Origin of the sequence: Streptomyces sp. NBRC 109706, from assembly GCF_000974485.1 — a bacterium.
Lineage (GTDB): Bacteria > Actinomycetota > Actinomycetes > Streptomycetales > Streptomycetaceae > Streptomyces.
In genome coordinates this window covers 1-115,041 of sequence record NZ_BBOM01000009.1, presented here as the reverse complement: position 1 = coordinate 115,041, position 115,041 = coordinate 1, and the positions used below count along the sequence as shown (strand labels likewise).

The 115,041-nt window shown below is 72.2% G+C and carries 97 protein-coding genes (1 of these 97 only partly in view); 31 read left to right on the top strand and 66 right to left on the bottom strand.

What is annotated here, in order from left to right:
- The 6 genes in view from AOM46_RS20090 to ssuE are tightly spaced (at most 59 nt apart) and all read right to left on the bottom strand, a layout consistent with a single transcriptional unit that may run on beyond the window.
- Positions 1–137 carry the 5' end (the start) of an ABC transporter permease gene (locus AOM46_RS20090; protein ID WP_078857020.1) on the bottom strand. 751 nt of this gene lie to the left of the window's left edge, so only the first 137 of its 888 coding nucleotides appear in the window; it begins with the start codon at positions 135–137; its stop codon lies beyond the left edge, outside the window.
- Positions 134–1,165: an ABC transporter permease gene (locus AOM46_RS20085; protein WP_234313879.1), complete on the bottom strand. Its 1,032-nt coding sequence runs from the start codon at positions 1,163–1,165 to the stop codon at positions 134–136. The genes AOM46_RS20090 and AOM46_RS20085 overlap by 4 nt, the downstream gene beginning before the upstream one ends.
- Positions 1,162–2,799, bottom strand: coding sequence for an ABC transporter substrate-binding protein (locus tag AOM46_RS20080; protein ID WP_062214364.1), 1,638 nt, complete (start codon positions 2,797–2,799; stop codon positions 1,162–1,164). The genes AOM46_RS20085 and AOM46_RS20080 overlap by 4 nt, the downstream gene beginning before the upstream one ends.
- Positions 2,796–3,956 carry an LLM class flavin-dependent oxidoreductase gene (locus tag AOM46_RS20075; RefSeq protein WP_062213978.1) on the bottom strand — a complete coding sequence of 387 codons (1,161 nt, stop codon included), beginning with the start codon at positions 3,954–3,956 and terminating at the stop codon, positions 2,796–2,798. The genes AOM46_RS20080 and AOM46_RS20075 overlap by 4 nt, the downstream gene beginning before the upstream one ends.
- Before the next feature lie 59 nt (positions 3,957–4,015).
- Positions 4,016–5,203, bottom strand: a complete 1,188-nt coding sequence (locus tag AOM46_RS20070) for an SfnB family sulfur acquisition oxidoreductase (protein WP_062213977.1) — start codon at positions 5,201–5,203, stop codon at positions 4,016–4,018.
- A complete protein-coding gene (gene ssuE, locus AOM46_RS20065) occupies positions 5,200–5,769 on the bottom strand; it encodes an NADPH-dependent FMN reductase (RefSeq protein WP_062213976.1) in 570 nt (189 codons plus the stop codon). The genes AOM46_RS20070 and ssuE overlap by 4 nt, the downstream gene beginning before the upstream one ends.
- A gap of 684 nt (positions 5,770–6,453) precedes the next feature.
- On the opposite strand from ssuE, the gene AOM46_RS20060 reads away from it, so the two are divergent.
- On the top strand, positions 6,454–7,368 hold the full coding sequence (locus AOM46_RS20060; protein ID WP_062213975.1) for a LysR family transcriptional regulator: 915 nt from the start codon (positions 6,454–6,456) through the stop codon (positions 7,366–7,368).
- Between the two features lie 23 nt (positions 7,369–7,391).
- Here AOM46_RS20060 and gap read toward each other — a convergent pair whose 3' ends face one another.
- Complete coding sequence (gap, locus tag AOM46_RS20055) at positions 7,392–8,390, bottom strand: type I glyceraldehyde-3-phosphate dehydrogenase (protein WP_062213974.1); 999 nt, start codon at positions 8,388–8,390, stop codon at positions 7,392–7,394.
- Positions 8,391–8,488: 98 nt separating this feature from the next.
- Positions 8,489–9,445 carry a GlxA family transcriptional regulator gene (locus AOM46_RS20050; RefSeq protein ID WP_078857019.1) on the bottom strand — a complete coding sequence of 319 codons (957 nt, stop codon included), beginning with the start codon at positions 9,443–9,445 and terminating at the stop codon, positions 8,489–8,491.
- Between the two features lie 240 nt (positions 9,446–9,685).
- Between AOM46_RS20050 and AOM46_RS32330 the strand changes: the two genes are divergently transcribed.
- From AOM46_RS32330 to AOM46_RS20040, 3 genes are all read left to right on the top strand, one after another.
- Complete coding sequence (locus AOM46_RS32330) at positions 9,686–9,910, top strand: DUF397 domain-containing protein (protein ID WP_078857018.1); 225 nt, start codon at positions 9,686–9,688, stop codon at positions 9,908–9,910.
- A complete protein-coding gene (locus tag AOM46_RS20045; RefSeq protein ID WP_062213972.1) occupies positions 9,907–10,500 on the top strand; it encodes a TOPRIM nucleotidyl transferase/hydrolase domain-containing protein in 594 nt (197 codons plus the stop codon). The genes AOM46_RS32330 and AOM46_RS20045 overlap by 4 nt, the downstream gene beginning before the upstream one ends.
- 94 nt (positions 10,501–10,594) lie before the next feature.
- On the top strand, positions 10,595–10,966 hold the full coding sequence (locus AOM46_RS20040; RefSeq protein ID WP_062213971.1) for a hypothetical protein: 372 nt from the start codon (positions 10,595–10,597) through the stop codon (positions 10,964–10,966).
- A 155-nt stretch (positions 10,967–11,121) separates the two neighbouring features.
- Here AOM46_RS20040 and AOM46_RS20035 read toward each other — a convergent pair whose 3' ends face one another.
- On the bottom strand, positions 11,122–12,009 hold the full coding sequence (locus tag AOM46_RS20035; protein WP_067226458.1) for a LysR family transcriptional regulator: 888 nt from the start codon (positions 12,007–12,009) through the stop codon (positions 11,122–11,124).
- A gap of 101 nt (positions 12,010–12,110) precedes the next feature.
- Here AOM46_RS20035 and AOM46_RS20030 point away from each other — a divergent pair, with 101 nt between their 5' ends.
- From AOM46_RS20030 to AOM46_RS19995, 8 genes are all read left to right on the top strand, one after another.
- The gene (locus AOM46_RS20030) at positions 12,111–13,097 is read left to right on the top strand and encodes a hydroxyacid dehydrogenase (RefSeq protein ID WP_234313878.1); all 987 of its coding nucleotides are present in this window, start codon (positions 12,111–12,113) and stop codon (positions 13,095–13,097) included.
- 54 nt (positions 13,098–13,151) lie between these two features.
- On the top strand, positions 13,152–14,282 hold the full coding sequence (locus tag AOM46_RS20025) for a mandelate racemase/muconate lactonizing enzyme family protein (protein ID WP_062213968.1): 1,131 nt from the start codon (positions 13,152–13,154) through the stop codon (positions 14,280–14,282).
- An 18-nt stretch (positions 14,283–14,300) separates the two neighbouring features.
- Positions 14,301–15,638, top strand: coding sequence for a sugar ABC transporter substrate-binding protein (locus AOM46_RS20020; protein WP_062213967.1), 1,338 nt, complete (start codon positions 14,301–14,303; stop codon positions 15,636–15,638).
- A gap of 109 nt (positions 15,639–15,747) precedes the next feature.
- Complete coding sequence (locus tag AOM46_RS20015; protein WP_062213966.1) at positions 15,748–16,692, top strand: carbohydrate ABC transporter permease; 945 nt, start codon at positions 15,748–15,750, stop codon at positions 16,690–16,692.
- A complete protein-coding gene (locus AOM46_RS20010) occupies positions 16,682–17,578 on the top strand; it encodes a carbohydrate ABC transporter permease (RefSeq protein ID WP_062213964.1) in 897 nt (298 codons plus the stop codon). Before AOM46_RS20015 ends, AOM46_RS20010 begins: the two co-directional genes overlap by 11 nt.
- A 4-nt stretch (positions 17,579–17,582) precedes the next feature.
- Complete coding sequence (locus AOM46_RS20005) at positions 17,583–18,377, top strand: sugar phosphate isomerase/epimerase (protein ID WP_062213962.1); 795 nt, start codon at positions 17,583–17,585, stop codon at positions 18,375–18,377.
- Positions 18,378–18,521: 144 nt separating this feature from the next.
- On the top strand, positions 18,522–19,505 hold the full coding sequence (locus tag AOM46_RS20000) for a D-2-hydroxyacid dehydrogenase (protein ID WP_062213960.1): 984 nt from the start codon (positions 18,522–18,524) through the stop codon (positions 19,503–19,505).
- Positions 19,506–19,682: 177 nt separating this feature from the next.
- Entirely contained in the window at positions 19,683–20,336 is a 654-nt protein-coding gene (locus AOM46_RS19995; RefSeq protein ID WP_062213958.1) for a GntR family transcriptional regulator, read from the top strand.
- Positions 20,337–20,399: 63 nt separating this feature from the next.
- Here the strand turns inward: AOM46_RS19995 and AOM46_RS19990 are convergent, their stop codons facing one another.
- The 6 genes from AOM46_RS19990 to AOM46_RS19965 all read right to left on the bottom strand — a co-directional run bounded on the left by AOM46_RS19990 (position 20,400) and on the right by AOM46_RS19965 (position 31,191).
- Positions 20,400–22,619: an NADP-dependent isocitrate dehydrogenase gene (locus AOM46_RS19990; RefSeq protein ID WP_062214363.1), complete on the bottom strand. Its 2,220-nt coding sequence runs from the start codon at positions 22,617–22,619 to the stop codon at positions 20,400–20,402.
- A gap of 111 nt (positions 22,620–22,730) precedes the next feature.
- On the bottom strand, positions 22,731–24,029 hold the full coding sequence (locus AOM46_RS19985) for a CHAT domain-containing protein (protein WP_062213956.1): 1,299 nt from the start codon (positions 24,027–24,029) through the stop codon (positions 22,731–22,733).
- Positions 24,030–24,130: 101 nt separating this feature from the next.
- Entirely contained in the window at positions 24,131–25,837 is a 1,707-nt protein-coding gene (locus AOM46_RS19980; protein ID WP_062213954.1) for a hypothetical protein, read from the bottom strand.
- Entirely contained in the window at positions 25,834–28,680 is a 2,847-nt protein-coding gene (locus tag AOM46_RS19975) for a tetratricopeptide repeat protein (protein ID WP_062213952.1), read from the bottom strand. Before AOM46_RS19975 ends, AOM46_RS19980 begins: the two co-directional genes overlap by 4 nt.
- A gap of 28 nt (positions 28,681–28,708) precedes the next feature.
- The gene (locus tag AOM46_RS34125) at positions 28,709–29,845 is read right to left on the bottom strand and encodes a hypothetical protein (protein ID WP_062213950.1); all 1,137 of its coding nucleotides are present in this window, start codon (positions 29,843–29,845) and stop codon (positions 28,709–28,711) included.
- Positions 29,842–31,191 (bottom strand): hypothetical protein, encoded by a 1,350-nt coding sequence (locus tag AOM46_RS19965; RefSeq protein WP_062213948.1) that lies wholly within the window; start codon positions 31,189–31,191, stop codon positions 29,842–29,844. The genes AOM46_RS34125 and AOM46_RS19965 overlap by 4 nt, the downstream gene beginning before the upstream one ends.
- 175 nt (positions 31,192–31,366) lie before the next feature.
- Here AOM46_RS19965 and AOM46_RS19960 point away from each other — a divergent pair, with 175 nt between their 5' ends.
- The 3 genes from AOM46_RS19960 (at position 31,367) to AOM46_RS34120 (ending at position 34,815) form a co-directional block, all read left to right on the top strand.
- Positions 31,367–32,809 carry a PA2928 family protein gene (locus AOM46_RS19960; protein ID WP_062213946.1) on the top strand — a complete coding sequence of 481 codons (1,443 nt, stop codon included), beginning with the start codon at positions 31,367–31,369 and terminating at the stop codon, positions 32,807–32,809.
- 52 nt (positions 32,810–32,861) lie between these two features.
- Complete coding sequence (locus AOM46_RS19955; RefSeq protein WP_062213944.1) at positions 32,862–33,644, top strand: hypothetical protein; 783 nt, start codon at positions 32,862–32,864, stop codon at positions 33,642–33,644.
- A gap of 340 nt (positions 33,645–33,984) precedes the next feature.
- A complete protein-coding gene (locus AOM46_RS34120) occupies positions 33,985–34,815 on the top strand; it encodes an ABC transporter substrate-binding protein (RefSeq protein ID WP_234313877.1) in 831 nt (276 codons plus the stop codon).
- 77 nt (positions 34,816–34,892) lie between these two features.
- On the opposite strand, the gene AOM46_RS19945 is transcribed toward AOM46_RS34120, so the two are convergent.
- The gene (locus AOM46_RS19945) at positions 34,893–35,858 is read right to left on the bottom strand and encodes a sugar phosphate isomerase/epimerase (RefSeq protein ID WP_062213940.1); all 966 of its coding nucleotides are present in this window, start codon (positions 35,856–35,858) and stop codon (positions 34,893–34,895) included.
- 274 nt (positions 35,859–36,132) lie between these two features.
- On the opposite strand from AOM46_RS19945, the gene AOM46_RS19940 reads away from it, so the two are divergent.
- Both AOM46_RS19940 and gdhA read left to right on the top strand, forming a co-directional pair.
- Positions 36,133–37,644 (top strand): beta-N-acetylhexosaminidase, encoded by a 1,512-nt coding sequence (locus AOM46_RS19940; protein ID WP_234313876.1) that lies wholly within the window; start codon positions 36,133–36,135, stop codon positions 37,642–37,644.
- Positions 37,645–37,938: 294 nt separating this feature from the next.
- A complete protein-coding gene (gene gdhA, locus AOM46_RS19935) occupies positions 37,939–39,282 on the top strand; it encodes an NADP-specific glutamate dehydrogenase (protein WP_062214361.1) in 1,344 nt (447 codons plus the stop codon).
- A 24-nt stretch (positions 39,283–39,306) separates the two neighbouring features.
- Here gdhA and AOM46_RS19930 read toward each other — a convergent pair whose 3' ends face one another.
- Entirely contained in the window at positions 39,307–39,693 is a 387-nt protein-coding gene (locus tag AOM46_RS19930) for a TraR/DksA C4-type zinc finger protein (RefSeq protein WP_062213938.1), read from the bottom strand.
- A 79-nt stretch (positions 39,694–39,772) separates the two neighbouring features.
- Between AOM46_RS19930 and AOM46_RS19925 the strand changes: the two genes are divergently transcribed.
- Entirely contained in the window at positions 39,773–40,285 is a 513-nt protein-coding gene (locus AOM46_RS19925) for a DinB family protein (protein ID WP_062213936.1), read from the top strand.
- Here AOM46_RS19925 and AOM46_RS19920 read toward each other — a convergent pair.
- From AOM46_RS19920 to AOM46_RS19895, 6 genes are read right to left on the bottom strand one after another with little or no spacing between them, the layout of a single operon-like run.
- On the bottom strand, positions 40,276–41,115 hold the full coding sequence (locus AOM46_RS19920; RefSeq protein WP_234313875.1) for a trans-aconitate 2-methyltransferase: 840 nt from the start codon (positions 41,113–41,115) through the stop codon (positions 40,276–40,278). The genes AOM46_RS19925 and AOM46_RS19920 overlap by 10 nt on opposite strands.
- The gene (locus AOM46_RS19915) at positions 41,112–42,701 is read right to left on the bottom strand and encodes a class I adenylate-forming enzyme family protein (protein WP_370592745.1); all 1,590 of its coding nucleotides are present in this window, start codon (positions 42,699–42,701) and stop codon (positions 41,112–41,114) included. The genes AOM46_RS19920 and AOM46_RS19915 overlap by 4 nt, the downstream gene beginning before the upstream one ends.
- Positions 42,698–44,083: an NAD(P)/FAD-dependent oxidoreductase gene (locus tag AOM46_RS19910; protein ID WP_062213929.1), complete on the bottom strand. Its 1,386-nt coding sequence runs from the start codon at positions 44,081–44,083 to the stop codon at positions 42,698–42,700. The genes AOM46_RS19915 and AOM46_RS19910 overlap by 4 nt, the downstream gene beginning before the upstream one ends.
- Positions 44,080–45,075, bottom strand: coding sequence for a UbiA family prenyltransferase (locus tag AOM46_RS19905; protein WP_062213927.1), 996 nt, complete (start codon positions 45,073–45,075; stop codon positions 44,080–44,082). The genes AOM46_RS19910 and AOM46_RS19905 overlap by 4 nt, the downstream gene beginning before the upstream one ends.
- A gap of 34 nt (positions 45,076–45,109) precedes the next feature.
- On the bottom strand, positions 45,110–46,255 hold the full coding sequence (locus tag AOM46_RS19900; RefSeq protein ID WP_062213925.1) for a DegT/DnrJ/EryC1/StrS aminotransferase family protein: 1,146 nt from the start codon (positions 46,253–46,255) through the stop codon (positions 45,110–45,112).
- Complete coding sequence (locus AOM46_RS19895) at positions 46,252–47,439, bottom strand: DegT/DnrJ/EryC1/StrS aminotransferase family protein (RefSeq protein WP_062213923.1); 1,188 nt, start codon at positions 47,437–47,439, stop codon at positions 46,252–46,254. The genes AOM46_RS19900 and AOM46_RS19895 overlap by 4 nt, the downstream gene beginning before the upstream one ends.
- Before the next feature lie 222 nt (positions 47,440–47,661).
- Here AOM46_RS19895 and AOM46_RS19890 point away from each other — a divergent pair, with 222 nt between their 5' ends.
- Positions 47,662–48,609 carry a Gfo/Idh/MocA family protein gene (locus tag AOM46_RS19890; protein WP_062213921.1) on the top strand — a complete coding sequence of 316 codons (948 nt, stop codon included), beginning with the start codon at positions 47,662–47,664 and terminating at the stop codon, positions 48,607–48,609.
- An 80-nt stretch (positions 48,610–48,689) separates the two neighbouring features.
- Here the strand turns inward: AOM46_RS19890 and AOM46_RS19885 are convergent, their stop codons facing one another.
- From AOM46_RS19885 to AOM46_RS19875, 3 genes are all read right to left on the bottom strand, one after another.
- The gene (locus AOM46_RS19885) at positions 48,690–49,220 is read right to left on the bottom strand and encodes an EF-hand domain-containing protein (RefSeq protein ID WP_062213919.1); all 531 of its coding nucleotides are present in this window, start codon (positions 49,218–49,220) and stop codon (positions 48,690–48,692) included.
- A gap of 245 nt (positions 49,221–49,465) precedes the next feature.
- Positions 49,466–50,728, bottom strand: coding sequence for a nucleotide sugar dehydrogenase (locus tag AOM46_RS19880; RefSeq protein ID WP_062213916.1), 1,263 nt, complete (start codon positions 50,726–50,728; stop codon positions 49,466–49,468).
- Between the two features lie 66 nt (positions 50,729–50,794).
- Positions 50,795–51,094, bottom strand: coding sequence for a hypothetical protein (locus tag AOM46_RS19875; RefSeq protein ID WP_062213914.1), 300 nt, complete (start codon positions 51,092–51,094; stop codon positions 50,795–50,797).
- 322 nt (positions 51,095–51,416) lie between these two features.
- Between AOM46_RS19875 and AOM46_RS19870 the strand changes: the two genes are divergently transcribed.
- Both AOM46_RS19870 and AOM46_RS19865 read left to right on the top strand, forming a co-directional pair.
- Positions 51,417–52,304 (top strand): hypothetical protein, encoded by an 888-nt coding sequence (locus tag AOM46_RS19870; protein ID WP_158920515.1) that lies wholly within the window; start codon positions 51,417–51,419, stop codon positions 52,302–52,304.
- A 76-nt stretch (positions 52,305–52,380) separates the two neighbouring features.
- Positions 52,381–53,091: a hypothetical protein gene (locus tag AOM46_RS19865; RefSeq protein WP_067226405.1), complete on the top strand. Its 711-nt coding sequence runs from the start codon at positions 52,381–52,383 to the stop codon at positions 53,089–53,091.
- A gap of 4 nt (positions 53,092–53,095) precedes the next feature.
- Here AOM46_RS19865 and AOM46_RS19860 read toward each other — a convergent pair whose 3' ends face one another.
- The gene (locus AOM46_RS19860) at positions 53,096–55,936 is read right to left on the bottom strand and encodes an NACHT domain-containing NTPase (RefSeq protein ID WP_234313874.1); all 2,841 of its coding nucleotides are present in this window, start codon (positions 55,934–55,936) and stop codon (positions 53,096–53,098) included.
- Positions 55,937–56,077: 141 nt separating this feature from the next.
- Between AOM46_RS19860 and AOM46_RS19855 the strand changes: the two genes are divergently transcribed.
- Positions 56,078–56,299 (top strand): hypothetical protein, encoded by a 222-nt coding sequence (locus AOM46_RS19855; protein WP_062213906.1) that lies wholly within the window; start codon positions 56,078–56,080, stop codon positions 56,297–56,299.
- 3 nt (positions 56,300–56,302) lie between these two features.
- On the opposite strand, the gene AOM46_RS19850 is transcribed toward AOM46_RS19855, so the two are convergent.
- The 10 genes from AOM46_RS19850 to AOM46_RS19805 form a co-directional block, all read right to left on the bottom strand.
- A complete protein-coding gene (locus AOM46_RS19850) occupies positions 56,303–58,855 on the bottom strand; it encodes a polysaccharide lyase family 8 super-sandwich domain-containing protein (protein WP_062213904.1) in 2,553 nt (850 codons plus the stop codon).
- Between the two features lie 62 nt (positions 58,856–58,917).
- A complete protein-coding gene (locus AOM46_RS19845) occupies positions 58,918–61,107 on the bottom strand; it encodes a WD40 repeat domain-containing protein (protein ID WP_158920513.1) in 2,190 nt (729 codons plus the stop codon).
- A 342-nt stretch (positions 61,108–61,449) separates the two neighbouring features.
- Positions 61,450–62,010 (bottom strand): SUKH-4 family immunity protein, encoded by a 561-nt coding sequence (locus tag AOM46_RS19835; protein ID WP_078857015.1) that lies wholly within the window; start codon positions 62,008–62,010, stop codon positions 61,450–61,452.
- Complete coding sequence (locus AOM46_RS19830; protein WP_158920511.1) at positions 62,007–62,879, bottom strand: nucleic acid/nucleotide deaminase domain-containing protein; 873 nt, start codon at positions 62,877–62,879, stop codon at positions 62,007–62,009. Before AOM46_RS19830 ends, AOM46_RS19835 begins: the two co-directional genes overlap by 4 nt.
- Before the next feature lie 23 nt (positions 62,880–62,902).
- Entirely contained in the window at positions 62,903–63,715 is an 813-nt protein-coding gene (locus AOM46_RS32325) for a nucleic acid/nucleotide deaminase domain-containing protein (protein ID WP_078857013.1), read from the bottom strand.
- Positions 63,716–63,717: 2 nt separating this feature from the next.
- Positions 63,718–64,443: a hypothetical protein gene (locus tag AOM46_RS19825; RefSeq protein ID WP_062213893.1), complete on the bottom strand. Its 726-nt coding sequence runs from the start codon at positions 64,441–64,443 to the stop codon at positions 63,718–63,720.
- Positions 64,444–64,522: 79 nt separating this feature from the next.
- Positions 64,523–65,083 carry an SUKH-4 family immunity protein gene (locus AOM46_RS19820; RefSeq protein ID WP_062213891.1) on the bottom strand — a complete coding sequence of 187 codons (561 nt, stop codon included), beginning with the start codon at positions 65,081–65,083 and terminating at the stop codon, positions 64,523–64,525.
- Between the two features lie 81 nt (positions 65,084–65,164).
- Complete coding sequence (locus tag AOM46_RS19815) at positions 65,165–65,734, bottom strand: DinB family protein (RefSeq protein ID WP_199824026.1); 570 nt, start codon at positions 65,732–65,734, stop codon at positions 65,165–65,167.
- A gap of 56 nt (positions 65,735–65,790) precedes the next feature.
- On the bottom strand, positions 65,791–66,276 hold the full coding sequence (locus tag AOM46_RS19810; protein WP_062213889.1) for an iron chaperone: 486 nt from the start codon (positions 66,274–66,276) through the stop codon (positions 65,791–65,793).
- 195 nt (positions 66,277–66,471) lie between these two features.
- Positions 66,472–67,608 carry an NAD(P)/FAD-dependent oxidoreductase gene (locus AOM46_RS19805; protein ID WP_062213887.1) on the bottom strand — a complete coding sequence of 379 codons (1,137 nt, stop codon included), beginning with the start codon at positions 67,606–67,608 and terminating at the stop codon, positions 66,472–66,474.
- 90 nt (positions 67,609–67,698) lie between these two features.
- Here AOM46_RS19805 and AOM46_RS19800 point away from each other — a divergent pair, with 90 nt between their 5' ends.
- The gene (locus AOM46_RS19800) at positions 67,699–68,409 is read left to right on the top strand and encodes a TetR/AcrR family transcriptional regulator (protein ID WP_062214359.1); all 711 of its coding nucleotides are present in this window, start codon (positions 67,699–67,701) and stop codon (positions 68,407–68,409) included.
- Positions 68,410–68,415: 6 nt separating this feature from the next.
- Here AOM46_RS19800 and AOM46_RS19795 read toward each other — a convergent pair whose 3' ends face one another.
- Positions 68,416–69,624 (bottom strand): phosphatidylserine decarboxylase, encoded by a 1,209-nt coding sequence (locus AOM46_RS19795; protein ID WP_062213885.1) that lies wholly within the window; start codon positions 69,622–69,624, stop codon positions 68,416–68,418.
- Positions 69,625–69,774: 150 nt separating this feature from the next.
- Between AOM46_RS19795 and AOM46_RS19790 the strand changes: the two genes are divergently transcribed.
- Positions 69,775–70,701: an N-acetyltransferase gene (locus tag AOM46_RS19790; protein ID WP_062213883.1), complete on the top strand. Its 927-nt coding sequence runs from the start codon at positions 69,775–69,777 to the stop codon at positions 70,699–70,701.
- A 10-nt stretch (positions 70,702–70,711) separates the two neighbouring features.
- Here the strand turns inward: AOM46_RS19790 and AOM46_RS19785 are convergent, their stop codons facing one another.
- The gene (locus AOM46_RS19785; RefSeq protein ID WP_062213881.1) at positions 70,712–71,134 is read right to left on the bottom strand and encodes a helix-turn-helix domain-containing protein; all 423 of its coding nucleotides are present in this window, start codon (positions 71,132–71,134) and stop codon (positions 70,712–70,714) included.
- Positions 71,135–71,220: 86 nt separating this feature from the next.
- On the opposite strand from AOM46_RS19785, the gene AOM46_RS19780 reads away from it, so the two are divergent.
- Positions 71,221–72,063, top strand: a complete 843-nt coding sequence (locus tag AOM46_RS19780) for an NAD(P)H-binding protein (protein WP_062213879.1) — start codon at positions 71,221–71,223, stop codon at positions 72,061–72,063.
- 24 nt (positions 72,064–72,087) lie between these two features.
- Here AOM46_RS19780 and AOM46_RS19775 read toward each other — a convergent pair whose 3' ends face one another.
- The 5 genes from AOM46_RS19775 to AOM46_RS35865 form a co-directional block, all read right to left on the bottom strand.
- Positions 72,088–72,729: a hypothetical protein gene (locus tag AOM46_RS19775; RefSeq protein WP_234313873.1), complete on the bottom strand. Its 642-nt coding sequence runs from the start codon at positions 72,727–72,729 to the stop codon at positions 72,088–72,090.
- Positions 72,726–72,875: a hypothetical protein gene (locus tag AOM46_RS34115; RefSeq protein WP_158920509.1), complete on the bottom strand. Its 150-nt coding sequence runs from the start codon at positions 72,873–72,875 to the stop codon at positions 72,726–72,728. The genes AOM46_RS19775 and AOM46_RS34115 overlap by 4 nt, the downstream gene beginning before the upstream one ends.
- 25 nt (positions 72,876–72,900) lie before the next feature.
- On the bottom strand, positions 72,901–77,223 hold the full coding sequence (locus AOM46_RS19770; protein ID WP_062213877.1) for an AAA family ATPase: 4,323 nt from the start codon (positions 77,221–77,223) through the stop codon (positions 72,901–72,903).
- Positions 77,224–77,312: 89 nt separating this feature from the next.
- Positions 77,313–78,128 carry a hypothetical protein gene (locus AOM46_RS19765; protein WP_158920507.1) on the bottom strand — a complete coding sequence of 272 codons (816 nt, stop codon included), beginning with the start codon at positions 78,126–78,128 and terminating at the stop codon, positions 77,313–77,315.
- 79 nt (positions 78,129–78,207) lie between these two features.
- A complete protein-coding gene (locus tag AOM46_RS35865; RefSeq protein ID WP_267887814.1) occupies positions 78,208–78,333 on the bottom strand; it encodes a hypothetical protein in 126 nt (41 codons plus the stop codon).
- A gap of 251 nt (positions 78,334–78,584) precedes the next feature.
- Here AOM46_RS35865 and AOM46_RS19760 point away from each other — a divergent pair, with 251 nt between their 5' ends.
- Positions 78,585–79,592 carry a helix-turn-helix transcriptional regulator gene (locus AOM46_RS19760; protein WP_062213872.1) on the top strand — a complete coding sequence of 336 codons (1,008 nt, stop codon included), beginning with the start codon at positions 78,585–78,587 and terminating at the stop codon, positions 79,590–79,592.
- Between the two features lie 36 nt (positions 79,593–79,628).
- On the opposite strand, the gene AOM46_RS19755 is transcribed toward AOM46_RS19760, so the two are convergent.
- The 3 genes from AOM46_RS19755 to AOM46_RS19745 form a co-directional block, all read right to left on the bottom strand.
- Positions 79,629–80,324 (bottom strand): hypothetical protein, encoded by a 696-nt coding sequence (locus AOM46_RS19755; RefSeq protein WP_062213870.1) that lies wholly within the window; start codon positions 80,322–80,324, stop codon positions 79,629–79,631.
- Positions 80,325–80,390: 66 nt separating this feature from the next.
- Positions 80,391–80,642 (bottom strand): hypothetical protein, encoded by a 252-nt coding sequence (locus AOM46_RS19750; RefSeq protein WP_062213868.1) that lies wholly within the window; start codon positions 80,640–80,642, stop codon positions 80,391–80,393.
- The gene (locus AOM46_RS19745; protein ID WP_078857011.1) at positions 80,639–81,919 is read right to left on the bottom strand and encodes an amidohydrolase; all 1,281 of its coding nucleotides are present in this window, start codon (positions 81,917–81,919) and stop codon (positions 80,639–80,641) included. The genes AOM46_RS19750 and AOM46_RS19745 overlap by 4 nt, the downstream gene beginning before the upstream one ends.
- Positions 81,920–82,111: 192 nt before the next feature.
- Here AOM46_RS19745 and AOM46_RS19740 point away from each other — a divergent pair, with 192 nt between their 5' ends.
- From AOM46_RS19740 to AOM46_RS19720, 5 genes are all read left to right on the top strand, one after another.
- Entirely contained in the window at positions 82,112–82,288 is a 177-nt protein-coding gene (locus AOM46_RS19740) for a thiazolylpeptide-type bacteriocin (protein ID WP_062213866.1), read from the top strand.
- A gap of 245 nt (positions 82,289–82,533) precedes the next feature.
- Positions 82,534–83,829 (top strand): alkaline phosphatase family protein, encoded by a 1,296-nt coding sequence (locus AOM46_RS19735; protein ID WP_062213864.1) that lies wholly within the window; start codon positions 82,534–82,536, stop codon positions 83,827–83,829.
- Positions 83,830–84,193: 364 nt separating this feature from the next.
- Positions 84,194–84,370, top strand: a complete 177-nt coding sequence (locus tag AOM46_RS19730) for a thiazolylpeptide-type bacteriocin (protein WP_062213862.1) — start codon at positions 84,194–84,196, stop codon at positions 84,368–84,370.
- 221 nt (positions 84,371–84,591) lie between these two features.
- Positions 84,592–84,768 (top strand): thiazolylpeptide-type bacteriocin, encoded by a 177-nt coding sequence (locus AOM46_RS19725; protein WP_062213859.1) that lies wholly within the window; start codon positions 84,592–84,594, stop codon positions 84,766–84,768.
- A 234-nt stretch (positions 84,769–85,002) separates the two neighbouring features.
- Entirely contained in the window at positions 85,003–85,380 is a 378-nt protein-coding gene (locus AOM46_RS19720) for a peptidase inhibitor family I36 protein (RefSeq protein WP_062213857.1), read from the top strand.
- 41 nt (positions 85,381–85,421) lie between these two features.
- Here AOM46_RS19720 and AOM46_RS19715 read toward each other — a convergent pair whose 3' ends face one another.
- The 19 genes from AOM46_RS19715 to AOM46_RS19625 form a co-directional block, all read right to left on the bottom strand.
- Positions 85,422–87,356 carry a TOMM precursor leader peptide-binding protein gene (locus AOM46_RS19715; RefSeq protein WP_078857009.1) on the bottom strand — a complete coding sequence of 645 codons (1,935 nt, stop codon included), beginning with the start codon at positions 87,354–87,356 and terminating at the stop codon, positions 85,422–85,424.
- Entirely contained in the window at positions 87,353–88,108 is a 756-nt protein-coding gene (locus AOM46_RS19710) for an ABC transporter permease (RefSeq protein WP_062213855.1), read from the bottom strand. Before AOM46_RS19710 ends, AOM46_RS19715 begins: the two co-directional genes overlap by 4 nt.
- Before the next feature lie 63 nt (positions 88,109–88,171).
- Entirely contained in the window at positions 88,172–89,086 is a 915-nt protein-coding gene (locus AOM46_RS19705) for an ABC transporter ATP-binding protein (protein ID WP_062213853.1), read from the bottom strand.
- Between the two features lie 34 nt (positions 89,087–89,120).
- Entirely contained in the window at positions 89,121–90,221 is a 1,101-nt protein-coding gene (locus tag AOM46_RS19700; protein WP_062214357.1) for a M50 family metallopeptidase, read from the bottom strand.
- 4 nt (positions 90,222–90,225) lie between these two features.
- Entirely contained in the window at positions 90,226–91,266 is a 1,041-nt protein-coding gene (locus tag AOM46_RS19695) for a thiopeptide-type bacteriocin biosynthesis protein (RefSeq protein ID WP_062213851.1), read from the bottom strand.
- Positions 91,263–94,031, bottom strand: coding sequence for a lantibiotic dehydratase (locus AOM46_RS19690; protein ID WP_062213849.1), 2,769 nt, complete (start codon positions 94,029–94,031; stop codon positions 91,263–91,265). The genes AOM46_RS19695 and AOM46_RS19690 overlap by 4 nt, the downstream gene beginning before the upstream one ends.
- A gap of 32 nt (positions 94,032–94,063) precedes the next feature.
- Entirely contained in the window at positions 94,064–95,674 is a 1,611-nt protein-coding gene (locus AOM46_RS19685) for a nitroreductase family protein (RefSeq protein WP_062214356.1), read from the bottom strand.
- Positions 95,675–95,735: 61 nt separating this feature from the next.
- Positions 95,736–97,667, bottom strand: coding sequence for a TOMM precursor leader peptide-binding protein (locus AOM46_RS19680; RefSeq protein ID WP_370592755.1), 1,932 nt, complete (start codon positions 97,665–97,667; stop codon positions 95,736–95,738).
- A gap of 799 nt (positions 97,668–98,466) precedes the next feature.
- On the bottom strand, positions 98,467–100,608 hold the full coding sequence (locus AOM46_RS19675) for a TOMM precursor leader peptide-binding protein (RefSeq protein WP_062213847.1): 2,142 nt from the start codon (positions 100,606–100,608) through the stop codon (positions 98,467–98,469).
- Positions 100,609–100,613: 5 nt separating this feature from the next.
- On the bottom strand, positions 100,614–102,413 hold the full coding sequence (locus AOM46_RS19670) for an AfsR/SARP family transcriptional regulator (protein WP_062213845.1): 1,800 nt from the start codon (positions 102,411–102,413) through the stop codon (positions 100,614–100,616).
- 352 nt (positions 102,414–102,765) lie between these two features.
- Complete coding sequence (locus AOM46_RS19665; RefSeq protein ID WP_062213843.1) at positions 102,766–103,767, bottom strand: beta-ketoacyl-ACP synthase III; 1,002 nt, start codon at positions 103,765–103,767, stop codon at positions 102,766–102,768.
- Positions 103,768–104,175: 408 nt separating this feature from the next.
- Complete coding sequence (locus AOM46_RS19660) at positions 104,176–105,813, bottom strand: AMP-binding protein (protein WP_062213841.1); 1,638 nt, start codon at positions 105,811–105,813, stop codon at positions 104,176–104,178.
- A 49-nt stretch (positions 105,814–105,862) separates the two neighbouring features.
- Positions 105,863–106,873, bottom strand: coding sequence for an acyl-CoA desaturase (locus AOM46_RS19655; protein WP_062213839.1), 1,011 nt, complete (start codon positions 106,871–106,873; stop codon positions 105,863–105,865).
- The gene (locus AOM46_RS19650; protein WP_062214354.1) at positions 106,863–107,663 is read right to left on the bottom strand and encodes an SDR family oxidoreductase; all 801 of its coding nucleotides are present in this window, start codon (positions 107,661–107,663) and stop codon (positions 106,863–106,865) included. Before AOM46_RS19650 ends, AOM46_RS19655 begins: the two co-directional genes overlap by 11 nt.
- Positions 107,660–108,997 carry an FAD-dependent oxidoreductase gene (locus AOM46_RS19645; protein ID WP_062213836.1) on the bottom strand — a complete coding sequence of 446 codons (1,338 nt, stop codon included), beginning with the start codon at positions 108,995–108,997 and terminating at the stop codon, positions 107,660–107,662. Before AOM46_RS19645 ends, AOM46_RS19650 begins: the two co-directional genes overlap by 4 nt.
- A gap of 5 nt (positions 108,998–109,002) precedes the next feature.
- Positions 109,003–110,046, bottom strand: coding sequence for an AfsA-related hotdog domain-containing protein (locus AOM46_RS19640; protein WP_062213834.1), 1,044 nt, complete (start codon positions 110,044–110,046; stop codon positions 109,003–109,005).
- Positions 110,043–111,443, bottom strand: a complete 1,401-nt coding sequence (locus AOM46_RS19635; protein WP_062213832.1) for an NAD(P)/FAD-dependent oxidoreductase — start codon at positions 111,441–111,443, stop codon at positions 110,043–110,045. The genes AOM46_RS19640 and AOM46_RS19635 overlap by 4 nt, the downstream gene beginning before the upstream one ends.
- Entirely contained in the window at positions 111,440–112,456 is a 1,017-nt protein-coding gene (locus AOM46_RS19630) for a 3-oxoacyl-ACP synthase III family protein (protein ID WP_062213830.1), read from the bottom strand. Before AOM46_RS19630 ends, AOM46_RS19635 begins: the two co-directional genes overlap by 4 nt.
- Positions 112,438–114,867, bottom strand: a complete 2,430-nt coding sequence (locus AOM46_RS19625; RefSeq protein WP_267887816.1) for an alpha/beta fold hydrolase — start codon at positions 114,865–114,867, stop codon at positions 112,438–112,440. Before AOM46_RS19625 ends, AOM46_RS19630 begins: the two co-directional genes overlap by 19 nt.
- Positions 114,868–115,041: the final 174 nt, after the last annotated feature.

Genomic DNA, 115,041 nt, shown 5'->3' with positions numbered 1-115,041 from the left:
ACCGCGAAGAACAGCACCACGGCGAGGCAGAGCGCGTTCACCGGGCCGATCGCCCGCAGCCGGGTCAGGACCGGCGTTGTCTCCGTCACCGGCGCCGGCCCGGAAAGGACGGACGGGCCGGAAAGGGTGGTACTCATCGGTCACGCATCCTCGGGTCGATCAGGGTGTAGGCGAGGTCGACCAGCAGGTTGGCCACCACATAGACCAGGGCGACCACCATCACCACCCCGGTCACCACCGGCACGTCCCTGGCGTTGACCGCGTTGAGCAGCACCTGGCCGAGCCCTGGCCGGGAGAAGACCCGTTCCACCAGGACCGCGCCGGAGAACAGCGCGCCGAGCGCCCAGCCGGAGAGGGTCAGCGCCGGCAGCACCGAATGCCGCAGCACATGGCGCAGCCGCACCGCCAGATCGCCGACGCCCCTGGCCCGGGCCGAGACGACGAACGGCTGGTCAAGGGTGCGTTCGAACTCGTCCCTGGTCACCTGGCCGAGGAAGCCGGCCAGCGGGACGGCCAGCGTCAGCACCGGCAGCGCCAGGGCCGCCGGGCCCGAGCCGCCGACCACCGGGAACCAGCGCAGCTCGACGGCGAAGACCACCAGCAGGATCACGCCCAGCCAGTAGTGCGGCAGGCTGGCCGTCAGCGCCTCGAAGCCCGAGCCGAGCGCGGAGCGCACCCGGCCGCGTCGTGCGGTCAACAGGATCAGGCCGAGCGCGAGCAGCCAGGCCACCAGCAGCGCGCCGCAGGTCAGCAGCAGGGTGGGCGCCAGCTGGTCGGAGATGACCTCGGTCACCGGCTTCAACTGCTGGTAGGAGGTGCCCAGATCGCCGCCGACCAGGCCGCGCAGATAGTCCAGGTACTGGGCGGGCAGCGGCTCGTCGAAGCCGAACCGCTCGTTGATGGGCGCCAGTTCCTCGGGGGTGCGCTCGATGGTCTGCCCGGTGCTGAGGTTCAGCAGCAGCGTCGCCCGGTCGCCCGGCATCAGCACCTGGGCGAGGAAGGTGACGGTCGCGGCCGCCCAGAGCACGCCCAGCGCGGAGAGCGCGGTGGTGGCGATCCGGCCGATCCGGCGGCCGGCGGGGCGCTGTGGTGCGGGAGCGCCCGGTGGGGCTGATGGGGTTTCCGGGGCGTGGGCGGCCTCCGCGGGCCGCAGGACGGCGCTCACCGGACGAAGTAGGCGTCGTGGAAGACGGGCTCGCCCTGCGAGTCCTCGATCCACACGTCCTTGAGGTCGCGGGCCACGGCCAGCGAAGTGGTCTGGGTGTACAGGCCCAGCGTCGCGGCCTCGTCGGAGATCAACTGCTGGGCGGCGCCGTAGAGTTCGTCGGCCTCGGCGCGGGTGGTCGCCGAGTTGGCCCGGAGGATCAGCTCCTCCAGCTCCGGGTTGTTGTAGAACTGCGTGTTCGACCTGTTGGGCTTGTCGGGCAGGTTCTGCCGGAAGGTGATGTAGAGGATGCCGGCGGTGGGGCTGGTCCAGTAGGAGGGGTAGGCGTCATAGGCGTCCGGGCCCGCATAGGTGCCGGACAGGATCTCCGCCTGGGTCGCCGGGACCAGCTCGACATGGAAGCCCACCTCCTTCACCTGGGCCTGGAGGTTCTGCAACATGGTGGCTCCTTCGGGGGTGAAGACGTAGCCGGCCCCGTAGACCAGCCTGATCTTCAGCTCCTCGCCGTCCCTGACGCGATGGCCGTCCTCGTTGAACTCGGTCCAACCGGCTTCGTCCAGAAGGGCGTTGGCGCGCTCGGGATCGTAGGGGTAGTCGTCTGCGGCGTCCGGGTCGTAGCCGGGGGTCGACTGACTGACGGAGCCGTTGCCCTCGAACGGGATCACCCCGTTGAAGGCGCTGCGCACCGAGCCCTCCCGATCGCCGGCGTGGGCGAACGCCTGGCGTACCCGGAGGTCGGTGAACGGGCCCTTCACCGTGTTCAGTGCCAGCGATACCGGGCGTCCCGGGGTGATGTACTGCTCGACCTGGAACAGTTCCTGGGCACGGGACCACTCCGGGGTCGGCACGTCATAGATGACATCGGTCTCCCCGCTGGTCAGCGAGCCGTAGCGGGCCACCGGATCGTGCAGGAACTTCCAGACCAGCCGCTCCACATGGGCCGGGCCCTGATGCCGGGCGTTGGCCGGCGCCCACTGGTAGTCCGGGTTCCTGGTGAAGGTGACGCCGTCCCCGCGTCGCCACTCCTCCACCACGAACGGGCCGCTGCCGACCGGCTGTTCGCAGTTGGCCTCCGGGCCCCTGGCCAGCGCGGTGGGCGACTGGATGCCGAAGTATGCCTGGGAGAGCGCGGAGAGCAGCGGTGCGTAGGGCTGGGAGAGCGACAGCTCGAAGGTGGTGGGGTCGACGGCCCGGCTGGACGCGTAGTAGTCCGCCAGATAGGCCCCGACCGTGCCGTTGCCCTGCTCGTCGAGCCAGAACTCGAAGTTCCGGCTGACCGCCTGCGCGTCCAGCGGGGTGCCGTCGCTGAACCGCACCCCTTCCCGCAGCGCGAACGTCCAGGTCAGCTGGTCCTCGGAGACCTCCCAGGCGGTCGCCAGCCAGGGCACGATCTCCCCGTCGTCGGCCTGTGAGACCAGCGAGTCCAGGAACTGCCGGGACAGATAAGCCTGTTGGATCCAGCCGCCGTAGAGGCAGGGCGGCTCCTGGTCGTGCCCGTAGACGATGGTGCCGCCGGCGACGCGGCTGCCCTCGCCGGTCGGCACCTCGTCGACGCCGCAGGCGGTCAGCGTGCCGACCAACAGCAGCGCGCCGGCCAGCAGCCCTCCTCGGCGGATGGTGGAACGGTCGCTCATGACGCGGCGGCGGGCGAGGTGAACGGGGTGACGGTGGTCGGCGCGGAACCGGCGGCGGCCCTGGGGTGGCTCCACAGCCCCTCGGCGGCCAGCAGCGGCAGCACGCCCTCGCCGAACCAGTACGCCTCCTCCAGATGCGGGTAGCCGGAGAGCACGAACTCCTCGATGCCGACGGCCCGGTACTCCTTGATCAGCGCGGCGACCTCCGCATGGCTGCCCACCAGCGCGGTGCCGGCGCCGCCGCGCACCAGGCCGATGCCGGCCCACAGGCCGGGGTGGATCTCCAGGCTGTCCCTGGTCCCGCCGTGCAGGGCCAGCATCCGCTTCTGTCCCTCCGACTCGCTCTTGCCCAGGCCCTGTTGGACGGCCCGGACGGTGTCCGCGTCGAAGCCGGCCAGCAGCCGCTGGGCCTCGGCCCAGGCGCTCGCCGAGGTGTCGCGGGTGATCACATGCAGCCGGATCCCGAAGCGGACGGTGCGGCCCTCCGCCTCGGCGAGCCGACGGATCCAGCCGATCTTCTCGGCGACCTGGGCGGGGGGTTCGCCCCAGGTGAGATAGACATCCGAGTGCCGCGCCGCCACCGGCCCGGCGGCCTGGGACGAGCCGCCGAAGTACACCTCGGGTATCGGGTCCGGCAAGCGGTGCAGCACGGCCTGCTCCACCTGGAGATGCGCGCCCCGGTGGTCGACCGTCCTGCCCTCCCACAGGGCACGGACAATGCTCAGGAACTCGTCGGTGCGCGCATAGCGGGCATCCTTGTCCAGTCGGTCGCCATAGGCCCGCTGCTCATGGCTCTCCCCGCCGGTGACCACGTTCAGCAGCAGCCGCCCCTCGGTCTGCCTCTGATAGGTGGAGGCCATCTGGGCGGCCAGCGTCGGCGAGACGAAGCCGGGCCGGAAGGCCACCAGAAACTTCAGATGCTCGGTCTGCTGGCTGATCATCGCGGTGGTCAGCCAGGCGTCCTCGCACCAGGCCCCGGTGGGCGTCAACGCGGCGACAAAGCCCACCTGTTCGGCGGCGCGGGCGATCTGCGTCAGATATCCGACGGTCGGTGGTCGGTCACCGCCGGCGCTGGTCGCCGGCGTGCCATGGCCGCCGCCGACCACATGGCGGCTGTCGCCGTTGGTGGGCAGGAACCAGTGAAAGGTCAGACTCATGGGGGGTTACTCCTTGAAACACATGCACGGTCGATGAGCGCCAGGGCATGGCGCGAGGCTCAGAGCAGCCCGTGACGAGGCGGCGGGGTGCCGTTGAGCAGCTGACGGCCGATGTGCTGCACCTTCCAGCGCGCCGGATCGTGCAGGGTGTGGGTGCGGGCGTCCCGCCAGTGCCGGTGCAGATTGAGACTCGCCAACGCCGAACGGGTGCCGGCCACTTCGAAGAGCGCGCCGCCCACCTCGACGGCGGCCCGCCCGGTGACCACCTTCGCTGCCGCCACCGCGATCGAGGCGGCGCCCGCCGTCTCGTCCGTCAGGTCGACGCGGGCCCGGTCCACCGCGCGCGCCGCCTCCACCAGCAGCGCCTCGGCGGAGCGCACCTCGATCGCCAACTCGCCGAACCGCTGGATCAGCAGGGGATCGTCGCTCGCCGCCTCGAAGCCGCTCTCGAACCACGGCCGGCTCTTGGTGCGGACGAACTCCACCGCCTCGGCCAGTGCCCCGGCCGCGAGCCCGGCGTCGATCGCGGCATGCAGCAACTGGGCGACCGCGCCGTGCAGTTGGGGCCCGGTGAAGGTCAGATGGTGCGGCACGATCCGATCCGCCGGCACCCGTACCCCGTCCAGCCGGACGCTGCCGCTGGCGGTGGTGCGCTGGCCAAGCCCGTCCCAGTCGTCCACCACGGTCAACCCGGGGGCGTCGCGCGGCACATAGGCCACCTGCAGCGCGTCGTCCGCGCCCCTGGCCAGCACGGGGATCCAGTCGGCGAAGAGCGCACCGGTGGCATAGTGCTTGAGACCGGTCAACTCCCAGGATCCGTCGGGCTGTTCCACCAGCCGGGTGCGGATGTCCTGGACGTGTCTGGTGCCCGCCTCCGACTGCGCGTTGCCCAGCCGCCGACCCGCCAGCACCTCGCCGAAGAAGAACGCCTGCTGGGCCTCGGTGCCCTGGGCCCGCAGCACATTGAGGTACACGAAGTGGCTCTGCGGAATCTGCGCCAGGCTGCCATCCGCCGAGGCCAGCAGCCGTACGATCTCCGCCAGGGTCTCCTGACGGACATCGGCGCCGCCCTGCGCGGCCGGCACCGTGACGGCCAGCAGTCCGGACGCCGACAGCCGGTCCAACTCGGCGCGCGGCAGCTCCCGTTCGGCGTCCCGGCGGGCCGCCCCCTTGCGGAACTCGGCGGCCAGCTCGGCGGCGACCGCCAGCGCCTCCGCGTCGTCCGCGATCACCCGGGCGGCGCTCATCCGGCCGCCGCCAGCACCGTCGTCGACGCGGCGGCCCGCTGGTGCAGCGCGGTGGAGAACGCGTCGACGACCTGGGCCAGCGCCTCGGCCGAGGCATCGGCGACGGACACCGTCCCGTCCTCGGTGACCGTGATGTCCTTGTCCAGGGTGAACCAGCCCGGCAGGATATGGGAGGCGCCCATCGAGCTGAGCACCGGGCGCAGGGCGTAGTCGATGGCCAGCACATGCGCCGTGGTGCCGCCGGTGGCCAGCGGCAGCACCGCCTTGTCGGTGAGCGCGTACTGCGGCAGCAGGTCGAGCAGGGACTTCAACAGCCCCGAGTAGGCCGCCTTGTAGACGGGGGTGCCGACCACCACGCCGTCCGCCCGCGCGAACAGTTCGGTGGCCTCGACGATCGCCGGATGCCGGAAGTCGGCGCCCAGCAGCGCGTCGGCCGGGATGGTGCGGACGTCCAGGGGTATCACCCGGTGTCCCCTGGCGGTGAGCCGCGCGTCCAGATGACGCAGCAGCCGCCCGGTGCGGGAGGTCGGTGAGGGGCTTCCGGAGACGGACAACACCGTTGACATGACGGTCCTTTCGGGTCCGGTGAGCGGGGTGGGGAGTACGGCGGACGACGGGGTCCGGCGCGAATGGCGTCGAAAGGCCACCCGCCGGCAGGTCGACCGACGAGAGAGAAGAGGGAAAAGGGAAGAGGGGGGAGAGAGGGGAAGAGAGGGAAGGGAGGTACGCGCGTGACGAAGTTCTCCACCCGTTTCTGGAACACCGGTTTTCGGGAATGCCGAAACAGGGGAGCGGCGCGGGATCGAATATCCCAGGGAAATCGGACGAACTGCCTTTGCCGTGCAGCGTTCAACGTTCAGCGGTCAACGGTCGCGGCGGCGGTGCGCGGCATTCGGCCGAGGAGAGCGGGGGTCACCGGGAGTGACGGGCCGGGGCCCCAAGGGCGCGGCGGCGGTGGATCCGGCGGTGACTAACAGCAACAGGCGGAGCTGGAAACGCGCGCGAGGTCGACGTGGCGTCGCCGCGTGAGGTCCTGTCGCTTCATTTCACCGATCCAACCAGGAGATGTCACAGCCGGTCAAGAGAAGTCCTGATGTGTCTCACATCCCGGACCTGGTGCGGCACTTGGTAAATATCGTGGCCGCACTTACGAGATTACCCGCTGGGGCTTGGGAAAAGCGAGACGGCATCCACGAGGGCGTGATAGGGGAACCCTTGCACCGAACGCCGCCGCCGGGCATTCTTCCTGGGTGCGGACCGAACAGCTTGAGTACATCGCGGCAGTCACCCGTCTTGGTTCGCTCCGCCGGGCCGCCGAGGAACTGCACCTCTCCCAACCGGCGCTGAGCGAAAGCGTGCGCAACCTCGAACGCGAGCTGGGCCTCGACCTGTTGGAGCGCAAACGCTCCGGCGCCACCATCAGCGACGAGGGCCGGGAGCTGCTGCCCCACATCATCGAGGTGATCGAGGCGGTCGACCGGCTGCGGCGCGCGGCCGGCGACGAGCAGCGCGCCGGCGGCATGGTCCGCCTCGGCACCGTCAACACCGCGACGGTGCCGCTGCTCATCCCCACCGTCCGCGAGTTCCGCGCGAGCCACCCCACCACCCAGGTCGAGGTGGTCGGCGCCCAACAGGACGAGATCCACCGGGGGTTGCTGGAGGGTGGCTTCGATCTCGGCCTGGTCAACCAGCTGGCGGGCGACGATCCGCCGCCGTCCTTCGAGACCGTCGAACTCCTCCGGGGCCGCCCGGTGGTCTGCGTCCGCCCGGACAGCGAACTGGCCCGTCTGGACCGGATAACGGCCGCCGACCTGCTCACCGAGCCGCTGATCGTGATGCGCGCCGGCTATGTGATGCACCGATATGTCCACCGCCTGCTCGGCGGCCGCTCCCCGTCGTTCTCCTACTCGACGGACGGCGCGGAGATGGGCAAGCTGATGGTCGCCGAGGGCCTGGGCGCCACCGTCCTCCCCGACTTCAGCGTGCGCGGCGACCCGCTGGAACGCCATGGCGCGATCACCTGGCGCCCGCTCGCCGCCGACACCCCCGAAGTCCTCCTCGTCCTCCAACGCCGCCAACCAGGACTGGTCCCCCGAGCGGCCCGCGACCTCCACGGCCTCCTGGTACGACGGGCCGAAGAGGTCCGGGCGAAGCGGGCTGGCTGAGCGCGGGCCGCGGCCGTGTTCGGTCAGGTGGTGGCGAGTAGTTCGAGCGTGTCGATCACCCGGTGGGAGAAGCCCCATTCGTTGTCGTACCAGGCGACCACCTTGATACGGCGGCCGTCGACGCGGGTGAGGGCGGAGTCGAAGATCGCCGACGCGGGGTTGCCCGTGATGTCGGACGACACGAGCGGATCGTCCGAGTACTCCAGGACGCCGGCGAGCGGCCCGGCGGCGGCCGTGCGGTAGGCGGCCAGCACCTCGTCGCGCGTCACCTCGCGGGCCACCGTCGTGTTCAGTTCGACGATCGAGCCCACCGGCACCGGGACGCGGATCGAATCGCCCGACAGCTTCCCGTCGAGGTTCGGCAGCACCCGGCCGATCGCCTTGGCGGCGCCCGTCGTGGTCGGCACGATATTGACGCCGGCGGCCCTGGCCCGACGAGGGTCGCGGTGCGGACCGTCCTGCAGGTTCTGCTCCTGCGTGTAGGCGTGCACCGTGGTCATGAACCCGTGCTCGATATCGGCGAGTTCGTCGAGGACGGCGGCCAGCGGCGCCAGCGCGTTGGTGGTGCAGGAGGCGTTGGAGACGATGGTGTGCGCGGCCGGATCGTAGGCGTCGGTGTTGACCCCGAACGCGAGCGTCACATCCGCGCCGTCCGACGGCGCGCTGACCAGAACCTTCCGCGCGCCCGCGGCGAGATGGGCCCGCGCGGCCTCGGCCGAGGTGAAGCGGCCGGTGGCCTCCAGCACGATGTCCACGCCCAGCTCGGCCCACGGCAGCCGCGCCGGTTCGCGCTCGGCCAGCACCGTGATCCGACGGCCGTCCACGGCGATGACGTCCCCGTCGACGGTCACCGGCCGCCCGAGCCGACCGGCCGTGCTGTCGTAGGCGAGCAGCCTGGCAAGAGCGGTCGGCTCCGTCAGATCGTTGACGGCGACGATCTCCAGGGCGCTGTCGCGCTCCAGCAGCGCGCGCAGCACATTGCGTCCGATGCGGCCGAATCCGTTGATGGCGATACGAGTCATGATTGGTGTCCCTTCCCTTCCACCCCAGGCTCGCCCCTGCCGGGCGTCGCTGACAGTGGCGGGATCGCCACGGTTCAAAAGGATCACGCCAGGGACGGCTACTCGCCCCGGGTGAAGGTGCGCCGGTACTCGCTGGGCGTGGTGCCGAGGATGCGCTGGAAGTGCAGACGCAGATTCGCGCCGGTCCCGAGCCCGACGTCGACGGCGATCTGCTCGACGCTCAGCTGCGAGCGTTCCAGCAGCTCACGGGCCATGTCGACACGGGCCCGCATCACCCACTGCATGGGCGTGTAGCCGGTCTCCTCGACAAAGCGCCGGGAGAACGTGCGTGGCGAGACCCCCGCCTGCCGCGCCAGCGTGTCGAGGGTCAGGGGCTCCCCGAGCCGGTGCAGAGCCCACTCGCGGGTCGCCGCGAACCGCTCGCCCAGCGGCTCGGGCACGCTGCGCGGAACGTACTGGGCCTGGCCGCCGCTGCGGTAGGGGGCCGCGACCAGCCGCCGCGCCGCGTGGTTGGACGCGGCCACCCCGAGGTCGCCGCGCAGGATGTGCAGACACAGATCGATACCGGACGCGGCACCGGCCGAGGTGAGCACGCTGCCCTCGTCGACGAACAGCACGTTCTCGTCGACCCGGACGAGTGGATGCCTGGCCATCAGGGCCCGTGTGTAGTGCCAGTGCGTGGTGGCGCGCCGCCCGTCGAGCAGGCCGGTGGCGGCGAGCGCGAACGCCCCCGTCGAGATCGCGGCCAGCCGCGCCCCCCGCCGATGGGCGCCGATCAGCGCGTCGAGTACGGCCTGCGGCGGATCGTCCCGGTCCGGAAACCGGTAGCCGGGAACGAAGACGATATCGGCCCAGGCCAGGGCGTCGAGACCGTGCTCGACGTGGTACGCGAGGCCGTCACCCCCGGTCACGAGACCGGGCGTCGCCCCACACACCCGCACCTGGTACGGCATGCTGGCGCGGGTCGTGAACACCTGAGCGGGAATCCCGACATCGAGCGGCTTCGCCCCCTCCAACACAAGGACGGCGACACGATGCGGGCGAGATACGGACACGGAAAGAGGTTACGGTGCTTCCGCACCGTGCCGACCCGGTCACCGAGCGCCGCCGCGAACGTTACGCCGACCGCGGGAACCGGCGGTAGTTCAGCGAGGAGAACCAGTCATGGTCGTTCAGCAGATCTCCACCCGACGCCGAGTTGGCCAAGTGCCGCACGGCCTACGATGTGGCATTGAGCGACGCGCTGTCCTTACGCGAGTCCCTAGTTTTCACCCGGGCCATTGCTGAGGAACACCATGAACACTGAACTGCCCCCCGTGCCCGACGCGTTGGCGCTGGCCGGCTGGCGTACGTCCAGCTACAGCGGTGGCAACAACGGAGAATGCCTGGAGGTGTGTGACGGGCATCCCACCGGCGTTCCGGTTCGGGACAGCAAGCAGGGGGCGGGCCGGCTGTCGTTTTCGCCGCTGGCAGTTGGTCGGCTTGTCTCTCGACTCTCTGCTGAACCGGTCCTCGCGTGAGGGAGTTCCGGGAAGCGGTCACCGGGTGGGCGGCAGGCGGGCACGCCGGTCCCGCTGGGGAGTTGGCGGCGCGGCTGTCCGTCAGGGTGGTCGTGTTGTTGGAAGGGCCCAGCGATGTCGCGGCCGTTGAGGCGTTGGCCGCGCGGCGGGGGCGGGATCTGGCGGCCGAGGGGGTCTGTGTGCTGGCGATGGGCGGAGCCATGAGCGTCGGCCGGTTCGCCCAGCTGCTGGGGCCCGGCGGCCTCGGGCTACGTCTGGTCGGGCTCTGCGACGAACGTGAACAGCCTTTCTACGCACGTGCGTTGAAGTCGGAGCCGTTCTTTGTCTGTGCGGCCGACCTGGAGGACGAGCTGATCCGCGCGTTGGGGACCGCGCGGGTTACGGAGCTGGTGCGCGCGGAGGGCGACGCCCGCGCGCTGCAGACGTTTCTGCACCAGCCGGCGCAGCGGGACCGCACCGCGCAGCAGCAGTTGCGCCGCTTCTTCGGCACCAAGAAGGGCCGCAAGATCCACTACGGCCGGGTCCTCGTCGACGCCCTCGACCTCGACCGCACCCCCGCCCCGCTGGACGATCTCTTCGCCGCGCTCTGACGCGGCCCCGACGGGCGACGTGTTGGCGCTGATCCGTCGACACTTGGCGCTGAGCGCATAGTGGTGACGATCGGTCGGTTGTCATCCTGGTCGGTTGACTTCGAAGCGGAGCGCCCTCGCTGCCCTGACCGCCCTGGGGCTCGTCCTCGCACTGGCCTCCTGCGGCGGTGACGACGACGGTGGCGGCGGCAGTGCGGAGAGCCGGGAGGTGCTGCGATACTCCGTGGCCGAGGAGGAGTTGGACGCCGGACGGGTCGCCCTCCTCATGGATGACGCCGGTCCTCCGCATGCCATGGCGGCCATCGGCAACTACGCGGCCGGCCTTGACGCGTCGACGGATGTCACCATCACGGTCTACCGGGACGAGGAACTGACCCGGGTCATCTGCGAGGCCGCCTGGCCGGACTTCAAGACCAACATCAGCTGCCCCGACGAGGAAGTCGCCGGGGTGGACACCGGCCTCTGACCGCCGGGCGGCGGCGGCCGGGTGCGCTCAAGCGCTCTGCCACAGCCGGACGACATGGTCATCGCTGCCGGTGGCCAGGAGGGTGCCGTTCCCATCGGTTCCCCCTTGCCCGGCGCCAGGTCCCACGGCCCAACTCCCGGTCGCGTAACGGGCGTTCAGCGTGCCTCGGGGCCGGCGAGCAGGGCCTCGGTGAGGGGGGCGAGGGCGGGGTTGGGGTTGTCCGGGTTCCAGCAGGCGTGGAGGGTGACGGAGTGGGTGTCGGCCGGGATCAGATCGCGGTAGCGGACGCCCTGGACGGACATGGTGGTGATCGAACGGGGGACCAGCGCGCAGCCGAGGCCGGCCCTGACCAGCGCGAGCATGGTGGGGACCTGTGAGGTCAGCTGGCTGACGGCGTAGCGGTCCACGCCGATCATCGCGGCGCAGATGTCGTGGAGGTACTGGGAGCCTTCGGGGGTGTAGCCGATGTAGTCGTCGGTGACGTCGGCCAGGCCGATCGGGGTGTCGCCGTCGGCCTGGGGGTGGTCGGCGGGGAGCGCGAGCAGCAGCTCCTCGGAGTGCACCAGCACCGAGGCGTAGGGCTCGGGGATGGGCGGGCGGACCAGGCCCAGGTCGATCCGGAGTTCGCCCAGTGCGGTGAACTGGTCCTGGCTGACCATCTCGGCCAACTCAACGGCGGCGTCCGGTAGTTGACGGTTCACCAGGGCAAGGGTTTCGGCCAGTACGGCATAGGCGCCGATGGCGGTGAAGCCCAGGCGCAGGGTGCTGGGGTGGTCGTCGGCGGCGCGGCGGGCGGCGGCGGGTCCTGCCTCCAGCAGGGCGAGCACCCGGTGGCAGTAGGTGAGCAGGGTTTCACCGGCGGGGGTGATCCGCACGCCTCGGCCCACCCGTTCGAAGAGCAGCACATCAAGCTCGCGTTCGATCGCCTGGATCTGGCGGGAGAGCGGCGGCTGGGTCATGTTGAGCCGCGCGGCGGCGCGGCCGAAGTGCTGTTCCTCGGCCACGGCCACAAAACCGCGTAGCTGCTGGAGGGATATATCCATGCCGGCACAGTATCGGATGATGCCGAACGGGGCTTGGACGGGCATAACTGCCGGCTCTACCGTAACGGCCACCTTCACCGTTCGGCCAAGGAGCCAGGTTGTTGAAACTCGCCGTCGCCATGACCGCCCAGCGTGCCGAGGACGTCTGCGGTCCCCAGGCCAGAGTCCTGATGGAGGAGCGCTTCACCACCACCTGGGCGGCTGAGCCGCTCACCCCCGAGGGCGTCGCCGGCCTCGCCGCCGGGCAGGACGTGCTGCTGACCAGCTGGGGCACCCCGCATCTGGACGCCGCGATCTGGTCGGGCGGCGAAGGGCCGCGCGTGGTGGCGCACGCCGCCGGCACCGTCAAGCGGCTGATCGACCGCGAGGTGCTGGACCAGGGGGTGACGGTCTTCTCGGCGGCGGGGCGTATTGCCTGGTCGGTCGGCGAGTACTGCCTGGCCTCGATGCTGACGCTGGCCAGGCGGCTGCCGAGGTTCGACGCGGCGGTGCGCGCCGGCGGCTGGAAGCAGACCGCGTTCCGGGGTGGCGAACTCGCCGGCCGGCGTGTCGGGTTGATCGGGGCCAGCTCCACCGCCCGGGCGCTGATCAGCCTGCTGGCGCCGTTCCACTGCGAGGTGCTGGTGTACGACCCCTATCTGGACGAGGACCGGGCCGCCGCGCTCGGCGTCCGTCGGGTCTCCCTGGAGGAGGCGCTGGCCTGCCCGTTCGTCTCGCTGCACGTACCCGACCTGCCGGCCACCAAGGGCATGGTGACCCGGGAGATGATCGAGCGGGTCATCCCCGAGGGGGCGGTGGTCGTCAACTCGGCGCGGGGCCCCTCGATCGACCAGGACGCGCTCTTCGAGGCGGCGCTGGCCGGCCGGATCTCCGCCGCGCTGGACGTCTACGACCCGGAGCCGCCCACCCTCCCCGACGCGGTGCTCGACTGCCCCAACCTGCTGTTCACCCCGCATGTCGCGGGGGACACCGTGGACGGCCATCTCGCCCTGGCGGGTGCGGTGTTGGGCGACGCGTTGGGCTGGCTGGACCACGGCACGCTCGGTGCCACCCATGTGGACCCCGCCGCCTGGCCGACGGCCGCCTGACGGCCCGCCCGGATCACGCAACCGGTACGTCCCCCCTCGAAAGGAACACCTGCCATGTCGCGCATCACGGCGGTCGAGGTCTTTGCCGTGACCGTCCCGTTCGCCCGACGTTTCGTGCTGGGCAGCGGCGCCGTTGGCACCCCCGACCAGGCCGGAGCCGTCGTCTTCGTCAAGCTCACCACCGAGGACGGCGTCGTCGGCTGGGGCGAGCAGCGGGCGCTGCCCAGCTGGAGCTATGAGACGGCCGAGACCATCGCCGTTGTCATCAGACGCCATCTGACCCCGATCCTGCTCGAACTCACCCCCTTCGACGTGGAGTTGTTCCACCGAGAGGCCAACCGCCGGCTCAGCCCCTCCGTCTCCAACGGCTTCCCGTTCGCCCGCGCCGCCGTCGATATCGCGCTGCACGACGCGGCCGGCAAGCTCGCCGGCCTGCCGGTGCACGCGCTGCTCGGCGGGAAGGTGCGGGACGAGTTGCCGCTCTGCTCGGCGATCGGCGTGGGCACCCCGGAGGCGGTGCGGGAACACGCGGTGGCCTCCGCCGACTACGCGGCCTACAAGGTGAAGATCGGCGGCGATGTCGAGGCCGACGCCCGCGCGGTGCGCACCGTGGCCGATGAGGTCGACGGCAAGCCCATCTGGTTGGACGCCAACCAGTCCTACCGGCCCGCCGCGCTGCTCCGACTGCTGGACGCCACCCGGGACGTGCCCGGCATCCACTGCCTGGAACAGCCGGTGCCGTCCACCGACACCCTGGGGCTCAGCCGGCTGCGTTCGCTGATCGACCTGCCGCTCGCCATCGACGAGGGCAGCTTCACCGCGCAGGACCTGTCCCGGGCGATGCGTCTGGACGCCGCCGATCTGGTGGTCGTCAAGATCTGCAAGGCCGGCGGCATCCGCAACGCGCTAAAGACCGCCCAGGTCGCGTTGGCCGGCGGCGTCGAGGTGTTGGCCAGCGGCCTCACCGACTGCGGCATCGGCTTCGCCGCCGCCGTGCACCTTTTCAGCCAACTGGAGCTGGCGCTGCCAGCCGAACTCAACGGGCCGGAACTGCTCTCCGACCTCTATGTCGCCAACCTGTCCATCGAAGCGGCCGTCGCGGCCGTTCCCACCGCCCCCGGCCTCGGTGTCGAGGTCGACGAGGAGCGGATACGGGCCGAGGCGCTGGACCTCGCCCTCAACTGACCCTGCGAGGAGACGACGATGTCCGCCGCTACCAACACGTTCACGGGAAGCCAGGGGATCTCCCGCCGCTCCCTGCTGCGGGGCGCCGCCGCGTTCGGCGGGCTGACCGCCGCCGGCGCCCTGGCCGGCTGTTCGTCCGGGCCGCCGGACGGCACCGCCACCTGGTCCATGTGGTCCTCCAGCCCGGAGGAGGGCCAGGTCTGGGCGGACTTCGGCGCCCATGTGGAGGAACGGCTCGGCGTCAGGTCGGCCTCCCAGCTCACCCCGTCCGACGGCTATGTCACCAAGCTCGACCTGCAGCTGGTCAGCGGCACCGCCAGCCTGGTGACCGCGCTCAACGGCTGGCTGATACCGACCTATGCCGCGCGCGGCGCCCACCGCGAGCTGGACGATCTGATCGCCGCCGACCCGGAGTTCGACCCGGAGGACTTCTACCCCGACATCAGGGCGATCTCCTCCTTCGACGACCGCACCTTCGCCATCGGCTTCGATGTCGCGCCCACCGTCCTCTACTACAACAAGACGCTGCTGGCGGAGAACGGCGTCGAGCCGCCGCATCCGACCGAGCCCATGAGCTGGGAGACCTTCCGCGAGCTGGCCATCCAACTCAGCGGCCCGGAGAACCAGTACGGCTTCACCTGCGCCCCCTCCATCGACGATCTGGTCTCCTGGATCTACTCGGCCGGCGGCAACGTGATGAACGAACGCGAGGACGCCAGCGCGCTGGACGCGCCCGAGGCGATGGAGGCGCTGCACTATGTGATCGACCTCTTCGTCCGGGACCGGGTCACCCCGCCGATCAGCAATCTGGTCACGGTCAGCTCGCTCGGGAGCTTCCTCGACGGCAATGTCGCGTTCATGCAGAACGGGCCCTGGCAGGTGGTGAACGTGCGGGGGGCCTCGTTCGAATGGGACATCGTGCCGTTCCCGGCCGGGCCCGCCGGCAGCAAGCCACGGGTCTCCGGCTCCAGCTTCGCCATCCCGGCCGCCGTGCGCGGCGACGACCTGGAGCTGGCCTGGGAGCTGCTGAAGGTGCTGACGTCGACCGACGCGCTCAACATCTATGCCAGGGCGGGCCGTAACAATCCGGCCAGGCTGTCGGCCGGCAGCGCCTTCGCGCCGCCGCCGGAGAACCTCTCGCTGGTGCAACGGATCCTGGCCGGCGAGGTCGCCGGCGGCCATCCGTTCGACGTCACGACCAACTGGAACCAGGTGCGTCAGCTGCTCGGGCAGGACCTGCCGCGCGCGTTCCTCGGACAGCGCGGCGTCGCCGAGACCATCGACGGGCTCACCCCGCGCCTCAATGTGCTGATGCGCCAGCACCAGGACCACATCCGGGCCGGCGTCTCCCGCTGACCGGCCGTTGGCCCCCCGTATATCTGCTCAGCCGCTCATCCGCTCAGCCGTTCATGCCTGTGAAACCCCATCCCCAACCCACCCGTTCGCTCGGCACCAGGAGGACGCCATGGCCGTCGAGACACCCATCGCCACATCGGGGAGCCCACCGGGCCGACCCCGGCGTCGGGGGCGACCGAGCCGCTTCGGCTCGGAGACCTTCGCCGCCTGGCTGTTTCTCACGCCGAGTTTCGTCGGCTTTCTGATCTTCACGGCCGGCCCCGTGGTGGCCGCCGGCGTGATCTCACTGCTGCACTGGAACCTCTTCAGCCCGCCCACCTTCGCGGGCCTTACGAACTACACCCGGCTCGGCCCCGATCCGACGTTCTGGGCGGCGCTCGGCAACACGGCCTATTTCACCCTGGTCAGCGTCCCGTTGACGATGGTGGTCAGCCTGTCGTTGGCGCTGCTGCTCAACCACGGGCTGCGCCGGATGGCGATCTTCCGTTCGCTGTTGCTGCTGCCCTACGCGACCATCACGGTGGCCGTGGCCTTTGTCTGGATCTGGCTCTACATCCCGCACGACGGCCTGATGAACAGCGTGCTGGGCCTGGTCGGCATCGACGGGCCCGCCTGGCTGATCTCGGACACCTGGGCCATGCCCTCGCTGATCCTGATGAGTGTCTGGAAGAGCTTCGGCTTCGGGATGGTGATCTTCCTGGCCGGCCTCCAGGCCATTCCCCAACAGCTGTACGAGGCCGCCAAGGTGGACGGCACGACCGCCTGGGGATCGTTCCGCAATGTGACGCTCCCGCTGCTGTCGCCCTCGATGTTCTTTGTGATCGTCACCTCGGTGATCGGCTCGTTCCAGGTCTTCGACCAGGCGCTGGTGATGACCAACGGCGGGCCGGGATCCAGCACCACCACGCTCGTCATGTACATCTATCAGTCCGGATTCCAGAACTACGAACAGGGCTATGCCGCCGCCCAGTCCCTGGTGCTGTTCGCCTTTATCGCCCTGATCACCGGGATCCAGTTCCTCTTCCAGCGGAGGCTGGTGCACTATGACATCTGACGCCCCGCCGCTGGTCGGGCCGCGTCGTGCGGCGCCCGCGCCGGCGCCCCGCCCGGTGCCGACCCGCCAGCTGGTCCGACGCAAGCTACTGGTCTTCGCCTGCTTCGTGGTCACCGGCATCACGCTGCTGCCGATCGTGATGATGGTGCTGGTGGCGTTCCAGTCGGACGCCGAGTCCATGGCCGCCCAGCCGTCGTTCTGGCCCAGCACCTGGCACTGGGAGAACATCGGCCGCACCTTCGACCTGGTCCCCATGGGCCGCTATCTCCTCAACACCATTTTCTTCGCCGGCGGCACCGCGCTGCTGGAGACCGTCACCGCCGCGCTGGCCGCCTACGCCTTCGCGCGGCTCAACTTCCCGGGCCGCAACGCCATCTTCGGCGTCTATCTGGCCACCCTGATGATCCCGGCCCAGGTCACCCTGATCCCGCAGTTCATCATCGTGGCCAAGATGCACGGTGTGGACACCTGGCCGGGCATGATCCTGCCGCACGCGTTCACCGCGCTGGGCGTCTTCCTGCTCCGGCAGTTCTTCCTCGGCATCCCCAGGGACTACGAGGAGGCCGCCCGGCTCGACGGCGCCAACCGTTGGCAGGTGTTCCTCCGGGTGATCATCCCGCTGGCGGTGCCGGCCATCGCGACGCTCTTCGTCTTCAAGTTCATCAGTCAGTGGAACAACCTGCTCTGGCCGCTGGTGATCTCCAACAGCGACGCCACCAGGACCGCCTCCGTCGGACTCCAGGTGTTCCAGGACACCAACGGCACCCAGTGGAACCTGCTGTTGATGGCCGCCACCCTCACCACCATCCCGCTGATCGTGCTCTTCTTCCTCACCCAACGCTGGTTCGTCCGAGGCATCACCATGAGCGGGCTCGGAGGCCGCTGAACCCATGTCATTCCACTGGTCGGTCTTCACCAAGCCCTGGCTGTCCCTGCCCGCCGAGGAGTTGGGCCCGCTGGTCGCCGGGCTCGGCTTCACCGGCGCCGAGATCCCCGTCCGGGACGGCGCCCGTCTCACCCCCGCCGACGCCGAGCGCACCCTGCCCGCCTTCGCCCGCAGGATGCGCGCCGACGGCGTCGAAGTGATCAGCGTCGCAAGCGAGTTGACGGAGCCCGTCTTCGCCGCCTGCGCCGCGGCCGAGGTCCCGCTGATCCGGATCATGGCCGAACTGGGCCCCGACGGCTATGCCGCCTCCGTCACCAGAAACCGCGAACGGCTCGCCGCCGCCGCGCCGTTGGCCGAACGCTATGGCGTCGCGGTGGGCGTCCAGCCGCACCACGGGCGCTATGTCTCCACCACCCTGGGCGTGCTCGACCTGTTGGAGGGGCTGCCGGCCGGGCACTTCCGACTGGTCTGGGACGCCGCGCACGACGCGCTGGCCGGCGACGACCCCCGGGTCACCCTGCCGCTGGCCGCCGACCGGCTGGCCATCGTCAACCTCAAGAACGCCCACTACACCCCGGTGGAGCAGCCGTCGGGCGCGGTGGGCGGCGACTGGCGCACCTGGTTCGTCCAGGCGCCCGACGGGCTCGCCGACTGGTCGGCGGCGCTCGGCACCCTGACCGAGCTGGGCTGGTCGGGCCCGGTCTGCCTCTCCGGGCAGTACAGCGAGCCGGACGCCCCGGTGGCCGAGCTGCTGGCCACCGACCTCGACTGGGCCAGAAAGGCGGCCGCCACCGGCTGACCGTCCGGCGGAATCCCTCGGCCCGGCCGCGCCGCCAGCCGGCCGGGCCGGAGGGGCGGCGCGGGTCGTCGATCCCTGAGACGCTGCGAACCCGGGGAGGCTCCGCGCCCCGAGACCGACCGAGGAAGGCAAGGCGATGTGGGCATGAACGACACCCCGACCCCGCACACCCTGGTGATGGTGCCCCCGCACGCGGCGGCCACCGCCGACTGGCCGCGCCGGCTGGCCGACGAGGTCCCCGGGCTGCGCGTGCTCCGCCCCGAGACCGAGGAGGAGACGGCCGAGGCGCTGGCCGAAGCGGACGCCGCCTATGGGGCGCTGCCGCCCCAACTCCTGTCGCACGCGACCCGGTTGCGCTGGCTCCAGGCACCCCAGGCCGGACCGCCGCCCGGCTTCTACCACCCGGACCTGGTGGCCCACCCGGCCCAGGTGACCAATATGCGCGACACCTATACCGACCATGTCGCCGTCCACACCCTGGCCCTGGTCCTCGCCCTGGCCCGGGACCTGCCCGGCTATGTCCGCGCCCAGTCGGCCGCCGTCTGGGCGCCGAACTGGGACGCCGCCGCCGTCTGGCCACCGGCCGACGCCACCGCCCTGATCGTCGGCACCGGCGCGGTGGGCGCCGAGGTGGGCCGGCTGCTGGCGGCGCTCGGCTGCCGGGTGGTCGGCGTCGACGCGCGGCTGACCGAGCCGCCGCCGGGGTTCGCCGCGCTGCACCCGGCCGAGGCGTTGGACGCCCGGCTGCCCGAGGCGGACCTCGTCGTCCTCACCCTGCCGCACACCCCCCGCACCGAGGGCCTGCTGGACGCCCGCCGGCTGGCCCTGCTGCGGCCCGGGGCCCTTCTGGTCAACGTGGGACGCGGACCGATCCTCCGGCTGGACGCCCTGGTCGAGGCGCTGGACGCGGGCCGGCCGCGGGCCGCCGCGCTCGATGTCTTCGAGACCGAACCCCTCCCCGCCGACCACCCCCTCTGGCGCCACCCCCGCGCCCTCCTCACCCCCCATGTCGCCGGCGCGGGCCCACACGCGGACGAACGACGCTTCACCGTCCTCCGCGACAACGCCCGCCGCTTCGTCCGGGGCGCCGAGCTGATCAATGTCGTCGACAAGTCCGAGTGGTTCTGAACTCCGCCCGCCGCCAGGGCCCTTGCGTGTGGGCGTCCGGTGGCAGGTCCTCGCGGGTGTGATTCGACGGAACGGGCAACTCCCGGCAGGATGCGCCGTGCAGCCGTGGGGGCGGCAGTCCCCCGGCAACGCGGGTGCTCGACCGGCACCGGCGGGGGAACGCACGATGGGGACCGCATGATCCACGGCAGTACCACCACGCTCAGAAAACGGGAGTGCCTACGGGAGACCGTCGCACACGCGCTGCGCACCGCCATCATCTCCGGCGAGATGGCGCCGGGCACGGTGTACTCGGCGCCGGCCCTCGGGGGGCGGTTCGGGGTGTCGGCCACCCCGGTCCGGGAGGCCATGCTCGACCTGGTGCGCGAGGGCATGGTGACCTCGCTGCCCAACCGGGGGTTCCGGGTCACCGAGGTGTCGCAGGCCGATCTTGAACACATCACCGAACTACGGCTGTTGATCGAGCCGGTGACCGTCCGGCGGGTGGTGCCGCTGATCCCGCGCGAGGACCTTCCCACGCTGCGCGCGCTGGCGGCGCGGACCGTTGAGACCGCGGCGCGCGGCGATCTGCTGGACTACGCGGAGGCTGACCGGGACTTCCACCTGGAGCTGCTGCGCTACGCGGGGAACCCGAGGATCGTCGAGACCGTCTCCCAACTCCGCTTACAGACACGGCTGCACGCGCTCGCGCCGCTGGCCAGGCGCGGCCTGCTGCGCACCTCGGCCGAGGAGCACCTCGCCCTGCTCGACTTCGTCGCGCGCGGCGACCAGCGCGGCGCGTTCACGCTGATGAACCGTCATATCGCGCGCCAGCAACACGACCGGAGCTGACCGACCCCGGGGAACAGGACGGGCCCGCCGCACCGGACGGTGCGGCGGGCCCGCCGCTCGGGCTCAACCCAGCGTGGCGATGGCCTCGTTGAACGTCTTCGACGGACGCATCACGGCCGCCGCCTTGGCGGCGTCCGGCAGGTAGTAGCCGCCGATGTCGGCCGGCGAGCCCTGCACGGCGGCCAGCTCGGAGACGATCGTCTCCTCCTGCTCGCCCAGGGTCTTCGCCAGCGAACCGAAGGCCCCGGCCAGGGCCGTGTCCTCGGTCTGACCGGCCAGCTCCCTGGCCCAGTACAGCGCCAGATAGAAGTGGCTGCCCCGGTTGTCGATGCCGCCCAGGCGACGGCTGGGCGACTTGTCCTCGTTGAGGAACGTGGCGGTCGCCCGGTCCAGCGTGTCGGCCAGGATCTGGGCCCGCGCGTTGCCCGTCCGCTGGGCCAGGTGCTCGAAGCTGACCGCGAGGGCCAGGAACTCGCCCAGGCTGTCCCAGCGCAGGTAGTTCTCCTTGACCAGCTGCTGCACATGCTTGGGCGCCGAGCCGCCGGCGCCCGTCTCGAAGAGGCCGCCACCGTTGATCAGCGGGACCACGGAGAGCATCTTGGCGCTGGTGCCCAGCTCCAGGATCGGGAACAGGTCGGTCAGATAGTCCCGCAGCACATTGCCCGTGACGGAGATGGTGTCCTCGCCCCGGCGGATCCGCTCCAGGGAGAGCGCGATGGCGTCCACCGGCGCCAGGATCTCGATCCGCAGCCCGTCCGTGTCGTGCTCGGGCAGGTAGGCGCGGACCTTCTCGATCAGGCTGGCGTCGTGCGCGCGGTTCTCGTCCAGCCAGAAGACCGCCGGATCGCCGGTGGCGCGGGCGCGGTTGACGGCCAGCTTGATCCAGTCGCGGACCGGAACGTCCTTCGTCTGGCACATCCGCCAGATGTCACCGGCGCTGACCGCGTGTTCGAGCACCACCGCGCCGGAGCCGTCGACGACCCGCACCGTGCCGTCGGCCGGGATCTCGAAGGTCTTGTCGTGGCTGCCGTACTCCTCGGCCTTCTGCGCCATCAGGCCGACGTTGGGCACCGAGCCCATCGTCGACGGGTCGAAGGCGCCGTTGGCGCGGCAGTCGTCGATGACCACCTGGTAGATACCGGCGTAGCTGCTGTCCGGGATGACGGCCAGGGTGTCGGCCTCCGCCCCGTCCGGGCCCCACATATGGCCGGAGGTGCGGATCATCGCCGGCATCGAGGCGTCCACGATGACATCGCTGGGGACATGCAGGTTGGTGATGCCCCGGTCGGAGTCCACCATGGCCAGCTCGGGCCCGTCGGCCAGCTCGGCGTCGAAGGACGCCTTGATCTCGGCGCCCTGCGGGTGGCTCTCCAGCCCCTTGAGGATGCTGCCGAGGCCGTCGTTGGGGCTGAGCCCGGCGGCGGCCAGGGTCTCGCCGTGGGCGGCGAAGGTCTTCGGGAAGAAGGCGCGCACCACATGACCGAAGATGATCGGGTCGGAGACCTTCATCATGGTGGCCTTGAGGTGCACCGAGAACAGCACGCCCTCGGCCTTGGCGCGGGTGATCTGCGCGGCCAGGAACTCCCGCAGCGCCGCGACCCGCAGCACCGAGGCGTCCACGATCTCGCCCTCCAGCACCGGTACCGACTCGCGCAGCACCGTGGTGGAGCCGTCCGCGGCCGCCAGCTCGATCCGCAGCGAGGTCGCGGCGGGGATGATCGCCGAACGCTCGCTGGTGCGGAAGTCGTCGGCGGTCATATGCGCCACATTGGTCTTGGAGTCGGCCGACCAGGCGCCCATCCGGTGCGGATGGGTCTTGGCGTAGTTCTTGACCGAGGCGGGGGCGCGACGGTCCGAGTTGCCCTCGCGCAGCACCGGGTTGACGGCGCTGCCCTTGACCTTGTCGTAGCGGGCGCGTGCCTCCCGCTCCTCGTCGGTGCGCGGCTCGTCCGGGTAGTCCGGCAGGTCGTAGCCGCGCTCCCGCAGCTCGGCGATGGCCGCCTTGAGCTGGGGGATGGACGCCGAGATGTTCGGCAGCTTGATGATGTTCGCCTCTGGGGTCCCGGCCAGCGCGCCCAGCTCGGCGAGGGCGTCCTCGATGCGCTGCCCCTCGTCGAGCCGTTCGGGGAAGCTGGCGATGATCCGGCCCGCCAGCGAGATGTCACGGATCTCCACACGGACCCCGGCGGTCGCGGCATAGGCCTCGACCACCGGCAACAGGGAATACGTCGCCAGGGCGGGGGCCTCGTCGGTCTGTGTGTAGATGACGGTCGACTCAGTCACCGGATGCTCCACTCCACGTCTGCAACATTGCTTGACATCAAGATATCCCGTGTCGGCCCAGGACTCGACAGCCGCTCCCCACGGGGCGCTGTCCTGACGTTCCTCGGCGCGCTATCCGTGGGTGGTGGTGAACGCCGCCCAGGTGAACGGGGCGTCCGCAAGATCCCCGTGCCGGCGCCAGCGGACGGCCCGTTCGCGCTGCCAGTCGTTGAGCGCGACCACCGGATCGGGCGCCTCCTGCGCCGCGTCGACGGCGATCACGGCCGGCGGCACCACCGTGGTGTCCGGCCCCACCCCGGCCGCGAAATGCCGCACCCCCTCGTCGGTCGGCAGCGTCCAGCGGGTCGACACCACATACTCGGCGCCGGTGTGGATCGCCGCCGCCACCAGCCCGGTCGGCTCGGCGAACCGCACCTCGCCGCCGCTCTCGCAGGCCACCAGCGCCACCCGGTTGGGCATCCGCCACGGCCTGGGATCGTCCGGGCGGTGGCCCAGCACCAGATCGGCCGCCGTCAGCGGCCGATGCCCGCCGAGCGGCGCCGCCCGACCGGTGCTGTCCGTGCCACAGCCCAGATGGAGCCGCGCGTCCAGGCCGTGGTCGGCCGTGGTCACATGCCCCACATAGAGAAACCGGGACGCCTCGGCCAGCAGCGGCTCCAGCACGTCCCTGGTCAGCCCGGCGCGGCGGAACGCGTCCGACGCGGAGCCGGCCGGGGCGGCGGGCCGCAGCCGATCGCCCAGCCGCGCCACCATCGCGGCCAGCGGCGAGTCCGCGTCGACCGGGCCCAACACCGAGCCGAGGCTGGTGTGTTCGGCGAACCCGGGCACCCGTGGGTCAAGCGCGGCGACCACCGTCCCCGCCGGCCGCCACGGGGAGATCCGACGCTCGGGGGAGTGCCGCACCGTGGCGGGCGGCAGCGTGGACACGTCCAGCAGCTCGACCATCCGCTTCTCCTCGTCGACCCGCAGCGCCTCCCAGGGCACCTGGCCGGTCGAGGGGGACGGCTGGACGCGCAGCCGGGGGCGGACGCCGCGCTCCAGCAGCAGCTCCAGCTCGGCGCCCAGCGGATACGGGATCAGCGCGGTGGTCAGCCGACGCAGCAGGTCGCTCTCCCGTTCCACATCCACCAGCGGGCCCCTGGTCAGCGCCCTGGTCAGCGCCTGCTCGATGGTCTCGCCCGGCAGCGGGGTGGGCAGCGCGCGGGCCAGCTCGTCCAACACCCCGGCCACCTCGCTCCGTTCGAAGAGCATGATCCGGGGATGGTCGGGGGCGTGCTCCCACCGCCAGGTGAGATAGAGGTCGCCCGCGTCCACGTACTTCAGCTGCACCGTGGGTTGGAACCCCTGGACCGTGCCGTCCAGATCCGCCACCACGCTGAGGTCGAGCGGGGGCTTGGCCGACTTTCGCACCGTTGTTCTCCTCTTTCCGGTCCGCACCCCGGTGCGGTTCTCGTCCCGTCGGCCAGCTGTTTTCGGCCACTGTTCGGCGGTTGCCCGCAGGCGTCCCCGCCTCACCAGGCGGGCAGTCGGTCCGCCGAGCGGATGGGGCGGCCGTAGCGCTCCTCGCCGGCCTCGATCCAGATGTCGAGCAGCGTCTCCTCGGTGTCGAAGATCCGCAGCCGGGGCGGCAACGCGAAACGCGGCGACTCGAACGCGTCCGAACCGGCCTCGCCCCCCGTCCAGAGCATCGAGGCGGCGAACGTTCCGGCGCCCACCTCGGCCGGGGCGGGGAACGGCTCGGGCACGAGAGCCCCCGTCGCGTTGCCCAGCAGCTCCCTGACGTCGTCGGCGAGGGGGCGCGGCGCCCGGTCGGCGTCCAGGGTGCTGGACGCCGCCAGGTTCTCGACGAATTCCAGGGCGAGTCGGGTCTGCCCCAGCTTCGCCAGGATCCGCAGCGTCACCGTGGCGGCGGGCCCCGCGATCTCCCGGGACCACCGCTCCCTGGTCGGTCCCGGCGGGAAACCGTGCCGCATCGCGTCGGCGGCCAACGCCGCCGGCATCGCCAGATTGAGCGCGGCCCACAGCCGACGCTCCCGCTCCTTGCGGCGCACCGCGAACCGCAGCGTCTCCAGCACCACCCGGGCCCGCCTGATGTCGATCCGGGCCGCCTGATGCAACCAACCCGCGTCGACACAGTGCGCCCGCGCGGCCAGATAATGGGCCTCGGCCAGCCGGAAACGCAGCGCGCAGATGGCGATATCGCCCGCCAACAGCTGGCACTCGATCAACGTGGACACCTCGCCGACCCGCTCCAGCGAGGCCGCGCACGCCCGCAGGATCCTTCTGGCCCGCAGCGGCCGGCCGCGCCGGAACGCCACCAGCGCCTCACCGAACCGGGCGCCGGCGGCCTGGTGTTCCACGCCGAGCCCCGAGTACGCCCGACCCGCCCGCTGGAACCGCCGCTCGGCCTCCGCGAGCCGGCCTTCCCCCAACGCCTCCCGGCCCAGGTTCTCCTCCGACAGCGCCAATGCCGCCGGGTCGCCGGTCAGTTGATGGAACTCCCTGGCCTGCCGCAGATGCTCCCTGGCCCTGGCCCGGTCGCCCGAACGGTGGGCCAACAGCGCCAGGTTGTTGTGCGCGTGCCCCGCCAACCGGGGCTCCTGCTCCACCGCCAGCCGCAGGGCCCGCCGAATCTCGGCCTCCGCCTCCGCATAGCGCTCCAGGCCGATCAGCACACAGCCCCTGGTGTTGCGCAGATGGAATTCGAGCAGCGCGGCATGGCCCGTATAGGGCCCGGTGGAGAGACCGGCGGCCCGGTCGCAGTCGGCCAGCGCCTCCTCGAACCGGCCCGGCACCTGCAGCGCCTGCGCCCGGTTGATCAACACGCTGACCAGCACGGCGCTGGTGGAACGTGCGTCGCCCAGCAGCTCAAGGGCCGCCTCGCCGGCCTCCAGCGCCTCCTCGGCCAGCCGAAGCCCCTCGGCCACCTCGCCCCGGCCGTCGGCCAGCGCGGCGAGATTGCCCAACGCGCGGGCTCGCAGATCCAGCCCCTCCCCGTCCACATCGGGCACCCGGGTGGCCCGCAGCGCCCGCTCCAGGATCGGCACCGCGCCCTTCCGGCCGCGTTCCTGCCGCAGCATGGCCTCGTTGACCTGCTTGGCGTGCTCGGCCCACCGGGGACCGTAGGGCACCCCCGAGCGGACGCCGAGCACCGCCTCCAGCTCGGCCTCCGTCGACAACTCGTCGCCGCGCGACGGCAGTTCGGGACGTTCGCTCACCAGGCACGCACCACCCCGGCCGAGCGCACCGCGAATCCGTAGCGCTCCTCGGCCCGTTCGATCCACGGCTCAAGCGGCGACGGCACCTCCGCCGCCACCCGCACCCGGGGCGGCAGCGCCAGCCGGGGCGCGGGGAACGCCGGGTCCCCCGTCGTCACCAGGCCGAGCCCGGCGGCCGCATAGGAGAGCTGGTCGTCGGTGAGCGGCGCGGGCGTCGGCAGCGGCACCGTCAGCACATCGGGGGGCGCGACGGTCGGGACGCGCGCGGCCGGCCCGTCCAGGCGCAGCGAAACGGTCGCCGCGAGATGGTCAAGCAGCGCGACACCGAGCGGCGCGTCCCCCAGACTCCGGATGGCGAGCAGCGCCGCCCGAGTGGCCGGCGCGGCGGCCATCGCCACCCAACGCTCCCGGGCGCCGCCCGGCGCGAAGAACTGACGCGCCGCCTCGGCGGCCAGCGCCGCCGGCACCGCCAGGTCCAGCGCGGTGTCCAGCAACGGGGCACGCCGGGCATCGTCCGGCAGATCCGCCGCCCAGTTGATCAGCGACTGGGCCCGCCACCAGTCGACCGTCAGCGCCAGATGCCAACCGTAGTGTTCCTGCCCGAGGCGACGGGCGGTCAACAGACAGCGCTCCGCCTCCGCATGGTTCTCCAACGCGGCATGGGCACTGCCCGCCACCTGGTGGAAGGCGATCTCCACCAGCGGCGTCCTGGTCTCGCCCCATTCGGCGTGCGACTGCTCCAGCAGCGCCAGCGCCTCCTCGGGCCGACCGCTGGACACCGCCACCGCGGCCTGCCCGTGCCGGCAGGCCGCCCGCACCTGGGCGGCGCCCGCCGCCGGCAACAGCGCCTCCGCCCGGTCATAGTGCCGCCGCGCCTCCTCGGGACGCCCCGCCAGATACTCCAGGCGGCCCAGGCTCACCAGGGCCGCCACCTGCCCCTCGGTCTCGTCGAGCGCCGCGAACAGCTCCCCGGCCAACCGCAGTCGGGTCGCGCTGGTCTCGTAGTCGCCGATGGTGCTGGCATGTTCGGCCAACATCACATGCACCCGGGCCGCCAACCACGGCGCGTGCTCCTGCGCCAGCGCCAGCGCACGCCGGCCCTCGTCGTCCGCCTCCGCGAACCGGCCGCTCGCCATCAACAGCGAGGCCCGCAACAACCGCCACCACACCTCGGCGGTCGGCCGACCGTCCCCGAGCGACGGCAACAACGCCTCGATGCGCCCCAACTCCTCCAACCCCTCGCCCAACCGCCCGAGTTCACGCAACATGGCGGCCCGCAACTGCCGCGCCTGCACCAGGGCTGCCGCCTGCGGCAGGGCGTGCGCCTGCGGCAGCGCCCCGCCACGACCGCGACCTGCGTCGCTGTGGCCTGCGGCGCTTTGGCCGGCGGCCTCGTCCGGCGCGCCCTGGCCGGCTGGGTTGCCGGCGGCGCTTTGGTCCGGGATCTTGGCCACGGCGGCGTCGCCCGGTGCGCCCCGGCCTGCGGCGTCCTGGCCGGGGACGTTGCTCACGGCGGCGTTGCCGACGGCATTTCGGCCGGGGACGCCGCCCGTGCCGCCTTGGCCGGGGGGCATGGCCACGGTGGTGTTGTCCGGTGTGCCTTGGCCTGCGGGGCCTTGTCCCGTGGTGTTGCGCACGGTGGCCTGGCCGGGTGTGTTGCCTGCGGCGCTTTGGCCGTTGGTGTCTTGGCCGGCGAGGTCCCGCTGGGACGTTGGGTCCGGAACATCGTCCACGGTGGGGTTGCCGACCGTGTCCTGGGTCGGTGGTGTGGTGTGGCCGGCGGCAGGGTTGAGGGAGGTGTGTACCTCGAACAGGGATGTCAGGGCCTTGTCGGTGAGGGCCAGGGCCGTTGTCGCGTCGCCCTGGGAGGAGGCGATGCCGGCGCGGTTCATCTGTATGTTGGCGCGGCAGACCAGGGCGTCCAGGCCGCCGCCCACCGCCCAGGTGGCACGTTCCGCGAACGCGAACAGGGAGTCGGCGTCGGCGAGTTGGGCGGCGGCTACCTGCCGTATCCCCTCCAGGTTCAGGGACACGGCCCGGCGCCAGCGTGGGCCCAGCGGCCAGGGGGTCAGCTCGGCATGGGTGCCGGGCGCCAGCACGGCGGGATCGGGCACGCCGTCGTCCGCGCCCACCGTCACCATGCCGTCCACCGCCCCCAGCTCCTCGGCCGCCTGCGACGGGTCCTCCGCGATCCGGCGGAACTCCTCGGCGGCCTCGGGGTTGTCGCAGGCCAGCGCGATCTGGGCCAGGTTGGCGCAGGGGTAGGCGGCCAGCTCCGGGCGGAACGCCAGGGCGATGTCCAGCGCGATCAGCGCCTCCTGTTCCGCCTCGGCCAGCTCGCCGGTGACCATGTACAGCACCGAGCGCGCGCCATGCAGCGAGTACGCCAACAACTCGCCCGGCTCCGGCAGTTGGTCGGCGATGGCGAAGGCCCGGTCCAGGTCGGCGCCGGCCGCCGTGTGGCGGTCGGTCGAGATCAGCAACTGGGCGCGACCGATCAGCGAGTTGACCAGGGTGGCCGGGGCGCCGTCGTAGTCGCCCAGGTCGGCGCACAGCTCCACCGACTCGCTGATCAGCCGCTCCGCCTCGGCCGGATCGCCCAACGCCTCGGCCAGTCCCGAGGCGTTGGTGGCGGTGGCGGCCCGGTGCAGCAGGCCCTCCTCGTCCACGTCCGGGACCTGGGTCTCGGCATAGGCGGCCGCCAACGGCCCCCGGGCTTCGTCCAGTTGACCGGCGCGCAGCCGCAGCGTGCCCTCGTTGTGCAGATCGCGCCAGCGGTGCCAGCGCGGCGAAGCGGGCCGTACCCCCGGCAGGCCCGCCGGCTCCTCGTCCTCGTCGGCCATGCCGATCCCTCCCGCCTCTTCCCTTTTCTCAGCTGCCGTCGCCGTACTCGTGCCCGAGCAGCGCGGCGGCCCGTTCGGCGAGCGAGCCGTCCGGCGCGGCCAGCCGGCGGCGGGCGTAGGCGAGCACCGCCGACTGGCGTTCGGCCAGCTCGGCGGCCGGCGCCGGCTCGGCCCCCGCCGGCGCGAACTCCGGTGCCCAGACGACGACTCGGCGTCGCGCCGCCGGCACCAGCAGCGCCGTCGCCGGCACCGCCCCGGCGCCGACGAACTCCCGTCCGTCGTCGGACATCCCCAGGTCGAACTCGACGCCGTCGCCGCGCGCCCGCAGCGGCGCCGCCACCGCCTCGGCCGGGGCGCCCGGCGCGCGGGGCACCGCCACCTCAAGCAGCGAACGTTCCTGCCGCCGCACCAGCGCCCAGCGCAGCCCGGCACCCGCGTCCACCAGGCCGGCCGGCACCAGCGTCCAGTCCACCGGGCCGCCGCCGCTCGGCCCGCCGAGGCCGGCGTCGACCGTGCCGCCGGCGGCCAGCGCCCAGGCCGCCGGCCGGGGCTCGGTGCGTGCCGGCACGGTCGGCGGCACCCCCCAGACCTCCGCGACCTCGGCCAGCCGGTCCGCCAACTCCAGTGCCTGTTCGCCCAGTTCGGGGTGGTCGAAGAGGGCGGTCAGCGCGGCCGGCGGATGCCCGGACGCGGTGGCCCGCAGCAGCAGCCGCTCCACCGCGTCCTCGTCGTCCAGCAGCTCCTCCACATCGGCGGCGACGACGGCCGCCTCCACGCGGCGTGGCACGGCCGGCAGCGCCGGCACGCCGGCCACGAAGGAGGCCGGCCACCATGCCTCCTGCCAGCCCAGCAGCGCCAGCCGCCGCAGCGCCAGCGCCACGGGCGACCGTCCGGCGTCCTCCGGCAGCGTGATCTCGACGGGCTCCGCGCCGTCGGCGACGGCCAGCACGGTGTCGGCGGCCGAGCCGTACAGCTGCCACAGCCAGTCGGCGGCCAGCGCGGCATCGTGGATCTCGGCCGCCGGCACCGCCGACTCGGCCGGCACGTCCCAGGTCAGCACCGCGCCCCTGGCCTCGACCAGCGCCGTCCACTCCGGGTGCGCCGGCGGTTCGCCCACCCGCAGCGTCCCGCCGGTCCGCCGCACCCGCACCGTCGTCCCGTTCATGACCGACCCTCCTCACCGGCCGGCGAAGCCGTCGGTGAAGCCGCCGGCCGGCCCGTGGCCGGGCCGGTCGTCGAGGCCCGGTCCAACACCGCGCGCAGCCGGTCCCGTTGGTCCATGATCACGGAGCGCAGCACCCCGTCCAGCAGATCCCACAGCCCGTCGGCGGCCAGCGGTTCGGCGCGCAGCTCCCGGCCGTGCAGCCGCACCCACAGCCGACGCAGATACGCCTGCCGCACCTCGGAAACGCCGGCGCCCGCCGGCTGGGGCAGCCGCAGCGCGCGATGCACAAAGGGCTCACGCCGCCAACGGGCCGCCAACCTGACCGCCGCATCGGTGCCGGCCGCGCCCGTGGCCCGTTCCGGTTCGAGCCCGGCGCTGGCCCGCCGCCCCAGCACCATGGTGAGCCGGCCCGCCTCGTCGGCCAGCTGCCAGGGCGCCGCCGAACGGTGGATCTCCTGCCGGACCAGCGCCGGGATGCCCGGCATGGTGGACCGCTGGAAGGTGGTGGTGAACCCGGCGAACAGCCGCTCGAAGACGGAACGGTCGAAGGGCGGCGGCAGGTTCCGCTTGGAGGCCCGTTCGCCCAACTCGGGCGCCACCACCCGCTCCCGCCTGGTCAGCCCGCAGTCCAGCGCGGCTCCCGGCGCCAACAGCGAGACGGCGTCCCGCGAGCCGAGCCCCTGGGCCAGCAGCGCGTCCAGCAGCGCCCGGTCGGGGCCGGTGGCCAGCTGATCGAGCAGGGTGGTCAACTCGGGCGGATCGGGCGAAACTTCGGCGGCGGGGACGACGCGGACGGCGGACGCCCGGTCGGCCCAGGCGGCCGTCAACTCCGCGCTCAGCGCCGCCGACCGGACCGGGTCGGTGACAAAGCGGCGCAGCGCCTCCACCGTCAGTTCGCCGGCCGCCTCGCGGATCTCGTCGACCGCCTCCGCGGCCACCCGCTGGGCGTCCCGGCCCGGCGGGCCCAGCGTGCTGGCCAGCTCGTAGCAGCGCTGGAAGTAACGGTCCTGCGGGTTGCCCTCGGTGATCCGGGCGGCGCGTCTGGCCCGCTTCAGCTCGGTGAACCAGGCGGCGGTCGCGGCCAGTCGGGGCCCAGCCTCGCGCAACGTGGCGCGCAGCTCGTCGACATGCTCGCCACGCACCGGTCCTGCGGCGAACCTCGGGTTGAGGACGGGGCGCAGCACCAGCGGATCGAGCAGCAGCTTCACCGTGCGGGCCAGCGGCTGGCCGAGGCCGTTGCTCAACGGGGCGACATCCGCCCCGAACTCGGCCCAGACCTCGGCGATCAGCAGCGCCCTCGGCACGGTCGCCGGCGCGCGGGCGGTGGTGGCGGTCGGGGGGCACATGCTCGCATGGTAACCGGCCCGATCTGCGCGGTGATCCGGTAACGGCGGGTCCGGCGATCCGGTGAGGGCCGGCCCGGGGATCCGGTAGGAGGCGGCCCGGCCCGTTTCTGTGATCGGTAGCTGTGGGGCGCCCGGCACCGTGGAACTCCCAAGCCCGCGACGGGAGGAGAGGACCGTGCGACACCAGGCCAGCTTCGCGGCGTCGACCGGCGGAACGAGCCGGCGGAACCCGCCGCGCGTACCAGGGCTGATCACCTCGCCCTACGGCACACCGGACGAGCCGCGCACTCCCGTCGGGGGCCGGCCGAGGCGCGGTGTCGGCCTGCGCGTCGCGCTGCTGCCGCTGGGCATCATCGGCCTGGTCTTCGGCAGCATCTGGCACTTCATGCCCGACCCCACCGTCTCCGTCCAGCCGGGGCTCGGCATCGCCGCGACCCCGAGGGGCGCGCTGGCGCTGGTGCCCTACGAGCGGGACGGCAGCTCCAACCCGGTCCAGATGATCAGCGGCGACACCTGGCAGAAGCGGCTGGTCGCGGTGGACCTGAACACCGGCGACCGGGTCTGGGACGTCAAGCTGTCCGGCGAACTCATCTGGGAGGCCGCCGTGTTGGCGACCAGCCCGGAGTACGCCTACCTGGTCACCGACGACGGGCTGCGGATCGTCGATCTGGTCGACGGCTCGACCGTCGCGCATCCGGACGAGATCCCCGGGCTCGGCGCCGACTACATCGCCTCGGACAGCGCCTACGCCTATGACAGCGCCCGCCGCGCGGTGGTGGCCCTGGACATGATGGGCGAGGTGCGCGCCATCCCGCTGGGCGGGATCGAGGCGGCCCCGGCCGACGAGGACACCACGGCCACCTGGGCGGACCGTCTCGGTGAGAGTTCGCCGAGCGTGGACACCGAGGCCACCACCGGGAGTTCGGCCTCCGCCGGCGACTTCGGCTCCGTGCAACTGCGGCCCAGATCGCCCGGCGCCCCGGCCGGCACCCTGGTGCTCACCGATCCGGAGGGACGGGAACGGCAATTGGGCGGGCAGGTCTTCCGGGACGGGGAGATCCTGCTCACCTCGGGGCTGCGGTCGGCGATGGTCGAGGCGGTGGGCCTGGAGGGCGTCGACTCCCTGCCGGCCGAGGAGTTGGCCGAACAGCTGATCGGGATGCTGCCCGAGGAGATGCCGCCCTCGGTGACGGAGCAGCTGCGCGAGCAGCTGGAGGCGGCGCTCGACACCGGGGCCGAGGGGCTGCCCGGCCTGCCCGGGCTGCCGGACACCGCATGGCTGCCGGGCCTGCCCGGCGCGGCCGACCTGGACGAGCCCACGTTGGTCGCCATGGGCGCCGACCAGGGGCATGTGCTGATCCAGGACGCCGACGACGCGGCGGGCGAGAACTACCGGCTGACGGTGGTCTCCCTGGAGACCGGCGAGATCGTCTCCAGCCGCGTCATCGGCGCCGAGCTGGGCAACCCCCTCTCGGCGCCCGGCGGTCTGAGCGTGCTGCCCGCCGCACCGCCGGACCAACCGTTCGACCGGGTCGACGAGTTGCTGCTGGTCGACCCGGACGGCTCGCTGCGGGTGGTCGCCATCGGCGGCACCGACTTCTTCGGCAACCCGAACTGAACGAACCCGTTTCGCGGATCCGCCGTATTCGCTTTCGAAAGGAACCACGACCATGAAGGTGTTCGCCTGGCTGCTCGCCGCGATCGGCGTCGGGCTCTGCGTCCCCTACGTGCTGACCGGCCTGGACGGGGAGGACGGCCTCGCCTGGCTCAACGGCTGGCTGATCGGCCCGGTCCTGATGCTCTTTGTCGTCCCCCATCTCTTCACCATGGGCCGGCTGTTGGAGGGCGCCAACATCAGCGGCGGCGTGCCGAAGAAGTTCCGCGACGCGCCCATCGGCATGGGCACCGTGGTCTCGCTGGAGCGCACCGGGCTGACCGTCAACGACCGGCCGCAGATGGACATCCTGCTCAATGTCGACACCCTGGACGGCCAGTCCTTCCGTGGTGTGGCCAGGCACCTCCTGGACCATGCGGAGCTGTCCTTCGTGGGTCCCGGCACCGTGGTGCCGGTGCGCTATCTGCCGGGCAGCACCGACGGCAAGGTGGCGCTCGCCACCGACGCGCCGGTGGAGGAGTCGCAGGCGGCGATCAACCGGGTCAGGGTCGCCAAGGGGGAGATGACGCCCAAGCAGCTGCGGATCGCCGAGGCCGGCTATCTCACCCGGGCCGTGGTGCTGGAGATGCGGCCCACCGGCGAGGTGGAGGGCGACCGTTCGGTTCTGCGGTTCACGCTGCGGGTGAGCCGCCCCGACGGGTCCACCTTCGATGTCGAGCAGCGCAAGGCGGTGCCGCCGTCGGCGATCCCGCAGCTCCAGCCGGGCATGGTGGTCAGGGCGCAGTACCTGCCGCACGACGAGTCCGAGGTCGTGCTGGCCATCCGCGCCAACGCCTGAGCGGCCGACCCGCGCCACCGCCCTGAGCCGGCGCGGCGTCCGCCCGAGCCGGCGCGTCGCCGTCCGCCGGTCGCGCCCGGTCCGGCGCCGGGTGGGAGCCGGGGCCCCGGGGTGGGCAGGGATAGACCTGGACGCCACGGCGGAGGGCCGGCGGCGAGGCGGCCCACCCGTAACGATCGGGCGGGGCCGGACCACCAGCGGGACCCGGGCACCACTCGGGAGCCCCCAGGGAAGAAAGATTCTCATGGCGCGGGAAGGCACAACGGGCGCGGGCGGTAGAGAGGACACAACGGGGGCCGGCGGGTCGGGGTGGGAGTTCGAGGACGATCGGGGGGTCCGGGTGACGCTGCCCCGTCGACCGGAGCGGATCGTCGCCTATGCGCAGATCGCGGCGGCGCTCTGGGACGAGGGGGTCCGCCCGGCGGGGCACTTCGGTTCGCAGCACGACGGGGACACCCCCGACCCGGCGAAGTCGGGGCTGCTGCCGCTGGACGAGGTTCCGTACTACGGCGCCGGCGGCGCCCTGCACATCGAGCGACTGCTGGCCGCCGACCCCGAGCTGCTGGTCGGCGTGACCTATGACGGCAAGTCGCTCTACGGCGTCGACGAGCGGGTGGCGGAGGAGCTGGCGGCCCGGGTCCCGGTGGTCGCGCTGGACGTGGGCCCGGGGCGTGGGCTGGGCGAGGTGGCGGCGCGGCTGGTCGAGCTGGCCCTGGCCCTGGGCGCGGTGCCGGCGGAGGGCGCCGACCAACTGGCGGGCGCCGGCGAGCGGTTGCGCGCGGTGGCGGGCTCGGGGGCCGAGGTCAGGGTGCTGGCGCTGTCCCCGGCCGGGGCCGACACGGCCTATCTGGCCAGGGGAACGGTCTGGCCGGATCTGCGGGCGCTGGCCGAGCAGGGGGTGACGCTGGTCGCGCCGCCGGCGGGGGAGGGGATGAACTGGGCGACCGGCGGCTGGGCGGACGCCCTGGCGCTCGCGCCCGGCATCGTGCTGACCGATGTGCGGGCCAACGCGGCCAGGCCCGATGTCTTCGGGAACACCGACGGCTGGCGGGCGTTGGCGGACGCGGCGGTGGTGGTGCCCTGGAATCCGGAGCTGCCGCCCAGCCGTTCGGCGCAGGCCAGGTTCTTCGAGACGCTGGCCGACGCCATCGGCCGGGCGCGCGGGGAGTGACCCGCCCGACGGGCGCCGGGAGCCGCCGCTCCCGGCGCCCGGTCGGGCGTGTCACCGCCGGTCGGGGGACCGAGGGGTCAGCAGCTGAGGTCGCGCAGATAGGCGTAGCCGACGTCGGCGCTGTGCAGCGGGGTCACATCCGGGGTGTCGTTCTCCACGATGTACTCCTGCACCGGGTGGGCACGGAAGATCCGGGGGAAGTCGATCATGCCGGTGCCGGGGTCCGCCATGTCGCCGGTCTCCGGGTCGCGGTCCTTCACGTGGTACTGGAGGGTCCGCTGGGGAGCCGAGCGGATCACGTCCAGGGTGTAGCGCTCGGGGTCGTCGACGCCGTCGCCGCCCTCGATGGCGGCGGTGACGGCCCAGTAGATGTCGATCTCCAGATGGACCAGGCGCGGGTCGAGCTCGGAGGTGAGGATCGACCAGGGCGTCAGCCCGCCGCCCAGGTCGGTGGTGAACTCGTGCGCGTGGTTGTGGTAGCCGTAACGCAGCCCGTAGCGGCGGGCCCTGGCCGCCTCGTGGTTCATCTGCTCGGCCCAGCGCCGCCAGTCGTCGGCGTCGTCGGAGGAGAGCCAGGGCACGTTGACATAGGACTGTCCCAGGGTTCTGGCGTCCTTCAGCTTGGTCTTCAGCGCCGCCTCGTCCGGGCTGATGTCGTTGTGGCTTGAGGTGGCTCGGATGCCCAACTGCCGGTAGAACGAGCGGAGTTCCTTGGCGGTCCGGCCGAAGAAGCCCAGCGCCTGCTCGACCCTCGGGTAGCCGGCGTCGGCGATATGGCGCAGCGAGTCGTCGAAGCCAGGCTCGCCGTTGAGCGCGTCCCGCACGGTGTAGAGCTGGATGCTGATCCGGTCCCTCGGCACCCGGAGCCGGCCGCCCCCACGGCGGGGCGCGGCCGAGGCCGCCGGGGCGGCCGCCACACCGGCGGCGACGGCCGAGGCGCCCAGCGCGCCGGCGGCGGCGCCGCGCAGCATCGCGCGTCTGCTGGGGGAGAGCCCGGCACGGGCGGTGGCCAGTGCCTTGTCGTCAGATATTCCGTAACACATGGGCGGTGTCCTGCCGTTCCTACGAGGTGCGAATCCTGCGTACTGCACGACGGGCGGGACGCCTGCACCGCGTTCGCCACGGCGCACAACGTAGGAATGCCTTTGCCCCGCGTCAAGAGAAAGTTCCGCCCGGCCCGGCGAAAGTGCGCGCCGGGACGCTCCCGGACACCCCCCCCGCGCAATGGTTCAGACCTTTTACCCGGCGAGCCCTGGCGGGCCACCTCGGTCGGGGGTTAGCGTCGACGAGGCCCTACGAGATCCCGGGAGTCGGCACGTGCGGGACGACGCGCAGCAGACCACAACAGCCACCACCGGCGAGACCAGCGAGAACACCGGCGGGAACACCGGCGGGGCGCCGCCCCTCATCCCCCGCCCCGAGACGCTGCGGACACGTCCGGGGCGCCTCGTCCTCGGCCCCGAAGCGGGCGTCCAAGCACCGGACGACATCGCCGGGTTGGTCCGCGGATACCTCGGCCTCACCGGCTCGGGGCCCGGCGTCGAGCTGACCCTGCGGGACGACGCGACGCTCGGCGACGAGGGCTACCGGTTGGTGGTCGACGAGCAGGGCGCGCGCGGCGCCGCCGCCACCGCGACGGGCCTGCGCTGGGCGGTCCAGACCCTGCGCCAGCTCTGGCGCGACGGCGGCCTGCCGCTGGTGGAGATCGAGGACCGGCCGCGCTACGCCTGGCGCGGCTCCCATCTGGACGTGGCGCGGCACTGGTTCCCGCTGTCGTTCCTGCGTCGCTATGTCGACCTGATGGCGCTCTACAAGCTGAACACCCTCCATCTCCACCTCACCGACGACCAGGGATGGCGGTTCGAGGTGGCGCGCTATCCGCTGCTCACCGAGATCGGCGCGCACCGCACCGGTTCCGTGGTCGGCCACGCGCGCGAGGGGCGCGCCGACTCCGTGCCGCACGGCGGCTTCTACACCCAGCGCGAGCTGCGCGAACTGGTCGACCACGCGGCCGCGCGCGGGGTGCGGATCATGCCCGAGATCGACGCGCCGGGCCATATGCAGGCCGCCATCTCGGCCTACCCCTGGCTCGGCAACGACCCCGCCCGCCAACTGCCGGTGCGCATCGAATGGGGCATCTCCCGCCATGTGCTCAACGCCCGTGAGCGGACGGTGGAGTTCGTCACCGATGTGCTGGACGAGCTGCTGGACGTCTTCCCGTTCGAGTACGTGCATATCGGCGGCGACGAGGTGCCCACCCACGAGTGGGTGGCCAGCCCTGAGGCACGCGAACGGGCGGCGGCCGAGGGCCTGGCCGGTCCCGAGCGGCTGCTGGGCTGGTGGTCGGGGCGGCTGGCCGACCATCTGACCAAGCGCGGACGGCGGGTCGCCGTCTGGGACGAGCTGATCGAGGAGGGCGTGCCCGAGGGCGCGGCCGTCTTCGCCTGGCAGAACCAGGAGCGGGTGGCGCTCGCCCAACGCGCGGGCCTCGACCTGGTCGCCGTCCCCCAGCAGTACACCTATCTCGACTACGCGGAGAGCGGCGATCCGGCCGAACCCCTGGCCATCGGCACCGGACTCCCGCTCGCCAGGGTCCACGGCTACCAGCCGCCGGCCTCCGCGCTCGGCATCCAGGGACAGTTGTGGAGCGAATACCTCCCGACGCCGGCGGACGTGGAATGGCGGGCGTTTCCCCGGCTGGCGGCCATCGCCGAGACCGGCTGGTCGTCGGCGGAACGGGACTTCGCCGAATTCCGGGCGCGGCTGACCGGACACCTCCCGCTGCTCGACGCCCTCGACGTCCACTACCGCCCGCTGTCCGCGCCCTGACCGGCACCCGCTGAGAGACAGCCCCCGACGCCCCGGCACCCGACCCGTGCCGGGGCGTCCGCCGTTGCGCGAGCCCAGAAAACGTGCACTGTTCCCACCCGGGCATTCCGGCCGGTCACCCACCCCTTTCGCGCCCGCTAGCTGGCTGTATACAGTGACAAGGGCCGCGTTATCGCCCGAGCGCCCGAGTCAGCAGGCACAGCGTCGTGCCCTGTGCCAGGCTCGGAGCACGATCACCCTCCCGACGGAACCCCCGCGTGGGGTCCTTTGGGATGCCAGGAGTTGGAGGACGCCGTGCCTTTGCACGAGAGGTCAGAGAGTGTCTATGCCGAGGTACTGGCCAGGAACCCGGGGGAGGACGAGTTCCACCAGGCCGTCCGGGAGGTGCTGGAGAGCATCGGCCCCGTCCTCGGCAAGCACCCCCGGTACACCGACGCCAAGATCGTCGCCCGCCTCTGCGAGCCCGAACGGCAGATCATCTTCCGCGTCCCCTGGGAGGACGACCGCGGCGAGATCCATATCAACCGTGGCTTCCGCGTCGAGTTCAACAGCACTCTCGGCCCCTACAAGGGCGGCCTGCGCTTCCACCCCTCCGTCCGGCTCGGCACCGTCAAGTTCCTCGGCTTCGAGCAGATCTTCAAGAACGCGCTGACCGGGCTGCCCATCGGCGGCGGCAAGGGTGGCGCCGACTTCGACCCCAAGGGCCGCTCGGACCGCGAGGTGATGCGGTTCTGTCAGAGCTTCATGACCGAACTGCACCGGCACATCGGCGAGTACACCGACGTGCCGGCCGGTGATGTCGGCGTCGGCGGCCGCGAGATCGGCTATCTCTTCGGCCAGTACAAGCGGATCACCAACCGCTACGAGTCCGGCGTGCTCACCGGCAAGGGCCTCACCTACGGCGGCGCCCAGGTCCGCGCCGAGGCCACCGGCTACGGCTGTGTCTTCTTCGTCCAGGAGATGCTGCTGGCCAGGGGCGACAGCCTGGAGGGCAAGACCGTCACCGTCTCGGGCTCCGGCAATGTCGCCATCTACGCCATAGAGAAGGCCCACCAGCTCGGCGCCAAGGTGGTCGGCTGCTCCGACTCCGGCGGCTATGTCCACGACGAGAAGGGCATCGACGTCGCCCTGCTCAAGGAGATCAAGGAAGAACGGCGCGCCCGGCTCGACGTCTACGCCGACACCGTCCGCCACGCCAGGTTCGTCCCCGGCCGACAGGTCTGGGACATCCCCTGCCAGGTGGCCCTGCCCTGCGCCACCCAGAACGAGATCACCGGCAAGGAGGCGGCGCTGCTGGTCGAGAACGGCTGCCGCGCGGTCGGCGAGGGCGCCAACATGCCCACCACGCCCGAGGGCATCCGGATCTTCCAGGACGCCGGCGTCGCCTACGGCCCCGGCAAGGCGGCCAACGCGGGCGGCGTCGCCACCTCGGCGCTGGAGATGCAGCAGAACGCCTCCCGCGACTCCTGGAGCTTCGACTACTCCGAGCGCCGGTTGCAGGAGATCATGCGCGGCATCCACACCAGCTGCGCCCGGACCGCCGAGGAGTACGGCATGCCGGGCAACTATGTGGCCGGCGCCAATATCGCCGCCTACACCAAGGTCGCCGACGCCATGCTCTCCCTCGGCCTGATCTGAACCCTCATCGCATGTGGGGGGTGGTCAGCGCCGCGTCCGGGCGGCGCACTCCACGCAGGTGCGGGCGGTGGGCCGGGCCTCCAGACGGCCGGGGGCGATCGGCCCGCCGCAGCGTTCACACACCCGGTAGCGGCCCTCGCGGAGTCGTTCGGCGGCCAGGTTCAGGGCGTCCAACTCGGCGCGCACCTGATCCCTTCTGGCCCTGAGCTGTTCGCGTTCGAACGCGATGGTCGCGCCCTCCGGATCGTGCTCGTCGTCGTTGTTGGTGCCGGCGGCGGCGTCCACCACGCCGTCCCAGAGCCGGGTGAGGGAGGCGGCGAGCCGTTCCGCCTCGTCCCTGGCCCGCTCGATCCGCTCGGCCGCCGCCCGGTCCTCGTCCGACGGCGGCGGGGGTGGTGTGCTCCGTTCCATGGGGAAGAGCACACCACCCCGACGCCGCCGACGGAACAACGACCCCCGGCCGTCCCCGGGCCCTACTAGACTCACCCGGATGCCGAACGAGCGAGAACGCCCGCCGCTGGTCGCCGACGAACGCACCCAACTGCTCGGCTGGTTGGAACTCCAGCGCCGAATCGTGCGGATGAAGTGCGAGGACCTGACCGAGACCGACGCGCACCGGTCCGTGCTGCCCGGCTCCCCACTGATGACCGTGGCAGGACTGGTCCGCCATCTGCGCTGGGTCGAGCACTCCTGGTTCGAGGTGAAGTTCCTCGACCGCCCCCGCGCCGACAACCCGGAGTACTCCGGCGTCGAGGACGACGGACTGCGCGCCGACGGCATCCCGTTGGCCCGGCTGCTCGACGAGTACACCCGCCAGTGCGCCGTCACCGACGAGATCGCCGCGGCCCACTCCCTGGACGACGCCGGCCGCAACCTGACCCTCCCCGACGGCGGGGCGAGCCTGCGCTGGATGCTGCTGCACATGCTGGAGGAGACCGCCCGCCACGCCGGCCATCTCGACCTCATCCGCGAACAGCTCGACGGGCGCACCGGCTATTCGTGAGACGCCCGCCCTCCCGCTTCGACCGGCGGACGGCGACCCTGCACCGAGTAGAAGACGCTGGACGCGGCGCGGAACGACGGATCGTTCATCACCGCCCGCACCTCGGCCAGTTCCCCGTCCGTCAGGCCGGCGGCCAGCAGCCGGTCCCTGAGGTGGTGGGTGTGGTGGATCTGCAGCCGCAGGCTGGCCGACTCGGGGGTGCGCAGCTCGATATGCGGCCGCGGATCGATCTCCACCAGCCCCGCGTCGCGCATCGCCGAGGCCGCCTGCCGCCCCCAGTGCGGATCGCCACCGGCCTCGCGCAGCACCGCCGCCTTGGCGGCCAGGAACTTCCGGTACAGCAGCTCGGCACGCGGATGCGGGGTCAGCAGCGGCGGCTCGTAGGAGACGTCGAACTCGTCGATCTGCAGCCAGCCGCCGGGCGCCAACGCCCCGGCCAGCCGCTCGACCACGGCCTGTCGATCCGGCAGATGCTGGAGCAGCAGCCGCACCACGATCAGGTCGAACCGCCCCGGCGGCATCGGGTCGGCCACGATGTCATGGGCCAGCGGCAGCAGCCCGGGCCCGGTCAGCTCGGGCGAGGGCGCCAGATCGGTGGCGACCACCACGCCCTCGGGCACCACCCGCTCCGCCAGCCAGCGCGCCACGCTGCCCCCGCCGGCGCCCACATCGAGGCAGCGCCAGCCCCTGGTGACACCGGTGGCGGCCAGCCGGGTCAGGGTGACCGGGTCGAACGCGGCCGAGAGCCATCGGTGGTGCTCGCCGCTGTGCACCCGGTGCGGTGCGAAGACATAGTGCGGGTCGGCCGTCGGCGGCCGGTCGGGCATCATGTCCACCGCCCGGTGCCCGAGGTGTCGGAGCGGCCGGTCAGCCGCTCCAGCAGCGCCTGCCGGCGGACCTTCCCGGTGCCGGTGCGGGGCACCGTCGCCTCGGTGACGGCCACCGGCTCGGCCAGCGGGGTCAGGTCGGCGACGGCGCTCTTGAACGCCACCGCGTCCAGCGTCCCGTCGGCCGTGACCAGCACCGGCAGCGGGCGCCCGCCCGCCGGGGTGAGCACCACACACTCCCGCACCCAGGGCAGCCGGCTCTCCAGCACATCCTCCAGTTCGAGACAGCTGACCCCGGGCGCGTGGTCCACCTCCCGGTCCAGCAGCCGCACCGCCCCCGACCGGTCGCGGACGGCGATATCGCCCGTGTTCCACCAGGCGCCCCGCGCCTTGGCCTGCCAGCGGCCCACCTCCCCGATATAGGACGGCGCGCGGGCCGCCGTCCGGGCCAGCACCAGCCCGGGCCTGCCCGGCGGCAGCGGCGCGAACGTCCTCGGATCGACCACCCGCAGCCGGGTCCTGAACGGCACCGGACGACCCAGGTTCCGGGCGTCGGCGGCATCGGTACGACGCAGCCCCCGCCGGGTGTGGAAACGGAACGTCAACGGGCCCGTCTCCGTCTGCCCCCAGCCCTGCATCCACACCGCGCCCCGCCGCCCGGTGGCCCCCAGATAGGCGCGCAACGTCGGCGGATGCACCGCGTCATAGGTGCTGACAAAGAGCCGCACCCGGCGGAACGGCTGGTCCAACCGGGCGGTCAGCGGCCGGAGTTCGGCGAAGGTGGCGGGCAGCGCCTCCAACACCGTCGGCGGATGGGCGCGCAGGAAGAGATCCGCCTCGGCCACGGTCTGGCGGGTGAGGATCGCGATCTCCCTGGGCGCCAGACAGAACACGCTCGCCGTCCAGCAGAACGTCCGACCGTGTGCGTAGGAGCTGGCGTTGACCACCGTGTCGTCCCGGCGGACGGCGATCTTCGGCAGCCGCACCGACTCGAAACGGGCCAGCTGGTGGATGATCGTCCTGGTCGAGTGACCCACCAGCTTGGGCACCCCGGTGGTGCCCGAGGTGTGGTGGATGACCAGAAGCTCGTCATCGTGCCGCGTCCTGGGCGCGGGCGCGGCGCCGCCGTGCACCGCGTCCACCGGGATCGCGCCCTCGGCCGGCCCGTCCAGCACCACCGTGCGCTCCGCCGACCCCGCCGGGTCGAGCCCGCCGGCGCGCTCCCGCCGCAGCAGCGCCGCCGTGGTGACCAGCAGCCGTGGGCTCAGCCGCGACAGCAGCACCATCAGCGGCTCGCCGGTCAGCCGCGCGGTCAGCTGGGCCGGCACGGCGCCGAGCCTGATGGCGGCGCAGGCCAGCAGATCGTAGTCCCAGTGGTTGTCCTTGACGATCGCCACCCGGTCCCCGACGCCCACGCCGGCAGCGGCCAGCCAGCCGGCCGTCTCCTCGACAAGCGTGGCGAGTTGGGCCAGGTCATAGCTGGTCCGTGGCTCCGTCGGCAGATCGAAAGGACGGTCGAGACGGACCACGGTCGCGCCACCCCGCCGGGCGCACTCGTCGAAGAGCACCCCCATGTCATGCGGTCTCACCGGCTGACTCCTTCCTCTTGTGTCCACGCCCGGGCGGTGTCCCGCGCCTCGGCGCCCAGCCTGCTGAGCACCCGCGCCGCGGCCAGTGCCCCGGAACGCACCGCGCCCTCGCTGGCCGGACGCAGCACGACCCAGTCCCCGGCGTACTCCACCGGGCCCGGCGCCCGGTCCTGGAACGCGGCGCGCAACCCCAACGCGGTCGGCGTCGCCTCGGGCAGACCGTGGGCGAAGGCGTGCACCCGCGCCTCAAGCAGCGCGTCGGTCAGCCCCGGCACAAATCGCTCGCCGGCCCGGGTGAGCCGCATGACCACCTCGTCCGGCGGCGCGCCGAGCAGCGTCGGCACCTGCCGGGGGGTGGCGATCAGGCTCAACAGCCCGCGCCCGGCCGGCGCCCGCCCCGGATGCTTGGCGTGGTCGACGACGATCCCCGCCAGGGTGTCCTCCTCGGCCTCCGGGGTGAGCAGGACATAGGGCCCGCCCCGGCCGCGCGGCGCCAACGGGCGGCGCAGCGCGCAACTCACCTTGAGCACCGGTGTGAACGAGCAGGCGTCCAGGAACCGCCGTTCCCCGGCGGGGGCGTTGACACAGAGCTGGGACGCCACCGGCGCCGGCACCGCGACCACCACGGCCCGCGCGGTCAACGTCCCCTCGCCCAGGGTGAGTCGGGCCGTGTTCCCGTCGGCGACGACCTCCCGCACCTGGCTGCCGGTGGTGACGTCGAGCCCGGCGGCGAGCCGGCGGGCCAGGGTGTCCATGCCGTCCCGGTAGGTGCGCCAGGCCGAGACCGGGCCCACCTCCCGCAGCAGGCTCACGGCCGGCGCCGCCGTTGATCTGGCGGTGTGCCAGCCGAAGAACGCGCCGGTCAGCGGCTGCAGCAGATAGTCGTGCAGATCCGGGTGATAGCGGCGGGCGAACTCGGCGACGGTCTCCGTGCCGAGCGGGGTGCGTTCGGGGTGGTCGCAGTCCAGGGCGTCGCCGGCCCGCGCCGTCCAGGCCAGAAACCTGGCCAGATCGGGCCGGGCACGCGGGGCGAGCCCGGCCCCGGTGAGCACCGCCGACGAGCCGCCGACGCCGGTACGCGCCCGACCGTTCCGCCATACGCCGATGCCCCGGCCGATCACCGGCACCTCGGCGGGGCGCAGGCCGACCCGGCGCACCAACTGCCAGGTGGCGCGGTAGCCCTGGGACGAGATCTGCTCGGCGCCCTCGTCGATGACGAAGCCGTCCTTCCGCAGGCTGCGCATCCGGCCGCCGACCCGGTCGTGCGCCTCGAACACCCGCACCTCGCGGCCGGCGCGCCGCAGTTCGTCGGCGGCGCTCAGCCCGGCGATGCCGGCGCCCACCACCGCCACGTCCAGATCGGGCTCCGAGCTCGCGTTCATCCCCAACCCCCGGCGCCGATCGCGATGTTGACCCCGACCAGCAGCACGAAGGACAGCCGGTGGACGGTGAAGCCGAGCGCCCGCGCCCGCATGATGTCGCCCTGCCCGGGACCCCGCCCGAGGCCGGGCCCGAAGCCGAGCCCGAACTGCCGCAGCCGCAGCGCCGTCACCGGCAGCATGGCCAGCACGAACCACCAGGGCGCCACCCCGGTCAGCGAGGCCACCGCGCCGACCAGGAACTCGCCGGCCGACAGCAGCCCGATGAACAGCGCGTTCCCCCGGGGCGTGACCGAGGCCGCCACGGTGCGCCGCCCCACCGCCCGGTCGCCGGCGATGTCGTTGGTGTTGGAGTACACCCCGAACAGCAGTGGACCGCAGCCGAAGAGCACGCCCTGCACCAGGACGAACCCGGAGAACCCGCCGGCGACCAGGGCGTAGGGCGCCACCACGAGACCGACCCCGAGGCCGGCCAGGAAGATCTCCTGGAAGCCGTGGTAGCTGATCTTGACGCCGTAGGAGTACTGGAGGGCGATCACGAACACCGCCCCGATCAGGATCAGCGCCCAGCCGGGCCGGTGCGGGGCGAGCGCCACGGCGGCCGCCCAGAGCGCGGCGCCCGCGCCGGCGCAGCCCCAGGCGAAGAGATGCGCCTCCCGCAGCGTCAGCGTGCCGGCCACCAGGGGCTTGCGCAGCACATTGCGCAACGGATGGTCCGGGCCGTAGTTGGCGGCGTCGCTGCCGTCGTGGTAGCCGGTGATGTCGTCCAGGGCGACCATCGCCATCACGACAAGGATCTCGCCGAAGAGGAAGAGCGCCAGCGTCCCGGCGGCATCGGCGCCGAACCGGGCGAGGGGGAACATCGCGGCGGAGAGCGCCACCACAATGCTCGGGTAGTAGTCGTAGACGTCCAGTTTGCCCAGTCGGGCATAGCTGCGGAGCTTGCTCTCCGGACGCTGCGCGACCCGGGGTGGGGCCACGGCTTGGCTGGTCATGGGGTGGGTGCCTCCGGCATCTGCGAGCGGCGTGCTAACGGTGGGAAACGGGCCGGCATCCGGCGAACTCCTCGACCAGATCGGCGACTCGCTCGACCTGCTCGTCGGTGAGGCCCGGGTGGAGCGGCAGCGAGAGGATCCGCGCGCAGGCGCGTTCGGCCTGCGGCCAGCGCGCCCCGGGCGGCGCATAGCGGGCGAACGCGGCATGCCGGGGCAGCGGGCGCGGATAGTAGACATGGGTGGCCACGCCCCGCACCTGGAGGTACTGCGACAGGGCATCCCGGTCGTCGGCGAGCACCGTATAGACATAGGCGCAGCGCCCCTCGTCGCCCCCGGGCGGCACCAGGATGCCGCGCCCGGCGAGCGGCGCCAGCCGCTCCGTATAGCGGTCGGCGATGGCGGCGCGGCGCGCCAACCGGTCGGCCAGGCCGGGCAGTCGGTGCAGCTGGAAACGGGCCTGGAGCTCGTCGAACCTGCTGTTCCAGCCGACCGTCCGATGCACGAACCGCTCGCCGGGACGCTGCCCGTGGTTGCGGAACAGCCGCAGCCGCTCGGCGAGTCGGGGGTCGTCGGTGAGCAGGGCGCCGCCCTCGCCCGGCATCCCGAAGGACTTCACCTGGACGAAGGAGAAGATCCCGATCTCCCCCCACCGGCCGGCGGGCCGGCCCCGGAGCACGGCGCCCTGGGCGACCGCCGAATCCTCCACCAGGCGCAGCCCGTACCGTTTCGCCAGATCGACGAAGCGCGGCATATCGGCCATGGTGGCGAACAGATGCGCCGGCAGCACCGCGCGGGTGCGGCCGGTGACGCGGGCCTCCGCATCCGCCGGATCCATGGTCAGCGTCCCCGGGTTGACATCCGCGAAGACCGGGACGGCGCCCAGCGACACCACGGCGGCGGCCAGCGGGGCGCAGCCGAGCGCGGGCACCAGCACCTCGTCCCCGACGCCGACGCCCACGGCGGCCAGCGCCATGGTGAGCGCGCCGGTGCCGCTGCCGCAGAGCACCACCTCCTCGGCGCCCGAGACGGCGGCCAGTTCGCGTTCCAGCCGAGCGGTGAACTCGCCCAGGATGAACCGCTGTTCGGGCGCGGTGCCGATCTCGTACACCAGGCGCAGCGCGGTCTCGCGGTCCGCCTCGAAGAGGCTGGGCGAGAAGAACGGGATGGACGGCTCGGTCATCGCCGACCCTCCTGGTAGCAGGCGGCGATCCGGTCGCAGACCAACTCCAGCTGCCCCTCGGTGAGATCCGGATAGAGCGGCAGCGCCACGGCGCGTTCGCTGGCCGCCTCGGCCACCGGGAACCGGCCGCGTCGATAGCCGAACTCCGCGAAACAGGGCTGGAGATGCAGCGGCACCGGATAGTACGTCTCGGTGCCGATGCCCTCGTAGCCCAGCCGGGCGACCAGCTCGTCGCGGCGTTCCACCTCCACCAGATAGACATAGAAAACGCCCCGGGAATCGACGCCGGTGGGAAAGGGCCGGGGCAGCCGGCGCACTTCGGGAATGGCGCTCAGGCGTTCCGTGTAGGCGGCGGCGAGTTCGGCGCGGCGGCGGATGGCGGCGTCGAGTTCGGGGAGTTTCGCCCGGAGCACCGCCGCCTGGAAGTCGTCCATCTTGCTGTTGACGCCGGGCAGTACCGTCTCCTGGGAGATTCCGGGAAAGTGCGCCAGGGTGCGCCCGAACCGGCCGTGGTGGCGCAACGCGGCCACCGTCTCGGCCACCAGGGGATCATGGGTGAGCACGGCGCCGGCGTCGCCGATGGCGCCCAGCGTCTTGCTGGGGAAGAACGAGAGCACCCCGCCCCTGCCGTGCAACCCGGCGTGGGTGCCGTTCTGCCACATGCCGATGGCCTCGGCGCTGTCCTCCACCACGGTCAGCCCGTGCGTGGCGGCGATCCCGCCGATTGCGGCCATGTCGGCCTGCTGGTGGAAGAGATGCGTGGGCAGCACGAAGCGGCTGTCCCCGGTGATCTCCGCGCGCAGCGCCGCCGGGTCCATGGCATAGCTGACGGGGTCGATGTCCACGAACCTGGGGCGCCCGCCGGCGAGCACCACGCTGGAGGCGGTGGCGACGAACGAGTAGGCGGGGACGAGCACTTCGTCCCCCGGGCGCAGCCCGCAGGCGCGCAGCAGCAGCACCAGCGCGTCGGTGCCGCTGTTCACCCCGACGACGAACTCCGCGCCGGTGTAGTCGGCCAACTCCCTTTCCAGCGCGGCGACCTGGGCGCCATGGGAGAACTTGCCGTCGTCGAAGACCTCATGCAGCCGGGCGGCCGTCCTGGGCCACTGCCGTTCGAACGAGACGGCCTGGGAGAAGAACGGAACGCCTTCCCGTAACGCCTGCTCGGAATTCCGAAAAGCCAAGGGGAGACCGCCAAGGGTGAGAGAAATAACGGGGATTGGGCTCAACCTATAGCGAGCGTTCCAGCGCGCGTGCCGCACCCATGGCGATTCACACTTTAAGGTATCAGCTGTTCGAATTACTTGACACTCTCCGGATTCGGCTGTGACAGTCGCCCGGACATGTGATCACCGGAGCTCATCTCGCCCGGCTGAAGCGGGTGTTGCCCTGTGAAAGGAACGACGTTGACCTCACCACGCCGTATCGGCGTCGCCGGTCTCGGCCCCACCGCCCGCCGCAGTCTGGCGGCCGTGCAGGAACTGCCCCAGTGGGAGCTGGTCGCCGTCTGCGACCCGGGCCCGCCCACCGGTTCGCTGCCCCGGCATGTCGCCCAACACACCGACCACCGGGCGATGTTGGCCGGGGCCGGCCTCGAAGCGCTGGTGGTGGCCGGCCCCGCCCACACCCACGCCGACCTCTGTCGGGCCGCGCTGCTGGCCGGCGTCCCCGTCCTGGTGGAGCAGCCGCTGGCGCTGAACCCCACCCAGGGACGGGAGTTGGCCGCGCTCGCGCAGGCCCGCGACCTCCCCCTGTTCACCGCCTTCCAGCGCCGCTACAACGACCGGGTGCGCGCACTGCTGCGCCGGCTGCCCGTCGAGGTGCCGGTGCGGTCCGTCGTGGTGCGCGATCTGGAGCGGATCGAGGAGCGGTCAGGCGACGACACCTGGCCTTGGGATCCGGCGCGCCGTGGCGGTGGCTGTGTGGCGGACGCCGGGCCGCACGCCTTCGATCTGGTCCGCCAACTCCTGGGCCAGGTAAGGGTGGTGGACGCCCGGATGGTCAGGGACGGCCGGGGTGTGGACCGGCGGGCCACCGTCTGGCTGAGCGCGGCCATGGGCGCCGAGGCGCGGGTGGAGCTGGACTGGTCCCATCCGGGGGAGACCAGGGACGTCTCCGTTCTGCTGGCCGACGGCACCGAGCTCCATGCCGACATACTGGCCGACCAACAGGGCCCCGGGGCCTCGCCGCAGCACGAGTACCGGGGCCTGCTCGCGGAGTTCGCCGAGGTGGTGGCGGCCGGCCGCCCGGCCCACCGGGACGGTCTCGGCGCCCTTGAGCTGGTCGCCGACACCTATGCCCTGGAGCGCGCCGAGCGCTTCCACCACCCCGACCTGCGCGCCGCGGCGAGCTGACCGGTCCCCGGGGAACCGGCGGGCATGAGGGCGGGGCGGCGGCCGAAGTGGCCGTCGCCCCGCCGGGGTTGGGGACCCGCTCAGCCGAGCAGTTCCACGTCCAGCTGACCGAAGTGGTAGCGACGGACCGCGTCGAGCAGCTCCTCCTGGGACAGCTCACCGTCGCCGTCGGAGTCCACCTGCTGGAACGCGTCCTTGGCGGACGTGGTGTCCAGGCCGAGCGCGGTCAGCCAGGACTGGAACTCGTCGGCGTTGATCCGGCCGTCGTCGTTCTTGTCGCACAGACCGACGAGACCGCTGACCACCGGGCCGAGGGCGCGGTTGAACGCGGCCTCGCCCTGGTTGTAGATCAGGTCACCGGCGGCCTGCTGGAACTCCTCGCGGGAGAGCGAGGAGGCGGAGCCGGCGGTCGCCGAGGCGAGGTAGTCGAACAGCCCGTGGAACGCGTCCCGCAGGGCCGCCACCTCGGGAGCGTCGGACGACTTGCCGAAGGAGCGAGCGATCCGCGCGGCCTCCTGCTCGAAGTCCTCGCGCTCCAGCAGACCGTTGCGGTCGAAGTCCCACTTGTCGAAGCGCTTGCTCAGCCGGGTGTCAACAACCGGGTTGGTCATGGCTCATCTCCTTGATGTGCTTGATGCGTTGGTGTTGTCGGGCATGCGCGGTACTGACCACGGCGCGCGTGGCGCGCGCGTCGCGGCGTGGTGCGGATGGTGCGGGTGGTGCGCGGCCGGGCCAGGAGACCCGCGCCGTCCTGGGGGTGTCGCGCGCGACGGCGCGCACCCGTGCCAGGGCTGAGGGGCCGGACGGGCTCAGGGAGCGCATCCGGGATGGGGGAACGGGGCGCGGTGCCGGACGGTCAGAGCAGCGTCACGCGCGCGCCGGCCGTCTTGCCCCTGGTGTCCAGCAACGCGCAGGGCGCGTGGACGAGTTGATGGGCCGGATAGGCGGAGTGGTCCTGGAGCAGAATCGCCAGGTCGGCCCTGGCGAGCCCTTCGGTCAGCTCCCGCTCCCGGGGCACGGGCACCCCGTCGGAGGCGAACTCCGCGACCAGGGGATCGTGATAGGCCACCTCGGCGCCCGCCCCCCGCAGTATCCGTGCGACGGGGAAGGCGGGCGACTCCCGGACGTCGGCCACATCGGGTTTGTAGGAGACGCCGAGCAGCAGCACCCGGGACCCGGCGAGCGAACGTCCGGCCCGGCGCAGCACGTCGGCCGCCCGCTCCACCACCCGCTCCGGCATCGCGGATATCACCCGGCGCGCGGCGGCCAGCAGTTGGAAGGTGAAGCCGTCCTCCGCCGCCCTGGCGTCGAGATAGTGCGGATCGATCGGCACACAGTGCCCGCCGACCCCGGGGCCCGGCTGGAACGCCGCGTATCCGAACGGTTTGGTGCCGGCGCAGTGCAGCACGTCCCAGACGTCGATCCCGGCCTTCTCGCAGTAGCGGGCCACCTCGTTCACCAACGCGATATTCACATACCGGTAGGTGTTCTCCAGCAGCTTCGCCATTTCCGCTTCCCTGGTGCCGGCGGACAACACCAGGCGGTCGACGAGGCGTTGGTAAAAGGCGGTGGTGTGTTTCAGGCAGAGCGGGGTGAAACCACTCACGATTTTGGGGGTGTTGTGAAGACGGTAGACCGCGTTCCCCGGATCGATGCGCTCGGGGGAGTAGCCGAGATGGAAATCCTCGCCCGCGCGCAGCCCGCTCTCCTTTTCCAGGATTTCCCGCAGCAGCGTGTCGGTGGTGCCGGGATGGCTCGTCGATTCCAGCACCACCAGGGTGCCGGGCCGCAGCCGGGCGCCGACGGTGTGGCCGGCGGCCCGCAGGGCGGAGAGGTCGGGCCGCCCTTCGCGGTCGAGACCGGTGGGCACACAGATGACGATCGTGTCGCAGCGGCCGAGCGCCGAACCGTCGAGCGTGGCCGAGAAGCCCCGCTCGCGCATGGCGGCCACGGCCTCCGGCGGCACGTCCCCGACATGGGAGCGCCCCGCGTTGAGGCCCGCCACCACCTCGGGGGAGATGTCATAGCCGACGGTCCCGATGCCGACCTCGCAGGCCCGCCTGGCCAGCGGCAGCCCCACATAGCCGAGGCCCACCACGGCGAGGGTCTCCCTGGTCACCCGCTGCCCTTCCTCTCCGTCGAACTCCGTCGGATTCCGTCGAACTCTGTTGAACGCGTCGGTCGATCAGGCGGAGAAGCTGCCGCTGCCGGGGGCCACATGCGAGCCATAGCCGGGCTGGACGGTCAGACTCGGGGTGAGGCAGAACGGATCGCCGTAGATCCTCACCGGCGAGTCCGAATTGTTGATCAGCACATGCGCGTCCAGCGGAAGCTTGTGGCAGCCCTCCGGGCTCTCGTATGTGGTGACGGGCGAGAGTTCGGTGCCGAAAACGGAGACATCGCCGGTGGCGGCATGGGCGGAAGGCGTGAAAACGGCCGCGGAGAGACAAACGGCACCGGCAACCGAAAACAAAGTCGAACGCACAGATCAGCTCCTGATGAGGAATGAACGGCTAACGCGATTATTTCTGATCCGGGATGGCGTTCTCGACGATCCGGGGGAAATGGGCCCGCACGGGCGACGGACGGCACGGGTGTACTACAAACGCGTTCCGCTTCCTCCTCTTCTCCCGTGCCGTACAAGGGAGTTGACCGTCCGCCAGGCTTCCGCGCCATGGGTGTCCCCGGCCCGGCCCGCCGGCGCGCAATGACCCCGTTTCGTCACGGTGTGGGCCGTGAATGTGTGCCGGGCCGCCGGGATTGCTAGCCTGCCCCCGAGCGAACAGGTGCACGACACGGGGGACAACATGAGCCATATGCAGGGCTATCCGGGGCCGGCCGGCGCACCCGGGCCACAACAGCAGGACCAGGGCCGGCGCCTCGGCATTCTGGCGCTGGTGGTCGTGCTGATGGTGGGCCTCTCCTTCGGACTGGCCAAGGCCACCGGCGCTGACGTCAGGGACCAGGGGGGCGCCCCCGGAGGCCAGATGCCCGACATGGGCGGGTTCGACGACTACGGCGATCTCGGGGGCTTCGAGGACGCCGGCGGCAGTGGCCTGGGCGAGATCGACGGGCTGCCCGACCCGGGGGACCTGGGCGATCCGGACGATCTGGGCCTCGACACCTCGGGTGGCGGCGATCTCGGCGGCTCGGGCGGCAGCGGCGGCAGCGGCGGCGGGGTCCAGGACAATCCGACACCCGATCCGACCGACCCCACCATGGAGCTCTACCAGGCGGTCAGCGCCGGCAGCTGCCTGGCGAACTGGATGGTCTCCGAGACCGACTGGGCCAGCACCAACCCGGAGATGGTCGACTGCTCGGCGGACAACGCCGGCGTCTGGGTCTCCCAGACCAGCGGATCGGTCGGCGACTGCCCGGTCGACGCCGGGCGTTCCTACCTCTCCTACAGCTTCAACGGCGAAACCGTGGCGCTCTGCGTCACTCGGCAGTTCGCCATCGGCCAGTGCTTCCTGGGGATGTCGGACGGCAGCGGCAACCTGATGAGCTGGATCGACTGCCAGGGCGGCACGGTGCCGTCGCCCTACAGCCAGAAGTTCAACGTGATCGCGGTCTACCAGGCCCCGTCCAACCCGACCGGCAACGAGTGCTCATCGGACGCGGGCAACCAGCAGTACTACTGGTGGACGTTGGACGACGACTCGACGCTGCTCTGCGCCGTTCCCTACAGCGGTTGAGCGGGACGGGACCGGCGAGCACGGACGCGCCGTCGGCACAGGATCGGCCGTCGGCACAGGATCAATGGGGGAAAGCATGAGTCAGCCCTGGCAACAACCACAACCACCGGGACCGCCCGGCCAGCCCTCGGGCCCCGGCTACGGCTATCCCCAGCAACCCCAGCCGCCACAGCCCGGCTACGGCTATCCGCAGCAGCCGCAGGCGCCGCAGCCCGGATACGGCTACCCGCAGGGCCCGCCGGGACCCGGGATGCCGGGCCCGCCGTTCCCGCCGCCCCCCGCGCGGCGGGGCAACGCGGGCGCGGCCGCCGCCCTGGTCATCGGCCTCACGGTGGCGCTGTTCTTCGTCTACGGGTTGGTCACCGGGATGGTGGTGGACCTGGAGGCGTTGATCACCGAGGCCATGGAGAACGGTGACACCGAGATCGGCGTCGCCCAACTCACCTGGCTGGCCCCGCTGATGGGCGCCCTGATCGGCCTCCCGGCGGCGAAGCTGGCGCCGGGCCGGGTGGGCATCTACTGGCTCGCCGCCGTCGGCGCCCTGGTGGCCATGCTGCTCGGCGAGACCTTCGCCTCGGCGGTGCTGGCCGAGGAGGCGGTGGACGGCGCCAAGGGTGCCTTCGAGTTCTTCTTCGAGGACTTCTCCGACATGTTCGAAGGCTGGACGGAGAACAGCAACGGCTTCACCTGGCCGCTGCTGGCCCTGGCCCCGGCCACCGCCGCCTTCACCGGCTACTTCGTCGGCGGCACCAACAAGCCGCAGCCCCCGCCGGGGGCCTGGGGCTAGATCCTCAGCTGATCGTGACGGCGCCGAGCGGAAACTGCTTGGCGCCGTCGACGTGTCCGGCGCCGCTGATCCTGATCCTGAGCCCGGGCAGATCGCTCAGCGGCCGCAGGTCCACCGGCAGCTTGCGATGGCAGATGATCGTCAGCCCAGTGAGCCCGGGGAGGACATCGCGCACCGCCCGCAGTTCGAGGGGCCGCTCCATGACCAGCATCAGCCGGGTGACCTGCGGCAGTCGCGGCAGTGCTGCGAGCAGACCGAGGGCGGCGCTACCGGTCAGCCGAAGCTGACGGAGCTCCGGCAGCGCGGCCAGCTCGTCGGCCCCGTCGACCGACGTCCCCAGGTCGACAAGCCCGAGCGCGGGCCAGCGGCCGATCCCGGCCAGCGAGAAGCCCGGCCGGATGCCGTCGCCGAGGCTCAGCTCCGCCAGACGGGCGCCGATCGGAAGGTCACCCAGCTCCGCCACCGGCAGCGGGGTGTTGAGCGACAACTCCCGCAGGGCGGTCAACCGGGCGAGCCCGCCGAACGAGAGCCGCCGGCAGGCGGAAAGCCTCAGCGAGTCCAGCGGACAGTCGGCCAGCGGGCTCAGATCCTCGACCTCGGGACAGCTGGCGAGCCTGAGCGAGGTCAGCCGGGGCAGCCCGCTCACCCAGCCCAACGTGCGCAGTGCGCGGTTGTGCCAGATGTCGAGTTGGGCCAGCCGGTCGCCGCGCAGCGACGCGCTCAGCGCCGAGGCGGAGAAGTCGCCCCGCAGGGTGATGCGGGAGACCTGCGGCAGTTGGCCCAGCTGGGCCAACTGCTCGTCCGTCGAAACCTGCAGAAAGCGAAGGTCCGGCAGCTGGGCCAGCACCTCCCTGGCATAGTCCCCCGGGTGGAACTGGTCCCAGGCGGACTGGAGTTCGCTGTGCACCAGCTGTCGCCGGGTGCCCCGGAAGCGTTTCATCAGCGGCAGCGCCGCGTCGCCGCCGATCAGTCCGGCGGCCGTCACCACCGCCTGCGCCTCCTGGTGCTTCAACCCCTCGGGGCCCGGGAGGAGGTCCAGGATCAACGGCCCCACCTCGGCCAACTTCCGTGCCTGCTCCCGGTCCCGTGGCGGCAGCAACTGGGCCGTCCGCCGCTCGACCGTCTCGCGGACCGTCGGGGAGACCTCCTCGGCGTGGGTGAGACACGCCGCGGCCAGCAGATGGAGCCGGTTGCGGTGGTCCGGCTCCTCGACGCCCCGCTCGATCAGGCCGAGCAGCAGCGTCGCGCACTCGTCGGGACGGGCCTGGGCCACCGCCATCCGCAGCACGTCCTCCCACTGCGGATCGTGGGCATGGCCGATCAGCAGCGGCAGATCCATGCTCTGTAGCGCGGCCCGCGCACCCAGATAGTCCTGGAAGGTGCGGTGCACGAAGTCGATCGCATCGGTGGCGGGCGCCCGCAACAGGCCGCTGCGGGCCAGCAGATGGTGGAGGATCTGCTCGGCCGACCCCTGCTTGGCGACCTTGCGCATCGCCGGCAGTGCATCGGCGATCAGCGCGCGGGCGACCGAACGGCTCATCTCCGTCTGGCCGTTGATGATCAGCCAGTACGCCAGCCGCTGCAGCAGCTTGAGGCTGGCGTCCCGGCTGAGCACCACCCCTTCGGGCGCCTGGATATCGCGTTCGTCGTCCCGCCTCACCAGCAGCATTGAGAGCGCCGCCTCGTACAACTCCATGCGGCTGTCCGGGAGATGGCCACGACGGTCCCGGTGCAACGCGCACAGCAGCGCGGAGAGCAGCGGGGTGGCGGCGAGCCGGGCGAAGTCCCGGTGGGCGCGCAGTGTGTCGGTCAACTGGTCGCGCAACTCGATGAGATGGGCCCGTTCGTCCGGGTCGTCGGTGCCCGCGACGGCGGCGGCATGCCAGCGGGCGACAAAGACCGTGATGTCCCGGACGCTCATCGGACGCACCGTCAGCTGCGCCAGCCCCGCGTCCGTCAGCCAGCCCTCGGGGACGGCCGACGGACGGCTGGTGACCGCGACCGCGGCCTCCGGGTAGGCGGCCAGCAGATCCCGCAGCCACTGCTCGGTCTCCGCGCGGCGCTCCTGCGGCACCTCGTCCAGCCCGTCGATCAGCAGCAACGCCCGTCCGTCGAACAGCAGTCGGTGGGCCCAGCCGGCGGGCTGGCTCTCGGCCAGCGAGCAGCCGACCGACGCCAGGAACTCGCCGGGGGCGGGCAGCGGCCCGCGGCGGACCAGGGTCCGCAGCGGCAACAGGAACGGCACCCGGCCCCGCAGTTGGCGCAGCTCGTCCGGCAGCCCGTCGCGAGCCGCCGACACGGTCAGCCACTGCAACAGCGTGGTCTTGCCGCTGCCCGCCAACCCCCTTACCAGCACCCGGTGATGGCCGGCCAACGCGCGTTCCGCCCGTTCGATCCTGGTCTCGCCTGACGGCCGCAGAATCTGGTCGCCGAACCGCCAGGCCGGCCCCGGCACCGTGAACTCCAGGCTGAGATAGGCCGTGTCCAGCGGCCAGCGAGCCCGACCACGATGGCTCAGATCCAGGCCCACCACCGACAACTGGCCGTGCCTGCGCACCAGATACGTGCGGTAGTCCTCCTCGAACCGCGATCTCGGCCCCCGGGCGACCGGGTCCGGCACCGCCAGACGGCGCAGCTCAAGCAGCGGCGCGGGATCGGTGCGCAGCGCCTTGGCCAGGGAGATCACGGTGGCCTCGGTGGGCGGACGGGCACCGTTGAGCGCGCGGCTCGCCGTGGTGTGGCCGAGCTTGGCGCGCAGCTCAAGCCCCGGCATGGAGAGCCCCCGCTCCACCCGCAGCCGGCGCAGCCGCGCCTTCAACTCCGCCAGGGCCTCTTCCGGCGTCACCGAGCCACCTTTCGCCGCGTCGCCGCGTATGGACCCGTTCATCTTCGTTCAGCGCGCACGCGGGTGTCCGCCGAACAGGCCATCTTCCTTGCAGCGACAGTCCGTTGACCGTCCCGACTCGACCGGAAGAGAGGCCCCCCGATGACCCCGACCCGCACCCTCGCCGTGCTCCTGCTGGCGCTGCTCGTCACCCTGCTGGCCGCGCTGCTGCTCGCCCTGTTGACCGCCGTCGCCACCGCCGTGCTGGCGCGGCTCGACGGCGCGAGCAGGCCGGCCGCCGCGCTCCGCGCCGGGCGGACCTTCGGCGCCACCCTCACCGTGCTCACCACCGTCGCGACGCTGGTCGTGGCGGTGCTCCGCTGAGGCTCAGCGCAGCCGCGCGACCAGGCTGCGCCCGTACACCCGCCGGGTGCGGGCCTCGATCCGGGTACCGCCGGCGACCCGGCGGACCCGGACCCCGTCATCCGTCTCCACCGGCCGCAGCCGGCGCCCGCGCAGGGTGACGGCGATATCGTCCCGTTCCGTCGTCGGATCGGCCACGGCCAGCGAGACGGTGCCGTCCGCCGCCTCCCGCAGCAGCACGGACGCCGCGCCCTCGACGGTCAGCGGCCCGGCGCGGTGGACGCCGGCGCCGAAGGTGTTGACGGCCAGCAGGCCGAGGCCCGCATGCCGAACGGCCTGTATCCGCTCGCTGTTGCGCAGCACCGTCACCGGCCCGCCGGCATAGCCGGCCAGCCGCTCCTCGGTGGCGTTCGGCACCAGCGCGCAGGCCACCGAGCCGGGCGCGTGCGCGCCGGCCGGCCGCCGCGCCACCAGCGAGAACACCTGCTTGGTCACCTCGGTGTCCGGATTGGCGACCCGCACCGCCCGACGGCTGCGGGTGACCGTCTCCAACGAGACATCGGCCCGCGCCCCGTCCAGAAAGGCATAGCCGATCGCGGTGCCCTGCTCGACATTGGCATAGCGCAGCCAGGCGGGCGGCTCCCCGGAACCGGTGAACCAGGCGCGTCCGTCGGCGAGTTGGCCGGTCAGCTCGACCGTGTCGCCCGGTGCGGCGATCCGGCTGTCGAGGGTGGTGGTCACCGCCCGCCCCGCCCCGTCCCGCACCCCGGCGGCCAGCAGCACGATCTCCTCGTCGAACATGAACCAGGAGCGGATCGCCTCGGCATTGCGGTAGGCGACAAAGTCCGCCGGGAGCAGGCCCTCCCGCAGCGCCTGGTACGCCGCGTCGTCCGACTGCGCCATGGCGACCGCGCCATAGCCGTCGAGACTGGCCCCGCCAGAATGGGAACGGGTGCCGCGCGGAAAGTAGACATAGGTGTTCTGCGCCTCGGATGAGGAGGTGAAGCCCTCATCCGGGTTGTCGTACCAGAGCTCCCCGTACAGCTCCGGCACCGTCTTCCGGGACTCCACCGGCGCGGTGACCCCCGCCAGCCGGTAGGGCGAGACGGTGGTGAAGTAGTCGACGCCGAACACCTCCGTCTGGTCCTGCCCCGACAGATAGAGGTAGTGCGCCCCGTCGCCCTGGAACCACGGCATCAGATTCTCGCCGCTCATGTACTCGTACTTGCTGATCCGCCCCGAACTCCGGGCCAGCGCGAAGGCATAGCCCGGGCGCCGGTGGACCGTGCGGTCCATCGCGTTGAACGCCACGTTCCGCTCGGCCGGCCCCAGATCGTCGGCCGGCCCCGAGGCGTCCGCCAGGATGTCGGCGAACCGGGCGACGCTCACCGGCGAGACAAAACCCACCGGATCGAGCGCCACCGGTGAGGTCTCCCGCAGATGCCGGACATAGCCGCGCAGCTCCGCCGCCTCCGCCTCGTCCTCCACCGCCGCCGACAGATCGACGGCGGCCTCGACCACCGCGGCCGTCGCCGCATAGCCGCTGGTGGTGCGGGACACCGCCCGCCCCCTGACCAGCTCCATCAACCAGCCCTCGAAGATCAGCGGCGCGAACCCGTTCACCATCCAGCCACGCACCACGCCGACCAGCGCCTCCCGCGCCCCGTACCCGGTGCCGTCCAGGATCTTGAACGACTGGGTGACCCTGGCCAGCAGCGAGGTGCCGTAGGAGCCGGTGTAGGCGACGGAGGCGTGCTGGAGAAAGGAGCCGTCCGCGTAGAAGCCGTCGGTGACACCGTGCCGCAGCGCATAGGGGTCGATCGGATCGAAGACCGTGCCCAGATCCGTGACGGCCTTGACGATCCGCGCCTCGTCACCGAGCACCGCGCCCTGCAGGACCCGGTTGACGGTGATATCGGCGAGATTGGCGCCGGTGTGGAACCGCGAGTCGAGATCGACATCGCCATCCTTGCCGTTCCGCAGATAGGCGTCCATCGAACCCACATAGGTGGCCGTCAACTCAGGTGCGTACGAGGCCAGTTGATCCCGCAGCAGCACCAGGGTGCGGCTCACGGAAGTGGGCACGCCGATCTCCCAGTTGAACCAGTTGCCGTAGTAACCGGCGTCCTGGTCACCGAAGTACCGCTCGTGCAGCCAACCGAGCGCGTCGATCACCCGCCGCTGCACCGTCACATTGTCGCGGAGGTCGGATGCCGCCTCGCCCGGCACGCGGGTGGCCAACGCGATCTCGTAGAGATGCAGATAGCTGGCGTGCAGCTGGGCGTCGCTGCTGCCCAACGGCAGCCCGGCGAACAGCTCGTCCGGCCCGGCCGTCTCCAACGCGGCCAGCCAGGTGCGCGCGGTCGTCTCGATCGCGGTCAGCTTCCCGGCGACCTCGGGCCGCGCGTTGGACTCCGGGGTACCGGCGAAGGTCGCCACCGTGTTGTCGATCAGCCGCGCGAACCCCTCCCCGGGAGCGGCACCCGAACGGGCCGGGGCAGAACCCGAGTTGGCGAGGGCGGAGACGACGGGAACGGCGGGAACGAGCGACAGCAGAGCACGACGGGAGAGCGGCACGGGACACTCCAACGGCTGGTGGGACGTCCGTGGCATCCAACCAAGCGGATGGCCAACTGTCACTAGAGCGCGGAGCGGGTCCCCTGGTCCGTCTCCGTCTCCGTCTCCGTCTCCGTCCCCGTGTCCTTGTCCTCGTTCGCGACCTTCGGCTCGACCAGCCGGGAGAGATCGCATCGCCAGCCGGTGATCGACTCGTCGTCCGCGCCCACCAGCAGTCCGTCGAAGGTCAGGGCGAGCGCGGCCACCCGGTGGTGGGGGCGGAACGTCAGCGCGCCGTCCCCCGGCAGGCCAAGCAGCTCGACCAGCCCGTTCGCCCAGGACACCGCCAGCACCACGCCGACCGAGGTGTGGGCGGCGACCAACGCCATCGGCACCGCGGCCCGGCTCACCAGCGGCACACCCGACGGCGCCTCGGGCGGACCCCACAACACCACCCGCCCGTCGGCCACCGCGCCGACCACCAGCACCCGCCCGTTCCCCAGCCGCAGACAGTCCACGGCCGTCACCGGCACCTCGGCGAACCGCACCGACGCCTGCCGGACACCCCCCTCGTACACCGTGACCTGGCCCGACTCATGGCCACACACCAGCAGCCGCCCCGCCGCGTCGCCACCCAGGCAACTGACCGGGCTCCGCTCCGCGTTGAGCACATCGAACGGCGCCGGCGTCGGGGCGTCACCGCCGGGACCGACCAGCCGCACCGTTCCCGCGTCGCTCAACGCCGCCCAGGCGCCGTCGCCGAGGGGGGCCAACGCGACGACGGGCGCACGCAGCTCGTTGACCACCCGCCCGGCCGGGACGCCGGTGGCCACATCCAGCTGCCGCAGCTGCCCCAACGGATCGGCCGCCACCAGCCCGGACGACGCCGCGTCAAAGGCAAGCGCCCGCACCGCCCCCGGCCAACGTTCCCCCCTGGCCGGCCCACTGGCCACGGTGACCCGCCGCCGCAGCCGGGACCAACGGGCCCTGAACGGATGGCCGTCGGCCGCCGGAGCGAGCAGCCCGGCCAGCCTCGGCACCCGCGCCAACGCCCCGGCGTGCAGGATCGCCGCCCGCTCGGCGAGCCCGTCGCCCGCCCAGCCGAGCACGGGCCCGACCGCACGCCACACCGCGGGCAAAGCGCGCGGAGCCGGCAGCCCGGGCCGGTCCAGCAGGCCGGCGATGTCCGAGACCGAACCATGAACGAGGAATCCGGGATCGCTCAACAGCAGCGCCGCCTCCTCCTCGGCGGTGGCATGGCCGGCGATATGGTCCCGCACATAGCGGGGTGCCTCCGCCCATTCGGCGATGCCCTGTGGATTCCTCGGCACCAGCGAGAGCAGCGCGTCAAAGACCTCCGACTCCGTTGGGAGCGGCGCGAGTTCGGCCAGCGCCGGCAGCGGCAGCTCGAACGGGCCCTCGCCCAGGGCCTCGTCCGCCGCGATGGCGGTGTCCTCCGGACGCAACGCGGTATGCACCGCACGCCAGGTGTCGGGACCGACACGACCCCGCAGCCGCGCCAGCGTGCCCAACGCCCGCTGCTCCGCCGGGCTTTGGCGCTGCCACCAGACCTCGCACAGGGCCCGGGCCGGATCCTCGCTCGCCGGCGGCCCTGCCGGCAGCCGGGCGGCGAGCCGCCCCAGCACCGGATGCGGATAGGGAACGTCGGCCGGCACGACCGGCGGACCGCCCGGGCCCAGACCGCCGTACCACTCCGCGTATGCGTCCCGGTCGGTGAACCGGGGATCGTCCAGATCGATCACGGTGGCCTCGACACCGAACTCGCTGGCCGCCACCGGCCCCACCTCGGCGACGACCCGCACCCACGGCTGGCGCAGCAGCGGCTCCAACAGCTCGGGCACCAGCCGAAAACCGCTCAGCCGCCCGCCGGGCGCGGCCCGGTGCAGATCCGCGAACCCGATCAACAACGGCCGCCGATCCCCGGCGGCGATGGCCAGCAGCTCGGGCAACGTCCGTGCGTCCCAGTCCAGTTGACGCGCCAGCTCCCAGAGCACCGCCACCGGCGTCAACCCGGCCGCCGGGACCACCGCATTGACCCGCGTGGCGGCATCGCCCCCACCGTGAGCGGCGAACCAGGCCAACAGATGACTCTTCCCGGCACCACGCGCGCCGCCGATCAGACAGAGCCCCGGCGACTCCGCCCCCCGGGCCCACTCCACCAACACCCGCCCGGCGACCCCCCGCCCGGCCCCCAACGGGGGCCAATTATCGCCGGCTTCGGGCGCTAACGCGGACTCTGACGGCGCGGACATGGGGCAACTCCTTCGCTTCGGGCCGGCGGGGAACCTGGTGGCGCGGACTCAGAAGTCCATCAAATGGAACAGAACTCATTCGCGCCAGCCCTTCTCCGGCAGGGCACTGGCCGTCGGGTCCACGGCCTCGACCTTCTTGGCCAACTTGATGACCTTCTTCCTCAGAGAGCCAGCCGGGAGTTGAGAACAACGACCTCTCCCTCCCGAAAAGAGGAACAACTCATCCGAAGGCAGCCCCACCTCGGCGAGGACCCGCCGACACCCCGGATGGACGACCACCGGGTTGAGCCGGTCCGGAGGGATGGTGATGACGTGGGCGCGGGAGACGGCGGAAGTCATGGCTCAGAAGTCGGTCAGGGTATCCAGTACCCAGTGGCGCCAGGTGCTTTCGGTGACGGCGCTCGCCGCCGGGTCCAGCGTTTCGAACTCGTCGGCCAACGCGTTGGCGATCGGCGTGCGAACGGTGTAGTGGGTGGGGCCCACGAGGATGTCCCAGCGGCTGTGGACCGAGAGCAGACATTGTGCGAAGAGGTCCAGACGGCTGTTGAGGATCAGGGCCTCTGACTCTCCTTCCGGCAGAAGCCAGACGATTCCGGTGGCGCCGTCCAGGAACGTTCCGTGGGCCTGGCAGTAGCCGAGGCCGACCCAGTGGTCGGCTGTCACGGGCCGTGCCTCCAAATCCCCGAACCAGGGATAGAAATCACGGGCGTTGGGCAGTCCCGAGTCCAGGTACTCCAACGGCTCGTAGATGTACCCGTCCGCCGCTGGGAGCCCCACCTCGGCTAGAAAGCGGCGGCTGTCCGGGTGGACAACCGCCGGGTTGAGCCGGTCCGGGGGGATGGTGGTGACGTGGTCGGCACCGAAGGTCGTTTCCAGGTCCGCACGGGACACTGCGAAAGTCATGACTCTCCCTGCTGTTGGGCGGCCGAGTGGCGGAGCAGGGCGAGGAAGCCGGCTTCGCGTTCTTCGGCGGTGTCGCCGTAGTCGAAGGAGTGGGTGAAGCGTGCTTCGGGGAAGGTGGTGGCGAGCCAGAGTGCGCAGTAGTGGCCGGGAAGGAAGCAGGCTTCCAACTCGGTGTAGACCTGTTTGATCTGCTCGGGTCGGGTGCCGGATTCCGCGAGTTCTTCCCAGAGGCGTTCTTCGGGGTGGAGGCAGAGGGCGCCTGAGCTGGTGGCGATCTGTTTGTCGCCTTGGGCGTCGATGATTTCGAATGACGCGTAGCCGGGGTGGGTCATGGTGTGTCGTATGTCCTGGAGGACGGTCAACCACCAGGAATCGGGGGTTTCCATTGGCTCCAGGTCGGCTACGGCGATGCGTCGTGCCAGGGCGCGGATCAGCTCGGCTCGTTCGGGTACGGACGGGGTGGCGGCGAGGGAGGAGAGTCCTTCGTCCAGTGCGAGCAGGGACTCAAGGAACGCGGTGAGTGATGCGTTGATCTGCAGGCCGGGTTCGTCGATTCCGATGAACTCCGCTCGCACCGTTCCGCTTGTGTCAAGGCAGAGTTGTGCCCCTCGGTCCGTGCCGATGCGAATCCAGGAGGTCTGCTTGGCGTCCATCGACTGTGCGTAGGCGCCGAGTTGGGTGGGGGCGTCATCGTCGGGTGCGATGAAGTAGGGGCCCACCTGTCGGGGGACGCCACACTCGGCCAACAGGGCGGCGTCCGCCGCCGGCAGCGCATCCTCCGGGACGACGATCCGCCGCAGACCCACAAGGCCGAACCGCAACTCCAACCGCCGCCGCAAGTCCGCTGACTCGCCACTCCCATCACTCATACGACTCATGCTAACGCCTTCCATCATCGCCGCCCCGAACGCCCGAACAAGCTGTCCTGGTACGCGGTATCGGCGAACAACCCGTCCACGTATGCGCTGTGCGCCGTGTTCCCTCTTGCACGGCTTGCGGCGTCGCCGTATTCGAAGCTTCCGGAGACGGGAAGGTCCCCGCCAAAATAATGGGCGAGCCAGGTGGCACAGTTTCGGCCGCCGTTTGGTATGCCGCATGGATCTCGCTCCGTGTACACCTCGGTGACATCTCCGGTGAGGCGGTCCCGGGCTGCGAGGAAGGGACTTCCAGCGGCCTGTTCCGAATGGACATTTCCTCTTCGAACGCTACTGCCGACGAGAATAAAATCTCCGTCGTCCCCCTGATAACGGAACGCCGCGTAGTTGTCGCCCCCTCGGTTCTCGTCAGCCAGACGCGCACGCTGAGTCGCGCGGGAGAGCTCGGTGCTGCCAGGCGCGACGCGCTCCGAGTTCACCACGCCGTTTCTCCTGTCCCTTGGACCAGGGAGGAGGTTCTGCCCGCTCCGGTGCGGGGTCGCTCGCCCGTCCGGGCCCAGGAGGTTGCGGATGCCGGAGTTGTCGGAGGCGCTGACTTCCCGGGTGGAGCCGTCCGGCATCAACCGGCGTACGTTGCCGTCGTTGTCGACCTGGTAGGTCGGGACCCGGTCGGTGATGCGGCGTTCCGACTCGTCGAAGCGGTCGGCCGCCGTGCGGACCCGTTCCGAGATGCGGCGGTGGGCCCGCTCCATGCCCTGTGGGACTTTGCGGGCGATGTCGTCGAGAATGTTCCTTACCGGTTCGGCGATGCGCCGACCTAAGCCCGCCACCCTCAGCCCCCGGTGGCGAAGGTCAGTCCCGACACCCGGGAGGCGAACTGTTCGCCGGAGGTGAGGTTTCCGTCGGCCTGGCCCAGGATCGTGCCTCCCAGGGCCCGCATCTCGTCGGTTCTCAGTTGCAGTGTCGGCAGTGGTTCACCGGCCGCGATGTCGGCGGCCTCCTCGTATGCGAGTCGTTCCACTGCCGTGAGTATCTGGTCCTGCACCGGGCCTATCACGCCGTCCACCAGGGCGCCGATCGCCTCTTCCTCGAAGCGTTGCACTATCTCGTTCATCAGCCGTCGCTGTAACTGCTGGGTCGCGACGGCGGTGCCGGAGGCCAGTCCGAAGGTGGCCGCGGAGGCGGCCAGCGCGGCGGTCATCTGACCGGCGGCTATGCCGAGTTGGGTGATGCAGCGGCCCTTCATGACCTCGACGGCTATGGCGGCGGCGTCGAGGCCGTCGGCTAATATCTGGCAGCCGTCGATGAGGGCCCGCATGTGGCTGGACGACTGCTGGCCCCAGAGCTCGGCGAGCGCGCCATAGGACTGGGCCTGGTACACCTGCTCAAGGTCGTTGCCGACGACGCCCGTTGTCGCGTCGAGGGAGTCCTCGCACTCCTGGGCGTAGGAGCGCAGCCCGTCGGCCGCCTCGCGGAGTTCGTCCTCGTCTATGTCGGGCCAGTTGAAGCCGAGCCAGTCCACGACCTCAGCGAGCCAGCCGGGCAGATTGATCGACATTCGCAACCCTCCAAGTGCGCCATTTCAACCCCAACCAGCGTGGCACAGAGTGCAGATGATGTTACGTCAGCGAAATTTGTCAGTAGTCCGCCAGGTCGGACAGGCCCCAGTAGCGCCAGGTGGTCTCAGGAGAGTTGATGGCCGCCGGGTCCAACGCTGCAAAAGTAGCGGCCAGTTCGTCGACGATCGTCGTTCGGAGGTCGATGTCGGTGGGCCCCGCCAGGACGTCCCAGCGGCGCCGTACGGAGCACAGGCAGCGCGCGAAGAGATCGAGACGGGTGTTGAGAACATATGCCTCCGACTCGCCGTCGGGTAGCAGCCAGACGATTCCGGTGGCGCCGTCCAGAAAGATGCGGTGGGCCTGGCAGAAGCCGAGGCCGACCCAGTGCTCGACGGTCTTGGGCGGCACCTCCAGATAGCCGAACCCCGGGTCGAAATCGACGGCGTTCGGCAGGCCGGAGGTCAGGCACTCCAGTGGCGCGTAGAGGAATCGGTCCGCTGTCGGGAGCCCCACCTCCGCGAGAAAGCGGCGGCTGTCCGGGTGGGTGACCGCCGGGTTGAGCCGGTCCGGTGGGATGGTGGTGACGTGGGCGGCGCCGAAGGCCGCTTCCAGGTCGCCGTGGGAGACGGCGAAGGCCAATGGTTCTCCTTGAGCGAGTGGGCAACTACCTTCAGTATCGGCAGTTCCGGTCGACCGGTGTGCGATTCGGACGGCTCGGGCCTACTGGCCCACTCGTCCGTCGATGCGTTCGCGCAGCAGGTCGGCGTGCCCACAGTGGCGTGCGTACTCTTCGACGCGGTGGACCCACAGCTCCCGGACGGCTCCGGGGGCGGTGCCGTGGTGGACGACGCGCGCGCCCGGGTCCGGGTGTTCGGCCAACGCGGCGTCCGTCGCGGCCTGTTCGCGGGCCAGGTCGGCGAAGGCGCTCTCCACCAGCTCCGGTTCCGCGAGGGCTCCGTCGAAGTCGCTGTCCCTGCCCCCGTACAGCCGGGGCGCCGGGTCGTCCGGCAGGATCCAGTTGCGCCAGTCCCGTTCCACCTCGGCGAGATGGCGGACCAGTCCCAGCAGGGACATGGTCGACGGGGGTACCGATCGGCGGGCCAGTTGTTCGGGGGTAAGCCCCTCGCATTTCATCCGGAGCGTGTGGCGGTAGTCCCTCAGGAACTCCTGGAGCGTCGCCAACTCGCCGTCCGGGGCGGCTCCGTCGCTGTTGCGCGGGTCCTTGTCGGGATCCACCCACATGTCGGGGTAGACGGTTGCCTGGGTCCAGCGTTCGGGTGTGTCGGTCACCGTGTGGATGATGCGGAGCGCCGGCCCGAGCGGCAACTGGTTATCCGCCCCCGCCGTCAGCCCGCCGCCTTCTTGACGAGCGCGGTGATGCGCTGTTCGTCGGCGGGGGTCAGCTCCCGCAGGGCGTAGGCGACCGGCCACATGGTGCCGTCGTCGAGTGCCGCCAGATCGCTGAAGCCGAGGGTGGCATAGCGGGTGTTGAACTTCTTGGCGTCCTGGAAGTGGCAGACCACCTTGCCGTCTCTGGCGTAGGCCGGCATCCCGTACCAGAGCTTGGCCTTGAGGCCGGGGGCCGCGGTGCTGACGATGGCGTGGACGCGTTCGGCGAGGGCCCGGTCCGCCTCCGGCATCTCGGCGATCTTCGCGAGTACGTCCCGTTCCGCCGCTGCCTCCTTCTCCGCCCGGGACGAACCGCGTCGCGCCGCCGTCTTCTTCTGTTCCCGCGCGTGCTCCTTCATCGCGGCCCGCTCCTCGGCGGTGAATCCCTCGTACAGCTCGGAGGTCGTGCCGGACTTCTCGGTGGACGGCTTCCTGGTCGGCATGGCGGTTTCCTCTCGGCGGGGAGTGGGTCGGGCGAGCGAGGTGCTTGCCATGGAGATCACGTTAGGACTGATTCGTGACCACGGCTTCTCGATTCCTGATCGGTTCCCTGATCCCGTTCCCGACCGGTCGGTGACCGGCCTTGGAGCGGCAGGTGACCTGCCCCGACGCCCCCCGGCTGTCCGTCTTCCGGCAGGTCAGGGCTGGGACGGCGTCGGTTGCGCCGCGTTGCGGAAGAGGTCGACGAGGGCGTGTGGCGCGCGGTCGCCGAGGCAGATGTCGAGCATGTCGCGCGCGTCCGCGTAGTACGCGGCGCCGCGCGGGAACAGCGCCTCCTCGTAGGCGGTGAGCGCCGCCTCGGTGTCGCCGGGGTGGGCCACGATGGCCTTGGCGAGTTCGGCGCCGTCGAACATCGCCAGGTTCGCGCCGTCGCCGGACGGCGGCATCAGGTGGGCGGCGTCGCCGATGAGGGTGGCGCCCGGTACCCGGTCCCAACGGTGTCCGTCCGGGAGGGTGTGGATCCGGCGCGCGACCGGGGCGGTCTCGCCCTCGGTGGTCAGCGCGGTGAGAGGTGCGGCCCACCCGTCGAACTCGGCCGCGATCCGCCTGGTCAGGGAGGTGGCGTCGGCGTTGAACCAGTCGGCGGGGCGGTTCAGTTCGACATAGGTGTGCAGGACGCTCCCCGCCTCACGGTGTGCGACGATCCCCTTCCCCGGGGTGAGCGCGTACATGGCGCCCTCGCCGACCGCCCTGGCCGTCGCCGGGTGTCGCGCGTCGACGTCATGGAGATAGGTCTCGACGAATGTGGTGCCGACATAGCCGGGCCTGGCGTCCGACAGCAGCGGCCTGACCCGTGACCAAGCGCCGTCGGCGCCGACGAGGAGGCCGGTGGTCGTGGTCGAGCCGTCGGCGAAGCTCAGCCGGTGCCGGCCGTCGCCGACGGGGTGGACATCGGTGATCTTGTGCCCCCAGCGGACCGTTCCCTCGGGGAGTGAGTCGAGCAGGACGCGTCGCAGGTCGCCGCGGAGCACCTCGGGGCGGGTGGCCCTGCCGTCGTCGGGGACGTGGAGCAGCGGCGCGCCGTCCGGGGCGAGGACGCGCACCGCCTCGGCGCCCTGGTGGATGATCGCGCGGAACTGGTCGGTGAGGCCGGCGTCGGCGAGGGCGCGCTGACCGTCCTCCGGGTGGATGTCGAGCTGGCCGCCCTGGGCGCGGGACGCGGCCGACGGATCGGCCTCGTAGACCGTCGCGGGGATGCCGTGGACATGCAGGACGCGGGCGAGGGTGAGGCCGCCCAGGCCGGCGCCGATGATCGCGATGGGGGTGGTGGTCATGGTGGTTCTCCTTCGGTCGACGGAAGAATGGAACGTTGTTCCACCCGCTCCAGCTTGGAACGGCGTTCCAGTCATGTCAAACTTCTGTCCATGGCGACCAGGTCGCAGCGAGCCGAACGGGAACGGGCCGAGCGCCGCACGGACGCGCTCTCCAAGCGGCGGATCGTCGATGCCGCGATCGGGATTCTGGACACCGAGGGTGAACGCGCCCTCACCTTCCGTGCGCTCGCCGCTCGTCTGGCCACGGGGAGCGGCGCGATCTACTGGCATGTCGCCAACAAGGACGATCTGCTCGCGGCGGCGACCAATGACGTCATCGCCCGGGTGGTGACGGACGTGGGCGAGGACGCGGAGCCGCGCGAGGCGATCCGGGCCATCGCGCTGGGGGTGTTCGACGCGATCGACGCCCACCCCTGGGTGGGGGCCCAGCTCTCCCGGGTGCCGTGGCTGGCCGCGATGCCCCAGATCTTCGAGGGCATCGGCGGCCAGCTGCAGGCGCTCGGCGTTCCCGAACGGGCGTGGTTCGACTCCGTTTCCGCGCTGGTGAACTACACCCTCGGGGTCGCCGGGCAGAATGCCGCGAACGCCCGTCGGTTCGCCCACGGGACCGATCGAGGTGCCCTCCTCGGTGCCGTGGCCGAGGAGTGGCGGCGGCTCGACCCGGCGCGGTACCCGTTTGTGCACCGGGTGGCGGCGCGGCTGCCCGAGCATGACGACCGGGAGCAGTTCCTCGCCGGCGTCGACCTCATCCTGGCCGGCATCGTCGCGGCCCCGCCCGGAGGCGTCACTCCGCCCGGCTAGGAGGGGTCAGGGCGCGAGGGGGCGGTGCGGGGAGTGGGAGTGGTAGGGGCCGGTGAACAGCTTCGCGGTGCGGGCGAGTTGTTCCAGGACGCCGATGCGTTGCCCCTGGAGGAGTTGGAGCGCGGGAAAGCGGCCGGGCTCGAAGAGCAGGATGTTGAGCGATCCGCCGTACTGGAAGTTGCCGACCTTCTCGCCCTTCTCCACCGGAACCGGTGTCGACGAGGCGCCGCGCCTGAACTTCTCCACGAAGTTCACCGAACCGATGGAGTTGAGCCCGACCGGCACCAGGCCCACATAGCCCTCGCCGTCAGGGTCGCCCTGTGCGTCCTGGTAGCGCGTGCGAATGATGACATAGCCCCGCCGGAAATTACTGAACAGCGAGTAGTCGTAGCCGTATCCGACGTTTCCCCTGTTGAGGAGTTCCGGGAAGTTCCGCATGCCGTAGTACTGGCCGCCGATATCGTCGCGGGATTCCACCACCTCACCGCCGACCGGCGCGTGGTACCAGTGGTAGCTGTCGGGCAGCAGGACGCAGGACACCGCGGTGCCGCCGAGAAAGCGGTTGGTGTACGGGGAGTCGGCGAGCAGTTGACGGATGTTCATGGTGACGGTCTTGACCGGGATGGGCGTGGTGTCGGTCAGTTCGTCCACGATCATGTTGATGACGCAGTCGGCGGAGGCGACGACCACGCTGTTGTCGTCCTTGGCGTCGATCGGCCGGGCGCCGTCGACAAGTTCGCGGGTGAAGAAGGCGTTGAAGTTGGGCCAGTCCTCGATGCGGTAGTCGGCCATCCGCTTGGGCCCCAGCTCGGTCACCCATTTCTTGATGAGTTCCTTGGACTCCGGTGAGTCCATCCAACGGCCCTGGAGGTTGGTGAAGTCGGCCGTCATGCGGTAGCCGGGGCCGCGGGTCACAAAGACCATGCCGTAGTCGTTCTCGTAGTTGAGCCAGCTGAATTTCTCGATGTAGTTCAATCCGTTGTTGGGGCTCGACTCCCAGTGGTACCACTCGCGGAAGAAGTCGCAGAGAAAGCGGATATTGCGGTTTTTCCAGTCGCAACGCACCTCGTCGGGCGTATCGGCGGGCATCGGCACCACATGGGCGACGGCCGCGTCATAGAGGGTCCGGAAGCCCTCGTGGTCGGTCTCGTACCACCTGGCGATCCTCGCCAGGAACTCCTCAAGGCTCTCCGAGTACTCGTCGTCCCGCGACATCGTTGTCCCGTTCTGCTCGGTCGGTTCGTCCCCCCGCACCGGCTAAATGCCCTCCGGGCAGGGGAGTTACGCGGGGGGAGCGCCCCCGCCGCCGAGCGGCGACGGAAATCTGTTCGACGGGGTTCCGGGGTCCTGACACAGTGGCGCACCATGGCGAACTTGCGGCTTCTCACCGCCGAGGACATAGAGCTGATGCAGGGGCTGGCGCGGCGCGTCACCGCGGTGCGTCCCGATCTGGTGAACGCCGACGCGTCGGTCGGCGAACTGGCCTGGAACTGGGGGCGGGGACGCGCCACCAGGGGCGCGGGCTGGACCTGCCAACTATGGTTCGACGGCAGCGAGTTGGTGGCATGGGGCTGGTTCCGGCCGCAGCGGGACGGAGCCTGTCTGGGGTACCAGGTGCACCCCGACCACGCCGGGCTGGTCGACGAGGTGATCGACTGGTACGACCGCACGGCGGGGAACGTCGAACGCACGGTGGTGCCCTGCGCCTCGGACAGGTTCGGCCTCGAACGGTGGGCCGCGCACGGCTATCGGGAGGACGAGGGCTCCCTCGGCGACGCAGGGGACTGGACGCAGATGAACGAACGGGACCTCGACGAGCTGGAGGAGCCGGCACTGCCGGACGGGTTCCGGTTCCGCGACGCCGACGAGGTGGGCCCCGAGGCCGTGGTCCGGGCCCATGTGGACGCCTGGGCCCGGTCGACCTACACGCTGGAGGACTATCTGGGCGTCCGGGCCAGCGCCCCCTACCGGGGCGATCTGCACCTTCTGGTGGAGGCGCCGGACGGCACGATGGCGGCCTCCGCGATCATGTGGTTCGACGAGGCGAACAGCACCGTCGAGTTCGAACCGCTCGGGACGCACGTGGACTATCGGCGTCGGGGGTTGGCCAGGGCGATGATGCTGCACGGGATGCGGCGGGCGAGGGCGGCCGGGGCGATCCATGCGACGGTGGCCTGCCTGGGCGCGCCGGGCCATCCCGCCGCGCGCGAGCTGTACTACGGCGTGGGGTTCCGGCCCTTCGTCCGGGACGCGCCGCTGGTCAAGGCGGCCGAAGCGGCATCTCCTGCGTGACTGGGCCCGGTCATCTGATGTCATGGCCGGGGTGGGCCGTGTCATACCGCCGCCGTGCCTCGGCGATGACGGCGCGGTGGCCGAGGGACCAGTCGGCGAGGGCCTTGACCAGGTGGGTCAGGCCGGCCCCGGTCTCGGTCAGGCGGTAGTCGACCTGGGCCGGGACGGTCGGGTACACGGTGCGCAGGACGAGTCCGTCCCGTTCCAGCCGGCGCACGGTGAGGGTGAGCATCCGCTGGGAGATGCCGTCGATCGCGCGTTGCAGCTCCCGGAACCGGCGTGGCCCGCCGGCGAGTTCGACGACCACCAGGACGGACCACCTGTCGCCGATGCGGTCCAGGACGTCGCGGATCCCACAGTCCGGGTGATCCTCCCGCCCACAGGGATCGAGTTCGGCGGGCGCGGTGGTTACCTCGGTGTGCGTGGGTGACATCAAAATGCCTCCTTGTGACCGATGTGCGGGCGGATCAGGATCAACCGTAGCGACCGAAGAGAACCATTACGGAAGACGTGACTGACATGATCCTGGTGACCGGAGCGAACGGGAACCTCGGCTCGGCCACCCTCGCGGCCCTGCGCGCCCGTGGCGCCAACGCGACGGGTGGCAGCCGCACCCCGGGCGAGGGGATGCGGCGGCTCGACTTCGACGACCCGGCGGGCATCGACCTTCGCGGGGTGTCGACCCTGCTGCTGGTCTCCGCCGGCTATGCCGAGGACGACCGGGTCATCGGGCGGCACGCCGCCGTTCTGGACGCGGCGGTCAGGGACGGCGTGCGGCATGTCGTCTATACGAGCCTGATCGGCGCCGGCGACCATCTCGCCTTCGCGTTGGCGCACCGCGCGACCGAACGGCTGGTGCGCGCCTGCGGTCTGCCCTGGACGATCCTGCGCAACGGCCTGTACGCCGAGCTCTTCGGCGGTCTGCTGTGGTGGTCGTCCGACAACGCCGGCCCGGTGGTGGAGTCCGCGTTCGGTGACGGCGCCCTGGCCGCCGTCACCCGTGCGGACCTCGCCGAGGCCGCGGCGATCGTCGCGGCGGATCCGACGCCCCACGTCGGGCGCACCCACGAGCTGACCGGCACGCCGATCACGGCGCGGCGGGTGGCCGACCGGCTCGGGGTTCCGCATCTGACGATCGGCCTGGACGAGTACCGGCGCCGGCTCCTCGAAGAGACGCCGGGCCTGCTGCCGTTCCAGCCGCCCATGCTCGCCTCGATCGCGACCGCCATCCGCCACGGATTCCTGCACGCCACCGGCCCGGACCTCGCCGCAGTCCTCGGCCGCCAGGTCACCGACCCCCTCCCCACCGCGACCGCCGCTGCCGCCGCCACCCGTCCGGCGGCCCCGACCTCGTCCTCGTAGCGCCCCGGCCGGGCCGTCGTCGCCTCAGGCGGGTTGGCCCGCGACGGTGAGGAAGGCCACCGCGCCGGCGGCGACCAGTGCGACGGACAGCAGGCACCAGCGGCGCGCCGCGTGGAACGTGGCTCTGATCTGCCAGACATGGGCCATGGCCAGCAGCCACCGGATATGGGGATCGGTTCTGGCGATGTTCGCGCGGGCGCGCAGGAGATGATGGTCGAGCTGTTCGCGGCGGCGCGGGTCGGCCTCGGCGAGCAGGGCACGGTGGATGTTCGCGGCGATGGCGCGGTGGCGCAGCAGATCGGCCACGCTCTCGGCGGCGGAGCCGAGGAAGTCGGCGGGAGCGGCGTCGATCAGCTCCCGCAGCGGGCGGAGTGCCGGATCGGCCAGCGTCGCCGTGGTGGTGATCGGGGGCACCAGCACCCGACTGATATGCCAGATCGCGACGGTCACCCCGGTGAGCGCCACCAGCAGCGCCGCCCCGGCGATCAGCGCGTCGCGCGCCCCGTCGATCCTGCTCACCGCGACCAAAGGGCCGCCGCCGATCAGCGCGGCGCCCACCGCGCCGAAGGCGGCGATCAACCACCGTGCCGCCGCCCGCAGTTCGGGAACGGCCTCCAGCGGGGACGGCAGCGGGGCGCGGGTGTCGTCGGGGGGTGCCGCGCTCACGCGGGGTCGTCCCCCCGGCTCACCGCGTTGGGCGCGGCGTCGTCCTCGGGGACATCCGGGTAGGAGACCCAGTCCGTTCCGTCGAAGAACTCCAGCTCACCGTCTTCGCCAAGCCGCACATCGTTGACCCTCGGCGCCCGTTCCATCCGTCCAGTATGGCAGTCGCCGCCTTCAACCACCCCGGGATTCAACGGTGTTGAGGTAGTGCAGCACGGCGGCGACCAGCGCGCGGTGCATCGGCTGGACCAGGCGCGTGGCGAGCGCCGCATCGCGGGCGCCGGCGAGGATCCGATCGAGGGGCTGAACGATCGGGGCGAGCGGGGGACTGGCTCGGAAGTCGTCGACGGCCTCCCTGGCCGCCTCGGCCATCGTCGCCTCGCCGGCCGCGGCGGCGACGATGTTCCCCAGCGGGAGCCCCAGATGCATCGCCGGCCAGAGTTCGACCGGGACGGACACCCGGCCGGCGAGCGCGTCCAGGGCCCGGCGCGCCACCGGCGCGTCCAGGGCCGAGAGTCCGGTGAGCACGGCGGGCGAGCGGTCCCCGTCAAGCAGCCGCCGCAGCACCGCCGCCAACGGCGTGAAGTTCGGTGCCAGCGCGTCGAGTTGGGCCAGGCGTTGGCGCAGCTTCACGCCGGCCGCGCTGTTGCCCCGGCCGGCGGCCACCAGGGCCGCGACCAGCGGCTCCCACACCATGCCCCAGACGGCCTCGGTCAGCGCCGCGCTGTCCTCCCGCCGACCGGCCTGGGCGCGCGCCTCGTCGACGACGGCCGTCAGGGCGCGGCGCAGCTCCGCCGGATCGGGCACGAGCCGGGCGAGCAGCCGGCCCAGGTCCACCCCCGGCACCTCGGCCACCCGTGCCGCCAACTCGTCGATGTTCAGAGGGAGTCGGGCGGCGTCGCCGAACTCGGCGAGGTCGCCGGCGAGGGCCTGGAGCGCCTCGGCGGATCTGCCCTGGATGCGGGCGGCGAGCAGGGCGGCGGCGCAGTGGTGGGCGGTCGCGCCGGCCGCGTCCCCGGCGTGGACCTTGAGATAGGTGCCCAGATTCACATGGCCCACCACGATGACCGCCGGAACCCCCGCCCGGTAGGCGTAGCGCAGCGCGTCCCGTTCGCGGTCGATGGCGACCCGGCCGTGCCCGCGCGCGTCCTCGACATTGGCGAGCGCGCCGAACACCTCCCCGAGCCACATCGGATCGCCGGCCGCCTCGAACACCGCGCGGCAGCTCTCCAGCAGCTCCAACGCCTCGGCCTCCCGGCCGAGTCGGAGCAGCGGCATATAGGAGGGGAACCGGGCCTCGGCGAGATCAGGGGCCGGCGCGCCGCGCGCCCGTTTGGAGGCGTGGACGGCGTCGCCGTAGCCGATCGCCCGCTGCCAGGCGCCGGCGGTGACGGCGGCGCGCTGCGCGGTGTCGTGCAGTTCCTCCCAGCTCTCCCACCAGGTCACGGCCTCGGCGCCCACCGGCTCCCTGGGCAGGGCGCTCATCCGGCCGCGCAACTCGTCCACCACGGCCAGCACCTCGGTCGCCCTGCCCTGATCGGCCAGCACCCGCAACCGCTGGGCCTCCAGGTGGAGTTGGGTCCACGCGCCGGACCGGGCCCGCCGGCCGGCGACGATCGCGGCCTCGGCATGGGCCAGGGCCTCGTCGAAGCGCCCGGCGCGCACACAGAGACCGGCCAGCGCGCTGGACGCCGAGGCCACGGCGGCCTGGTCGCCGTCCTCCTCCGCCCTGGCCAGCCGCGCCCGGGCCTGCCGCTCGGCCGTCGTCTGGTCGAGCGCCGCAACGGCGCGGGTGAGCGCGCCACTTCGGGGCGCCCCTGAGTCGGCGGCGGCCGACAGCGCGGCCAGCCGCCGCAGCACGGGCATCACCCGGGCGAGCGTGGGCCGCGCCTGGTCCCGCTGCAGCACCGCCTCCAACAGCGCCTCGGCCGTCGACCAGTCCCGCAGCCGGATCAGATACGGGGCGGCGGAGAGCCCGGCCCGCGCTATCAACGGGCCGGTGAGTGCGGCGTGTTGGGCCTCGGTGCCCTCGCGCTGCCAGGCCATCCGGAAGACCGTCATCCAGTAGCCGGCCGACAGTTCGTCCACCTGTCGCCGGAACGCCGGGCCGGCCCGGGCGCGGCCCTGATCGGCCACCGTCGACTGGACCTCGAACGGCGCGGCGTCGGCCGCGAGGCCCGGCCGAACGGTGAGCAGTCCGCCGGCGGTCAGGGCCCGCAGGCCCTCGTCCAACGGTTCCTTCCGGTGTCCCCGCTGGTCGCGCAGCACCGGCCAGATGTGCTCGACGGTGGGGCGGGTGCGGTCGTCCTGCTCCAGGCAGCACAGCAGATGGAACAAGTCGACGTGCGTCGGCGGCAGTTGGTCGACGATGCTGTCGGCCCAGCCGTGCAGCACCCGGAGGTAGTCGGCCTCGTCCGTGGCCGGCTCCCCGGTGGGCGCTCCGCCGGTGAGGAAGCCGGCGCGCGGCCCGCCGGCCTCGGCCCATGCCCGGCCGGCCGTCGTCGGGACCCTCGCGAGCCGGTCCGGATCGGACGCGTGGGCGTCGATCAGCTCCAGCAGTCCGGGATGGCCACGCGCCATATCGAGCAGCGCGGTGCCCCAGCGGCGGGCCGCCCGCGCCTCAAGCCCCGGCATCCGGCCGTCGACCAGCCGCGCCAGCTGCGGCAACTCCCGTGCCAGCAACAGTACTTCGTCGGGACTCAGCAGCGGAACCGGCTCGGCGCGCAGCGCCGCCCCTACGGGCGGTGTCCGGGCGGTGACGATCAGCCGGCTGGCGCCTCCTGGCGGCGCGAGCGCGTCCAGCAGCCCGGCCCAGCGCCGGTCACGCCAGTCTCCCGAGGCTGTCAGCAGGGCGTCGACCCGGTCGAGCACCAGGAGCAGCCGGGAGCCGGACAGCCGACGGGAGACCCGGGCGAGGATCGCGTCGAACCGCTCGAACCGCTCGTGCGCCGCCGGCAGCGGGACCAGGTCCGTTGCGCCCAGGGCCCGTTCGAGTCGCAGCGTCAGATCGGCCAGGGCCGCCCCCGCGTCCACATCGCCGTCCGCCCTCGGCTCCGGTGCCTCGAACCAGAGCACGTGGTCGAAGGCGTGGTCATGGGTGGCGGCCAACTCCCAGGCGCAGGCGGTCTTTCCGACGCCCGGCATGCCATGGAGCAGCACCCCGCCCCGGCCACTGCCGGGCGCCAGGGCGGCGCTGGCCCGGGCCAAAAGGGCCACCCTGCCGACGAACCGCGCGGGCGGGTCGGGGAGTCGGGTCGCAGCGGCAGGCGGGGCCTTGGCGCGGGAGCGGCCGGTGGTCAGCGTCAGGGTGGCGGCCGGCGCACCGAAGAGGGCCGGCGTCATCGCCCGCAGCGCACCGGGCCGTGCCGCCGACTCGGCGTCAACGCCGGGTAGTTCCGCCCGTTCCCCCCGTTCCGCCCGTTCGGCCAGTTGGGTCAGGGCGATGGCCAGGGCCCGGGGCAGCGGCCGGCCGTCGAACAGCAGGGACCGGTAAAGGCGTTGGGCGAGCGCGATGGCATAGCCGTCCTCCACCGGATAGCGCATCGCCAGCACCGCGCACCCCAGCCGGTCCACCAGCTCCGTCGCGGTGGCGGCGACGGGACGCCGCTTCGGCGCCGACTCGTCGGGGGAGGGCTCGACGAGCGGCAGATCGAGCAGCCGCCGCTGTTCGTTGGCCGCCAGGGTCGCCGACCAACAGGCCGAAAGGCTCACCAACCGCACGCCCCGCGCCCCGGCGAGCAGATCCGTGAGATCCGCCTCCGGAACGCGGTCCGGCCGGCCGTCATCCGTCTCCAGCAACAGCTCTCCCGGGGCGCCGTGGCCCGACAGATGCAGCACGTCCCAGCCCTCCGGGCGGGCCAGCACCGCGCGCAGCCGCTCGCGGGTCACGCCGTACTGCAGGGTGCGCAACTCGACGCGGTGGCCCGCGCGTCGGGCCTCGTCGAAGAGTCGGGTCAGGGCCAGCCGTTCCCGGCGCAGATTGAGCGCCCGGCTGCCCTCCGGCTGACTGAACAGGGCCAACACCCGGATCGGCCCCGCGTCGCCCCGGCGGGCCCGGCCGACGGTCGGCGCGTCGGCGAACTCCATGACCAGCGACACGTTCCGCAGGGCGATGGGGCGCCCGCCCACCCGCGCCATCTCCAGCGGGGTGAAGAGCAGCCGCCGGGCGGCCGGCGGGACGACGACGCGCACCACGGCGGGAGCGGCCGCCACCAGCGCGGGCGCGACGGGGCCCAGCACCTCCTCCGCGATCCAGGTGCCCACCTCGCGGACGATCTCCGCCTCCCGGTCGGCCCTGATATCGGGGGCGGCATGGCGGCGCAGATAGGCGGGGAGATCGGTGAACGCCTCGTACGCGGGATGCCGTCGGTCGAGGCGCACCCGGTGGCTGGCCAGCACCCGGCCGCCGGGCCCGTTGCCATGCGGCCGGGTGAGCACCCAACGCCACCGGTCGGGACCGGCCACCTCGTCCACTTCCAGGCGGAGTTGGGCCACCATGCCGCGCTGCCTCCCTCCTCGCGACTTCACCGCGCCGGTCAGAGCTGTCAGGGTTGTCAGAGCTGTCAGGGCGGTTGGAGCCTGAGCCGTCAGAACCCGAAAGTGCGCCTTGCCTGCCGGAGGTGGGCGATGGTGCGCTCGATGCCGGGCCGCGCCGGATGGTTGGGCGGCAACCCCCGCAGGCCCTGTTCATACATCGTCAGCGCCTCAAGGAGCTGGCTCACGGACCCCGCCCCTCCCAGGCCCAACAGGGCGCCGCCCAAGTTGATATGACGACTCGCCAGCAGCGGATCCCCGACCGGTGTGTCGCGCAGCGCCGCGCGGGCGTGCTCGACCGCCTCACGCTGCAGCGCGGGATCGGGGTGCTGGGCGGTGCGGCGCAGCAGGGCGTTGGCGAGATTGGACTCCAGGCCGGCGTGTTCGGGATCGCCGGGCGGGGTGAGGTCGAGGGCCCCCCGGGAGAGCGCGATCGACTCGTCGATGGCCTCGACGTCCCGGGTGGTTTCGAAGAGCTCCTGCAGGCTCGTGGCGAGCGAGGACATATGACGCGCCATCAACTCGTCGCCGGGCGGCGAGACTTCGACGGCCTGCCGGCCGAACGCCACCGAACTGTCCAGCGCTTGGCGGCTCCTGGACCGTTCCCAGAGCTGGCGGTAGATCATGCACAGCCCGGACAGCGATGCCGCATGGCGCGGATCGTCCGGACCGTAGTGATCCCTGGCGCGCAGCGTCGCCTCTCGCGCGGCCTCCAGAAGCCCGGGCTCGCCGGTGTCCCGGTGGGCCAGTCGAAGCCGCTCGGCGGCGTCGAACGGGTCGGATTCATCCGGCGTCCGCTGTGTTCGCTCCGACTGCCGTGGTCGCCGTTCTTCCTGTGCTCGCCGCGATCTGCGGAACCAGCTGGCCACGCCCACCCCCTGGTGTCGACATGCCGCCACCGACCCTCAACGGTAGCCCCCGGACGGGCCCCGGTCCATCGTCCCCGCGTCAGCCCGGCCGCCCGTCGGCGCCGTGGGCCAGCGCGCCGGGGGAGAGGCGGCCGACGATGGCCGGGGCCTCCTGGAGGAGGGTTTCGCCGGTGAGCGCCGCCACCATGAACGGCGCGAAGTCCACCCGCCGGTAGTCGAGGCCGGCGTGAACGGATTCCGGCTCGTCCGGTGGGTTGACGGTCGTTTATCTTCTGGAAACACGGCGATAGGCATTGTTAAGTCCCGTTCACACACGGGGCGTTAGCGTGGTGTTCACCCAGGGACATCCACGGGAAGGAATATTGGGTTCGACGCCGGAGCCGGCTGCCCCCCGTCCGCCGGCGCCCCCGACCGGCATCCGCTCACTGAAGGAGACGAGCCGTGCACAGTAACGAGATGGCCGTTTTCGGAGTCTCCGAGTCGGAAGAGAAGGTTTATCGGCATTTTCTACGTCACCCCGAAACCAGCAGCCACGGTATTCATCTGGTGCTCGACGAGAACGAGGAGCAGGTGGCCGATGCCGTCGAGAGACTTGTGCGGTTGCATCTGCTGAGACCCGGGGATCGGCCGGACGAGTTGATTCCGGCCGATCCTGAGCTTGCCGTCGCCCGGCTGACGGAGCTGCGCCTGCGGGACATGTACCAGGAGATCCAGCGGATCACCCAGAGCCATCATGTGCTTGCCGAGCTACGCGCGGAGACCGCCGCCCGGGACCACGCCCGTTCGGCGCCCGGGTCCTTCACCGAGCAGGGGGTCGAGGAGCTGGACGGCCGCGAGGAGCTGCGTGGCCGGATGGAGGATCTGGTTTTCTTCGCCCGGGAGGAAATCGTATCCGTCGAGCCCGGTATCCATCTGATGGCCGAACAGGTGGGCCAGGCCCAGGGGTTGGAGTGGCGCGCGCTGCGCAGGGGGGTGCGGCGGCGGCTGGTGGTGCCGAGGGCCGCGCTGCACCACCAGCCGGTGGCCGGTTATCTCCGGGAGCTGATGGCGCGCGGCGGCCGGGTGCGGGTGGCCACGGAGATGTCCGATCAGGTCGCTGTCTACGACCGCCGGGTCGCGTTGATGCCGCAGGACCCGAAGAACATCGAGCACGGCGCCCTGCTGGTCCGGGGCCGGGCGCTGGTCACCACGCTGCTGGGGCTCTTCGAGAAGGTATGGGAGCAGGCTGAGGAGGTGACGGTCGAGCTGCGGGATCCGGCGGAGAGCCAGATGCCCGAGCTGTCCGAGGCGGAGCTGCGGGTGCTCCATGTGATGTGCGTGGCGGGCAAGGACGAGTCGGGCGCCCGTGAACTCGGCGTCTCGGTACGCACCTACCGACGCCATGTCGCCGATGTGATGCGCCGGCTGGGCGCCTCCACCCGCGCCCAGGCGGCCCTGCTGGCCCGGGAGCGCGGCTGGCTCTGACGCGTGTGCCCCGCCTCGGGCGGCGGCCCTGAGCGCTCAGGCGTCGCGGTCGCACGGGGGGAGACAGGGGCCGAAGTGCTCGGCGACCGTCTCGGCGACCGCGGTGGCGTCCTGGGAGCCGTCGACCTCGATCACGCGGATGCCGAGTCGACGGGCGGTGCGGACGGCGTCCTCGGCCACGAGGCGGTCCCGGGCAAGGCGGTTGGCCTGTGCTCGGGCCGGGTCGCTGACGGCGTGGTCGAGCGAGGCGGCCCGGGGCAGCTCGCGGAGCTGGTGCCGGCGGAACCCGGGGGTGGGCACCATGACGACCATCCGGCTCGGTGAGTCGATGACGGGCGCGACGAGTTCGGGGCGCAGTCCCCAGCCCTCGGCGATGATCGGATGGCCCGAGACAAGCGCGCGCAGGTCGTCCAGAGCCCAGGCGAACCGGATGGGAAAGCCGGCCAGGGTCTCGGCAGCCATCTCCTCGGGGGTGCCGTGGACCCACACCGTGTCCGGATCGGGGCCGGTGGCGGGCTCGCCGAGGCTGATGCGACGGGCGATCCTGCGGTCGTCGTGACCGCGGGCGTCGTGGTAGTCGTAGTGATAGGCGGTGACTCCGTACCGCTCGGCCAACAGCCGGGCCACGGTGGACTTTCCGGCCCACTGGCCGCCGCCGATCCACAGCGCGCGGCGCAGGGTGCCAAAGGGGTCCCAGACCTCGCCGGCCGAGCGGGCGTCCTGGTCGGTCATGCGCGGTCCTCCATGGCATGAGGGGCGGTGGCCCGGTGGGTGTCGCGATCCCGCGTCCTCGGGGCGTCAGAGCTCCACGCGCCAGCCCACGAAGGCATGGTGGGCGAGGGCGTCCCAGATGGCGTGGCGGGCCTGGGCGGGGCCGTCGTCGGCGGGGACGGCGATGCGCAGGCGGATGCGTTCCGGCTCGACGAGCAGGCCGTGCGGCACATGGGCGCGCAGCAGCCAGAGCAGCCGCACCGCGGTGGTCTCGGCGGGCAGCGCGTCCAGGCCGCCACGGACCACCGCCACCTCCTGGACGCTGTGCGGATAGCTCAACCGGACTCCTCGCTCGGTGCCGACGCGTGCGCGGCACGCGCTTCCCCCGCCTCCCGTTCCCGGAGGAACGCGTGACGGGCGGCGGTGACCAGCGCCTCGACGCCGGTGGGCAGCGCGGTGCGCACATCGGGGGCGAACGCGGGCGAGTGGTTGCCGGGGACGGTGCGTTCCTCCTCGGCGGCGGCGCGCCAGGCCGCGGCGGACACGGTGCCGAGCATCCAGTAGCCCAGGCGGACAGCGCGGTGGCCGTGCGAGGCCGCGCCGTCCGCGCCGAACCAGCCGAAGTCCTCTGCGGCGGTCGCCGGTGACCAGGGCAGCACCCGGCCCCGGCCGAACGCCGCCGTGTGCGCGGCGCCCAACTCGGCGGCGAGCGCCGCGTCGGGCAGCAGCGTCCGGGAACGGGAGCGGACGGTGATCTCCGGCGGGCGCGGCGCGCCCGAGCCCTGGGCCTCTGCGGTCAGCACCCGCCGCACCGCGCCGAGCAGCCGCTCCAGCGTCGGCTCGGCGAACGCCCGTAGGCTCAGGCCGAGTTCGGCACGGTCGGGGATCACATTGGACTCGGTGCCGGCCCGCAGCCGACCCACGGTGAGCACGGCCTGTTCGGCCGGCGCGGTCTCGCGGGAGACGACGGTCTGCAGCCGGAGCACGGCGGCGGCCGCCGCCACCACCGGGTCGACGGTCAGCTGCGGCGCGCCGGCGTGGCCGCCGGTGCCGTGCAGAACGGCGTCGACGGCGATGGTGCCGGCCAACATGGGGCCCTGGCCATGCGCGACGGTGCCCGCCGGCAGCGGCGCCGTGTGCTGGGCGAGCACGGTGTCGGGCGGGCCCGCCACCTGGTAGAGGCCGTCCGCCAGCATGGCGCGGGCGCCGGTCAGGGTCTCCTCGGCCGGTTGGCCGACGACCAGCAGGGTGCCGCGCCAGCCGTCGGTGTCCCTCGCGAGCAGCCGGGCGGCGCCGGCGAGGGCGGCCAGATGCAGATCGTGGCCACAGGCGTGGGAGACGCCGGGCACCTCGCTGCGGTAGGGGAGGCCGGTCTCCTCCGCGACGGGCAGCGCGTCGAGTTCGGCGCGCAGCAGCACGGTGGGGCCCTCGCCCCGCCGGAGCACCCCGACGACGCCGTGCCCGCCGAGGTCCCGGGTGACGGCATAGCCGTCCTCCGCGAGCCAGGAGGCGAACCGGCCGGCCGTTTCCCGTTCGGCGCCGGCGAGTTCGGGTCTGAGGTGGAGGGCGACATAGAGTTCGACGGCGGACCGGAGGACATCCGGCGGCACGGCCATGGCGGTGCTCCTCTCTGACCGCCCCCCATCCTGCCAAATCTCTTGATCACCATCGGAACAGGCCGCTGTCACCTGACGTCAGTGGCATGACAGCGGAACCGCTGCGGGGGTGGCAGCGCGTCGAGTTGTCATGGTCGGGACAGAGGCGACTCGCGTTTCCGGGGTCGTCCCAGCCGATCGAAGGAGCCCAAGATGTCTGACAAGCCGCAGCTGTCCTCGCTCGCCGACGAGATCCTTGAGCTGGAGTCGGAGACCTTCGAGATCTCGGACTACTCCGACCAGGCCGAGGTCGTGCTGGCCGGTTCCACCTCGTGTTCCTCGACCTCCACCTGCTCCAGCACCACCAGCACCACCTCCTGCAGCGCGTAAGCGCTCGGCGCTGAGCGCCGGCGCTCAGCCCAAGCAGCCCTCCCGGGACCGGACTTCGTCCTCCCGCGAGGGCTGCGGCCGTTCCGGGACGGGGGTGGCCGGGGACGAGGCGGGTGGAGTCCGTTCTTCGGGGGGGTTGTCCGGGCGCCACGTGGTGTTGGTTCCGGGCCTCTTCGATCGTGGTCGACGGACCGCCGAACGGCGGCGGACCTCGACCGGAAGCGGTTGCCATGAGGGTCGGACGGATGCTGGTGGGAGAGTCGAACAGGCTGGTGGTTCTAGCGGTGTTCACCCTGCTCACCCTGGGCGCGGTGCTTGCCGTCGGGGGGGCCGGCGCGGGGGCGGGGCACGCGCCGCGCGCCGAACACGTGGTGCTGCTGGTGTGGGACGGCTTCGACCCGGAGTACCGCCACCGGGTGTCGACGCCGAACCTGGACGCGTTGGCCGGGCGTGGTCTGGTGACGACGAGCAGGGGCGTGATGCAGTCGATCACCAACCCGTCGATGTCCTCGCTGGCCACCGGGGCCTTCCCCGAGCGGCACGGCAACACCGCCTATGTATACGACCCCGAGGCGGGCGTCGCCGTGGGGCAGAGCAGAGCGCTCGCCGTGCCCACGCTCGCCGAGTCGCTGGCCGCGCAGGGCCGGACGCTGGCGTCCGTGCAGTGGTTCATCGTCCAGGACCACGGCGTGCGGTACGGGGACCCTCGTGCCCTCTACACCCAGCCGGGGGGCGACTGCGCCCATCGGGTCGACCAGTTCGGCGACCTGCTGGCGGGGCGGCCGGTGGACTCGGGCGGCGAACGGGTGACGGTGCCCGAGGTGCCGGATCTGCTGGCGGTGTACTGCGACGACCTGGACTCGCTCGGCCACCGGGTGGGGCCGGACGATCCGGCGATCGACGAGCGGATGGTCGAGATGGACCGGCAGTTGGGGCGGATCGTGCAACTCACCAGGGACGCCGGGATCTTCGAGGAGACCGCCTTTGTGCTCGTCGGCGACCATGGGATGACCGAGTTCGACCGGGCGTTTGGCGCGGAGCTTCTGGACGCGATCGCCTCGACGGGGCTCAGCGGCGAGTTCCTGACCAGTGGCCAGTCGCCTGCGGCCGATACGGATGTGGCGATCGTGGTCGGCGGCAATGCCAGCCTGCACTTCCTCGGCGACAGGGCGAACCCCCTGGCCGTGGCCAGGGTGCGGGCCGCCGTCTCCCGACTGCCGCAGGTGCGGGCCGTCCTGGGGTGGGGCGAGCAGCGGTTGCTGCGGATGAGCCGGGACGTCGGCGAGCTGCTCGTGGAGCCCGAGCCCGGCTGGACGGCGGCCGTCGACGCGCCCGCGGCTCCGGCGGGGCGGCACGGTTCGACCACGGAGGCCGAGGCCACGCTGCTGATCGCCGGCGCCGGGATCCGCCCGGGCGGTTTCGCTCTCCTCCCCCGCCATGTGGATCTCGCCCCGACCATCTCGGCGTTGCTGGGCGCCGCCCCGCCGGAGGGCGCCCAGGGCCGGGTTCTGTGGGAGGCGTTGCGCCCCGCCGGCCGGTGACCCCGGCCCTCGGCCGGGCGAGGGGCGACGACGGGGGACGCGTGCCGCCGGGGCGCGGGCTCGGGACGGCCGTGTTGCGGGCCGTGTCGGGCCGAACGGACGCCGAGCGAGCGACCGTTGGGCTGAACGTGCTACGGGGCAGCGCCGCTCGGCGGCTCTGTGCGCGGCGCGGGCTCGTGGTGGAATCCGAGGATCCGGTGGCTGTCTTCCTGGGGCGTCAGCCGGGTTCGGGGCGCTGTCAGCGGGTGTCAGCGGGCTGACAGCGGTAGCGCGTGCCGGGTGGCAGCGGCTGCGGGTGTGATGGTGCGCACAGATGTGGCCGTCCCGTGAATGGGTGGTCACTCCCGTCCCCTAAGGAGTCCACATGTCTGAGCAGCCGCAGCTGTCCTCGCTCGCCGACGAGATCCTTGAGCTGGAGTCGGAGACCTTCGAGATCTCGGACTACTCGGACCAGGCCGAGGTCGTGCTGGCCGGTTCCACCTCGTGTTCCTCGACCTCCACCTGCTCCAGCACCTGCTCCACCACCTCCTGCAGCGCCTGATCGTTCGCGACTGAGCGCTGCCGCGAGACGCAGCGGCCCTCCCGGGAGCGGACCGGCCGGTCCTGTTCGCCCCTCCTCCCGGTGAGGGCCGCTGTCATGCGGTGACAGCTGCGTGACAGCACGCCGTGGACGTCGGTGGCGGTGGCACCCACTGGGATGGGGGGGTGCAGACGCGGCCGCAGGGGTGTCCGGCGGTCGCCCGCCGAACGAGGGAGCCCACGATGTCCGAGAAGCCGCAGCTGTCGACGCTCGCCGACGAGATCCTTGAGCTGGAGTCGGAGACCTTCGAGCTCTCCGACTACGCGGACGACGCCGAGGTCGTGCTGGCCGGTTCCACCTCGACCTCCTCGACGTCGACCTGTTCCGCCACCACCAGCACCACCTCCTGCAGCGCCTGAGCGAAAGACGCCGGCAGCCCCCGTGGGTCGTCCACGGGGGCTGTCGCTCGTTCGGGTGGACGCCCATCGTGTCGGCGGGGGGTCAACTCCCTTGCCCCGAAAGGCGGTCGGGGACTTTTCGCGGGCTGTCGACCTGCCCAGGCGTGCTGGTCGGCCGGTCGAGCCCGCCCATAACCTGCGGCCGTACCCGTGGCGCCCACAACGGGCGGAACGGGAAACCGGAGGAGATTCACGATGGGAATCAGAAATATCGTCGCACGCCTGTGGTCCGTCGCGGCGGTTCTGACGCTCGCCACCGGCGGTGTCACCCTGACCGCGCCCGCCGCCGCGGCCGACTCCAGCCAGTGCCCGAACGGTTCGTTCTGCGTCTGGGAACACTCCAGCTACACCGGGCGGTTCCTGCACTCCGGCTCGTCCGTGGCCAATGTCGGCAACGACATGAACGACCGGATGACCTCGTACTGGAACCGCACCGGCAAGACCGTCAGCGTCTATGAGCACTCCAACTACACCGGCTGTATGATCTCCGTCGCCCCCGGCCGGTCCGAGGCGGCGGTCGCCTCGCACTTCAACGACAAGATGACCTCCTTCAGGGTGGGCAGCGGCTGCTGATCGGCTGCCCCCGGGGCGAGCGGTCAGGGGAAGGCGACCGGTCAGGGGAAGGGGTGCGGGACGACGTTCCACTCCCCTTCCCTCTCGCGCAACCGTGGCATCCGCAGGGCGCGTTGGCGGTGCCAGCCGAAGTCCAGCGGCAGCAGACCGGGGACGAGGGTGGCGACGGTGTGCAGGCCGATGGCCCGCTGTTCGGGGGAGGTCTGGTCGACGGCGATCACATCGTGTCCGGCGCGGCTCAGCGCGTCGGTGAGCAGCCGTAGGTCGTCCAACAGCTCGCAGGACGAGGGGCGTTGGCAGTGCCAGTCGGCGAAGACCTCGGTCAGTGGACGGGCCGGCGCCTCGGTGAGGAAGGCGGCGGCGTGTCGGGCCATCCGGGGCAGTCCATAGAGCTGGGCGTGGTCCTTGAGCTGCCGTACCAGGCCGAAGTCGTCGGCCATCGCGGTTAGTTCGGCCTCGCGCTCGGCGACCTGGTACGGCAGGTGCGGGATATAGGTGAGCACCTCGCTGAGGGCGCCGGTGAGCGCCTGTTCCGGGTCGAGGCTGGCCGCCGCGCCGAAGGAGAGCAGCCCCTGGCCGCCGTCGGCGCGGATGGCCAGGGCGGTGACCACGGGCACGCCCACATCGCTGCTGGTGTCGAAGGCCCGCACCTGGTAGCCGAGGAGCGCCGCCCGGTCCAGCATGCCGCGCACCGCCGGGTCCCGGGCGGAGCGGGGGTCGACGCCGGCGAGGGGGCGCGGGCGGTACCAGGCCAGCAGGAACGCGTCCCGTTCGACGAGTTCGAGCAGGCCGAAGAGGATGGCCTCGGCGAGGGTGCCGCCGGTGGCGCAGCCGTTGGAGCATTCGAAGACGAAGTTGTCGGCCGGCACTCCGGCGCTGTAGTGGACCAGTCGGGCCGGCACCAGCAGGGGGCGGTCGTCACGCAGCGAGTGGCCCCAGATCCAGGGGATGGGACGGGTCGGGTCGAAGGGGCTGACCATCGGGTCGTCGCGGTAGGTCTCCGGCGCGTAGTCGCCGCAGCGCAGCGGGTCCAGTACGGCCGATTCGCCTTCCTGGTCGACGAGTTGGGCGTAGGAGGCGACCACGGGGGTGAGGCCGCGTCGGGCGTGGGTGCCGGCGTAGCGTTCCAGCCCCTCCAGATAGGCGAGGGTGCGGCTGGTGGCGTAGGCGTCGGCCTGTCCGCTCCAGGTGACATCGTTCAAACCGGCGTAGCCGCGAACGAAGTTGCTGCCGGAGATGGGTGCCGTGGTGGTGGACGCCGGGTTGAGATGGGTGGTCGAACCGAGGGCGCCGCAGACGGGGTTGGCCAACGCGCCTTCCGGCAGGTCGAGTTGGCTGAGCGATCCGGTGCGGTAGATGTCCGGGGCCGGCTTGGGGGACGGGGTCAGGAGCATCCGGCCGTGCTCGGGGCCGTCCGGCCGGGGGGTGACGCAGTGCGGGCAGAGCGGTTCGGGCAGCAGCGGGAAGGTGGCCAGGGCCAGGGTGCCGAGGTCGATCCTGGTGACGCGGGGGAGTTCGCCGTCGCGTGGGCGGGCGGCGACGGCCAGGCAGACGGCGAGGACGGCGTCCACCGCGTGGTCGGTGAGGATCGGCCAGTGCTCGGCGCCCTTGGGGGCGCCCCCGCCCTCCAGGGCCTCGCGTTCCGAGCGGGTCCGCAGCCGCTGCCAGCGGGCGGCCAGGCAACGGCCGCAGGCCGACGGGTTGTTGGCGGCCGCCCCCCAGGGGCCGATCAGCACGGCGCGGGAGGTGAGGTGCACGGTGGCGGCCGGCCGGGCCGTGGCGTGTGGGTCGCGGTCGGCGGCCAGGGTGTCGGCGGCGCCCAGCGGCACCACGCGCGGCGCCGGGCCCTCGCCGCCGTCGGCGGGCCAGCGGGCGGCCAGGGCGGCGGCGAGTCGGCGGGTGGCGGCGCCGAGCGGGCCGGCGTCGGGCGGGCCGGCTTCGGCCAGGGGCTGGGCAGACACGTCGGCAGGCGTCATGTGCGGTCGCTCCAGCGGAAGGTGCGGAACGCGATGGCGCCGAAGACCAGGGCGAACGCGACCAGTCCGCCGCAGGCCAGGGCGATGTCGCCGCTGTCGCCCGAGTCGGTGAGGGCGGCCGACAGCCCGTCGTTGAGATGGCGCAACGGCAGCACCCAGGAGAGGGTCGCCATCCAGGACGGCATCGCGTCCAGCGGGTAGAAGGAGCCGGAGAGGAACGCCATCGGCACCATCAGGCAGTTGGCGACGGCGGCGACCGCCTCGGGGGTGGTGGTGAAGGAGCCGACGATGGCGCCCAGCGCCAGAAAGGCCGTGATGCCCAGGATCAGCACGGGGAGGCCCAGCGGCCAGCCGGACTCGACGGTCAGGCCCAGCGCGGGCAGCAGCGCCACGGCGACAAAGACCACCGCCTGGACCAGTCCGATGCCCAGCGCCAGCACATAGCGGGAGCCGAGCACCGCGCCGAGCGGGGTGGGCGTCATCCGGATCAGCCGCAGGATGTCGTCCCTGCGCCACTGCATCAGGACGAAGGCGACGCCGAACACGGCCGCGTTGGCGACGCCCCAGGACAGCACGCCGGGGGCGATATAGCTGATGTAGGGCCGGCCGCTCTCCTCCACGGTCTGCCCGTTGAAGATCAGGCCGAAGACGATCAGGAACAGCAGCGGGAAGGCGAAGGTGAAGAAGAGCGTGGTCTTGTCCCGGGTGTAGGCCCGGTATCCGGCCTCCGCCAGCGCGGCATGGGCACTCATGTGGTGGCTCCGAGGGTGAGTGGGGAACGGGCTGGTCGGGCGGGCGTCCGGGAGGGCAACCGCTCAGTCCTGTCCGGTGAGTTCGAGATAGACGTCCTCCAGGCTGGCGGTGCGGGTGCGCACCCCTTCCAGGCCGGCGACCTTCTCCACGGCGGCGAGCACGGGCCCGGCGTTGTCGGTGCGCAGCACCACCGAGTCGCCGTCCACGGTGGCCTCGGTGACGCCCGGCAGGGCGCGGGCGTCCTCCAGGCTGAGCCGTTCGGCCGGCACCAGCAGGCAGACCCCGGACGCGCCGCGTGCCACCAGCTTGCCGGGGGTGTCCAGCGCGGTGATCCGGCCCCTGGTGACGATCGCGACCCGGTCGCAGAGCGCCTCGGCCTCGTCCAGATGGTGGGTGGTGTAGACGATGGTGCGGCCCGCGCGCTTCAACTCCCGCAGCACGCCCCAGAGATTGCGCCTGGCCTGGGGGTCGAGGGCCGCGGTCGGCTCGTCCAGGAAGATCAGCTCGGGCGAGTGCACCAGCGCCGAGGCGATGGCCAGCCGCTGCCGCTGCCCGCCGGACAGGTCCTCGACGCGGACGCCGGCCTGCTCGGTGAGGCCGACAAGCTCCAGGGTGCTGTGCACGGCCGAGCGGTCCACCCGGTAGAGCGCGGCGACCGTCTTCAGGTGTTCGAACGCGGTGAGCCGTACGAAGAACGCCGAACTCTGCGTCTGCACACCGAGTTTGGGTAGCAGCTCGGCGTCCCGGGGCCAGGGCGCGCGGTCCAGCACCCGCACGGTGCCCGAGTCGGCCTGGCGCAGGCCCTCCATGATCTCGATGAGCGTGGTCTTGCCGGCGCCGTTGGGCCCGAGCAGACCGAAGAACTCGCCGCGCTCGACCGTGAACGAGACGTCGTCCACCGCCCGGATGTCGCCATAGCTCTTCCGCACCGCCTCCAGGCGGACGGCCGGGCTCTCCCCGGTGGGGTTGTCGGGCACGGGGCTCTCCTTCACGAGACGAACCACAAGACGATCATGAGGCGTTCAACAGGGCCTGGACGAGCAGGATCAGGACGGTCACCAGCAGCGCCACCACCAGCACGGCGCCCACACCGTACGCCCGGTAGGCGTTGCGGGCCCGCCTGGGGTAGGCGGCCGAGCCCGGCGCGCGGCGCAGGGCCGAGGACCAGTAGACGCGGGTGGACTCGGCGAGCCTGGCGGTGCCCAGCAGTTGGCCGACGATGGTGTAGCCGTCCAGCGGGGGCAGCGGCACCAGCATCGCCGCGGCCTGCAGGGCGCCGAGGAACAGCAGCCCGGCCAGCCCCTCCCTGGTGTCGCCGTCGGGGGCCAGCGCCCACCAGACGAAGAACGGCAGCAGAAAGAGCAGATTCATCACCGCGCCGGCGCCCGCCACCACGATGCGGTGCCAACGCGTCGACATATAGGGATAGTTGTCCACCGTGCAGTACATGATCACCACCGGCAGCCGCCAGCGGAGCCCGATCTCCCCGACCTGCCCGCCGTAGTGCCGGGCGGCCACGCCGTGCGCGAGTTCGTGCAGGGCGGTGGAGAACCACAGCAGGGTGGCGACGCCCATCAGCAGCACGGGGTTGGTGAAGACCGTCGCGGTGCCGTCGATCAACGCGCCCAGGTTGACCGCGAGGGCCACCAGCATCACGGCGAGCGTGGCCAGCAGCGCGCCGCCCCAGGCGCGGCCCAGCAGAAAGCCGGTGTGGCGGTGCAGCCGGCCGGCGGTGGCATGGGCGTCGGCGACCAGCCTGATGGAGCCGCCCAGCGGACCGTTGCGGCGCTTGGGCTCGGCGCCCTCGTCCCTGGCCGGCGGCTGGGGCGCGCCCGCCAGCAGTCCCCGGCTGCCGAGCAGCCCGAGCAGCTGGCCCCACTGGGCGTCACCCAGGCGCTTGCCGAACGTCTCGGCGTACTCGGCGCCGATCTCGGCCAGGGTGCGGTCGCCGTCCATCCGCACCATCAGGAACCGTTCCCGGGCGCCGACCTCGAAGGACTGGCCGCTGTCGGTGTCCTTCACCAGATGGACGGTCTTCGGCCCGAGCAGCAGCGGTTCGCTGATCAGGACCTCCGGTCTGAGCCGGGGCTGGTGCTTGGCCAGGGAGTCCATCCGCTCACCGCCCCGGTCCCGCGTCGGCGGGCGCCCCGCGCAGCGCCCGGCCCAGCACATGGGCGAGATACGCCTCGTCCTGGAGCGTCACATGGAGCCGGTTGTTGGTCATATGCATATAGGGGGAGAGCAGCCGTTCCAGCGCCTCGTCCGGGTCGGTGACCGGCTCGTCCGTGGCGCCGTCCCAGGAGCGGAAGACCAGCTGACCGCTCTCGGCCAGGGCGACGACCCGCTCGCGCAGCTCCCGGCAGTGCGCGGCCCAGCGGGCGAGGAACGCGGGCAGCGCCGGCGCCTCCTCGCCGGCCTCGGCGGCCCGCACCCGGGCGAACCAGCGGGCCAGCTCGGGCGCCACCTCGTCGGCCTTCTTCTCGTACTGCTCGCTGGTGATGAAGCCGGTATCGGGAAAGAGACGGTGCCAGAACTCGTAGTAGCGGTTCAGGAAGTCGACCAGCCGAACCTCGTCACGGAGGAACGAGGCCGACATCACCATCATCAACTGGGCCGAGGTGCCCAGCAGTACGGTCCGCAGATGGAGGTTCTTGGTGCGCAGCGCGTCCAGCACCAGCTCGCTGGAGTGCGCGAAATGCCATTCGGCCAGCTCGATACCGGCCGGGCCGCCGTACTTGCCGTACTCGGGCTCGTACGGCAGCCAGCTGCGGGAGTTGTTGGGGCGGACGTTCATCCGGCCCTGGTCGTCCAGGTAGCCGGCGCGTTCGTCGGCGCTGAACTCGATGTCGAACAGCTGGTTGTAGAACTCGTTGAGGAAGCCGGAGTCCACCTCGTAGAGCGCCGGCCGCTCGGCGAGGAACGCGTCGACCGCCTCCTCGGCGCGGCGCCGCACCTCGGGCTCCGCCGCCTCCGACGAGGGCTTGAGGCGGAGCCGGACATGCGGCCCCTCCAGCCAGTAGTTGATATAGAACCAGCCGTCGACCAGCCCCTCGGCGCGCAGCTCGGCGACCAGCGGTCGTACACAACTCAGCAGCAGCGGCACCGGGTTGGCGGCGTAGTAGATATGAACGGCCTGCCACTGTCCTGGTCGGCTCACCGGGCGTCCCCTTCCGGGCGGATGGTGTGCGGGTGGGCGGTGTGCGTATGGGTGAGGGGTGCCGTCTCCACGGCCAACTCCATGACATGCGCGCCGCGTTCGGTGCGCAGATGCGGCCCCTCGTCGTCGGGCAGCGCCTCGCGGAAGGTGACGACGGCCTCGTTCGAGCGCAGCAGGCCCTCGAAGGCCAGCAGCGACAGCGGGCTGTCGATGTCCACGAACTGCGGCTTGGCGCCGGTCGCGCCGCGCGCCGCGCTGTCCTTGACGGTGGCGAACACCCGTGCCGGCAGGCCGTGTTCGCGCCGCCACCGCTGCCAGTCGAGGAACCAGGCGGCATCGCCCGAGCCGGCCGCGCGCGGCGGCAGCGCCTCTGCGGGCGCCCGCCAGCTGCGCCGGGCCAGCACCAGCCGGCCGTACCGCACCCGGGGGCGGCGGGTGACGCCCAGGAACGGCTCTGCCTCCGGGATGCCGCCCCAGACATCGAGCGGCGCCATCGACGTCGGCGAGAGCAGCAGCAGGGTGCGCGGCACCTCGGGCAGCGCCAACGGCACCAGATAGCCGAGATAGGCCGGGATCACCTCGCAGTCGAGACGGGCGGAGCGCAGGCTCAACCGGTCGGTGTCCCGGTCATGGACGATCGACAGGTCCTCCAGGCGCAGTTGACGGTCGGGCGGCACCGAGCTGGTCTCGCCGGGGCAGACGATCTCGTAGTCGGTCAGCCGGCCGTGCAGATTGAGGTTGCTGGTCACCGGACCGCCGGTGACCTCGGCGAACACGGCGCCCGGCGGCTGCAGCGCGCGGGCGTGCTCGCGCAGCTCGGCGGAGAACCCCGCCTCGGCGTCGCCCTCGTCGAAGCAGTGGCTGAAGCGGCTGAACGGGAAGTGCAGCCCGCCATAGGAGCGGTTGAGCACCACCAGGGGTTCCGCGCCGGCCAGCTGCACATGGTGGCTGTGGTACGTCGGCTCCTGCGGCAGCGCCGCGAGATCGGCGGCCACCGCGTCGAACAGGCCCTCGTCCAGCACCAGTTCACCGTCGTCGCCGGACTTCTGCCGGGCCGACCAGCGCTCCCTGACCCCGTCGACAAACGTCCGCCTGGCCGCGTCCACGGCGCGCAGCTGCGGCAGGCCCAGCCAGTTCTCCTCCGGGACGTAGTCGCCCTTGGCGTCGAAGGCGGTGCGCTTGGAGGTGAACGAGAGGTACTGGTCGAAGAAGTCCTCGTGGAAGTCGTGGATCAGCTTCAGCAGATCGTCGCAGCGCCCGCCGGCGCCATAGCGGGCCAGGAAGAAGCCCCGGAACGTAAGTCGCTGAGGGAGCGTCAGATCGAACGCCGGCAACACCCGTTCCACCGACCGCAGCGGCCCGGACAGCGCCGCCGCCCAGGCGTCCCGCCCGGCCGGCACCTCGGGGGCGACCGTGTCCTCATAGAGCACGGTGCGCGGCACCCGGGGCTCGGCGACACCCAACTCCCGCTGGATATCCCCCAGCTGGCCGCGCAGCTCGGCCAGCAGCGCGCGCCGCCCCGCCGGATCGGCGGCCGGGAAACGCCGCAGACACTCCGCGGGACCGTCCAGCGCGTCGGCGACCCGCACCGCCCAGGGGCGCTCCAGGGTGCGCAGCGCACGCTGGAACGCCACCAGCGGATCGGTGTCATGAGCCTGGAGGCTCAGTCCCGGAACGCGCACCATGCCCACGTCCAGCAGCGCGGCGAGATAGCGCTCCACATCGTCCGGGGCCGCGTCCAGATCCTTGGCCAGCCAGGCGGCGACCTCCCCGTACCGCACCTGCTCGGCGCGGTCGAAGAGGGCCAGCATCCGGTCCAACACCCCGCTGCGGCGCAGAAAGAACAGCCGGTCCTTGACGGTGTCGAAGGTGACGGCCGTGTCGTCGTCGCCCGCCGTGACCCAGCGCCGCACATAGCGCACCCGGTCCTCGTCCAGGCCCCAGCCGGGCGCCGGCGCGACCGGCAGATCGGCGCGCCGCGCCGGATCGGCCAGCACGGCGTCCGCGATCCGGCCCACGGCCAGCACGTTCAGCCGGGGATGGCCCCGCCACTCGCCGGCCACGGCCGCCGCCTCCGGGCCGGGGCCGTCCTCGGTGAGCCGGCCCAGCGCCACGGCGGTGAAGGTGCTGAACGGGCTGGTCTTCCTGGCGGTCCGATAGAGATAGGCCAGCACCGAACGCTCGATCTTCCGGCCGCGCTTGTCCGCCCGGTCCGGCGGTGTCGCCGCGAACGCGTCCAACTGCCCGTCCAGCGCCGGTGAGGCCAGCAACACCCCGTCGCGCAGCCGCTCCTCGGCCAGCAGCTCCCGCAACGAGGCGCGGGTACGGGCCAGTTCGGCCGTCAGCAGCGCATCGCCCGCCCCCTCGGCCTCGGCCAGCGTCGCCCGGGCGGAGAGCCAACGGGCCAGCGGCTGCGCGGCCTCCGGGTTCACCGAGGTGACCAGCGCCAGCGCGGCGTCCGGATTCCTCGGCAGCCGCCCGTTGAACACCTCGCGGCGCAGCTTCAACAGGGCCCGCCGCACCGCCTCGTCGTCCCGTCCCGCGACCAGATCGTGCAGCAGATCCCCGAGCGGTTCGGCCGCCGCTCGCAGCCGCTCCCGTTCGGCCAGTATCTCGTCGGCCCAGTCCCGCGCGGCGGGGGAGCGCAGCGCGCGCACCGCGTCCACCGGCAGACCGGCGACCCGCAGCACAAATCTCGGCCCCAGCTCCGACTCCGGGCGCTCCGCAGCGAGTTGATACCGATCGGTGGTCGGCGTGTCATGCATATGCGTTGCTCCTCTCCTGCGCCGGCACCGGCTCAGGCGATCTCGAACCGGAAGTCGGACGGGTCGGGGCGTTCATGGCCCAGCATCATGATCAACAGCGGGGCCTCGTCGGTGTCCAGCAGGTCGAGCCGCTCGCGGTAGGAGATGTTGTCGAAGCCGAGCGCCACCCCACAGCCCACATCGAGCGCCGAGGCCGCCGTGTAGGTGGCCTGGGCGACGCCGCCGATCAGCGCGTTGACCAGCCGGTAGCCCCGGTCGCCCACCGCGTCCAGCACCGCGTGGGTGCGGACCGTCGGCACCAGCACGGCGCCGGCCCGCTCCAGGTTGTAGTTGGCCAGAAAGTAGTTCTTCTGCAGGAACGGACCCGGCGGCTCGTCCGTGACCTGCCGCAACTCGGCCCGCTCGCCCGGCGCGTAGGCATAGACCCCGGGCGCCACCCCGTCGACATGGTTGACAAACGCATAGAGCTTCACCAGCTCGTCGGCGCCCGCCTCCGCCGCGTCCCCGCCCAGCCGTGAGCCGGCCAGCGCGGCGGCCAGACAGGCCGACAACGCGCCGCCGGCCAGCGGCCGTTCGGCCGCGAACCGGCCGAAGCTGCTGCGCCGCCGGCGCAGCGCGCCCCGCACCGCCGCGCCCAGCGGCGCCCGTTCGGGCAGCGGCCGCGCCGGCCACTCGGCCGGCGGCTCCAGCGCCGCCGCCCGCTCAAGCGCCCCGGCCGACGGGCGGCGCGCGGCCTCGGCCGAGGTCGTCTCCTGCATGGCGGTCAGCGCGTCGAACGACAGCACGGTGCGGGACCGCTCCTGATCCCGGTGCCGCACCGACACCCCGGGCGCCTCGGGCTTCGCGGCGTGGGCGGTGGCGCCCGCCCACGGCAGCGGCACCACGGCGAAGACGCCCTCCTCGGCGCCCCGCACCCCCAGCAGACCGGCCAGCCGCTCCTCGTCGAACCACAGCGCCGGCTCCAGCGACAGCCCGCGCGCCCCGGCCCACATCCGCCAGGTGCCGAGCAGCGCCCCCAGATCCATGCTGACCGCGTGGAAGGAGAAGCTGTTGTACTTGAACGCGTTCTGCCAGTACTTGATGCCCAACACCAGGTACTGGTCCGTCTGTTGGCCCGGCGCGCCGTCGCCGAGCGCCTCCCGCACCACGCCGCTGACATCGCCGGTGAGCAGCCGCCGCATCGCGTGATGGCGGGAGGAGTAGTAGTGCACCCCGGGCGGCACCGGGCCGCTGGCGCCCGACACCCAGTACACCGACACCGGGTAGAGCCCGCCGCCGGACGCGGTGCCACGCGACCAGTTGGCCATCGGATAGAACGGCAACGCGCCCAGGTCCGTGTTGGCCTGCACGCCGAGCCGCCGGCCGACCAGGCCGTAGGAGTCGCGCAGCAGCCCGGAGAGCGTGCCCAGATCGAACGCGGCCGGCCCGTCGGGGGCCACCGGCCCGGGCGGGGCCAGCAGGCCGCGCTCCACGGTGGCCTCCGCCGGATAGTCGGGGCCGGCCGGCAGCGGCAGCCGCTCGGTGCCCGGATAGTGCTTGGTCTTCCGTGGCCCGTCCGCCCAGTTGGGCACGTAGTCCACCGGCTCCATCGGCACCCGCCCGCGATGCATGATCGCGGTGGCGTAGTCGCGGGCGTATCCCATGCTCATAAGCTCCTTTGCGCGGCTGACACGGTCCGGTCGGACTGGGTGGTTTCCGTGCGGGTCAGGGGAACGGGTGGGGGGCGGGGTTGAAGTCGGCCGGGGTCAGGTCGCGTTCCCGCAGCCCCGCCTCGCGCAGCCCGGTGCGCATCCGGGGCAGACCCAGGGCCCGCTGCCGGGAGAAGCCGAAGTCGATGGGCAGCAGCCCGGGAACGATCACGCTCACCGTCCACAGCCCCAACTCCCGCTGCCCCGGCATCGTCTGGTCCACCGCGATCACCTCGAAGCCGGCCTTCTCGACGGCCGCCACACAGGCCAGCACGTCATCGCGCAGATCTCCCGAGGCCGGCAACACCCTCTCGCCGGCGAAGTGTTCGGCCAGCGCCCGCTTCGGCGGCCGGGGCGCGCCCGGCGCGCCCAGCAGGAACTCGGCGTGCCGGCCCATCTCCGGCACCCCGTACACCAGCGGGTGGTCGTGCAGCGCCAACACCCGGTCGAAGTCGGCGGCCATGGCCCGCAGTCGGCTCTCGTCGCGCTCGGTGCGACCGGCCAGGTTGACGGCGTCCGTCGCGATCTCGTCCAACGCCGAGGCCAGCGCGGCCTCGGGATCGAGCCCGGCGCCGGCACCGAAACACATCCGGCCCCGACCGCCGTCGAACCGCTCGGCGACCCCGACGACCACGGGGATGGGGAACGTCACCCCGGCGTCGAAGAACCGCGCCTCATAGCCGTACATCGCCAGCCGGTCCACCATCTGGCGCGTCGCCGCCCGGCGGCTGGACGCCGGGTCCAACTCGACGAGCGGCTGCCGCCCGTACCAGGCCAGCAGGAACGCGTCCCGCTCGACCACCTCCATCAGCCCGAAGTACACCGCCTCGGCGGCGGAACCACCGGACGCACAGCCGTTGGAACTCTCCTGCACGAACCGGTCGGCGAGGCCCGGCGTGTGGTAGTACGTCAGCACCTCGGGCACCAGCACCTCGCGGCCCTCGGTCAGCGACCGCCCCCGCACCCAGCGGATCTCCCGATCCGGATGGAACGGTGTGACCTGCGGCTCTCGGCGGTGGAACTCCTCCGAGTAGAGCCCGCAGCGGCGCGGATCGAGCGCCGGCCTGCCCGCGTCCCGCAGCTGGTTGAGGCTGGCCCGCACCGCGCCGCCCCTGGCCCGCGGCCGCATCCCGGCGTAACGCTCCAGACCCTCCAGGATGCCGATCCGCACACTGTCCCGGAACGTGTCGGCGTGCCCGCCCCAGAACGTCTCCCGCAGATAGTTGCCGGACCGCAGCGAGAAACAGCCGATGGTGGCCGAGGTCGAGGTGGACGACACGTCCATGACCACGGTCGGGCCCAACGCCCCGCACACCGGGTTGGCGTAGGCCGCGGTCGGCAGCGTGTAGTCGTCCAGGCTCCGCACCCGGAACGACCCCGGGCGGTGCACGGGCGACGGCGCCAGCTCCAACGGGGCGCTCTCGCTGGGACGTTGACAGGGGCACTCCGGGTCGGGGAGGAGCGGGTAACGGCGCACCGTCAGCGTCGCCAGATCCACCAGCCGCACCTCGCCGGACGGGGCGGACGGCGACCGCAGCCAGGCCGCGATCACCCCGGCGATGGCGATCGCGGCAAACGGGGTGCCGTGCGGCGGCGTGCCCACCGCCGTGGTGCCCGACCCCAGCTCGATCGCCTCCCGCAACGCCTGCGACCTGGCGGCCTGCCACCGCCGCGCCAGACACACCGAACACGGCCCCACCGCGCCCCCGGCCGGCATCGGCCCGACCACGGCATGATGCCCATACACCCCAACCGGAACGACCCCGAAGCTCTGCGGCTGCCCGTTGACAGCCGTGCCGGCGGCGGGTGCCGTGCCGGCGGCCAGGCCAGTGGCGGGTGCCGTGCCGCCGGCCGTCCCGGCTGCCGCGCTGGCGCGTGCCGGCCTGGCGGCCGGTGCCGCGTCGGTCGCTGACCCCCAGGTGGTCTTGTCGTCGTGGCCGGCCGCCAGGCCAACCGCCCCGTCCGCCGCCACGGTGCTGGTGGCCTGGCCGGTGGCGGTTGCGGCGTCGCCGGCCGTTCCGGCTGCCGCGCTGGCGGGTGCCTGGCCTTCGGCCGTGTCGGCTGTCGGTGCCTTGGCGGCTGTGCCGCTGTGACCAGCCGCCAGGCCGGTGGCCTTGTCCGCCGCCACGGCGCTGGCGGCCTGGCCGGTGGCGGTTGCGGCGTCGCCGGCCGTTCCGGCTGCCGCGCTGGCGGGTGCCCGGCCTTTGGCCGTGTCGGCTGTCGGTGCCTTGGCGGGCGTGCCGCTGTGACCAGCCGCCAGGCCGGTGGCCTTGTCCGCCGCCACGGCGTCGGCGGCCTGGCCGGTGGCGGCGTAGCCAGCCGTCCCGGCTGCCGCGCTGGCGCGCGCCGGGCCTTCGGCTATGTCGGCTGTCGGTGCCTTGGCGGGCGTGCCGCCGTGGCCGGCGGCCGGTGCCGCCTCCGTCGTTGACCCCCTGGTGCTCTTGTCACCGTGACTGGCCGCCAGGCCGGTAGTCGGTGCTGTGCCGGCCGTCGGGGCAACTGCCTTGTCCGCCGCCGCGGCACCGGCCGCCAGGCCGGTGGTGGCCGTCGCGCTGGCGTGCGCCGGACCAGTGGCCGGTGCCGCGCCGTTGTTGTCTGCTGGGCCGCCGGAGGCAAAGGCGTTGTGGAGGGCCAGGGGGGTGACGGAGAGGTGGACGGGGGTGGCGCCCAGGGTGGCCAGCTCTGTTTCGATCTGGGCGGCGAGTGTGGCGTAGACCGCGTCCAGCGGACCGGCCGCCCGTGGGGCGTCAGTTGGGGGCATCGGCGGCCGCCTTGGTGAGGATCACGCGAGCCGTGTGCAGTCCGGCGGAGCGCAGGTCGGCCGGGGTGGTGTCGCGGTGGAGCACGTCCCGGCCCGCCGCGCGCAGCCGCTCCAGCACGGTGGGGAAGTCGACGGGCGTCGCCGCGTCGGCCGGGCCGGCCACGGCCACCGTGGCGGGGGCCAGATCGCCGAGCAACGGGTCGCCGGTGTCCGGCTCCTCGCCGGTCTCGGCGGCCAGTTGGGCCTGGCCGAGCAGATCGCGCAGCGCCGCGACGGCGGCCTCGTCGCGGGTCAGCGCGGCGCTGACGGACCAGTGGCCGGCGCCGCCGTTCTCCCTGGCCAGCACCACGGGCGCGGGGCCGCCGTCGGTCAGGTCCAGCAGTTCGACGGCCAGCGACAGCGTGCCCGTCGAGCGGCCGAGGAAGACCAGCTCGGGTCCGGCGGCCTCGTCGTCGAGCGGCAGCGATCGGACGGACGCGGTGCCGCGCACCGCGCGCAGCAGCGCGTCGTGGGCCAGGGCCGAGAGCAGCGCGTGCCCCGCGGCCTCGCCCGGGGTCTCGCCGGCGCCGCTGCCCCAGGAGCCCGGCAGTACCAGCCGGTCGCGGTTGGGCGGGCCCAGCGGGCGGATCGCGGCGGTGGGGACGGCCAGCCGTTCCTTGGTCAGCAGCGAGGTGACCAGCGTCCAGGAGTCCACCGCTTCGGTGCCGAGCCCACCGTCCGCAGTCAGCTGACCAGGAGTCAACAAGGCGCTGTCGGAGGGGAGTTCGGTGGCGACGGGGGCCGGCACCGCGTGTTCCTCGTAGACGGTGGCCGCCGTGCGGAGCGCGCGTTGGCGGGCGCCGGCCAGATGGTGGACATCGAAGGCGGCGATCCGCCGGGTGCCGTGCGTGCCCAGCGGCACCTCGACCCGGGTCACCTTCAGCGGGGTCTGGGTCAGCGTCTCGTCGTCGTAGCGGGTGAACACCCCGGCGTGTGGGCGGACGACCGCGTCACTGAGCCGGTTGAGGCCGGCGACCAGCTCCTCCGCGTCCCGGGCGGACTCCACCGTCACCGTCGTGGCGACTGTCAACTCCTCGGGCAGTCGGCCCGGTTCCGCGGTGTCCGCGCAGCGGGGGCAGCGCGGGTGGGGGCGCAGCGGCTCGGCGATCACATCGAGCGAGTCCAGGTCCTGGATCAGCACCGCGCCGTCGGTCTCGGCGGGCAGCGCGCCGGTGGTGGTGCGGAAGATCTCGTAGCCCAGCAGGTTGCCGACCATTGCCGCGATCGGGCCGGTCAGCGCGCCGCCAGGCGCGGTGGGCGCGGCCAGGGCGCCGCCGGCCAGCTCGCTCCAGATGCGGGCGGCGGCGGCCTGGTCGGTGGTGTCGCCGAGGCGGAGCAGCGCACAGCCGAGGCAGCTGGTGGCGGCCGGGCCCGAGCGTGGCCCGATCACCACGCGGTCGCCGAACGTCCAGGCGGGGATGAGGAGTTGGTCATCGGCGAGGCCGGCGGCGAGCAGCCGGTGGGTGCGGGCGGCGGCGTCGGCGCCGGTGACCACCAGTACGTCGTAGCCGGCCGGTTCGGCGTCCGGGGCAAGCCGGGTGAGGGTCACCGGGCAGCCCGCGTCGGCCAGTTCGCCGGCCTCCTCCTCGGCGCGCGGTGTGGGGACCTCGGCGGCGATCTCGGCGCAGCCGTTGCGCACCAGGCTCAGCACACACCAGGCGGCGGTCTCGCCCGAGCCCAGCACCGCGACCCGGGTGTTCCGGAACCGGGCGAACCTGGCCCCGGCCTCGTCCCGGTAGTGGTCCACATAGGCGATCTGGGCGGCGAACCGCTCCGCCACCGGCTCCTCGGGGCCGGGTTCGACCGTCGGCCGGACATCGCGGGCGAAGTCCCGCTCCAGCAGCGAGTTGACCAACTCGGCGACCATCGCCCGCTGTTGGTCGCCGAGGCCGGCGCAGATCTCGGCCAGCGGACGGTCGCCGTCCAGATGCGGGACGATCAGCGAGGCGAACCGGTAGGCGGTGCGGCCCGCCAGATGGAACCCGCCGTCGGCGTTGTGGAAGAGCACGCCACCCGGGGTCTGGGTGAACAGCACATCCCGGCGGAGCCGTGGCCGGATCCCGGCGAGGCCGTCGAACGCTGTTGCCATTCCTCTCACACCTTCTGTCTTGGTTGGACGGGCTGTCTGGTTCTGATCGGGCCATGGGCCCAGCGGGCGGTGCGGCGTGCGTGCTGCCGCAGCAGGGGTTGCATGTGGTAGGGGCCCGGCGGGCCGTCCTCCAACAGGCCGGTGTCGGCGAGCCGTTCGAGCATGTCGTCGCTTTCGGCGGGCGAACGGCCCAGCATCGGGGCGCAGTCGGCCGCGTCGAAGGCGGCGGCGTCCAGCTCGCCCAACGCCGCGTAGACGTCGACGAGTTCGGGTTCGAGTCGGCCGACGGCGCCGTCCAGCAGCCGGGCCACGGACATCCGTGGGTCGCCGGTCAGGGTGAGCCGGGCCAGCGGGTCCTCGGCGAGCCAGCTGACGCAGTCGGCCAGGGCCAGCGCCGGCCGGGTCTGGAGGCGGGCGGCGGCGATCACCAGGGCCATCGGATGGTGGCCGCAGGCGGTGGCCAACTCCCTGGCCGCCTCGGGCTCGGCGGCCACCCGTTCCGCGCCCAGCACGGAGACCAGCAGCTCGTCCGACGCGCAAGGCGCCAGCGCGGCCAGCCGGTGCACCCGTACGCCGTGGGTGGCGACCAGTCCCGCGAGGCCCAGGCGGCTGGTGATCAGCACGGTGTGCCCGGCGACCTCGGCCAGCACCGCGCGGGCCTGACCGGCGTCCACCACATCGTCCAGCACCAGCAGGGCACGGCCCTGCTGGTCCGACTCCTCGACAACGGCGGCCAGTTCGGCGCGCACCTCGGCCAACGGGCGGGCCGCGCCGTCAGGTTCGGACATCCGCACCAGCAGCTGGCCGCCGGGGAAGCGGTCCCGGGTCAGATGGGCGACCTGCCGGGCCAGGGCGGTCTTGCCGATCCCAGGGGCGCCGCAGATCAGTTCGGCGACCGGCGCGCCCGAGCCGCCCGGTGCCTCGGCCAACCGCCGGGTGAGCGAGGCGACTTCGGCCTCCCGGCCGCTGAACCACGGCACGGCGGGCAGCGCCGGCGCCGGCTCGCCGGACTCGGCCGGGGCGGGCGGCAGGGCGAGGCGTGCCGGCGGCTCGGCGACCGGGCCCAGATCCTCGCCGCGCAGAATGGACAGCTCCAACTGGCGGAGCGTCTGCGACGGATCGACGCCAAGACCCTCCAGCAGATACTCCTTGAACCGCCGGTACTCGGCCAGCGCCTCGGTCTGCCGGCCGGTGCGGTACAGCGCCTCGATCAGCTGCTCCCGGAACCTGCCGTGGTCGGGGTGGGCGCGGGTCACCGTCCACAGCTCCACCAGGGCCTGCCCGCACTGCCCCAGCGCCAGCCACAGATCGCACATCCGCTCCACCGCGCGCAACCGTTCCTCCACCAGGCGCGGCACCTCGTCGCGGTGCAGTACCTCGGAGCGGACGTTCGCCAGCACGCCGGTCTGCCACAGCCCCAGCGCCTCCCGCATCGCGGCGAGCGCCACCTCGGGGCCCTCCGCCGCGTGTTCCGCCTGGCGGACCCGCTCGCGGAACTCCACCAGATCGAGGGAGCGGGCGTCCGCCGTGATCCGGTAGCCGCCGGGGACCGCCTCGATGGGCGTGTCCACCACGCCGTGCTTGACGAACAGCCGTCGCAGGCGCAGCACACAGGTCTGGAGCGCGGCCCGCGCGGTGGCCGGCTGCTCGTCGCCCCAGACCATCCGCTGCAGATAGTCCACGGAGACGATCGAGTTGGAGTTGAGCAGCAGCGCGGCCAACAGGTTGGCGGGCTTGGAGGGTTGGAGCACGACGGTGTCCTGGCCGTCGGTGATGCTGAGCGGTCCGAGGAGTTGGAACCGCACGGGCCTCACCTCCCGCGTCCGGTGGGAGCGGGGGGAACGGCGGCTTCCTGGGGGCGGGTGGTGCGGGTGGTGCGGATTTCGGGGAGAGCGGGGAAGTGGGGCACGAGCGGTGTCGTCATGCGGGGGCCACCTGGATCTGCGAACGTTCTCCTTGTGGGGGCACCCCGACGCTACTCGCGTCGACCGGGCCTGGGCAGGGGCGATGGCGTCAGGAACCTGCCGCGCCTCGGCGCAGCTTGCTGTCAGATCCGGGCGAAGGGCAATGACATGGACGCGGCGAGTAGTTGAGGGGGCAACGAGAAGGCCCCGCCGCGCGTCGGGATGACACGTGACGGGGCCACATCCGGTTCGGTCAGGGGACGGTGACCACGGTCGCGGCGAAGGAGAGGCCGGCGCCGAAGCCGATCAGCAGCGCCAGATCGCCGGGGCCCACCTCGTTGCTGGCCAGCAACGCGTCCATGGCCAGCGGGATGGACGCCCCCGAGGTGTTGCCCGAGCTGGTCACGTCCCGGGCCACCACCGTGGACTCCGGCAGGCCCAGGCCGCGCACCATCGCGTCGATGATGCGCACATTGGCCTGGTGCGGTACGAACACGTCGATGTCCGCCATGGTGAGGCCGGCCGCCGCCACCGCCTTGCGGGCCACGTCGGTGACCTCGTACACCGCCCAGCGGAAGACCTGTTGGCCCTTCTGGGTGAGCGCGGGCCAGCGCAGTTCGCGGTCCTCGCGCAGCGCGTCCCAGGGCACGGTCTGGGTGACCGCGTCCGGCTGGGAGCCGTCCGCGCCCCAGACCACCGGGCCGATGGCCGGGGTCTCGGACGGGCCGACGAGCATCGCGCCCGCGCCGTCGCCGAAGATGATGGCGGTGGCACGGTCCTCGAGGTCCAGCAGGTCCGTCATCCGCTCGGTGCCGACGACCAGCACATACCCGCCCTCGGCCCGCACGGTGTGCGAGGCCAGCGCCAGGGCGTGGACGAACCCGGCGCAGCCGGCGGAGATGTCGAACGCGGCGGCCCGGTCGGCGCCGAGCCGGTGCGCGATGCCGGTGGCCACCGCCGGGGTCTGCCAGAGATGGGTGAAGGTGGCCACGATGACGCTGCCCACGGCGTCCGCCGCGATGCCGGCCGCCGCCAGGGCCTTCCCGGACGCGGCCACAGCCATCTCGGCCAGGGTCTCGTCCGGCTCCGCCCACCCCCGGGTGACGATGCCGGTGCGGGTGCGGATCCACTCGTCGGATGAGTCGATCCGCTCGCAGACCTCCTCGTTGGTCACCACACGGCGTGGGCGGTAGCCGCCCACGCCGAGCACCCGCGCGTGCGGCGCGCCGGCGGCGGGTGTGATCCGCGGCTTCATCTGGCTACCTCCGTGGAGATCCCGGCCTTGGCGCCGGGGAGGAAACGGGCTTCTGCGAAGCAGGGCGGGGGCGGCTGGTTCGCCCCCGAGGGGAGGGCACGTCCGGCGCCCCGTGTGCGGGACGGGGGCCGAACGGGCGACACGCGGTGCGGGCCCCCGGCTATGTGGCCCGGGTCGACAACCCGGCGTCCACCGCCCGCGTTCATCCGCGGGGCGCCGATCGCCGGCGGGCGGACCCGCATCGGCCGACGGGCTGACGTTGTCGGTCTGGGGAACTGCTGTAGGGCCTCAACGGAACCTTCCGGGCGGGCGATCGGCGACGAGAGAGAAACCCTACGGTGCGAGCCGGGGAAATCCCGTCTCCGTCGTTCCGGGACGGGGGCAACCGCGACTCCTTCCCGGGGTTCCTCAGGCGTAGACGACGCGGGCCAGTGGCTCCAGCCGGCCCTCGGTCAACAGCGAGCGACAGCGGAACCGTTGGATCTTTCCGCTCGGGGTCCTGGGCAGCGCGCCACGCGGCAGGAACAGGCATTCCGTGAGCGCCACCCCGGACTTCTCCAGTGCCGCCGCCGCCGCGTGGTCGGCGATGGGCTGGTAGTCCTTCGGCCTGCCCTGGGGTTCGATCATCAGCACCAGGCTGGGCAGACCCGAGGTGCCGACGTCCACCAGCGCGACGCAACCCTTGCGGATCTGGGGGTGGTTGTCGATGGCCGATTCCATCTCGGAGGCGTAGACCTTGCGTCCACCGACCGAGAGCATGTCGTCCAGCCGGCCCACCACATAGATCTCGCCCTCGTGTGTGAAGCCGAGATCGCCGGTGCGCAGCCGCCCCTCGGGGAAGCGGGCGGCCGTGCGCTCCGGATCGCCCAGGTAGCCCTCGGCGAGGCTGGGGGAGCGGACGACGATCTCGCCGACCGTGCCGGGCGCCCCCGTGTCCAGCGTGACGCCGGGCAGCGCCGGGCCGTTGGAGACCAGCCGGGTCGCCCGTGGATGGTCCTCGGCCACCTCGGCGACAACGCCGTCGACGAGGGCGGACCCGTCCAGCACCGTGCCCCGCAGCTCCTGGTCCCAGGGCTTGCCGCTCACCGCGAGGGTGGCCTCCGCCATGCCGTAGGCCGGCTGCAGCGCCGTCCTCGCCATGCCGTAGGCGCCGAACCGTTCGGTGGCCGCCCGCATCGTCTCCCAGTCGAGACGTTCGGCGCCGATCACCGCGGCCCGCAACGAGGCCAGCCCGCGCGGGAGTTCGGCCCGCCCCTGGGCTCGGGTCGCCAGATAGACGGCGGTGCTGGTGCCGGCGGTCATCGTCGACTCGTACTCCGACATGTCGCGGAACCACGTCCTGGGCGCCATCCCGAACCGCTCCGGGGTGGAGAGCACGAAGTGGAAGTCGTAGGCCCAGGCGTACAGCAGGCAGCCGAACATCCCCATGTCGTGGGAGAGCGGCAGCCAGGAGGTCACCGTGTCGTTGCCGGGACGGCCCCCGGTGAGGCTGAGGATGATCTCCATCTGGGCCTCGATGGCCCGGGTGGTCAGCGCGCAGCCCTTGGGGGTCGAGGTGCTGCCCGACGAGTACTGGACGAACGCCAGATCGTTCGGCCCCGGCGGGCTGGGCTCGAACGGGCCGGCCGGCGCGGCAAGTCCGCTCAACGTCCAGGGCAGCACGGGGAGGTCACTGGTGAGCCGGTCCGGCAGCAGGGCGCTGATCGCCTCGTCGGCCAGCAGCAGCGTCGGGTCCAACCGCTCGCAGAGCACCGCTACTTGCTGCCCGTACTCCGCGTCGCTCTGCCCCCGGGTCGGCAGCGGCAACGAGGCCACGGCGCCGCCGGCCAGCCAGATGGCCAGCAGGCCGCGCACCGTGGCGGGCGTGTTCGTCAGGATGGTGGCGACCCGGGTGCCGGGACGGACCCCGGCGGCCCGCAGCGAGGCGGCCAGGCCGTGTGCGTCGGCCACCACCGCACGCCACGGTGTGTGCTCGAAGTCCTCGCCCGCCCACACGTGCAGCACGCCGTGCGAGGAACCGTTGGTCAGTGATTTCCACAACTGCATGAAGGTGTCTCCCCGTTACTCGAAGCCCGGCCGCGCCCGTCGGCGGGGACTACTCGACGTCCACGACGGAGGCCGCGGCGCTCTGCTTGTCGCGTTCGGCCATCGGGGCCAGCTTCTGCTGGGCCTCCAGCAGCTCCTGCCGGTCCTGGTTGGCGCCGGAGACCCGGCTGATGCCGGCCTCGCGCATGGTCAGCCGCTCGGGGTCGATCCGGATGACCTTCCAGGCCAGCCCGGTCTTCTCCATGGACCAGATCAGGATGGCGCTCAGGTCGACCTCGTACCACTTCATGCCGTGCCGCGCCGAGCGGGGGAACGCGTGGTGGTTGTTGTGCCAGGCCTCGCCGAACGAGGGGATGGCCAGCCAGGCGACGTTCCTGGACTCGTCGGTGGTGGTGAAGCGCCGCCGCCCGAAGTAGTGGCCGACGGAGTTGACCGCGTAGGTCATGTGGTTGATCAGGAAGATGCGGACCAGGCCGCCCCAGAGCATGCCGGTGAGGAACGCCTGGACGTCGCCGCCGGTGATGGCGAAGGCGATGACGCCGGGCAGCACGACGCTGGCGGCCGTCACCAGCAGCAGGTTCTCGCTCAGCCAGCGCAGCGGCTTCTCCCGCACCAGGTCGGGGCAGTAACGGATCGGGTCCGAGGTGAGCTTGGTGTCGAAGAGCCAGCCGAGGTGGGAGTGCCACAGGCCGGCCATCATGCCCTTGAAGCCGGGCTCGAAGTCCAGGTGCGGGCTGTGCGGGTCGCCCTCCTTGTCGGCGACCCGGTGGTGCTTGCGGTGGTGCGCCGCCCAGATGATCGGCGGGCCCTGCCCGGCCATCACGCCGGCGGTGGCCAGCGCCACCCGGATCGGCTTGTGCGTCTCGAACGCGCGGTGGGTCAGCATCCGGTGGTAGCCGGTGGAGATCCCGAAGCCGGAGATGGTGTACATGATGACCAGCACCACGACGTCCGACCAGCCGAAGATGCTGTTCCAGAGCAGGACCATGGCGCCGAACACCGCTATCAGCGGTATCACGGAGGCGCCGAGGATGAACCAGCGATGACTTCTACCGTCCATGGCTTCTCGCTTTCCTGAGTCGAGGGAGAAACGCGCCGCGCAGCACGGGGAAGAGCAGCGCGCGTGGGGTGTTGCGGCCGACGAGGGCCTGGGCCTTGGCGACAGGGCCAGGGGTCACCGTTCGGCGACCACGGAACAGGGCGGTAAGGCCCGCCTCGGCGACCCGTTGGGGGGTGAGCCAGGCGAGGATCCGCTGCTCGGTGAGGCGCGGAATGCCGCCCGCGCCATAGAAGTTGGTGCGGGTCGGCCCGGGCGACAGCAGTGTGCAGCTGACGCCGGTGCCGCGCAGTTCGGCGTGCAGCGACTCGGCGAAGGTGTTGGCGAACGCCTTGGTCGCCGCATAGGTGGCGGCCGTCGGCACCGGCTGCAGGCCGGCCGTCGAGCCGGTGACCAGCACCCGGCCGGCGTGCCGCCGCACCATCCCCGGCAGCAGCGCCAGGGTGAGCTGGTGCAGCGCGACGACGTTGACCTGGATCTCGGCCAGCTCGCGCGCCGGATCGTTCTCCGCCAGCGCGCCGCAGGTGGGGAATCCGGCGTTGGCGCAGAGCACTCCGATGGGCTCGGCCGCCAGCTCCTCCACCAGCGCCGCCCTGGCCGTGGGATCGGACAGGTCGCAGGGCCGCACCCGGACTTCGATGTCCGGGTGCGCGTCGGTGAGTTCCTTGGCGAGCCGGGTCAGGGTGTCGCCGCTCCTGGCGACCAGCCACAGGCTGTGGCCGCGCCGCGCCAGACCTCGGGCCAGCCACTCCCCGATGCCCGAGGACGCGCCGGTGACGACCGCCCAGCTCATCGGGCGGCCCCGCCGAGGTGGGCCGCGAGCCGGCCGGCGGCGGCGCGTCCGGAGCGGGCGCACGCCTCGATGGAGACGCCCTGCAGATAGTCGCCGGCCAGTTCGAGCCCCGGCAGCGACACCACGTCCTCGTGCAGTCGCCGCAGGAAGACCGGATGGTGCGGCAGATAGCCGCTGTAGGCGGCCGGCCAGTGCTTGGTAAGGGTGTTGAGCCTGGTCGCGCGCGGCGCGCCCAGATGCTTGACCAGCAGCGCCTCGCTCTCGGTGGTCAGCTTGTCGATCCGTTCGGGCGTCGGGTCGACGAGACGCCCACCCCGGTTGCCGCTGTAGGTGTAGCGGACGATATGCCGCTCCTCCTTGCCGTACGAGCCGGCGTTGCTGCACGGCCCGTCGTCCATGGCGAGCGCCCTGACATCGCTGGTGAAGATCGGCTGGTCGTATTCGACCAGCACCACCGTGGACGGGAAGTACCGCACTCCGCGCAGCCGTTCGGCCATCGCCGGCTCGGTCTCGGCGACGATGGCCGCGGTGGCGTGGGCCGGCGTGGCCAGCACCACCCCGGCGTAGTCGTGGATCTCGGCGGGCGCCCCGGCCTCGGAGATCGCCAGCCCCGAGACATGCCCGCGCCGGTCGCGCACCAGCCGCTCCACCCGGGCCCCGGCCCGCACCCGCACCCGTTCGGCCATCGCGTCCAGCGCCGGCTGGATGCCGCCGGACAGCTGGTCGTAGTGGTCGAGCAGCATCGCCAGATTGGTGCCGAAGGTGCCCGGGTAGACCTCGTCGGGCTCGGCGCCGTTGTTGCGGATCACCATCGGGCGGATCAGCGCGTCCGTCAGCTCGGGGCCGAAGTAGGAGGCGAGCGGCGCGTTGTCGTGCCGGCGGGAGATCCGGCCGAAGTAGCGGGAGCCGAGGAAACGGTTGGACGCGTCGGCGCGGATCCGCACCGCCATCGCGGCCAGCCGGGCCAGGTCCCTGGGCGAACCCATCCGGCGGATGTTGCGCAGGGTCTGTCCCCGGCGTTCGCTGTCCAGCGTCAGCACCCGGCCGTCCTTGACGCGGGAGGCGTTGTAGCCGAACGACTCGTAGGAGTCGACGCCCAGCTCCGAGGTGAACCAGCGGAACGTTTCGTACCGGCGGCCGATGTTCTTGCCGCCCGTCATCACCGCCCGGTCCCCGAGCCGACCGACGCCGAACCGGCCGCCCAGCGTCTCGTCCGCCTCGATCAACTCCACGTCATGGCCGAGGAGTCGCAGCCGCAGCGCGGCGGTGAGCCCGGAGATGCCACCCCCGACCACGGCGACGCGCCGCCCGTTCTCCTGCTGGTCCTTGGGCATCGCTGTCAGTCCTCTTCTGTCGCGGTGGCCGCCGGAACGCGCCGGCCCTGACTGCGCCGGGGGTCGGGGAGCAGGTCGACCCGCCCCTCCACCACCGGCTTTCCGAACTGGCGCAGCACGACGGCGACCGGCAGCCGTCCCTCGTCGTCCGTGCCGTCGCCGACCTTGGCCTCGCAGACCAGATCGGCCTCGAACTCGGCGAAGTCCAGGAACTTGGCCGTGAGGCCCACCGCCAGGGCGTCGGCCGGGCGCGCGAGGCCCGCCGCGTCCGCCGCCGCGACGGCGGCCTGCCGCATCGCCTCGGCCATCAACGGGCCCGGGATGTGGTCGTAGTCGTGGTCGAAGAACGCGGGATGGCCCTGGTCGAGGGCGAGCAGCGGCTCGCCGCCCCCCTGGGCGTGCCGAGGCGTGCCGATCACCACGTTGCGGGGGATCGACCGGCCCACGGCCGCCGGGGCCAGCCGGGTCACCGGCGTCGCGCGCGCGGTGGCCACCGGCTTCTGGCCGCGCTGGAAGGCGCGGAACACGTCGTAGTCGGCCCGCGACATGAAGGCCAGTTGGGCGGTGAGCGTCATCGCCCGGCGCCCGGCGATCCCGATCGTCCCGGCCAGCCGCATCCCGGTCACATCGGCGCCGCGCCTGGACCGTTCGACGATCCGGTAGCGCGCGAAGCCCTCCAGCGGCGAACGGTCGTCGTCGCGGTAGGCCGCCGGGTCCTCGACCCGGAAGCTGATCCGCTGCAGGCTGAACGGCAGCCCCACCTCGACGCCGACATGCCGGTGCAGCATCACAAAGATCGCCTGCCGCGCGGCTTCGGCCGAGGCGAACGGGTCGTGGTGCGCCGGATCCCGGTCGGACCACAGGCTGTGCGCCCTGGGTATCTGGAACGACATCACGAAATCGTCCTCGCCCTCGCCGACCCGCGCCGAGTCGGCGACAAAGACCTCGCCCAGCTGACGGCGGTGCGCCAGCTCCCTCGGCACCGTCCGCTCGAAGCCGAGGTCCACCCCGGCGGGCAGCGGCGGCTCGTGGTCGGGGATGTTCGTCATGCGCTCAACTCCGTTTCGGCGTGCGGCGGAACGGGTGCGTACGCCGGCCGGCGCATCGCCCGCCGCCGGCGGATCTCGGTGCCGCCCAGGGCGCGCACCTCGGACAGCAGCGCGCGGCGCCCGCCGCCGCGCAGCAACAGCCGGCCGGTGGCGCCCGCCACCCGCCCCGGGGTGAGCACGCCCAGCACGCCCACCCGGTGGCTCAACAGGTCCAGCACCCGGCCGCCCTGTCCCCTGGCGTGCAGCCGCCGCACCACCTCGGGCACCACCGAGGCGATCGGGCCCGCCACGCCCAGATCGCTGGCCAGCCCGTAGTACTCGGCGTAGACACGGTCCCGCCAACGGCCGAACTCGCCGCAGAGCCTGTCGAGTTCGGCGTCCCGACGGTTCTCGGTCACGGCCCTGGTGACGGCCGGCGCCAGCCGTTCGGCCTGGTGGAAGGAGTCCCCGATGCCGCGACCGCCGGCCGGGTCCTTGAAGTGGCCGGCGTCGCCCAGCAGTACCCAGCCGGGCCCGGACGCCTCCCGGAAGTACCCGGAGAAGCGGCGGATGCCGAAGACCCGGCTGGCCCGGTTGGCGCCGCCGATCGCCTTGGCGATCGGCGCACAGCTCAGCGCGTGCGCCATCAGCGAGCCCTCCAGATCGTCGTGGAAGGTCTCGCGCTCGTGCTGCTCCGGCGAAACCCCCACGATATAGAGGCCGTTGTCGGCCGGGCCGCCCAACAGGTGCCGGTCGCCCCAGCGGTGGAAGACAAAGGTCGGCGCCTCGCCGGTGTCGGCACCCTCGAAGTACGTCCAGTAGTAGGCGCGTTCGTTCCGCGTCACGTGGTACTGCCGGGCGCCGGCCAGCCGGGCGACCGTGGAGGCGCGCCCGTCGGCGCCCACCACCAGCCGGGCCCGCACCGTCGCCTCCCCGCCGCCGCGTTCCGCCGTTCGCACGCCGACCACCCGCCCGTCGTCACCGCGCAGCAGGCCCCGCACCTTCACCCCGAGCCGGACATCGGCGCCGGCCTCCCGCGCGGCCTCGACCAGCAGCGGGTCCAGCACCTGCCGCCGCAGACAGGCGGCGCCGCCCACATCCCCCGGGCGGGTCGGGAACGGCAGCACCGCCCGGAAGTCCTCAAGGCGCATGTCGACTTGGTCCATCGTGGTGAGCCCGGCCGCCCGCAGCCGCTCCGTCAGCCCCAACCGGTCGAGAAACGCCAGCGAGTCCGCCTGGACGATGTTCGACGACAGGGTGAAGCCGATCGTCGTCGCCTGGTCCAGCACCACCACCCGCAGCCCGCCGCGCGCCAGCAGCGCGGCCAGCGAGGAGCCGGCCACCCGCGCCCCGACGATCACCACATCGGCGTCGCCGTTGGTGTCCGGGGCCGCGCCCGTGGATCCGCCGGCGCTCATGCGGCGTTCCACCGCACGGCGGCCGCCGCGGCGAAGTCCCCGGCGTGCGCGAATCCCGACATCGCCACCAGGTCACCGTCCCGCAGCTCGCCGGCGCGCGCCGCCCGGTCGAGGGTGATGGGAACCGCCGCGCCATAGAGGTTGCCCAGCGCGTCGAAGGTGTCCAGATGGTGCTTGGCGTCCAGCCCCAGGGCCTCCCGCCAGTTCTTCAGAAAGATCCGGTTGGGCTGGTTGGTCACCAGCACGTCGATGGCGGACGCCGACTCGCCCAGCTCGGCCATGAGTTCGTTGACCAGCTCGGGCACCAGGCTGTTGCCGCGCTGCAGGATCTCGCTGGTCTTCCCCTCGGCGAACGCGATGTCCATCTCACCCTCGCCCGGCTCCCAGTACCGCCGCCCGTCCTCCGTCGCGATGCCCAGATCGTCCGCGTAGGCCGGGATGGAACGGGTCACCACCCCCAGCACCGGGGAACGTCCGCCCAGCTCCAGATAGGCGACGCCACAGCCGTCGCCCGGCACCGCGGCATGCCCCTTCTTCCGCACGCCGGGCTGCGCGAACATCCGCCCGGCGGTGTTCTGCACATTGGCGATCAGCGCGGTGCGCGCCGCGCCGTCCGCCATGATCTTCTGCGCCAACGAGATCATGTACATGAAGGAGGCGCAGCCGGTGTTGTGCAGGTCGACCACCCACTCGGGGTCGATCCCCAACCGGTGCGCGGCCTGGGCGCCGACGCCCATGAACGGCTCGTCGGGCAACAGCACATTGGTCAGTAGCACATCCACCCGAGGCCCCTCGGGCCGGTCGCCGAGCCGTTCGAGGACCGGACGGGCGGCCCTGGCGATCATCTCGGCCGCCGTGTCCCCAGGACCGACGTGATGCCGGGTGCGCGGCACCTTGAACAGCGGCAACGCGGCCATCGGGTCCGGCGGAGCGTCCTCGTCCAGGAAGAAGTCGGGCTCCACCACCCGCTCGGGAAGCCAGCTCCCGAAGTCGGTTATGCCCAGCTGTGCCATGACGTTTCCTTTCCAAGCCAGTCCTCGACCGCGGCGGCGGCCCCGGGCGCGTCGTTCTCCAGCAGCGAGAAGTGGTCGCCGGGCACCTCGGTGACGGTGTCCACCGCCCGCCACGGCGGCCAGCGCGCCGCCGGTGCCTCGGGACCGCGCTCGGCGGTCAACAGCAGGGTGGGGACGTCGAGTCGGGGCACCTGGTCGGCCGCCCAGCCGTCGAGCAGCCGCAGATAGCCGCCCATGGCGAGCACCTTGTCGTCCGTCAGATCGACATAGGCGTGGTCGCGGTCCAGGATGTGCCCCATCGCCCAGCCGAACACCTCGGCGCTCACCGCCGGCAGCGGCTCATAGGTGTCGATCAGCACCACCCCGGCGACCGGACGGCCCGCGTCCCGCAGCGCACCGGCCACCGCGTGCGCCAGCACGCCGCCGATCGAATGGCCGACGAGCACCGGCGGCCCGTCCCCGGCCGCCGCCAGCGTCCCGGCCGCCAGCGCCGCCACGGCGGCCCGCCAGCTGTCGGGCGCAGGCGTGGGCGCCTCGCCCGGGCCGAAGCCCGGCAGATTGAGCGCGGCCATCCGGGGCCGCCGGTCGAACCCGGCGGCCAGCCGGGCGAACTGGTGCGGCCCCGAGCCGGCCAGGAAGGACGGCACCGCCACCAGCGTGGGCTCCGCCCGCCCGTCCGAGACCAGCACGCTCGCCGGCGGCCCCGCCAGCTCCGCCGGATCGGCGAACGTCGGGCGGTATCCGGCGGCGGCGGCCAACAGCGGTACGACGCCCGCCAGTTCACCCCGTTCATGGGCGGTGCGCAGCAGCGCGGTGAAGGTGCCGCCGGCCGTCACCGCCGGCGGTGGTGGGGCCTCCTGCCCCAGCAGCGCCCGCAGCCGTTCGGCCAGCGCGGCCGGCGTGGGGTGCTCCACCAGCAGCGTCGGCGGCAGATCGAGTCCGGTCGCCACCGTCAGCCGCTGCTGGAGCCGGACCGCGCCCATCGAGTCGACCCCCAGCTCCAACAGGGTGCGCTCCGGATCCACCACCTCGTCGCCGGCGAAGCCCAACACCGCCGCGACCTCGGCGCTGACCAGCGCGAGCGGATCGCCGGGCGCAACGGGTCCGGGAGTCTCCTCGGGGGCGGTCTCCGCGCCGGCAGTCGACCGAGGCCGTTCCGCGTCCGGCGTCAGCCAGTAACGACGGCGCTGGAACGCGTAGGTGGGCAGCGTCACCGCCCGGGCCCGCGCCGGATCGAAGAGCCCCGTCAGCTCGACCAGACCACGGGTGTACAGCTCGCCCAACGCCTCAAGCAGCGCCTGCGCCTCCGGCTGACGTGCCGGCAACGCGGCGGCCACCACGGCGTCCGCCGGCGCGCTCAGACCGTCCCGCACCAGCGCCGACAGCGTCCCGCCGGGGCCGACCTCAAGGAAGCCGACCGCGCCGCCCCGCTCCAGGGCCCGCACCCCGGCGAGGAAACGCACCGGCTGCTGGGCGTGCCGCACCCAGTACTCCGGATCCGCGACCGTCTCCGCGTCCCACAGCTCGCCCGTGACATTGGAGACCAGCGGGATCCGAGGTGTGCCGACCGTGATCCCCTGGGCGACGGTGGCGAGTTCGTCCAGCATCGGGCGGAGCAGACGCGGCGAGTGGAACGCGTGGCTCACCCGCAGCCGCCTGGTCTTTCGGCCGGCCGCGCGCCACGGCGCCTCGAACCGCTCCAACGCGGCCACCGGGCCCGAGACCACCGTCGACGAGGGCCCGTTCACCGCCGCCAGGGCCAGCACCGGGCCGTGTTCGTCCGCCGGCCCCTCGGCCAGCGCCGCCCGCACCTCGTCCTCGCTCGCCTGCACGGCGAGCATCCCGCCGCCGGCCGGCAGCGCCTGCATCAGCCGGCCGCGCGCGGCGACCAGGGCGGCGGCGTCCGGCAGGGTGAGGGCGCCGGCCATATGCGCGGCGGCGATCTCCCCGACCGAGTGGCCCAGCAGCAGATCCGGCGTGATGCCCCAGGACTCCAGCAGCCGGAACAGCGCCACCTCGACGGCGAAGAGCGCGGGCTGCGCGAAGCCGGTCTCGTCCAGCGCGTTCCCGACGGCCCCCGCGACGGAGTCGTCGGCGGCGTCCTCGGCGAACAGCACCTCGCGCAGCGGGCGCGGCAGTTCGGGGTCCAGCACCGCGCAGACCGCGTCCAACGCCTCGGCGTACACGGGGTAGGCGGTGGCGAGTTGGCGGGTCATGCCGGGGCGTTGGGAACCCTGGCCCGGGAGGAGGAACGCGGTCCTGCCCGCGGTGACCTGCCCCTCGGCGGTGTGGGGTGGGTTCTGGCCCTGGGCGTAGGTGTGGAGGGTGGTGAGGAGTTGGTGGGTGGTGGTGCCGGTGAGGGTGGTGCGGTGGGGGTGGTGGGTGCGGGTGTGGGTGAGGGCGGTGGCGATGTGGGTGGGGTGGGTGTGGGGGTGGTGGGTGGTGAGGTGGGTGTGGAGTTGTTGGGCTTGGTGGCGGAGGGTGGTGGGGTTTTTGGCGGTGAGGGTCCAGATGGTGGGTGTTTCGGGGGTTTGTGGGGTTTGGGGGGTGGTTTCTGTGGTTGTTATTGGTTTGGTGGTATTGGT

Bases quoted from the DNA above. Each gene is read 5' to 3' on its own strand.
- AOM46_RS20080 (WP_062214364.1), bottom strand. From the start codon at position 2,799: ATGAGCGACCGTTCCACCATCCGCCGAGGAGGGCTGCTGGCCGGCGCG.
- AOM46_RS20075 (WP_062213978.1), bottom strand. From the start codon at position 3,956: ATGAGTCTGACCTTTCACTGGTTCCTGCCCACCAACGGCGACAGCCGC.
- AOM46_RS20070 (WP_062213977.1), bottom strand. From the start codon at position 5,203: ATGAGCGCCGCCCGGGTGATCGCGGACGACGCGGAGGCGCTGGCGGTC.
- ssuE (WP_062213976.1), bottom strand. From the start codon at position 5,769: ATGTCAACGGTGTTGTCCGTCTCCGGAAGCCCCTCACCGACCTCCCGC.
- gap (WP_062213974.1), bottom strand. From the start codon at position 8,390: ATGACTCGTATCGCCATCAACGGATTCGGCCGCATCGGACGCAATGTG.
- AOM46_RS32330 (WP_078857018.1), top strand. From the start codon at position 9,686: ATGAACACTGAACTGCCCCCCGTGCCCGACGCGTTGGCGCTGGCCGGC.
- AOM46_RS20035 (WP_067226458.1), bottom strand. From the start codon at position 12,009: ATGGATATATCCCTCCAGCAGCTACGCGGTTTTGTGGCCGTGGCCGAG.
- AOM46_RS20025 (WP_062213968.1), top strand. From the start codon at position 13,152: ATGTCGCGCATCACGGCGGTCGAGGTCTTTGCCGTGACCGTCCCGTTC.
- AOM46_RS20020 (WP_062213967.1), top strand. From the start codon at position 14,301: ATGTCCGCCGCTACCAACACGTTCACGGGAAGCCAGGGGATCTCCCGC.
- AOM46_RS20015 (WP_062213966.1), top strand. From the start codon at position 15,748: ATGGCCGTCGAGACACCCATCGCCACATCGGGGAGCCCACCGGGCCGA.
- AOM46_RS20010 (WP_062213964.1), top strand. From the start codon at position 16,682: ATGACATCTGACGCCCCGCCGCTGGTCGGGCCGCGTCGTGCGGCGCCC.
- AOM46_RS20005 (WP_062213962.1), top strand. From the start codon at position 17,583: ATGTCATTCCACTGGTCGGTCTTCACCAAGCCCTGGCTGTCCCTGCCC.
- AOM46_RS20000 (WP_062213960.1), top strand. From the start codon at position 18,522: ATGAACGACACCCCGACCCCGCACACCCTGGTGATGGTGCCCCCGCAC.
- AOM46_RS19995 (WP_062213958.1), top strand. From the start codon at position 19,683: ATGATCCACGGCAGTACCACCACGCTCAGAAAACGGGAGTGCCTACGG.
- AOM46_RS19975 (WP_062213952.1), bottom strand. From the start codon at position 28,680: ATGGCCGACGAGGACGAGGAGCCGGCGGGCCTGCCGGGGGTACGGCCC.
- AOM46_RS34125 (WP_062213950.1), bottom strand. From the start codon at position 29,845: ATGAACGGGACGACGGTGCGGGTGCGGCGGACCGGCGGGACGCTGCGG.
- AOM46_RS19965 (WP_062213948.1), bottom strand. From the start codon at position 31,191: ATGTGCCCCCCGACCGCCACCACCGCCCGCGCGCCGGCGACCGTGCCG.
- AOM46_RS19955 (WP_062213944.1), top strand. From the start codon at position 32,862: ATGAAGGTGTTCGCCTGGCTGCTCGCCGCGATCGGCGTCGGGCTCTGC.
- AOM46_RS19945 (WP_062213940.1), bottom strand. From the start codon at position 35,858: ATGTGTTACGGAATATCTGACGACAAGGCACTGGCCACCGCCCGTGCC.
- AOM46_RS19930 (WP_062213938.1), bottom strand. From the start codon at position 39,693: ATGGAACGGAGCACACCACCCCCGCCGCCGTCGGACGAGGACCGGGCG.
- AOM46_RS19925 (WP_062213936.1), top strand. From the start codon at position 39,773: ATGCCGAACGAGCGAGAACGCCCGCCGCTGGTCGCCGACGAACGCACC.
- AOM46_RS19920 (WP_234313875.1), bottom strand. From the start codon at position 41,115: ATGATGCCCGACCGGCCGCCGACGGCCGACCCGCACTATGTCTTCGCA.
- AOM46_RS19910 (WP_062213929.1), bottom strand. From the start codon at position 44,083: ATGAACGCGAGCTCGGAGCCCGATCTGGACGTGGCGGTGGTGGGCGCC.
- AOM46_RS19905 (WP_062213927.1), bottom strand. From the start codon at position 45,075: ATGACCAGCCAAGCCGTGGCCCCACCCCGGGTCGCGCAGCGTCCGGAG.
- AOM46_RS19900 (WP_062213925.1), bottom strand. From the start codon at position 46,255: ATGACCGAGCCGTCCATCCCGTTCTTCTCGCCCAGCCTCTTCGAGGCG.
- AOM46_RS19885 (WP_062213919.1), bottom strand. From the start codon at position 49,220: ATGACCAACCCGGTTGTTGACACCCGGCTGAGCAAGCGCTTCGACAAG.
- AOM46_RS19870 (WP_158920515.1), top strand. From the start codon at position 51,417: ATGAGCCATATGCAGGGCTATCCGGGGCCGGCCGGCGCACCCGGGCCA.
- AOM46_RS19865 (WP_067226405.1), top strand. From the start codon at position 52,381: ATGAGTCAGCCCTGGCAACAACCACAACCACCGGGACCGCCCGGCCAG.
- AOM46_RS19855 (WP_062213906.1), top strand. From the start codon at position 56,078: ATGACCCCGACCCGCACCCTCGCCGTGCTCCTGCTGGCGCTGCTCGTC.
- AOM46_RS19845 (WP_158920513.1), bottom strand. From the start codon at position 61,107: ATGTCCGCGCCGTCAGAGTCCGCGTTAGCGCCCGAAGCCGGCGATAAT.
- AOM46_RS19835 (WP_078857015.1), bottom strand. From the start codon at position 62,010: ATGACTTTCGCAGTGTCCCGTGCGGACCTGGAAACGACCTTCGGTGCC.
- AOM46_RS19830 (WP_158920511.1), bottom strand. From the start codon at position 62,879: ATGAGTGATGGGAGTGGCGAGTCAGCGGACTTGCGGCGGCGGTTGGAG.
- AOM46_RS19825 (WP_062213893.1), bottom strand. From the start codon at position 64,443: ATGTCGATCAATCTGCCCGGCTGGCTCGCTGAGGTCGTGGACTGGCTC.
- AOM46_RS19810 (WP_062213889.1), bottom strand. From the start codon at position 66,276: ATGCCGACCAGGAAGCCGTCCACCGAGAAGTCCGGCACGACCTCCGAG.
- AOM46_RS19805 (WP_062213887.1), bottom strand. From the start codon at position 67,608: ATGACCACCACCCCCATCGCGATCATCGGCGCCGGCCTGGGCGGCCTC.
- AOM46_RS19800 (WP_062214359.1), top strand. From the start codon at position 67,699: ATGGCGACCAGGTCGCAGCGAGCCGAACGGGAACGGGCCGAGCGCCGC.
- AOM46_RS19795 (WP_062213885.1), bottom strand. From the start codon at position 69,624: ATGTCGCGGGACGACGAGTACTCGGAGAGCCTTGAGGAGTTCCTGGCG.
- AOM46_RS19790 (WP_062213883.1), top strand. From the start codon at position 69,775: ATGGCGAACTTGCGGCTTCTCACCGCCGAGGACATAGAGCTGATGCAG.
- AOM46_RS19785 (WP_062213881.1), bottom strand. From the start codon at position 71,134: ATGTCACCCACGCACACCGAGGTAACCACCGCGCCCGCCGAACTCGAT.
- AOM46_RS19780 (WP_062213879.1), top strand. From the start codon at position 71,221: ATGATCCTGGTGACCGGAGCGAACGGGAACCTCGGCTCGGCCACCCTC.
- AOM46_RS34115 (WP_158920509.1), bottom strand. From the start codon at position 72,875: ATGGAACGGGCGCCGAGGGTCAACGATGTGCGGCTTGGCGAAGACGGT.
- AOM46_RS19770 (WP_062213877.1), bottom strand. From the start codon at position 77,223: ATGGTGGCCCAACTCCGCCTGGAAGTGGACGAGGTGGCCGGTCCCGAC.
- AOM46_RS19760 (WP_062213872.1), top strand. From the start codon at position 78,585: ATGGCCGTTTTCGGAGTCTCCGAGTCGGAAGAGAAGGTTTATCGGCAT.
- AOM46_RS19755 (WP_062213870.1), bottom strand. From the start codon at position 80,324: ATGACCGACCAGGACGCCCGCTCGGCCGGCGAGGTCTGGGACCCCTTT.
- AOM46_RS19745 (WP_078857011.1), bottom strand. From the start codon at position 81,919: ATGGCCGTGCCGCCGGATGTCCTCCGGTCCGCCGTCGAACTCTATGTC.
- AOM46_RS19740 (WP_062213866.1), top strand. From the start codon at position 82,112: ATGTCTGACAAGCCGCAGCTGTCCTCGCTCGCCGACGAGATCCTTGAG.
- AOM46_RS19735 (WP_062213864.1), top strand. From the start codon at position 82,534: ATGCTGGTGGGAGAGTCGAACAGGCTGGTGGTTCTAGCGGTGTTCACC.
- AOM46_RS19730 (WP_062213862.1), top strand. From the start codon at position 84,194: ATGTCTGAGCAGCCGCAGCTGTCCTCGCTCGCCGACGAGATCCTTGAG.
- AOM46_RS19725 (WP_062213859.1), top strand. From the start codon at position 84,592: ATGTCCGAGAAGCCGCAGCTGTCGACGCTCGCCGACGAGATCCTTGAG.
- AOM46_RS19720 (WP_062213857.1), top strand. From the start codon at position 85,003: ATGGGAATCAGAAATATCGTCGCACGCCTGTGGTCCGTCGCGGCGGTT.
- AOM46_RS19715 (WP_078857009.1), bottom strand. From the start codon at position 87,356: ATGACGCCTGCCGACGTGTCTGCCCAGCCCCTGGCCGAAGCCGGCCCG.
- AOM46_RS19710 (WP_062213855.1), bottom strand. From the start codon at position 88,108: ATGAGTGCCCATGCCGCGCTGGCGGAGGCCGGATACCGGGCCTACACC.
- AOM46_RS19700 (WP_062214357.1), bottom strand. From the start codon at position 90,221: ATGGACTCCCTGGCCAAGCACCAGCCCCGGCTCAGACCGGAGGTCCTG.
- AOM46_RS19690 (WP_062213849.1), bottom strand. From the start codon at position 94,031: ATGCATGACACGCCGACCACCGATCGGTATCAACTCGCTGCGGAGCGC.
- AOM46_RS19685 (WP_062214356.1), bottom strand. From the start codon at position 95,674: ATGGGATACGCCCGCGACTACGCCACCGCGATCATGCATCGCGGGCGG.
- AOM46_RS19675 (WP_062213847.1), bottom strand. From the start codon at position 100,608: ATGGCAACAGCGTTCGACGGCCTCGCCGGGATCCGGCCACGGCTCCGC.
- AOM46_RS19665 (WP_062213843.1), bottom strand. From the start codon at position 103,767: ATGAAGCCGCGGATCACACCCGCCGCCGGCGCGCCGCACGCGCGGGTG.
- AOM46_RS19660 (WP_062213841.1), bottom strand. From the start codon at position 105,813: ATGCAGTTGTGGAAATCACTGACCAACGGTTCCTCGCACGGCGTGCTG.
- AOM46_RS19655 (WP_062213839.1), bottom strand. From the start codon at position 106,873: ATGGACGGTAGAAGTCATCGCTGGTTCATCCTCGGCGCCTCCGTGATA.
- AOM46_RS19650 (WP_062214354.1), bottom strand. From the start codon at position 107,663: ATGAGCTGGGCGGTCGTCACCGGCGCGTCCTCGGGCATCGGGGAGTGG.
- AOM46_RS19645 (WP_062213836.1), bottom strand. From the start codon at position 108,997: ATGCCCAAGGACCAGCAGGAGAACGGGCGGCGCGTCGCCGTGGTCGGG.
- AOM46_RS19640 (WP_062213834.1), bottom strand. From the start codon at position 110,046: ATGACGAACATCCCCGACCACGAGCCGCCGCTGCCCGCCGGGGTGGAC.
- AOM46_RS19635 (WP_062213832.1), bottom strand. From the start codon at position 111,443: ATGAGCGCCGGCGGATCCACGGGCGCGGCCCCGGACACCAACGGCGAC.
- AOM46_RS19630 (WP_062213830.1), bottom strand. From the start codon at position 112,456: ATGGCACAGCTGGGCATAACCGACTTCGGGAGCTGGCTTCCCGAGCGG.